The organism is Streptomyces orinoci, from assembly GCF_003121295.1.
In the GTDB taxonomy this organism is placed as follows: domain Bacteria; phylum Actinomycetota; class Actinomycetes; order Streptomycetales; family Streptomycetaceae; genus Streptomyces; species Streptomyces orinoci.
Genome location: NZ_PHNC01000032.1, coordinates 57180 through 138766, shown reverse-complemented (window position 1 = coordinate 138766; position 81587 = coordinate 57180). Strand labels below are relative to the sequence as shown.

Genomic DNA, 81587 nt, shown 5'->3' with positions numbered 1-81587 from the left:
TCAYCGCCCTCCCGGCCGGCGAACTCACCGAAAGTGATCTCGTCCTCGGCGTCCCGCAGACGCTGGAGGATGACCTGCTTGGCGGTGGTGGCGGCGATCCGGCCGAAGCCGGAGGGGGTGTCGTCGAACTCGCGCGGCTCCTCGCCCTCGGCGAGGTCCTGCGGGTCCTCCTTGGCCCAGACCGTCACATGGCCGGTGGAGCGGTCCAGCTCCACCCGGGCCCGGCGGCGGCTTCCCTCGGTGCGGTGGTAGGCGATGAGGAGGGCCGACTCGATCGCCTCGACCAGCAGGTCGAAGGAGATCTCCTTCTCTCGCACCAGACCCCGCAGGGCACTCATGTCGATGTCCACGGCTACGCCTCCTCTTGGCTCTCGTCGGCGGCCTTCTCGGCGGCCTTGCGGTTGAACTCGATCTCCACCCGGGCCTTGGCGATCTCGTCGAAGGCCAGTCGGCGGGTGGTGGGCTTGCGCCCCTTGACACCGGGAACCTCGAGGTCGAGCCCCTCCTCGTCCACGGCGGTGATCCGCGCCAGCAGCTCGCCGCCCTCGGCGAGCTGGGCCTTGATCAGCCGGCCGGTGGCCCGGACATAGTGACGGTGCCTGGTCAGCGGGCGGTCGGCGCCGGGGGAGGTGACCTCCAGGACGTACGGGGCGCCGCCCATCACATCGGTGTCGTCCAGCCGCTGGGAGACCTCGCGGCTCAGCTCCGCGCACTCGTCGAGCGACACGCCCTGGTCGCCGTCCACCACGACACGCAGCACCCGGCGCTTGCCGGCCGGTGTCACTTCGACCTCTTCCAGATCCAGCTCCCGCGCGCTGACGAGAGGGGCAAGCAGCTCGCGCAGCCGCTCGCTCTGGGTGGTGCTCATCCGGGTGACTCCTCGGCCGCGTGTGCTGTTGTGGGAAAGTCGCGTGTCAGGTCAAAGCCTATCTGTTCCGGCACCCGGCTGACGATTCGGTTCCCGGTGCCCGGGCGCCGGTACCCTCGCAGGCGGCGATCATGGACCTACGGAAAGAGGATCGTGCCGCTCACCATGACGACGCGGGGCGCCGACGGCCCGCGCAGACGCAGGGTACTGGCGGGGGGCGCGGCGGCCCTCCTGCTCTCCGGCTGCTCCGGCCCCGCGCGCCGGGAGGCCGACGGGCGCGCACCCACCGAGAGCACGCTGCGCGCCCAGGCCGCGGACCGCTCCGCCGAGCTGCTGCGACGGTACGACGCCACGCTGGCCGCCCACCCCGCGCTGGGCCCCAGGCTGCGCCCGCTGCGCGAGCAGGTGGCCCGGCATGTCCAGGCCCTGGGCCCCCCGCGCGCCACGCCCCAGGCCGCCTCGCCCCATGCCACCGCGCCCTCCGCCTCCCCCACGCCACCCGGGGACGAGAAGGCGGCGCTGGGAGCCCTGGCGGAGGCCGAGCGGCGCACCACCGAGGCGCACACCGCGGCCCTGGCCGCCGCGCCCGGCGAACTGGCCCGGCTGCTGGCCTCCATCGCGGCGGCGGGCGCCGCGCACACCTATCTGCTGGGGGCGGACTGATGGATCAGGCGGCCATGGACCAGGCGAATACGGACCAGGCGGCTCTGGAGGCGGCCCAGGCGGCACTGTCCGGCGAGCACGCCGCCGTCTACGGCTACGGGGTGGCCGGCGGCCACCTGGAGGGAGCGCGCGCCGCGCAGGCACAGGAGGCGTACCAGGCGCACCGCTCCCGCCGGGACGCGCTGGAGCGCACCGTGCGGGAGCTGGGCGGCCGCCCCATGGCCGCCGCGGCCGGCTACCGGCTGCCGTTCCCGGTCACCGACGCGGACTCGGCGGTGCGCCTGGCGGCGGAGCTGGAGAACCGGCTGGCGGGCGTCTACGCCGACCTGGTGCGTGCCGCGAGCGGCGCGCTGCGCGGGGAGGCGGCGGCCGCGCTGCGCGAGGCGGCGGTGCGGTCGGTGCGCTGGCAGGGCGACGGCGTAGCCTTCCCGGGGCTCGCCGAGCGGGCCGCGTCCGCCGCGCCGAGCAGTCCGGCGGCGCGGTCCTGACCGGCAACGACGAAAGGGACAGCGCACGGATGGCCAGTGGGAACGACCGCCTAGAACCACCGGAGCGGCTCCTGCGCGCCCTGGCCGCGGACGAGGAGGCCCGGCAGTGGCTGGCCACCGTGCCGACGACCTGTCAGGAGTACCTGGCCCGCTGGGAGCTGACACCCGAACGGGTGCAACGGCCCGGCGGGCGGCGCGGCATGGTGGTGCTGGTGCGGCAGGCGGACGGCACCCCGGCCGCGCTGAAGCTCACGCCCCCGGGGCGCACGGCGGAGCTTGAGTACGCGGCGCTGGCGCACTGGCACGGGGCCAGCGCGGTGCGGGTGCTGCGCGCCGCTCCGGAGGCGGGCGCGCTGCTGCTGGAGCGGCTGCACGGGGAGGTCAACCTGCGCTCGCTGCCGGAGGCGAAGGCCGTACTGGAGGCCTCGGCGACGCTTCAGCGGCTCTGGGTTCGCCCTCCCGCGGGGCACTCCTTCCCGTCCGTGGCCGAGCACACCGCCGCCCTGGCCGGCAACCTGCGCCGGTGGCGCGCGGAGCCCTGGGCGGCGGACGCCCGGGCGCTGATCGACGAGGCGCTCGAGCTGCGCGAGGCGCTGGCCGGCGGGGCGGACGAGGAGCCGTACCTGCTGCACGGCGACTATCACCAGGGCAAGGTGCTGGCCGGGGACCGCGCCCCATGGCTGGCGGTGGGGCCGCGACCGCTGGTGGGCGAGCGGGCGTACGACCTGGCCTGGCCGGCCCGGGACCGGCTGGACACCCTGCTGGCCGCCCCGGGCGCGGCGGCCGCCGGGCGGCGGCGGGTGACCAAGCTGGCGGACTCGCTGGAGGTGGACCGGGAGCGGCTGCGCGGCTGGGCGGTCTTCCGGGCGGCCGAGGCGGGCCTGGGGGAGATCGCGCTCGGCGCCCGCCCGGCAGGCGAACTCCTGCTGGAATTCGCCCAGTCGCTCAGCTGACCGAATCGCCCTGCCGGCCCGGGCACCCGGCCGACCGAATCGCCCTGCCGACCGGGTCAACCAGCCGACCGGACAACCCCGCCGACCGGGTCGCCCGTCTGATCAGCCCTCTTGGCCGACCAGCCGTGCCACGGCCGCCACCGCCGCCTGGATCGTGAGTTCCTCCCGCTCCCCCGTGCGGCGGTCCTTCAGCTCCACCACGCCCTCCCCGGCGCGGCGGCCGACCACCAGCACGGTGGGCACACCGATCAGCTCCGCGTCGGTGAACTTCACCCCGGGGGACACTCCGGCGCGGTCGTCCACSWGGAGCKGGCCCCGGCCCGGGCCAGGTCTCCGGCCACCCGGAGGGCGAGCTCGGTCTGCTGCGTCTTGCCCGCCGCGACCACATGGACGTCGGCGGGGGCGACCTCACGGGGCCAGCACAGGCCGGCCTCGTCATGGGTCTGCTCCGCCAGTGCCGCCACCGCGCGGGACACGCCGATGCCGTAGGAGCCCATGGTGACCCGGACCGGCTTGCCCTGGGACCCCAGCACATCGAAGCCGAAGACGTCGGCGTACTTGCGGCCCAGCTGGAAGATGTGGCCGATCTCAATGGCCCGGCCGATGCGCAGTCCGGCACCGCACCGGGGGCAGGGGTCGCCCGGCTCGACAACCACCACGTCGAGGTAGCGGTCCACGGTGAAGTCGCGGCCGCAGACCACATTTCGGGCGTGTGTGCCGGGCTTGTTGGCGCCGGTGATCCAGGCGGTGCCCGGGGCGACACGGGGGTCGGCGAGGTAGGGCAGCCCCAGGCCCTGCGGGCCCACATAGCCGCGGACCAGCTCGGGGTGGCCGGCGAAGTCCTCGGCGGTCACCAGCTCCACCACGGCGGGCGCCAGGTGCTCCGCCAGCTTGCCCAGGYCCMCCTCGCGGTCGCCCGGCACACCGACCGCCGTTATCTTGCCGTCCACCTTGACCAGGAGGTTCTTCAAGGTGGCGGAGGCGGGCACGGCCAGGTGCCGGGCCAGCGTCTCGATGGTGGGGGTGTCGGGGGTGTCCAGCTCTTCGACGGGGCCGTGCGCCGCCGGTGCCGGGGGCTCCACCACGGTGGTGACCGCCTCGGTGTTGGCTGCGTAGTCGCACGCCGGGCATTCCACGAAGGTGTCCTCGCCGGCCGCTGCCGGAGCCAGGAACTCCTCGGAGGCGGAGCCGCCCATGGCGCCGGAGACGGCGGAGACGATGCGGTAATCCAGGCCGATGCGCTCGAAGATGCGGCGGTAGGCCGCGCGGTGCAGCCGGTAGGACTCCGCCAGGCCCTCGTCGGTGGTGTCGAAGGAGTAGGAGTCCTTCATCTGGAACTCGCGGCCGCGCAGCACCCCGGAGCGGGGCCGGGCCTCGTCCCGGTACTTGGTCTGGATCTGGTAGACGATGACCGGCAGGTCCTTGTAGGACGTGCACTGGTCCTTGACCGTGAGGGTGAAGATCTCCTCATGCGTGGGGCCCAGCAGGTACTCGGCACCCTTGCGGTCCTTCAGGCGGAACAGCAGGTCGCCGTACTCCTCCCAGCGCCCGCTCCGCTGGTAGGGCTCCTTGGGCAGCAGGGCGGGCAGCAGCACCTCCTGGCCGCCGATGGCGTCCATCTCCTCGCGCACCACGCAGGCCACGTTTTCCAGCACCCGCTTGCCGAGCGGCAGCCAGGTCCACACTCCGGCGGAGGAGCGGCGAACGTAGCCGGCCCGGACCAGCAGCCGGTGGCTGGCGGTCTCGGCGTCGGCCGGGTCGTCGCGCAGTGTCTTGAGCAACATCGCGGACATGCGCTGGACTTGGGGCATGGGGCGGTCTCCCTCTGGTGCGATTGCGGTGCGTGCGGTGCGCCTGCGGCGGGTCTGCGGTGCGCCTGCGGTCCGTCCGCGGTGCGTCCGCGGTGCCAGGAGGGTAACGGCGGCCCCATGCGGCCGCGCACCGGTTTTGTCTCCCGGCCGGCTGCGCCGTGCGCAGGCCAGCGCGACGGCTCCTGGACCGCTCCGTGCTCCGTGGCGGTGCGGTCCGGCGCCCTTCGGGTACGGGTCCTTGGTGGCCGGCCGCGCCGCGCGGCGGAGCCGCATGGGGCCGCGGCCCCACGCCCCATGGGGCGCCGGACCAGCCTGTTATCCGTGCAGCGGCAGGGTGGCGCCCATGACCACATAGGGGCTGGCCGCGCTGGGGAAGACCACCTGCCGGGCCAGGTCCCGGTAGCCCAGCTTCCGGTAGAGCGCCCGGGCGGGGCTCTCGGTGTCGATGGCGGAGAGGATGGAGCGGGGCTCGCTGGCCCCCGCCGTCAGGCCGGTGAGCAGGGCGCGGCCGATGTGCCGGTTCTGAAAGGCCGGGTGGACATGCAGCTCGGTGATGACGAAGGACTCGTCCAGCCAGCCCTCGGTGCCGGTGGCCCGCAGATATGGCTCGACCACGGTGGACCACCACTGGGTGCGGTCATTGGGCATGCCGTAGACGAAGCCGACCAGCCGCCCGCTCGGCGTGGTGGCGCCCAGGGCGCGCGCCCCGGGGTTGGTGAGGTGCCGCAGCACGATGTGCCGCCGTACGCCGACCTCCTCCGCGGAGAGCCCGAAGGCGAGCGCCTGCACGGCAAGCGCGTCGTCCACCCGAGCCGCCAGGTCGAGCGGTCCGACCACGATGTCATCCATGCCGGGAGGCTACCCGCCGTACGCGGCCCCGTGGGCCGTGGCGCCGGACCGGTCCGCCCCGCCCCGCGGCGCGGGGCGCGCCCGGCACGGCGGCCCCGCATGAGGCCCTCAGAACAGCACGCTCATAAAGGCGCCGGTCTCCTGGAAGCCGACCCGTCGATAGGCGGCGCGGGCGGCGGTGTTGTAGTCGTTGACATAGAGGCTGACCACAGGGGCCACCTCGCGCAGGGCGTAGCGCAGTACGGCCGCCATGCCGGTGACGGACAGCCCGCGGCCCCGGTGGCCCGGGGCGACCCAGACGCCCTGGATCTGGCAGGCCCGGTCGGTGGCGGCACCGATCTCCGCCTTGAAGACCACCTGGCCGTCCTCGACCCGGGCGAAGGACCGCCCGGCGCCCACGAGCTCGGCGACCCGCGCCTGGTACAGCAGCCCGCCGTCGCCGGCCAGCGGGGAGACCCCCACCTCCTCGGTGAACATGGCCACACAGGCCGGAAGGATCAGGTCCATCTCGTCCTTGCGGACGCGCCGCACCAGCGGGTCGGGCACGATGCCCGGCGGCATGGCGCGGGTGACCATCAGCGGCTGGTGCGCACGGACCTCCCGGGCGGGGCCCCAGTGCGGCTCCAGCAGCGCCCAGAGCGCGGCGGTGGACTCGGCGGGGCCGACGATGGAGGAGCAGCGGCGCCCCGCGCGGCGGGCCCGGTCGGCGAAGGCGCGCACCGCCTCGGGGCCGGCGCAGATGGGCACCAGGTTGGCTCCGGCGTAGCAGAGCGATTCCAGGCGGCCGGCCGCGTACCAGCCCCACATCTCGCCGCCCAGCCGCCAGGGGTCCAGGCCGGCGGTGAGCACCCGGGCGGTGACAAAGGCGTTGGCGACCGGTTCGCGGTCCAGGACGGCGAGGGCGGCGTCCAGCTCGCCGGGGTCCAGGACCTTGGTGGTGGTCGTCGTCAGCACGGGTGGGGTTGCCTCACCGTCACGGGCCGGAGGCCGAAGGGGACAGTTCCTGGCACTGTACCTCCCGGTTCCGGTGGTGGACATGACGGTGCTCCGCCACAGCGGGCGGAGCACCGGGGTCCCGTTGTCAGCTGACGGTGACTTCCGGCTCGCCGGAGGCGATGCCGTCCTTCTCCATCTGCTCGGCGAGCTTCATGGCCTCTTCGATCAGGGTCTCCACGATCTTCGACTCCGGCACGGTCTTGATCACCTCGCCCTTGACGAAGATCTGCCCCTTGCCATTGCCGGAGGCGACGCCGAGGTCGGCCTCACGCGCCTCACCCGGACCGTTGACCACACAGCCCATCACGGCCACCCGCAGCGGAACCTCCATGCCCTCCAGGCCCGCCGTCACCTGGTCCGCCAGCTTGTACACATCCACCTGCGCCCGCCCGCACGACGGACACGAGACGATCTCCAGGCGGCGCTGGCGCAGGTTGAGCGCCTCCAGGATCTGGATGCCGACCTTGACCTCTTCCGCCGGCGGCGCCGACAGCGACACCCGGATGGTGTCCCCGATCCCCTCGCTGAGCAGCGCGCCGAAGGCCACCGCCGACTTGATGGTGCCCTGGAAGGCCGGCCCGGCCTCGGTCACCCCCAGGTGCAGCGGGTAGTCGCACTGAGCGGCCAGCTGCCGGTAGGCGTTGACCATCACCACCGGGTCGTTGTGCTTCACCGAGATCTTGATGTCGCGGAAGCCGTGCTCCTCGAACAGCGACGCCTCCCAGAGCGCCGACTCCACCAGGGCCTCCGGCGTGGCCTTGCCGTACTTCTGCAGCAGACGGCGGTCCAGCGATCCGGCGTTCACCCCGATCCGGATCGGCGTCCCGGCGTCGGAGGCCGCCTTGGCGATCTCCTTCACCTTGTCGTCGAACTGCTTGATGTTCCCCGGGTTCACCCGCACCGCCGCACAACCCGCGTCGATCGCCGCGAAGACGTACTTCGGCTGGAAGTGGATGTCCGCGATCACCGGGATCTGCGACTTGGCCGCGATCACCTTCAACGCGTCCGCATCGTCCTGCGTGGGGCAGGCCACCCGGACGATCTGGCAGCCCGAAGCGGTCAGCTCCGCGATCTGCTGCAGCGTCGCCCCGATGTCCGAGGTCCGCGTCGTGGTCATCGACTGCACCGAAATCGGGGCGTCACCGCCCACGGCCACCGACCCGACCTGAATCCTGCGGCTGACCCGGCGGTCGGCGAGCTTGGTCGGCACGGAAGGCATTCCCAGCGAAATGGCAGTCATCTGGCGAGCATCCCCAAGGTGTTCATCATGGTCCCGGGATCGGCGGGCTCCGAGGGGTTCGAGGTTACGGCAAGGGGCCCGGTACGGGCACATTCGGGCGTCGGGCGGGCGGGTGCGCCGCGGCCCGGCCGTCAGCTCCCGCACGCCCCCCGCGCCCGCGGCGCCTAGGTGAGCCGTACCGGATTGACCACGTCCGCGATCAGCACCAGCAGGGTGAAGCAGACGAAGATCCCGGCCACCACATACGCCACGGGCATCAGCTTGGCGACATCGAACGGACCGGGGTCCGGCCGCCGGAACACCCTGGCGCAGGCGCGGCGCAGGGACTCCCAGAGGGCACCGGCGATGTGCCCGCCGTCCAGTGGCAGCAGCGGCAGCATGTTGAACAGGAACAGCGAGAGGTTGAACCCGGCGACCAGGAACAGCATCATCGCGATCTGCTGGGACGGCGGGATGTGCAGATTGAACACCTCGCCGCCGACCCGGGCGGCGCCCACCACGCCCATCGGCGAGTCCGCCTTGCGCTCGCCGCCGTCGAAGGCGGCGTTCCACAGGTCGGGGATCTTGCCGGGCAGGCTGACCAGGGACTCCACGCCGGACTGCACCATGTCGCCCATGCGGTCCGCGGACTGGCCGAAGGACTGCTGGACCACGCCCCTGGCGGGCGTGAAGCCGAGGAAGCCGGCGGTGACGTACTGGCCCTGGACGGGGTTGCCCTTGCCGTCGTACTTCTGGACCTGGTTCTCGATGAGGTTGGCGTGCAGGTCCAGCCGCTTGCCGTCGCGCTCCACGGTGATGGTGGCGGGGCCGGTGGTGCGGCGGATGTCCTTGGAGACCGTCTTCCAGTCGGGCGTGGCGGAGCCGTTGAAGGCGACGATCTTGTCGCCGGCCTTCAGTCCGGCGGCGTTGGCCGGGGACTTGGGGGCGTCCTTGGGGCACTTGTCGGTGTCGGCGGAGGCCTTGACGACGCAGTCCTGCACCGAGTGCACCTGGGTGGTCTCGGTGCTGATGCCGAAGGTCATCAGCACGCCGAAGAACAGCACCACGGCCAGCACCAGGTTCATAAAGGGCCCGGCGAACATCACGATCACGCGCTTCCAGGGCTTGCGCGTGTAGAACAGCCGGGACTCGTCGCCGGGCTGCAGTTCCTCGAAGGCGGCCGAGCGGGCGTCCTCGATCATGCCGCGCCAGGGCGAGGTGGAGCGGGCGCTGATCTTCCCGTCCTCACCGGGCGGGAACATGCCGATCATGCGGATATAGCCGCCCAGCGGGATGGCCTTGATGCCGTACTCGGTGTCGCCCTTCTTCCGGGAGAAGAGGGTCGGCCCGAAGCCCACCATGTACTGCGGCACCCGGATGCCGAACATCTTGGCGGTCGACAGGTGCCCGAGCTCGTGCCACGCGATGGAGAACAGCAGACCCACCACGAAGACGACTATCCCGAGGACCGTCATCAGTGCCGTCATACGTGGGCCTCCGAGGTGGTCTTGGCCGCGCCGGCCGCGAGTTCGCGGGCCCGGGCGCGGGCCCAGGTCTCCGCCTGCAGGACGTCCGGGACCGTGAGGAGGGTTCCCCGCTCGGGGGTGCCGTGCTCCGCCACGACCTCGGCGACGGTGTCCACGATGCCATTGAACGGCAGCCGCCCGGCGAGGAACGCCTCCACGCACTCCTCGTTGGCGGCGTTGAAGACGGCCGGCGCGGTGCCGCCCAGGGCACCCACATGCCGCGCCAGGCCCACCGCGGGGAAGGCCTCCTCGTCCAGCGGGAAGAACTCCCAGCGCGAGGCCGTGGACCAGTCGAAGGCCGGGGCGGCGTCCGGTACCCGCTCCGGCCAGCCCAGCCCGATGGCGATCGGCCCGCGCATATCCGGCGGGGTGGCCTGCAGCAGCGTGGAGCCGTCGATGAACTCCACCATCGAGTGCACATAGGACTGCGGGTGGACGACGACCTCGATGCGGTCGAAGGGGATGTCGTAGAGCAGATGCGCCTCGATGACCTCCAGGCCCTTGTTGACCAGGGTCGCCGAGTTGACGGTGATCACCGGGCCCATGGACCAGGTCGGATGGGCCAGCGCGTCCGCCGGGGTCACGGCGGCCAGCTCCGCCTTGCCACGGCCCCGGAAGGGGCCGCCGGAGGCGGTGACCACCAGCTTGCGGACCTCCGCACGGGGCCCGCCGAGCAGCGCCTGGAACAGCGCGGCATGCTCCGAGTCCACCGGGATGATCTGCCCCGGCTTGGCCACCGCCTTCACCAGCGGGCCGCCCACGATCAGCGACTCCTTGTTGGCCAGCGCCAGCGTCCGCCCCGCCTCCAGGGCGGCCAGGGTGGGCGCCAGGCCGATGGAGCCGGTGATGCCGTTGAGCACCGTGTGGCACTCGCTGGCGGCCAGCTCGGTGGCCGCATGGGGCCCGGCCAGGATCTCCGGCAGCGGCTCGCCGCCGTACCGCGCCGCCAGCGCCTCGCGCAGCTCCGGCGCCTTGTCCTGGCGCGCCACGGCCACCGTGCGCACCCGCAGCCGGTGCGCCTGCTCGGCCAGCAGCTCCACCCGGCCACCGGCCGCCGACAGCCCGGTCACCGTGAACCGCTCCGGGTTGCGGAGCACGAGGTCGATGGCCTGGGTGCCCACCGAGCCGGTGGAGCCGAGGATCACGACCTCGCGCGGTCCGCCGGAAGCGGGTGAGGGTACCGAGTGGCGCGGGTCAGCGAGGAAGTCCGTCATCCCCCTATTGTTGCCGCACCCCCCGTCCCGGCGGACAGGCGGTGCGGCCCCTCGGTCGGCGGTCCCTCAGTCAATGGTGCGGTGGACGTTGTCCGCCTTGGACGGCCCCGGGGTGGCGTCGGCGATCCAGGGCCCGTCGCCGCTGGGGTCGAGGATGCCGCTCTCCAGCCACTGGTACGAGCCAGCCAGCACCCTGGAGACGACCTTGCGGTCCAGGGCGTCGGTGTTCGTCCACAGCCGCCCGAAGAGCTCCTCCACGCGGATCCGGGCCTGCCAGCAGAAGGCGTCGGCCAGCTCGTACGCCTGCGCCCCGTGCTCGCCCTGGGCGCGCAGCCGTTCGGCCCGTACACAGGCCGCGCTCATCGCGAAGAGCTCCGCGCCGATGTCCACGATCCGCCCCAGGAAGCCCTGCTTGGTCTCCAGCCGCCCCTGCCAGCGGGACATGGCGTAGAAGGTGGAACGGGCCAGCTTGCGCGAGGAGCGCTCCACATAGCGCAGATGGACGGACAGGTCGCGGTGCCCCGTGGGGTGGAACTCGCCGTAGGACAGCGGCAGCTGCCCCGCGCCGGCGACCAGTTTGGGCAGCCAGCGGGCGTAGAAGCCGCCCGCCTTGGCCCCTGCTTTGGCCTTGTCGCCCAGCGACTTCTCCGGGTCGATCAGGTCGCCGGCGACCGAGAGGTGGGCGTCCACCGCCTCCCGGGCGATCAGCAGGTGCATGATCTCCGTGGAGCCCTCGAAGATCCGGTTGATGCGCGAGTCGCGCAGCAACTGCTCGGCGGGCACGGCGCGTTCGCCCCGTGCGGCCAGTGAGGCGGCGCTCTCATAGCCGCGCCCGCCCCTGATCTGCACCAGTTCATCGGCCATCAGCCAGGCCATCTCGCTGCCGTAGAGCTTGGCCAGCGCCGCCTCGATGCGGATGTCGTTGCGGTCCTCGTCGGCCATCTGGCCGGCCAGGTCGAGGATGGCCTCCAACGCGAAGGTGGTGGCGGCGATGAAGGAGATCTTGGCGCCCACCGCCTCATGCCTGGCGATGGACTTGCCCCACTGCTCGCGCGCCCCGGACCACTCGCGGGCGATCTTCAGGCACCACTTGCCGCCGCTGACACACATCGCGGGGATGGACAGCCGGCCGGTGTTGAGCGTGGTCAGCGCGATCTTCAGCCCGGCGCCCTCCGGGCCGATCCGGTTGGCGGCGGGCACCCGCACCTGGTGGAAGCGGGTGACGCCGTTCTCGATGCCGCGCAGCCCCATAAAGGCGTTGCGGTTCTCCACCGTCACGCCCTCGGCGGTGGCCTCCACCACAAAGGCCGTGATCCCGCCCTTGTGGCCCTCGGACTTCGGCACCCGGGCCATCACCACCAGCAGGTCGGCCACCACGCCATTGGTGGTCCACAGCTTCACGCCGTCCAGGACGTAGTCCTCGCCGTCCGGCACCGCGGTGGTGGCGAGCCTGGCGGGGTCGGAGCCGACATCGGGCTCGGTGAGCAGGAAGGCCGAGATGTCGGTACGGGCGCAGCGGGGCAGGAAGGCGTCCTTCTGCTGCTGGGTGCCGAAGAGCTTCAGCGGCTGCGGCACCCCGATCGACTGGTGCGCGGACAGCAGCGCCCCCACCACGGGGCTGACCGAACCGACCAGGGTGAGCGCCTTGTTGTAGTAGACCTGGGTCAGTCCCAGGCCGCCGTACCGGGTGTCGATCTTCATCCCGAAGGCGCCGAGCTCCTTGAGCCCGCGCACCGTCTCGTCGGGAATGCGGGACTCGCGCTCGATACGGGCGCTGTCGATCCCGGTCTCGCAGAACGCGCGGAGCCTGGCGAGGAACTCCTCGCCGCGCCGTACCTCCTCGGGGTCGGGCGTCGGATACGGGTGGATGAGGTCGAGCCGGAACCGGCCGAGGAAGAGCTCCTTGGCGAAACTCGGCTTCTTCCAGCCCTGTTCACGGGCCGCTTCGGCAACCTGACGGGCTTCGCGCTCGGAAACCGGCCGTACGGATGGTGCGGTCATGAGGCACCTCGCCGCTGTGGAGTCGGGGCGGTTGTCCCGGTCGCTACCGACCGGTGCTACTCGTCCGTATGTACCCCATCCGTACGGGGTCTACCAGCCCCCCGGTGCGCCCCATGCGGGGGCGCATGGGGCGCTCAGCGCGGGGCACCGGGGGTGACCAGCCCGCTCTCATAGGCGACCACCACCGCCTGGGCGCGGCTGCACAGGCCCAGTTTGGCCATGGCGCGGTTGAGGTGGGTCTTGACGGTCGCCTCGCTGATCACGAGCTCGGCGGCGATCTCGCCGTTGGACAGGCCGCGTCCGGTGTGGCGCAGCACCTCGACCTCCCGGCCGGTCAGGGCGCGCAGCGACTCGGCGGGGGGCGGGCCCGGCGCCGGGCGCCGCTGGGTGAAGGCCTCGATCAGCCGCCGGGTGACCGAGGGCGAGAACAGGGTGTCGCCACCCGCCACGGCGCTGACCGCGGCCAGCAGGCGCTGCGGACCGGCGTCCTTGAGCAGGAAGCCGGCGGCCCCGGCGCGGAGCGCCGCATAGACGTACTCGTCCAGGTCGAAGGTGGTCAGCACCAGGATCCTTGGGGGCGGGTCGGCCGCCTGGGCCAGGATGCGCTCGGTGGCGGTGATGCCGCTCAGGCCAGGCATCCGGATGTCCATCAGCACCACGTCCGGGCGGTGTGCGGCGGCCAGTTCGATGGCCTGCTGCCCGTCGGCGGCCTCACCGACCACCGTCATCCCGGGCGCGGCGCGCAGCAGGGCCGCCACCCCGGCACGGATGAGCACCTGGTCGTCCACGACGAGGACACGGATGTCCTCGGTATCGCCGGTCATTCCGCAGGTCGTTTCGCCGGTCATTCCGCTGGTCATTCCGCCGGTCATTCGTCTCCCCCGTCGTCTCCCCCGTGGCCGTCAGCGGGGAAGGGTCAGCCGGACCTCGAATCCGCCGTCGGCGCGCGGGCCGGCGACCAGGGTCCCCCGGTAGATCCTGGCGCGCTCGCGCATCCCCAGCAATCCGTGACCCTCAACGGGGCCCGGTCCGGGCGGATTTGCCACCCGCCCGTCGTCGGTGATCCGCAACTCCAGCCGGTCGGCGTGGAATTCGAGCCGTACCGTGGCGGAGGCGGGGCGGGCGTGCCTGACGACATTGGCGAGGGCCTCCTGCGCCACGCGGTAGGCGCACAGGTCGGGGCCGGGCGGCAGCCGGCGCCGGTGCCCGGCGATCTCCAGGCGCACCGGGACACCGGCGGCACGGACGCGCGCCACGGCGGTCTCCAGCCCGTCCAGGCCGGGCATCGGCTGGTACGGACCCTCGCCCGCGCCCTGCGCGGTGTCCTCCGGCCCGCCCTCGGGCCCCGTGCGCAACACCGCCAGCAGACGCCGGAGTTCCGCCTGGGCCTCGCCGCTGGTGGCGGAGATGGCGCCCAGGGCGCCCCGCGCGGTGCCCGGGTCGGTGGTGAAGACATAGTGGGCGAGCCCGGCCTGCACCGAGATCACGGACATATGGTGGGCGACCACATCGTGCAGTTCGCGGGCGATGCGCATCCGCACCTCGGCGAGCGCACGGCCGGCGTTCCCCGCCTGTTCCCGCCCGAGTTGGGCGGTGACCTCGGACAACCGGGCGCGGTGCCGGGCCAGTTGGCGCGCCCCATGGGCCAGCCACCACACGGCCGGCAGGCTCGGCGCCGCAGCCGAGGCGGCCACCGGCCACCAGGCGCCATGCGCGGGCGGCGGCCCCGCATGGGGCAGCGCGACGGCCGGCCAGACCACGGCGCAGGCCAGCACCCAGCCGGCGCCGGCATGGGGCGGGCGGGCCGCCGCCACCGTGGAGCAGGCGAGCAGCGCCCCGGGCACCTCGGCGACCGGCGGGAAGCCGGCGGCGACCAGGACCGGCCAGAGCAGCAGATACAGGGCGCAGACGGCTACGGGCGCGTACCGGCGGGCGGCCAGCGCCAGATTGGCCGGGACCGCCAGGGCGTAGGCCAAGCCGTCCGGCGGGCGCCAGCCGACGGGCGGCAGCGTCCGGGCCAGCAGCAGGGCGGCCGCGGTGAAACCCAGCGCCAGGGGCAGGTCCCATGCCAGGCGCGGCGGCCGGCCCGCGGGCGGCCCCGCCGCCCTGTCCCTCCACATCACCGCAGCGTAACCAGGGGGCGGGCGGCGAGGCATCGGCCCGGTGGTGCAGCGCCGGGCTACCGCCTGGGGTGGAGGGGCGGTGCCGGCTACCGCACGGGTTGAAGCCGGGATTCCACCCGGCATGGGACGACCCGGCGCGGGCCCCACGCGTAGCGTCGGGGGCGACGGGGGAGGCAGTGCGCTCCGGAGCGGGCGCCCGGAGCGCACTGCCTGGCCGAGCGCTCTTGCCCGGCCGGCCCGTTGTACTCAGCCGGACCGCCTTGCCGTGGCCGGGCCTGCCGTCTTGCGGGGCAGGACCGCTTGCCCGGCGGGGCCGCCTACAGGGCAGGGGCCGTCCACACGGCAGGACCGTCTACAGGGGCAGGACTGGCCGTCTACAGGGCCAGCCCGGTGAGGACCAGCACCCGCTCATAGGTGTAGTCGTCCATGGCGTAGCGCACGCCCTCCCGGCCGACTCCGGACTGCTTGGCGCCGCCATAGGGCATCTGGTCCGCGCGGTAGGACGGCACATCGCCGATGATCACGCCACCGGTCTCCAGGGCGCGGTGCGCCCGGAAGGCGGCCTGCAGGTCATGGGTGAACACACCGGCCTGCAGGCCGTACGGCGAATCGTTGACGGCGGCGAAGGCGGCACTCTCGCCCTCGGCCCGGCTGAGGGTCAGCACCGGGCCGAAGACCTCCTCGCAGGCGATGGTGACCCCGTTGGGGACGTCGGCCAGCACGGTGGGGGCGTAAGTGGCCCCGTCCCGCTTGCCGCCGGTGAGCAGCGTGGCGCCCGCCGCGACGGCCTCGTCCACCCAGGCCTCCACCCGCTTGGCGGCGTCCTCGCTGACCAGCGGGCCGACGTCGGTGGCGGCGTCCGAGGGGTCGCCGGTCACCTGGGTCTCCACCGCGGCGACCACCTTGGGCACCAGGCGGTCGTAGAGCGAGGCGTCGGCGATCACGCGCTGCACCGAGATGCAGGACTGGCCGCCCTGGTAGTTGGAGAAGGTGGCGATGCGCTGGGCCGCCCAGTCGAGGTCCTCCTCCGAGGAGTAGTCGGCCAGCACCACGGCTGCCCCGTTGCCGCCCAGCTCCAGGGTGATGTGCTTGCGCGGCGCGGAGTCCAGGATGGACCAGCCGACGGGGCCGGAGCCGGTGAAGGAGATCACCGGCAGCCGCTCGTCGCGCACCAGGGCGGGCATCCGGTCGTTGGGCACCGGCAGCACGCTCCAGGAACCGGCGGGCAGCTCGGTCTCGGCCAGCAGCTCACCGAGCAGCAGCGACGACAGCGGGGTGGCCGGGGCGGGCTTGAGAATGATCGGGGTGCCCACGGCGATGGCCGGGGCCACCTTGTGCGCCGCCAGGTTGAGCGGGAAGTTGAACGGCGCGATGCCCAGCACGGTGCCGCGGGGGAAGCGGCGGGTCAGGGCCAGACGGCCGGTGCCGCCGGCGTCGGTGTCCAGGCGCTGGGCCTCCCCGGCGTTGAAGCGGCGGGCCTCCTCGGCGGCGAAGCGGAACACCGAGACGGCGCGGCCGACCTCGCCCCGTGCCCACTTGATGGGCTTGCCGTTCTCGGCGGAGATCAGCTGGGCGATCTCCTCCGTGCGCTCGGCCAGGCGGCGCGAGACGTGGTCGAGCGCGGCGGCACGGACGTGCGCCGGGGTCGCCGCGAACTCCTCGCGCACCGCATGGGCGGCGGCGACGGCCTCCTCGACCTGCGCCTCGGTGGGCACGCTGACGGTGCCGACGAGCCGGCCGTCGAAGGAGTTGGTGACGTCGAAGCTCTCCTCGCCGGTGGCCTCGCGGCCGGCCAGCCAGAACGCGTGCGGAGCGGTCAAGGTTCCGGCCCTTTCGCTGTGGGGTGGATTGGCTCCCCCACGGTAGGCGCGAGGCCCGGCGCTGGTGATTGTCCGTGTTGGAGTGGTGGGGCGTGTGGGGGCGCCGGTTTGGCGCGGGCGCGCCAGGTGCCGGCCTGGCGGCGGGCGTACGGGGGGCGTCGTGCCGCGCCCTCCGCCGCGGCGTGGGGGTGGGCGGGTGGCACGGGGGTGGGTGGCACGGGGCGGGTGCCGCTGGTGGACGGAGCGGTTGGGGGTGATGTGGGCTTGGCCTTGACCGGCTGTGCGGCGCGCGGGGTGCTGGGGGCAGGCCGCCGCAGGCAGGCCGCCGCAGGCAGGCCGCCGCAGGCAGGCCGCCGCAGGCAGGCCGCCGCAGGCAGGCCGCCGCAGGCAGGCCGCCGCAGGCAGGCCGCCGCAGGCAGGCCGCCGCAGGCAGGCCGCCGCAGGCAGGCCGCCGCAGGCAGGCCGCCGCGCCCCATGCCAAGGCATGGGGCGGCGGCTCGTACGAGATGGAGCGTTGTAGATCGGCGGGGGKGGGGCCCGGGCCGAAACGGCCCCATGGGGTGGGGGACGGGGCCAGGAGACCGAGGCGGGGGCGCCTTGAGAAGCGAGCCGTGTGCTGTGAGGCGGACGAATCCTGGGCGGAGATCCGCGGCGCGACGGCCGGCGCGGGCACAAGGCGTCCTGCGGCCGCCTGTGGCGTACCCGCTTCCCGGATCGGCCTCTGCGCGGGGCTAGCTGCTCGCCTTGAGGGCCAGCCACAGCTCCATGCGCACATCGGGGTCGTCCAGCGAGCGGCCCAGGATCTCCTCCACCCGCCGCATCCGGTAGCGCAGCGTGTGGCGGTGCACTCCCAGATCGGCGGCGGCCGCGTCCCACTGGCCGTGCCGGGACAGCCAGGCCCGCAGCGAGGCGACGAGGTCGCCGCGCCCCGTGGCGTCGTGCTCGTACAGTGCCCGCAGCAGGCCGTCCGCGAAGGCCCGTACCGCGTCGTCGGCCAGCAGGGGCAGCACCGAGCCCGCCGCCATCTCCTCGTGCTCCACCAGCAGCCGTCCCCGGCGGCGGGCGACCGACAGCGCCTGCTCGGCCTGACGGTAGGCGGCCGCCGCGCCGGCCGGGCCCGCCGGGGCGGACAGGCCGATGGCGAGCGTGAGTTCGGCCTCCTCCCCCGCGGGCGCCAGCGCCGCACAGGCGGCGACCGCGGCCCCGCCATCGGGGGCGAGGACCACCAGCCTGGGGCCGTCCGGGACAGCCAGCACCGGCTCGCCCGCGCGGCCTGCGGCGGTCTCCATCGCGTCGGCCAGCAAGGCCAGCGGATCGGCGCTCTCCGGTTCCGCGGCGGCGGGCAGCGCCTCGGCGAGGAGCAGCCGGAAGGGCGCGTCCAGCAGCGAGCCGTACAGCTCCCCGGCCACCGACCGGGCGTGCTCCGGCTCCCCGGACAGGAGCATGTTCAGCACCGCCGTGCCCAGCCGCTGTTCCGCCTCGCGCAGCGCGCGGGAGCGCTCGGTGGCCAGGGTGAGCAGCGCGACCGCCGAATGCACCGCATAGCGCTCGGCCGTGCCCAGCGGGGCACCGGTGCCCACCGCCAGCACCCCTCGCGCGTGCCGCCCCGAACCCAGGGACTGCAGCTCGACCCGGTCACCGTCCTCCTCGGCCGGCCCCACCACCGCACTGGCCGGGGCCTGCCGGCGGCGCAGCCGTTCCACATCGGGGCCCAGCCGGGCGGCGCGGCGGGCGGCCCAGTCCGGCGCGGCCGCCACCACCGTGCCCGAGGCGTCATAGAGCGCGGCCCAGCCGTTCAGGTGCGCGGCAAGCCGGGCCAGCAGCGCGGCGGGCCCGTCCGCGCCGACCGCCGCCTTGGTCAGCTCCCGCTGCGCCTCGAAGCCTGCCGTCACGGCGCGGTACTGGTCGGCGGCGATGGCCGCGGAGACGGCCTTGCTGATGGCGATGAAGGGCGTGCGGCGGGGCACCTCCAGCAGCGGCAGCCCCTCCGCCTCGGCAGCCTCGATCAGCGCCTCCGGCACCCGCTCGTACTTCACGCCCACCGCGAAGCCCAGGCCCACCACGCCGGCCCGCACCAGGCGGCGCACATAAGCGCGCATGGCCCCGGGATCCGTGGCGTCGATCTGCAGGGCGGTGGTCAGCAGCAGTTCGCCGCCGTCCATCCACGGCACCGGGTCGGCCAGCTCACTGACATGGGCCCAGCGCACGGGGGTCTCCAGCCGGTCCTCTCCGGCGAGGACGGTCAGCCGCAGCGCGGAGTGCTGGGCGAGGGAGGCGAGCGTCGGGGGCATGGCACCTTCGGTGAGGCATGGGGCATCGCGGTGACGTGCCGTCCCGGTTGAACGGCTGCGAACGATTGTCCCTCAGCACGAGGCCCGGTGGAGTGACGTCCCGATCAGGTGACGGACCACCGGGCAATGGATCACCGGGTAACGGATCACCGGGTGAGGTCCACCAGCACGGGGGGCGCGCTGTCGCCCCATACCGAGGTCACCGACAGCACCGCGTGCCCGGCGGGCACCGCGTGCGCCAGCTCCGAGGCCGACCAGCGCTCGCGCTCCACCCGGCGCACCGTCACCGACTGGGCGGTGACCGCCCGGCCGGTCACCAGGTGACGCACGATGTGCATGGCCCGGGTGAACGGCTCATGGGCGATGATCTGCCGGTCGGTGACGTCGCGGGTCTCCACCCACTCCTTGCCCCAGACCTCGGCGAACCGCGCGCCGTCCCAGGTCGTCACGCCGGAGAACGCCATCCGGCAGCCCACGGAGCCGAGCAGCGCGGGGCGCAGGGGCTCGGGTACGTCGTCGAGCGTACGGAGGGTCAGTACGGCGCCGGCGTTGGCCGACCGCAAACGGCCGAGGGCGCGTACGGAGTCCGGGGTGACGGTGCGGGTGGCGTCGTCCAGTACCAGGCAGGCGAACAGCGAGCGGTCGCCCCGCCCCACGGCGCACTCGGTGAACTGGGCGAGCACCAGGCGCGCCAGCATCCTGGACGCCTCGGCGTGGCCCCGTTCCGGCAGATCGATACGGACCCGTACCGGGTGTTCGACGGCCCGCAGCGAGAAGGTGCGGCTGGGGTCGGTGGTGTCGAAGAAGCGGGCGAAGGCGGGCCGGTCGAGCAGCGCCAGCCGGTCCGCCAGCAGCGGGGCGGGGTCCCCGGGGCGCTGTGACTGCCGTTCGCGGGCATCGAGTTCGCGCAGTTGCGCCTCATGCCCGCCAGCGGTCAGCGCCTCGCGCAGGGCACGCACCGCGTCCGCCGAGCCGTCCAGAAGTTCGCGCAGCTCCGGTACGGACGGGAAGCGGCCGTGCACCGCCCGGAAGGGGCCGAGCAACTGGGCCAGCGCGGTGGCCGCCCTGCGGCCCTCACCGCCGGGCCGGCCCTCGGCCAGGTCACCGGCCAGGCCCTCGGCGAGGACGGCGGCGGCCTCGTCGGGATCCTCGGTGCCGCCATAGAGGTCGAGGTCGTAGGCGGAGTCCGGCCGTCCGATCTTCACCACCACATCGAAGGCGTCATCGGGCGCCAGGGCGGAACCGGCCGCTCCGACGGCCACCACCGAAGCCCGTCCGGCGAGCGCCTGGAGGCACAGCGACTCAAGTACCGGCCGCACCAGGCGCTCGGTCTTGCCACAGCCCGGTGGGCCGACGGCCAGCAGCGAGGTGCCCAGCAGACCGGGGTCCAGGGCGCACCCGGCACCCCGGTGCTCATAGGGGTTGCGCTCCTCGTCGGCGGCGGTGCCGATGCGGACCTGGGAGGTGACCAGGTCGTGCCGCGCCGAGCGCAGCGGCAGGTCGCGTTCGCCGGAGGGGTGGAGGTAGGCGGCGGCCCCATGCCGCAGCACGGTGTCGGTGAATCCGGCGAGCCGTCCGGGGCGCTGCCGTACGGACTGCCAGGCGTGCTCGATACGGGCGTGGTCCACGTCGTTCATCCGCCCGGCCCAGGCTTCGGCCATCAGGCGGTCGGCGGCGTCGTGCGCCCCATGGGCGCGCAGCTGGGGCCACTCGGCGGGATCCTGCCGCGGCTGCGTGGCGGGGTGCTCGTTGTTCTTCGGGTGCTTAACCGGGGCGGGTTGCCGCTCCTGCCCCTCGCCCCCGTAACGGCGCATCAGCTCTCGCCAATGGCCCACGCGTCGGGCGATGGCCAGGAGGAAGAGGGTGAACAGGACATAGTAGGTGTACGAGGCGTACAGCCAGGCGGCGACCGACCGGCGCCAGGACTCGGGGGCGAAGGTCTCCAGCGGCCACATCCAGCCGTCGCCCACCGCCCCGTTCCAGCACAGTGCCCACACCACCCAGACCCCGGCGAAGGCCAGCCCGGCGCGGACGAGGAGCTGCCGGCTGGGGATGAGTTCCGGCCGCGGGCGCACCAGCAGCCGGGGCCAGCGGGCGGCGGCGAACTCGCGGGCCGGCCCCAGCAGCCGCTCCATGGCCCGGCGCCATGGCGGCATCAGGTAGCGGCGCCCCAGCTCGGGCCAGCGGCCGATGCGGCCGAAAACCACCGCCAGGGCGACCACGAAGAGGGCGTAGTAGGCGTAGGAGGCCACGTAGTACTCGCGGGTGCTCTGATCCCAGGAGCCGGGCATCATCGCCCGCAACGGCCAGGTCCAGTACGGCCCCAGGAACCCGTTCCAGAGCAGGGACCACAGCAGCCACCCGCAGAGAAAGGCAATCACCGCCCCGCTGATCAGCTGCCGCCCCGGGACCCGGTTCGGTTCGCGCGCCGGGCGCGGCCGGTGTTCATACGCCCACACGCCGGGCCGCGGCGCCGTGCGCGGGGCGCGGAGCCAGGAGACGAACGGCGGTGGCGGCGGGGCTTCGCCGGGCATGGGGGGCGCCGTCCGCGGTCGCACCACGCCCTCCACCGGGGCCCCGGTCCGCGGTACCGGAACCTCCGCCATCGGTGCGTCCGCCATCGGCGCATCCGTCCCCGGCGCATCCGCCATCGGACGAGGGACCGCACCATGCCGCGCCCCGTACATGCCCTCGGTGTCCATTCGCCGCTCCTCGCCCCCGGCCCGGAGGTCCGCATGCCGTCGCTCCGCGCTCAATCTAGTGTCTTCGCAGCGGGAGTTCAGCGCCGTCGGCCGGCCCCTCCAGGGGCCCGCCATATCCGCTACGGACAAGGCGCGGCGCGCACTTCTCCCTAACGGAACATGCCTGGCCGACACCCGCGCCCCTAGCCTGCGACCGACAACCCCCGTTTTGACCGTCCTGATCGTCTGGAGCCCCTCATGACCGAACTGACCGGAGGCCCGTCCCTCCCCCAGGAGCGCCGCGTCGTCACCGCGATCCCCGGCCCCAAGTCGCTGGAGCTCCAGGCACGCCGCACCGCCGCCGTGGCCGGCGGCGTGGGTTCGGTGCTGCCGGTGTTCACGGTGCGCGCGGGCGGCGGTGTCATCGAGGACGTGGACGGCAACTCGCTGATCGACTTCGGTTCGGGCATCGCGGTGACCTCGGTGGGCTCCAGCGCGGAGGCCGTGGTGCGGCGGGCTTCGGCGCAGCTCGCCGACTTCACCCACACCTGCTTCATGGTCACCCCCTATGAGGGCTATGTGGAGGTCTGTGAGCAGTTGGCCGAGCTGACCCCGGGCGACCACGCCAAGAAGTCGGCGCTGTTCAACTCCGGCGCAGAGGCGGTGGAGAACGCGGTCAAGATCGCCCGCGCCTACACCAAGCGCCAGGCGGTCGTGGTCTTCGACCACGGCTACCACGGCCGTACCAACCTCACCATGGCGCTCACCGCCAAGAACATGCCGTACAAGCACGGCTTCGGCCCCTTCGCGCCCGAGGTCTACCGGGTGCCGGTGGCCTACGGCTACCGCTGGCCGACCGGCCCGGAGAACTGCGCCGAGGAGGCCGCGGCCCAGGCCATCGACATGATCAGCAAGCAGGTGGGCGCGGACAACGTCGCGGCGATCATCATCGAGCCGGTGCTGGGCGAGGGCGGCTTCATTGAGCCGGCCAAGGGCTTCCTGCCGCGCATCGCACAGTTCGCCAAGGACAACGGCATCGTCTTCGTCGCGGACGAGATCCAGTCCGGCTTCTGCCGCACGGGCCAGTGGTTCGCCTGTGAGGACGAGGGCATCGTGCCCGATCTGATCACCACCGCCAAGGGCATCGCGGGCGGCCTGCCGCTGGCCGCCGTCACCGGCCGTGCGGAGATCATGGACGCCGCGCACCCGGGCGGCCTGGGCGGCACCTACGGCGGCAACCCGGTGGCCTGCGCGGCCGCGCTGGGCGCCATCGAGACCATGCGAGAGCTGGACCTCAACGCCAAGGCCCGCCGGATCGAAGAGGTCATGAAGGGCCGCCTGGCCGCGCTGCAGGAGAAGCACGGAATCATCGGCGACGTGCGCGGCCGTGGCGCCATGATCGCCATCGAGCTGGTGGAGCCGGGCACCAAGACGCCCAACGCGGCCGCCGCCGGCGCGCTGGCCAAGGCCTGCCACGCGGAGGGGCTGCTGGTGCTCACCTGCGGCACCTACGGCAATGTGCTGCGCTTCCTGCCCCCGCTGGTGATCGGCGAAGACCTGCTCAACGAGGGCCTGGACATCATCGAGGCCGCACTCGAGCGCATCTGAGCGGTACGCCCGCCGGGACGCGTCCGGCGTGCTGCCGCATGGGGCGGGGCGCGGGGCGGACGCCGCCCCAGGGGCATGATGCGGACGCCGCCCGGGGCATGGGGCGTTCCATACGCCGCCGCATGGGGCGGCCGGTGCGCGCCGGGAAGCCGTCCGGACCGGCTCGCTCAGGAGTTCGTGAAGGAGATGTGCGGGGCGGGTGGTGGAGAGGTGATCCGACTTGTCGGACCCCACCCGCACTGCCGTACGGTTTCTCCGGTGAACGAAAGACCCGCGTCGGCGCTTCCCCAGCACCGGCCCGGCCGTGCCCTCGCGCACACCGGAGCTCTGCGCTCCGGGCACCCTCACGGCTCGGACGGCCGTCCGCCCCACACCCCCCGGGGCGCGCGGCACCGCGGTCGCCATGGCGGCTCCGGAACCCTCCCCCCGGTTCCGGGGCCGTCGGCCGTTCTGTTCCCGGCGGTGTGCGCCCTGCTCTTCGCCCTGATCACCTGGCAAGTGGCCGTCCACGGCCCGCTGCGTGCCCTGGACGAGCGGCTGGGCCGGGCGGCTGAACGGTCCGCCGTCCCCTCCACCGCCGCCCATTTCTTCGCCGACCTGGGCAACGTCTCAGTGGCGCTGCCGGTGCTAAGCCTGGCGCTGGTCTGCGCCGCCTGGCGCGGCCGGGCCTGGCGGCCCCCGCTGGCCGCCGCGCTCGCCATGGCCGCGGTGCCCGCGCTGGTCGTCCCCCTCAAGGGCGCGATTGCCCGCCCCGGACCACCCCTGATGCGCTCCGGGGCGCACGATGGTTTCTTTCCTTCCGGGCATGCGGCCACCGCGGCGGTGGCGTACGGGGCGGCGGCCCTGCTGCTGCTCGGTCGGCCCCGGTGGCCCGCCACTCTGGGCCTCGCGCTGCTCAACGCGGGCGTCGGCCTGGGGCTGGTCCGGTGCGGCTACCACTGGCCGCTGGATGTGGCAGGCGCATGGTGCCTGTCGGGTGCGGTGCTGTGGTGCCTGGGACGGGTCCTTCCATCACCGGGCAGCGCACAGGGCAGTGACGGCCGGCGAGCGGACCAGGACCGCCAGGCGGGCGCCGGGAACCAAGGGCACCCCAGCCGGAAGACGGATCCGGGACCCCGAGCGGACTCCGCCGGTTAGACGACTCCCGACACCAAGCACGGCCCGCGCATGAGGCGGAGCCGCGCACCAGGCAGACGCCGGACTGGGGGCAGGCATGGAGCACCGGCTGGCGCCCCGCCCGTCAGACGAGCGCCCTGCATCGGGCCACCCCCGGCACCGGCGAGCACCCGGCACCGGCGAGCACCAGGCACCAGGCACCCCTCTCCCCCAAACGGGCACCGAGCACCACGGCCCCCAACCGCACCGCGCGCACCGAGCACCACGCGGCCCTCGACCGCACAACGGACACGGACAAGGACACCGAGCAGCGCCCATCGCTCCGAAGCCGACCGCCCGGCGCCCCATGCCCGCCCCCCCGCTGAGGCGCCACGCGGTCAGCACATCAGCAAGTCAGCACGTCCGTGGAGTCCACGCCTCCGGTGCGCCGGACCTCAGCTGTCGAAGCCCAGCCCCACCCGGTCCATCGCCTTGAGCCAGAGGTTGCGCCTGCCGCCGTTCTCATCGGCCCGGGTCATCGACCACTGGGTGAGGCCGATGCCCATGGAGCGCACCGGCTCCGGCGGGAACGGCAGGGGCTTGCTGCGCACCATCTCCAGTTCGGTGCGCTCGGTGCGCTCGCCCGCCAGCAGATCGAGCATCACGTCCGCGCCGAAGCGGCTGGCGCCCACCCCCAGACCGGTGTAGCCGAGCGCATAGGCGACCCGGCCGCCGTGTGCGGTGCCGAAGAAGGCCGAGAAGCGCGAGCAGGTGTCGATGGCGCCGCCCCAGGCGTGCGAAAAGCGCACGCCCTCCAGCTGGGGGAAGCAGCGGAAGAAGTGCTCGGCGAGCTTCTGGTAGGTGGCCGGGTGGTGGTCGTACTCGGCCCGGATCTCCCCGCCGTAGTGGTAGACGATGTCGTAACCGCCCCACAGGATGCGGTTGTCGGCGGTGAGCCGGAAGTAGTGGAAGTGGTTGGCGCTGTCGCTCAGTCCCTGCCGGCGCCGCCAGCCCACCGCAGCCAGTTGCTCCTCGGTGAGCGGCTCGGTGGTCAGTGCGTAGTCGTAGACCGGTGCGATGTACGGGCGCAGCCGCTTCACCAGGGACGGGAAGGCGTTGGTGCCCAGTGCCGCCTGGCGGGCGAAGACCCGTCCGTACGGGGTGCGCACCGCCACGCCCGCGTCGCGCGAGGACAACTCGCTGCCCGGCGTGTGCTCGTAGATCCGTACGCCCAGCTCCAGGCAGGCGCGCTTGAGGCCCCAGGCCAGCTTGGCGGGGTGCAGCATGGCAACGCCGGTGCGGTTCCACAGGCCGGCCAGGAACGTGGGGGAGTCGACCTCGGCGCGCAGTGCGTCGCGGTCGAGGAATTCATGGCCGCCAAAGCCGAGTGAGGCCAGTTCCTCGGCGGTCTCGCGCAGTTCCAGGACCTGGTGCGGGGCGGTGGCGATCTCGATCTCGCCGGTGCGCTCGAAGTCGCAGTCGATGCCATGGCGCCGCAGCGCGGACTCGATGCCGTCGAGGTTTTCGTGGCCGAGTCTCTCCAGCAGGGGGAGCTCGCCGGGCCAGCGGGCCAGGCCATTGCCCAGCCCGTGGGTGAGCGAGGCGGCGCAGAAGCCGCCGTTGCGGCCGGAGGCGGCCCAGCCGCATTCCTCGCTCTCGATCAGGACGACCTCGCGGGAGGGGTCGCGTTCCTTGGCGTTGAGGGCGGTCCACAGACCGGAGTAGCCGCCGCCGACGACGAGCAGGTCGCAGTGCTCGTCGCCGACGAGGGCGGGGCAGGCCTCGGGCCGCCCGGGGTCGTCGAGCCAGTAGGGGCGCAGATGAGTGTCAGACAGTGCTTGGACAGGGTTCATGGCACGGGCGGCCATGGTCTCAGCTCCTTCTTCGGTTTTTCTGGCGTCTGCCGACCAGCTGGCCGGCGAGCACACACAGCACGGCGACGGCGAACATCGCGGTACCGATCACATTGATTTGAACGGGAGTGCCCCGTTGTGCGGCTCCCCACACGAACATGGGGAAGGTCACAGTCGAACCGGCGTTGAAGTTGGTGATGACGAAGTCGTCGAAGGACAGGGCGAAGGACAGCAGCGCGCCGGCGGCGATGCCGGGGGCGGCGATGGGCAGCGTGATCCGCCAGAAGGTCTGCGCGGGGGTGGCGTAGAGGTCCTGGGCGGCCTGCTCCAGGCGGGGGTCCATGCTCATCACCCGGGCCTTGACGGCGGTGACCACAAAGCTGAGACAGAAGGTGATGTGGGCGATGAGGATGGTCCAGAAGCCGAAGCTGACGCCCATGTTGAGGAAGAGCGTGGCCAGCGAGGCGGCCATCACCACCTCGGGCATGGCCATCGGCAGGAAGATCAGGGTGCCTGCCGAGGAACGGCCGCTGAAGCGGTAGCGGGCCAGCGCGAAGGCGATCAGGGTGCCCAGCACGGTGGCCCCGAGCGTGGCCCACACGGCGATGCGCAGGCTCAGCGAGAGGGAGCCGCACAGGTCGGCCACGTCGCAGGGGTGCGTCCAGGCATCGGTGGAGAACCGCTGCCACTGGTAGTTGAAGCGGCCATTGGGCTTGTTGAAGGAGAAGACCGTCACGATGACGTTGGGCAGCAGCAGATAGCCCAGCGTCAGCAGGCCGGCGAAGACCACCAGATGGCGTCTGACCCAGGTGAACAGGCGCATCAGACCAGTTCCTCCGTCCCCGAGCGGCGGATGTAGACGGTCACCATGGCCAGGATCGCGGCCATCAGGATGAAGGACAGGGCGGCCGCGGTCGGATAGTCCAGCACCCGCAGGAACTGGGACTGGATGACGTTGCCGATCATCTTCTGGTCCGGCGAGCCCAGCAGTTCCGCGTTGATGTAGTCGCCGGCGGCCGGGATGAAGGTGAGCAGGGTGCCGGCCACCACGCCGGGCATGGACAGCGGGAGGGTCACCTTGCGGAAGATGGTCAGCGGCCGCGCGTAGAGGTCGCTCGCCGCCTCGTGCAGGCGGCCGTCGATGCGCTCGAGGGAGGTGTACAGCGGCAGGATCATAAAGGGCAGGAAGTTGTAGGTGAGGCCGCAGACGACGGCCAGCGGGGTGGCCAGCAGCCGGTGGCCCTCGGTGACGCCGAGCGCGTCGGTCAGGCCCAGGATGTGCAGCCGGTCCATGGTGCGGACCACGGGGCCGCCGTCGGACAGGATGGTCTTCCAGGCCAGGGTGCGGATCAGGAAGCTGGTGAAGAAGGGCGCGATCACCAGGATCATCAGCAGATGGCGCCAGCGGCCGGCCCGGAAGGCGATGAGGTAGGCGAGCGGGTAGCCCAGCCCCAGGCAGAGCACCGTGGCGATGGCGGCGTAGCCCACCGAGCGGAGGAACTGCGGGTAGTACTGGTTCAGGGCGTCCCAGTAGGTGGCGAAGTGCCAGGTGACCCGGAAGCCGTCCTCCAGGGAGCCGGTCTGCACCGAGGTGGACGCCTGGTAGACCAGCGGGGCGGCGAAGAAGACCAGGAGCCACAGGATGCCGGGGAGCAGCAGCCAGTAGGGGACGAGCCTGCGGCGCCGCACGGGGCGGGCGGAACCGGCCGCCGGGGCCGGCGCGGGGAGCTGTTCGGTGAGGGTCGTCATGAGGGCCCCTCCCCCAGGTCCACGTCGGTGCCGGCCTCGATGCGCTGCGCGGCGTCCAGCCCGAAGCCGTGGCCCGGGTTCCAGTGCAGGACGACCTCGGCGCCGGGCGCCAGGCGGGAGTCGCGCTCGATGTTCTGCTGGTAGACGGCCAGGCCGGGGGCGACGGGGCTGTCGATGAGGTACTGGGTGGAGACGCCGGTGAAGCTGGACTCGGTGATCCGGCCGGTCACCCGGTTACGGCCCTCGGGCACCGTGCCGGCGTCCTCGGCGGGGGTGAGGGTGATCTTCTCAGGCCGTATCCCGATCAGCAGCTTCTCGCCCACCCGGGCGGTGCCGGTACATCGTTTCGCGGGCAGGGTGAGTTTGGTATCCGCGGCACGCAGCGCCAGTTCGTCCCCGGAGGCGTCCAGGACCTCGGCGGTGATGAGGTTGGAGGTGCCCAGGAAGTTGGCGACGAAGGTGGTACGGGGCTGCTCATAGAGGTCGGCGGGGGCGCCGAGCTGCTCGATCCGGCCGTCGTTCATCACGGCCACGGTGTCGGCCATGGCCATCGCCTCTTCCTGGTCGTGGGTGACATGGATGAAGGTGATGCCGACCTCGGTCTGGATGCGCTTGAGCTCCAGCTGCATCTGGCGGCGCAGCTTGAGGTCCAGGGCACCGAGCGGCTCGTCCAGCAGCAGCACCTGGGGGTGGTTGATCAGGGCACGGGCGACCGCCACGCGCTGCTGCTGGCCGCCGGAGAGCTGCTGGGGCTTGCGGCGCGCCAGGTCGCCGAGCTGGACCAGCTCCAGCATGTCCTCGACCTGTTTGCGCACCGACTTCAGGCCGCGGCGGCGGAGGCCGAAGGCGATGTTCTCGTAGACGTCCAGGTGCGGGAAGAGCGCATAGCTCTGGAAGACGGTGTTCACGGGGCGCTTGTGCGGGGGGAGGGCGGTGACGTCCGTGCCGTCCAGCTCGACGGTGCCGGTGCTGGGGTTCTCCAGTCCGGCGATCATGCGGAGGGTGGTGGTCTTTCCGCACCCGGAGGCACCGAGCAGGGCGAAGAACGAGCCCGCGGGAACGCTCAGATCCAGCGGATGCACAGCAGTGAAGGTGCCATAGCGCTTGCTGATGCCGGAGAGGCGGACGCCGGTGCTCGGGGCGGTTGCGGTCATGGATGGTCCAGAGGTGTCGGGGCCGAAAGCACATAACAGTGACATACGGCTGAGGGGCTTCGGATACGGGCCGCCTTCGCGCACTCCTGCACCGGACCGGACGGCCTAGAGCTGGTGTTGCAACACCGAGGTGTGGTCGCCGATCCTGGCAGAGGCGTGCACCCATAACAAGAGATTCCGTTGCAGGAACTCATTGAGGCGACGGAATCAGCATCCGGAACGGGTGCCTCTAAATAGCCGCGACGGAGAGCCGCACCCGCTGCCAGAATCGGCGCCATGACGATCAAGAGGGGTCACGAGGCTTCGGACACGCGCTCGGTGGCGGAGTTGACCGCGGCCGTCGCACGGGGCGAGCGGCCCAGGTATGTGTACTTCTGGGGCCACCGGCCACGCCGGGACGGCAGCGTGGGGCCCGGCTGCTTCAGCCAGTGGTGGCCCTCGCCCTTCACCGTGGACGGAACCGGCTACCCGACCGCCGAACACTGGATGATGGCGGGCAAGGCCCGGCTGTTCGACGACGCCGAGGCGGAGGCCAGGGTGCTGGCGGCGGGCCACCCCAAGCAGGCCAAGGACGCCGGGCGCATGGTGCGCGGTTTCGACGAGGAGACCTGGCGCCGGCACCGCTTCGAGCTGGTCGTCCAGGGCAGCGTGCACAAGTTCGCCCAGCACCCGGAGCTATTGGAGTACCTGCTGGGCACGGGGCGCCGAGTGCTGGTGGAGGCCAGCCCGCTGGACCGGATCTGGGGCATCGGCCTGGCGGCCGACGACGAACGGGCCCAGAACCCGGCGCGCTGGAAGGGACTGAACCTGCTGGGCTTCGCGCTGATGGAGGCGCGTCAGCGCCTGGCGGCCGGCAGCAGCGGCCCGGGAGCGGGCGGCGCCGCCATATAGGCCCCGTAGGTGGCGTCCGGATCGTCGGCCGGGACCTTGTCGGAGTGGCGGTCGTCGTGGTGAACGCTGACGTAGAGCACCACGAAGAGGACGGAGGCGACCAGGGACACCCCGCCGAGTATCAGCCCGGCCAGCGCCTGCCCCTGGTTGGCGGCCTCGCCCCGGGTTGTCTTGGCCCGGCCGATCACGCCGAACACCAGCGCCAGCACGCCGAGGACCACCCCGAACACCACGGTGCAGGACAGCACCAGGCCAAGGATGCCCAGCACCAGCGCCGCCACCCCGAAGCCGTTGTTGGGCACCGGCGCCGGGGCATACCAGGCGCCGCCCTGCCCATAGGCGGCCGGCCCGTAGGGGGCATGGGGCGGATAGCCGGGGCCGCCATAGGGGTCGCCCTGGTACTGGTACGAACTGGGGGTGCCGGGCCCGGTCGGGGCCGGCGGCACCGGTGGCACGCTACCCGGCGGCGGCCCGCCCATGGGCGGTGCCGGGAAGGCATGGGGCGCCTGGTGGCCGGGCGCCTGGGGCGGCGGCCCGGCGGGCTGTCCGGCCCATGGCGCGGCGGCCGGCTCATCGCCCGGCACCCGGTCGTTCGGCGGAGCCCAGGGATCCCGGTACCGCTGCTCCGGCTGGACGTCGTCCTGGTCGGACATGACCCTCCCTAGTTGCTCTCCGGTCATGCTAAGGCCCACGCACTGGCCCCATACCCACCGCACATACGATGATCCGCGGATGATCCGCGCCGCACTGCCCGCCCCATGGATCGAACAGCCCCTGGAGGCCCGAATGTCCGCCCTCGACTCGTTCATCGCCGGCCTGCCCAAGGCGGAGCTGCATGTGCACCACGTCGGTTCGGCCTCGCCGCGCATCGTCGCCGAACTGGCCGCCCGGCACCCCGACTCCCCCGTCCCCGCCGACCCCGAGGCCCTCGCCGACTTCTTCACCTTCCGCGATTTCGCCCACTTCGTCGAGGTCTACCTCTCGGTCGTGGACCTCGTCCGGGACGCCGAGGACGTCCGGCTGCTGACCTACGAGATCGCCCGCGACATGGCCCGCCAGCAGATCCGCTACGCGGAGCTGACCGTCACGCCCTACAGCTCGACCCGGCGCGGCATCCCCGACGCCGCCTTCGTGGAGGCCATCGAGGACGCCCGCAAGGCGGCCGAGAGCGAGCTGGGCGTGGTGCTGCGCTGGTGCTTCGACATCCCCGGCGAGGCCGGCCTGGCCGCCGCCGAGGAGACGGCCCGTATCGCCTGCGAGCTCAAGCCGGAGGGCCTGGTCTCCTTCGGGCTCGGCGGGCCCGAGATCGGCGTACCGCGGCCGCAGTTCAAGCCGTACTTCGACCGGGCCATAGCGGCCGGCCTGCACAGCGTTCCGCACGCCGGGGAGACCACCGGCCCGCAGACCATCTGGGACGCGCTGACCGAGCTGCGTGCCGAGCGCATCGGGCACGGCACCAGCGCCCCTCAGGACCCCAAACTGCTGGCACACCTGGCGGAGCACCGCATTCCGCTGGAGGTCTGCCCCACCTCCAACCTGGCCACCCGTGCGGTGGCGGACATCGAGCGGCACCCGGTCCGGGAGATGGTCGCGGCCGGGGTGCTGGTGACCATCAACAGCGACGACCCGCCCATGTTCGGCACCGACCTCAACACCGAGTACGGGGTGGCGGCACGGCTGCTCGGCCTGGACGAGCACGGCCTCGCCGGTCTCGCCAAGAACGCAGTCGAGGCGTCGTTCATGGACGCGGCGGGCAAGGCCCGGCTGAACGCCGAGATCGACGCCTACACCGCCGCCTGGCGCCGCCCCTGACCGCGCCGGGCACAATGGGCGCCATGCGCGCCTGCACCGCCGTCGGCCACCGCGGCGACCCCTATGTCCACCGGGAGAACACCCTGCCCTCCATCCGCTCGGCCTGGCGGGCCGGGGCGACGGCGGTGGAGATCGACGTCCGCCTCACCCGGGACGGCGTGCCGGTGCTGCTGCACGACGCCACGCTGTCCCGGCTCTGGGGCCATGACCGGCCGCTGGCCGCGCTCTCGGCCGAGGAGGTGCACGCGGTGACCCGGGGCGGTGTCCCCACCCTGCGCCAAGCACTCGCCCAGGACGGGGACGGCCGGTTGTTCATCGACCTGCCGGACCCCTCCGCCGCGGGCGCCGCGGTGGCCGAGGTACGGGCCTGTGGCGCCACGCGGCGCGTCTACTACTGCGGGGGCACCGCCGCCATGCTGGAGGTGCGCCGTGCCGACCCGGAGGCCGAGATCGCCCTCACCCGGACCACCCTGGCCCCGCCGCGCCCCGCGCTGCTGGCGGCGGTCCGGCCCCAGTGGCTCAACTACCGCTTCGGCCTGGTCTCCGAGCGCCTGGTCGCCCGCGACCACGCCGAGGGCTACCGGGTCTCCGCCTGGACCGCCGACACCCGCCGCTCCATGCGCGGGCTGCTGCGCGCGGGCGTCGACTCCATCACCACCAACCGGGTCGGCGCACTGCGCTCCCTGCTCACCGTGTGACCACCGCCCCGCGCAGCGCCCCATGAAGCCCCGCGGGGCGGCCCCATGCATGGGGCCCGGCGAACGCCACGTGGGCCGCGGCGAATGCCCCCATGGGGCCCCGCGGGTATGCCCCGTGGAGCACCCCCATGAGGCCTCGGCGAAACCCCCATGGGGCCGCATTCCCTACGCCCGTGGCGCGCCCCATGGGAGCACCGCATGGGGCGGAGCCGCCCAGGGCAAGGCCCTCACAGCCCCACGATCTCGTTCCACTCCTTCTCGAACACCGGCCGCTCCCTGGCCGATATGTCCCGGGCCGTCGCCAGCCGCCTGCGCATCTCCGCGCTGGGAAAGATCAGAGGGTTGTCCGCCAGCGCCGCGGTGTCCTTGTCCTTGGACGCGGCCAGCACCTCGCGAGCGGCCGGCACGGGGCAGACGTAGTTGACCGAGGCCGCGAGCCGGGCCGCCACCTCCGGCTCGTAGTAGTAGTCGATCAGCCGCTCGGCACTGCGCTTGTGCCGGGCCAGGTCCGGGATCATCATGCTCTCCGCCCACAGCTCGGCGCCCTCCTCGGGCACCACGAACTCGATGTCCGGGTTGTCGGCCTGCAGCTGGATGATGTCGCCGGAGTACGCCTGGCAGGCCAGCACGTCGCCGGAGGACAGTTCCTTGATGTAGTCGTTGCCGGTGAAGCGGCGGATGTGCCGCTCTCGCACCAGGCGCCGCAGCTGGTCGGTCATCTTGTGGAAGTCGTCGGCGGTCCACCGGGTGACGTCCGCGCCATTGCCCATCATCAGCAGGGCGAAGGCCTCGTCCATCCCGGCCAGCAGGGTCACCCGGCCGCGCAGGTCCGGCTTCCACAGGTCGGAGGTGTGCCGGATCTCCCGGCCGAGCTTTTTGCGGTTGTAGGCAATGCCGGTGATCCCGGACTGCCAGGGCACCGTGTGGCGCCGCCCCGGGTCGAAGGAGGGGTTGCGCAGCAGCGGGTCCAGCTCCCGGGCCACATGGGGCTGGCCCGCCCGGTCCATCTCCTGCACCCAGCCCAGCCGTACATAGCGGGCGCACATCCAGTCGCTGACCACGATGATGTCGCGGCCGGTGTCCTGATGGTTCATCAGGGCCGGGCTGATCTTGCCGAAGAACTCGTCGTTGTCGTTGATCTCCTCGGTGTACTTCACCGAGATGCCGCTGCGCTTCTCGAACGCCTCCAGCGTGGGGCGCCGCTGCGGGTTCTTGTCGTCGGTGTCGATGTACAGCGGCCAGTTGGCGAACACCAGCCGTTTCTCGGCCGCCGAGCGGTCGGCCGCCGTACGGTCGCCCGGGGCGATGTACGCGGCGGGCACCCCGCACCCGGCGAGTGCGGCCGCCCCGGCGCCCGCGCCGAGCGCGCACAGCAGGGACCGGCGGGACAGGGGCTTCACGGGGCTCACTCGCATTCCGGCAGGATGGCCGATCGACGTCTGGCGGACAACGGACGCAGTGTCCGGCACCCGGCCGTGCGGCACGGCAGCCTGCCGGGCGCGGGCCGACCGTCGATGATAACGACCGCCGCCTCGCGCCCCGCCCCGGCCTCAGTCCAGCGAGGTCATCACATGCTTGATGCGCGTGTAGTCCTCGAAGCCGTAGGCCGAGAGGTCCTTGCCGTAGCCGGACTTCTTGAAGCCGCCGTGCGGCATCTCGGCCACGATCGGGATGTGGGTGTTGATCCAGACGCAGCCGAAGTCCAGCTTCTTGGACATCCGCATGGCGCGCCCGTGGTCCTTGGTCCATACCGATGAGGCCAGGGCGTACTCCACGCCGTTGGCATAGGCGACGGCCTGGTCCTCGTCGTTGAAGGACTGCACCGTGATCACCGGGCCGAAGACCTCGCGCTGGACGATCTCGTCGTCCTGCTTGAGGCCGGAGACCACCGTCGGGGCGTAGAAGTAGCCCTTCTCGCCCACCCGGTGGCCGCCGGTCTCGACCCTGGCGTGGGCGGGCAGCCGCTCGATGAAGCCGCTGACCTGGGCCAGCTGGTTGGCGTTGTTCAGCGGCCCGTAGAGCACGTCCTCGTCGTCCGGCGCACCGGTCTTGGTGTCGGCCGCGGCCTTGGACAGCGCGGTGACGAACTCGTCGTGGATGGACTGATGGACCAGCACCCGGGTGGCGGCCGTACAGTCCTGGCCGGCGTTGAAGAAGCCGGCGCCGGTGATGCCCTCCACGGCCTTGGCGATGTCGGCGTCCTCGAAGACCACCACCGGTGCCTTGCCGCCCAGTTCGAGGTGGACACGCTTGATGTCCCCCGCGGCGGAGGCGGCCACCTGGCTGCCCGCCCGCACCGAGCCGGTGACCGAGACCATGGCGGGCACCGGGTGCTCCACCATGAGGCGGCCGGTGTCGCGGTCGCCGCAGACGACGTTGAACACGCCCCGCGGGTGGCCGAGTTCGGCAAGCACCCCGCCGATGATCTCGGCGATCAGCACGGTGGAGGCCGGCGTGGTGTCGGAGGGCTTGAGCACCACCGTGTTGCCCGCGGCCAGCGCCGGGGCGAACTTCCACACGGCCATCATCATCGGGTAGTTCCACGGCGCCACCTGGGCGCAGACGCCCACCGGCTCACGGCGGACGATGGAGGTCATCCCGTCCATGTACTCGCCCGCGGAGCGGCCCTCCAGCATCCGCGCGGCGCCCGCGAAGAAGCGGACCTGGTCCACCATCGGCGGGATTTCCTCGGTGCGGGTCAGCCCGACCGGCTTGCCGGTGTTCTCGCACTCGGCGGCGATCAGTTCCTCGGCCCGCTCCTCGAAGGCGTCGGCGATCTTGAGCAGGACCTTCTGGCGCTCGGCCGGCACCAGATCGCGCCAGACGGGGAAGGCGGCCTCGGCCGCCGCCATGGCGGCATCCACGTCGGCGGCACCGGACAGCGGGGCGGTGGCATAGGGCTCGCCCGTCGCCGGGTTGACCACCTCGGTGGTCCGCCCGTCGGCGGCGTCCCGGAACTCTCCGTCGATGTAGTTGCGCAAGCGGCGCAGCTCGGTGGTCACGGTATGCACCTCTCCTGTGAGATGTCCGGTGGCTGAGACGCCCAGCCTAGCCAGGAGACCAACGCTTTCGATACACCCACTGGCCGGTATCGACGGAATCAGTTGATAACAGGGTGATGGACAACGAAAAACATAAGGAAGAGGCTTGTCACACGGTGGACTCCTCATGCACAGTGGGGCCGTGGCCACTCGTAACGCAGACTCCAAGGGCGCCGGCGGCACGGCGCCGGTCGACGCCGTATCCCTGGCGATCATCGAACAGCTCCAGGAGGACGGCCGCCGCCCCTACGCGGCGATCGGCAAGGCCGTGGGGCTCTCCGAGGCGGCGGTACGCCAGCGCGTACAGAAGCTGCTCGACCAGGGCGTGATGCAGATCGTCGCCGTCACCGACCCGCTCACCGTGGGGCTGCGGCGCCAGGCCATGGTGGGCGTCGGCGTGGAGGGCGATCTGGACCCGGTGGCGGACGCGCTGGCCGCGATGGACGAGGTGGAGTACGTGGTGGTGACCGCCGGGTCCTTCGACCTCCTCATCGAGATCGTCTGCGAGGACGACGACCACCTGCTCAACACGATCAACAAGCGCATCCGGACCCTCCCGGGCGTGCGCTCGACCGAGAGCTTCGTCTACCTCAAGCTCCGCAAGCAGACCTACACATGGGGAACCCGATAGCCGTGAGCAAGGACCACTCCACTGCGGCGTACGACCACCTGTGGATGCACTTCACCCGCATGTCGTCGTACGAGAACGCTCCCGTGCCGACCATCGTGCGCGGCGAGGGCACGTACATATTCGACGACCGCGGCAAGCGCTACCTGGACGGGCTGGCCGGGCTGTTCGTGGTCCAGGCCGGGCACGGCCGCGCGGAGCTGGCCGAGGCGGCCCACAAGCAGGCACAGGAGCTGGCCTTCTTCCCGGTGTGGAGCTATGCCCACCCCAAGGCGGTCGAACTGGCCGAGCGGCTGGCCCACCACGCGCCGGGCGACCTCAACAAGGTCTTCTTCACCACCGGCGGCGGCGAGGCGGTGGAAACCGCCTGGAAGCTGGCCAAGCAGTACCACCGGCTCACCGGCAACCCCGGCAAGTACAAGGTGATCTCGCGGTCGGTCGCCTATCACGGCACCCCGCAGGGCGCCCTGTCCATCACCGGACTCCCCGCTCTCAAGGCCCCGTTCGAGCCCCTGGTGCCCGGCGCGCACAAGGTGCCCAACACCAACATCTACCGCGCCCCGTTCTTCGGTGACGAGCCGGAGGCCTACGGGCGCTGGGCCGCCGACCAGATCGAGCAGCAGATCCTCTTCGAGGGCGCGGACACCGTGGCGGCGGTGTTCCTGGAGCCGGTACAGAACGCCGGCGGCTGCTTCCCGCCCCCGCCCGGCTACTTCCAGCGGGTCCGCGAGATCTGCGACCGCTATGACGTGCTGCTGGTCTCGGACGAGGTGATCTGCGCCTTCGGCCGGCTGGGCACCATGTTCGGCTGCGAGAAGTTCGGCTACGTGCCGGACATCATCACCTGCGCCAAGGGCATGACCTCCGGCTATTCCCCGATCGGTGCCGCGATCATCTCCGACCGGATCGCCGAGCCCTTCTTCAAGGGGAACAACACCTTCCTGCACGGCTACACCTTTGGCGGCCATCCGGTCTCCGCCGCGGTCGCGCTCGCCAACCTCGACCTCTTCGAGCGCGAGGGGCTCAACCGGCACGTCCTGGAGCATGAGGCCGCCTTCCACGCCACGCTCGCCAAGCTCCACGACCTGCCGATCGTGGGCGACGTGCGGGGCAACGGCTTCTTCTACGGCATCGAACTGGTCAAGGACAAGGCCACCAAGGAGTCCTTCACGCCCGAGGAGTGCGAGCGCCTGCTCTACGGCTATGTCTCCAAGGAACTGTTCGACAACGGCCTGTACTGCCGGGCCGACGACCGTGGTGATCCGGTCATCCAGCTCTCCCCGCCGCTGATCTCCGGCCAGGCGGTCTTCGACGAGATCGAGCAGATCCTGCGCGCCGTGCTCACCGAGGCCTGGAGCAAGATCTGACGCCCTGTTCCGCCACCCCCCATGCCCATGGCCCACGCCCCCGCGTGGGCCATGGCGCGTTTGCGCTCTTTACAGCCGCTGACCGTAACTCCCGCCCCAATGAGCCCGATGGGAGGAAAGTGGGCCGCTTCCGCGCCGAGCCTGGACCGGGGCTAGGATCCCGGTTCCGTACGGTGCCTGTGACCCAGTGACCCAATGGCCTCCGGTTCGTTCACCCGGACAGGGGAACGGACCCTCCAGCGACCCGAGGTGTGCTCGAAATGGTGGCCCCGCCGGACAACGACGTGCTCTGGGCACGCGGCCTGCACTACTCCTACAACGGTTCCCCTGCCCTGACGGGCGTCTCCGTCGGCGTCCGTGAGGGCGAGATCCTCGCCCTCGCCGGACCGCGCGGCTCCGGAAAGACCACCCTTCTCAAGTGCCTGTCCGGGCAGTTGGTGCCGGACCAGGGCGAGGTGTGGTTCAACAGCGCGCCCGTGCACACCCTCTCCCGTTCCGGGCGTGAACGCCTGCGCCGCGAGCGCTTCGGCTGGATCGACAGCACCCCCCACCTGGTACCGGAACTGACCGCCTGGGAGAACGCCGCGCTGCCGCTGCTGGCCCGCGGCGTGGGGCACCGTGCCGCCAAGACCACCGCCTACGAATGGCTCGAACGCCTGGACGTCGGCGACTGCGCCCGCAAGCGGCCCCGCGGGCTGCTGCGCGCGCAGTGCCAGCGGATCGCCGTCGCCCGCGCCCTGGCCGGGGAGCCCACCGTGGTGTTCGCGGACGACCCGGCCGCCCCCCTGCACAGCGCCGACCGCGCCCAGGTGCTGCGCACCCTGACCACCGCCGCCCGCTCGCACAACATCACGGTGGTTCTCGCCGTGCTGGACGAGGACAGCGCCTCGCTGGCGGACCGCACCGTCGGCCTGCTCGACGGCCGGCGGGGCGGCGCCATCCCGGCGCCGGACGCGCCCGAGGGAGAGGGCAGGGCCGCGTGCTCAGTCTCCGCCTAGCGCGCGGCGCTCACCCGCTGGTCCTGCTCAGACGGCTGCTGGTGGCCATCGCCGCATCCGGGGTCGGTTTCCTGCTGCTGTGCACCCTGGGCTACGCGGTGGCGCACCCGGCGCAGACCGACGCCTCGGTGGTGCGGCTGCTGTGGTGCGCCCTGCCGTTCGCCGCCGTGGTGCAGTTCGCGCTCACGGTGGCCCGCAGCGACCCGGCCACCCGGCCCAGGGACGGGCTGGACGCGATCGGATTCGGCCCCGTGCGGCTGTCCCTGCTGGCCGCCACCTCCACCGCCATCTCCTGCACGGTGGGCAGCGGCGCCGCGCTGCTGGTCTATCTGGAACTGCGCGGGGACCTCGGGGCCACCCCGCTCAGCGGCCACGCGGCCCGTCTGCTGGACGGCGGCCGGGCACTGCCCTGGGGCGCCACCCTGACCCTGCTGGGCCTGCTGCCCGCGGCGGCGGCCGGCGCCTGTGTGCTGGCGCTGCGCCCGCGCGAGGAGAAGCGAGCCGCCGCCCCGGCGGAGGCTGCCGAGGAGAGCGACGCTCCGGAGCCGCCGACGGGCACCATGCCCGCCGTGGCCACCCGCCCCGAGCCCAGGCCCGCCTATGTGGGGCTGCCCTGGGGCGTGGCGATCATCGCCACCGGTCTGGCCCTGGAGGCCTATGTGGGCCATGCCCCGGCCCCCGAGCCGGGCACCCTGCTGGCCCTGCCGGGCCAGGAGCGCGGTGCCTCACCGGGGCTGCTCGGCGGCTGGCTGCTGGCCTCGCTGGGCCTGGTGCTGGCCGGGCCAGGGCTGACCCACTGGTGCGGCGTGGTGCTCTCGGCGGGGCGGCCCGGGCCGGTGCGCATGCTGGCCGGGCGGATGCTGCAGGACACCGCCACCCGCATCGGGCGGCCGCTGGGCGTGCTGTGTGCAATGGCCTCCGGCGTGCTCGCCGCCGTGGAGCTCTACGGGGTGGCCTGGGAGCACTCCGGCCCGCGCCCCTTCGGCCCGCTCACCGGGCTGGGCGCGGCGGTGGTGATGGCCTGTGTCACGGCCACCGCCATCACCGCCGCCCTGGATGCCCGGCAGGTCCGCTCCGAGACCACCTCGGCGCTGCGCAGGCTGGGCATTCCGGCCGGCCTGCTGCGCGGCGCGGCCGCCGTGCGCACCTGTGTGCTGTTGGCCGTGCTGGCCCCGCTGACCTGGGTGATCGCCGAGCTGACCGCACTGCCGCTGATGCGGTGAGCGCTACTGGTCCGATGCGGTGAACGGTGCCGGGTCCGATGCGGTGAGCGGCACCCGGGGCAGTCCTTGCCCACGTCTCGGTTTGACCTTTCCTTGACCCAAGGCAACTCCGGCCCCATAAATCACGTCTGCCTCAGAAGCACGACGGTTTTTCGGGCGAACGGAGCTATTGGTGATCATCGGCCTTGTGACGGCTGTCGCGGCCTCGGCCTGTTACGGCACAGGATCGGTCCTGCAGGCCGTGGGATCGCGGAAATCAGCCCGCCAGGAGGCCGCGACGGCCTCCGCCACGGGGGTCACCCAGCACGGCGGGCCCAGCCTGTCGTCCACCGCCAAGGCGGCGGTCACCTGGGAGTTCATGCTCGGCACCGTCCTGGACTTCATCGGTTTCGGCCTGGGCGCACTGGCCGCGCGGATGCTGCCGCTGTTTCTCTCCCAGACGGTCATCAGCGCCAACCTGATCGTCACCGCACTGCTGAGCATCAAGCTGCTGGGCATCCGGCTGCGCCGGCCCGAGTGGGCGTCCATAGCCGTGGTGTGCGCTGCGCTGGTGCTGCTGGCGACGGCTGCCGGGCACGAGGGCAGCGGCAGCACGGCGCGGTCCACCCACTGGTGGCTGCTGGGCATCACGGTGGTGCTGATGGGCGGCGGCACGGTGGCGGTGCGGCTGATGGGGGCGCGGGCGGCCATCCTGGCCGGTCTGCTGTCCGGCCTGGGCTTCGGGGCCATCGGGGTGGGGGTACGCATCCTCGACGGTCTCTCCCCGCTCGACCTGCCCGCCCTGCTGGCCGACCCGGCGCTCTACGCCATCCTGATCGCGGGCGGCGTGGGCATGTACCTGCACACGGTGGCCCTGCAGATCGGCTCGGTGAACGGGGCCACGGCGGCACTGGTGGTCGGCGAGACGGTGCTGCCGGGCATCATCGGCGTGCTGTGGCTGGGCGACCACTCACGTCCTGGCTTCGCCTGGGTGGCGGTGCTCGGCTTCCTGCTGGCGGTGGCGGGAGCGGTGGCGGTCGCCTGGTTCGGCGAGCCGGACTCCCACGCGGGGTCGCTCACGACGGAGCAGGACGAACGGGAGCCGGCCCGCTCAGCGGCCGCCTGAGGGCGATCCGCTGGGGGTGCCGGAGCTCCGAGCTGCTCCACCGGCCCGCTCGCGCCTCGTGCGGACGGGGACCGTGCGGTGCGGCTCACATCTCGTGCGGACGAGGACTGTGCGGCTCGCGCCCCATGCCTGCCGCGCCATGCGGCACATTCCTCGCGGGGCCTGGGCCCGGGGCGGCTCGCGCCTCATGCGGAGCGGCCCCACGCACCGCCGCCTTTTACGGCTCACACCTCGTGGGACCAGGGCCTCATATCTACCGCCCCATGCGGCACTTGCCTCGTGGGGCCTGGGCCCGGGGCACCTCATCCCTCATGCGGACCGGCCCCATGCGCACCGCCGCCCTGCACGGCCCACACCTCGTGGAGCCTGGGGTCCGTGCGCATGTACCGCCCCCCATGCGGCTCACACTCCATGCGGCCCGGGCACCGCGCGTACCGCCGCCCCATACGTGCCCCGTGTGGCCCTCGCCCCATGCGGCTCCACCGCGCTTGTGGTGCGCCACCCGGGGCTGGGCAGTAAGGGCGCAAAGCCCGCTCGTCAGCCCCATGGGGCCGCGCCACGCAGGTCGAGTCGTAAGCCCATAAACCGCTGGGGCGTTCGCGGGTCACTCCCCCAGCACCACGACCTCGTCCCCGGCGAAAGCGACCCCGACCCGGGCACCGGCCTCCGGCGCGGCACCAAGTCCGCACGAAGCCTCCAACTCCGGCCCCGCGGACGGCCGTAGCAGAACAGCCACATGGTCGCCCCGGAACGTCCGGCCGACCACCTCGCAGGGCAGGCCGTCGGCCGCCGGCACCAGGCGCACTCCCCCGGGTCGCACCAGCACCCTGCACCGCCCCTGCGGCGTGCCCAAGGGAACCGGCAGCTTGCCCCAGACCGTCTCCGCGACATCGCCGGCCACACCGGCCTCGACTATGTTGTCGAAGCCCAGGAAACGAGCCACGAACTCCGAAGCGGGGCGCTGCCACACCTCCAGCGGCGTGCCCTCCTGCGCGATGCACCCTTCACGCATCACCACCACCCGGTCGGCCAGCGCGAAGGCCTCGCCCTGGTCATGGGTGACCGCCAGCACCGTGGTGCCCAACTGCCCGAAAAGGGTGCGCAGTTCGACCACCAGCCGCTCGCGCAGGCTCCGGTCGAGCTGGCCGAGCGGCTCGTCCAGCATCAGCAGCCGCGGATTCGGGGCCAGTGCCCTGGCGAGGGCCACCCGCTGCTGTTCACCGCCGGAAAGCCGGCCGACCGACCGGCGCTGCGCGCCGGGCAGACCCACCAGCTCCAGGAGTTCGGCGACCCTGCGCTCGGACTCCGCGCGCCGCGCGCCGCGCATCCGCAGCCCGAAGGCCACGTTCTGCGCCACATCGCGCTGCGGGAACAACTGGTGGTCCTGGAACATCAATCCGACGCCGCGACGGTGGACCGGCACCGCGCTCTGGTCCCGGCCGGCCAGCAACACCCGCCCCGCGTCAGCCCGTTGCAGCCCCGCGACCACCCGCAGCAGGGTGGACTTCCCGCTGCCGCTGGGCCCCAGTACACATACCGTCCGGTGTTCGGCGACCGCCAGGTCCACCGTGTCCAGCACAGTGCGGCCGCCGAGGCGGACGGTCACCGAGTCCAGTTGGAGCAGGGGCATCAGAACTCTCCCGTACGGTCGGTGCGCACGCGCTCCAGCACCAGCAGCGCCGCCGCGCAGACCAGCATCAGCACCGTGCTCAGGGCCATCGCCTGCCCATAGGTCAGCTCCCCCGGGCGGGCCAGCAGCCGGGCCACCGCGACCGGGAGCGTGGGGTGGTCGGGCCGGGCGATGAACACCGTCGCCCCGAACTCGCCCAGCGACACCGCGAAGGCGAACCCGGCCGCCACCGCCAGCGCCCGCCCCACCAGCGGCAGATCCACCTCGCGCCAGGCGCGCAACGGCGAGGCGCCGAGCACCGCGGCCGCCTCACGCAGCCGGGGTTCCACGGCGCGCAGCACCGGCAGCATGGTGCGCACCACAAAGGGCACACCCACCAGCGCCTGGGCCAGCGGGACCAGGATCCAGGAGGTGCGCAGGTCCAGCGGCGGCTCGTCCAGGGCGATCAGGAAGCCGAAGCCGACGGTCACCGCGGAGGTGCCCAGCGGCAGCATCAGCAGCGCGTCGAAGCCCCGCACCAGGCGGCCCCCGCGCCGGGTCAGAGCCGCCGCGGCGAGCGAGCCGACGACCACCGCGATGGCCGTGGCGGCCAGGGCGTAGGTCAGGGAGTTGCCGACCGCCTCCAGCGGGGCCGTCACAAAGGTTCCGCCGTTGTCCCCCGCCGAGGCCAGCGCCCGGTAGAAGGTGAAGCCATAGCCGTCCGGGCCGTCGAGCGAGCGCAGCACCAGCACCGCCAGGGGGAGCAGAATCAGCAGCCCGATGACCGCCAGGACCGAGGCGAGCAGCGCCCATTGGCCGGCTCCGCGGGGGCGGCGGGCAGTGCGGGCGGCGTCCACCAGTCGCAGGGCAGTCTCCCGGCGCCGTACGGTCCAGGCGTGCACCAGCAGCAGTACGGCGACCACCGCGAACTGCACCAGGGTGAGGACCGCGGCGGTCGGCAGGTCCAGCATTTGCGCGGTCTGCTGGTAGATCTCCACCTCCAGCGTGGCGTAGCGCGGGCCGCCCAGGATCTGGATGACGCCGAAGGAGGTGAAGGTGAAGAGGAAGACCATCAGCGCGGCCGCGGCCACGGCGGGCATCAGCGCGGGCAGGGTCACCTTGCGCCAGGCGGCGAACCGGCCGGCGCCCAGCACTCTGGCGGCCTCCTCCTGCCGGGGGTCGAGCTGCCCCCACAGGCCGCCGACGGTGCGCACCACCACGGCGTAGTTGAAGAAGACATGGGCGAGCAGGATGGCCCAGACCGTGGTGTCCAGCCGCACACCCCACAGTTCGTCCAGCAGCCCACCGCGGCCCAACAGGGCCAGGAAGGCGGAGCCGGCGACCACGGTGGGCAGGACGAAGGGCACAGTGACCACGGCGCGCAGCAGCCGCTTGCCGGGGAATTCCAGACGGGCGAATACATAGGCGGCAGGCAGGGCCAGTGCCAGGGTGAGCGCCGTGGAGGCGGCCGCCTGCCATGTGGTGAACCAGACGACCTCTGCGGTGTGCGGGTCGCCCAGCACTTCGCCGATCCGGCCGAACTGCCAGCGGCCGTCGGCCTTGAGGCCGCGGGCGACGATGGCGGCCACCGGGTAGCCGAAGAAGACGCCGAAGAAGGCGAGCGGCAGGGCCATGAGGCCCAGCCGCGCTGCCGCGCCGCGCAGGCCCCGTGCCCCGTCGGCCCGCTTCCGCCCGGTGGTTACTTCAGGACGAGCGAGGACCACGTCTTGACCCACTGGTCACGGTTTTTGGCGATCTTGTCGGGCGCGAGGGCGGCGGAGTCGGCGGGCCTGGCGCCGTACTTGGTGAACACCTCGGGCACCTTGGCGTCCTTGGCCACCGGGTTGACGTACATCTGCAGCGGCATGTCCTCCTGGAAGGTCCTGCCCAGCATGAAGTCGATGAGCGCCTGACCGCCCTTGGTGTTCTTGGCGCCCTTGAGCAGACCGGCGAACTCGGTCTGGCGGAAGCAGGTGCCGGTGGCAACGCCGGTCGGCGCTTCCCCGGGCTGCGGCTTCATGCCGACCACCTCGGCGGGAGGGCTGGAGGCGTAGGAGACCACCAGCGGCTTGTCGCCCTTGGCCTTCTTGCCGCCCGCGGAGCCGGAGAAGCGGTCGTTGTACGCCTGCTCCCAGCCGTCAACCACCTCCACCCCGTTGGACTTGAGCTTCTTCCAGTAGTCCTGCCAGCCGTTGTCGCCGTACTTGGCGATGGTGGCCAGCTGGAAGGCCAGGCCGGGCGACGAGGTGGCGGAGTTCTCGGTGACCAGGAGGTTCTTGTACTCCGGCTTGACCAGATCGTCGAGGGTCTGCGGCGGGGCCAGCTTGTGGCCGGCGAAGTAGGCGCGGTCGTAGTTGACGCAGATGTCACCGGAGTCGATGGGAGTCACCCGGTGCTCGGCGGCATCGGCCTGGAACTCCTGGGGGACCCGGTCCAGGCCCTTGGCCTGATAGGGCGTGAAGAGGCCGTTGTCCAGCGCCCGGGAAAGCAGAGTGTTGTCGACGCCGAAGAAGACGTCGCCCTGCGGGTGGCTCTTGGAGAGGATCGCCTGGTTGACGGCCTGGCCCGCGTCACCGCCCTTGATGATCTTGACGGTGTACCCGGTCTCCTTGGTGAACTCCTTGAGCACCGAGTCCGAGGCGAGGAAGGAATCGTGCGAGACCAGGGTGACGGTCTTGCCGCCGTCCGTCTCGCCGGAGCTGCCGGAGCCGCCACAGGCGGCGAGGGCCGGAAGTCCGAGCGCGGCGATGGCGGCCGCGCTCAGGGCACGCCGGAGGCTGGTGTTCATGGTGGGCTGACTCCCTACGCCGGTACTAACCGGATCAGGTCCGAGGGTCTGCGGCCGGGCCGCACTCTCAGCGCTGTGTGCGCTCCCCTGTCGGAGTGTTCATTTGTACGAAAGTGTGCGGAAGAACCGTATCAGTGCGGTCAGCGCTCGGTCGCCGCCAGCTGTCCGCAAGCGCCGTCGATCTCCTGGCCCCGGGTGTCCCGCACGGTCACCGGCACCCCGTGCGCGGCGATCGCCTCGACGAAGGCCCGCTCGTCCTCCGGGCGGGAGGCCGTCCACTTGGAGCCCGGGGTGGGGTTGAGCGGGATGAGGTTGACGTGCACCCGCCTGCCCTTGAGCAGCCGGCCCAGCAGATCGCCGCGCCATGCCTGGTCGTTGATGTCCCGGATCAGGGCGTACTCGATGGAGATCCGGCGGCCCGACTTCTCCGCGTACTCCCAGGCGGCGTCCAGCACCTCGCGGACCTTCCAGCGGGTGTTGACCGGCACCAGGGTGTCGCGCAGCTCGTCGTCGGGGGCGTGCAGGGAGACCGCCAGGCGGCACTTGAAGCCCTCGTCGGCGAAGCGGTGCATGGCGGGCACCAGGCCCACGGTGGAGACGGTGATGCCGCGCTGGGAGAGCCCCAGGCCGTCCGGCTCCGGGTCGGTGAGCCGACGGATGGCGCCGACCACGCGCTTGTAGTTGGCCAGCGGCTCCCCCATGCCCATGAAGACGATGTTGGACAGCCGCGCGGGGCCGCCGGGCACCTCGCCGTCCCGCAGCGCGCGCATGCCGTCAACGATCTGGTGCACGATCTCGGCGGTGGACAGGTTGCGGTCCAGGCCGGCCTGGCCGGTGGCGCAGAACGGGCAGTTCATGCCGCAGCCGGCCTGCGAGCTGATGCACATGGTCACCCGGTCCGGGTAGCGCATCAGCACCGACTCGACCAGCTTGCCGTCATGCAGGCGCCACAGGGTCTTGCGGGTGGTGTCGTCGTCGCAGGAGATGTGCCGGACCACGGTCATCAGCTCGGGCAGCAGCTCCTCGGCGAGCCTGCCGCGGGCGGCCGCGGGGATGTCCGTCCAGTCCGCCGGGTCGTGCGCGTAGCGGGCGAAGTAGTGCTGGGAGAGCTGCTTGGCGCGGAACGGCTTCTCGCCGATGGCGGCGACGGCCTCCCGCCGCTCGGCGGGCGAGAGGTCGGCGAGGTGCCGCGGGGGCAGCTTGGCTCCACGGGGGGCGACGAAGGTGAGCTCACCGGGTGCGGGTGCCACGAGCGGGGACTCCTCAGATGCGACGAGAACGGGCCGTCCCCGCCGCACGGGGCCGGCGGCGGGACCGTGCCGGACGGAGTGCCGGCGCCGGCGCTCCCCCGGCGCGGGGCCGAAAAAGGGCGCGTCCGGAAAAGACGCGCCCTCCCAGGGTAACCGGCCCGGGCTCAGGCCGAGCCGACGAAGGCAACCAGCAGCAGCCAGACCACCGGGGCCGTGGGCAGCAGGGAGTCCAGCCGGTCCATGATGCCGCCGTGGCCGGGCAGCAGCTCCCCCATGTCCTTGATGCCCAGGTCACGCTTGATCATGGACTCGCCGAGGTCGCCCAGCGTGGCGCTGACGGCCACCGCCAGGCCCAGCAGCAGGCCCTGCCACCATGCGCCGCCGTCGATCAGGAACTGCATGCACAGCGCCCCCGCCACCATGGCGAACAGCACCGCACCCACCAGGCCCTCGCGGGTCTTGCCGGGGCTGATGCGCGGCGCCAGCTTCCGCTTGCCGAAGCGCCAGCCCACCGCGTACGCGCCGGTGTCGCTGACCACGGTGAGGATGAGGAAGGTCAGCACCCGCCAGGCGCCGTCCCCCGCGGCCAGCATCAGAGCCACGAAGGTGGCCAGGAAGGGCACATAGAAGGCGGCGAAGATGCCCGCCGTGACGTCCTTGAGGTAGTCATCCGGCGGCTCCGTCATCCGCCAGACCAGCACCGCCAGCGCGGTGAACGCCATGGCCACCCAGGCGCCCTCGGCACCGTTGACATAGCCGGCGACCGTCATCGCGGCACCGCCGATGGCCAGCGGCACCAGCGGCGCCTTGATGGACTTCCGCTCGGCCAGCCGGGAGGTCAGCTCCCACAGCCCGACCACCACGGCGATCACGATCACGCCGAGGAAGACCGGCTTGTAGATGAACAGCGAGGCGAGGATGACCGCACCGAGGGCCAGCCCCACCCCTATCGCGGCACGCAGATCGCGGCCGGCGCTCTTCTTCCCCGCTTTGGGCGCGACGGGCTTCTCCGGCCGGATGTCGGACTCCTTATCAGCGCTTTCCCCGTGGGGCAGGGAGCCGCCGGAAGGAGCGGCCCCCTGGCCACGGTCGTCCTGGTCTCCGCCTGCGTCGGGCACGATGGGCATGGGCCGAGTCTGCGCCGCCTCGGCCGCACCGTGCACAGGACCCGCCGAAACCGCGGGCCCCCGGTCCGTGGACCCCCAGTGGCCGGCGCGCGGCGGGGCTCCCCAGGATGCGTCGTTCATCAGACCTCGAGCAGCTCGGCTTCCTTGTGCTTGAGCAGCTCGTCCACCTGCGCCACGTACTTCGCGGTGGTGTCGTCGAGCTCCTTCTCGGCGCGGCGCACGTCGTCCTCGCCGGACTCCTTGTCCTTGACGAGCTTGTCCAGGGCGTCCTTGGCCTTGCGGCGGACGGCCCGGATGGAGACCTTCGCGTCCTCGCCCTTGCCCCGGGCCACCTTGATGAACTCGCGGCGGCGCTCCTCGGTGAGCTCCGGGAACGTCACCCGGATGATGCTGCCGTCATTGCTCGGGTTGACGCCCAGGTCCGAGTCGCGGATCGCCTGCTCGATGTTGCGCAGCGCGCTCTTGTCGAACGGCGTCACCACGGCCATGCGCGGCTCGGGAACCGAGAACGACGCCAGCTGGTTGATCGGCGTCAGCGCGCCGTAGTAGTCGGCCACGATCTTGTTGAACATGGCCGGGTGCGCACGCCCGGTGCGGATCGCCGCGAAGTCCTCCTTGGCGACCACAACGGCCTTCTCCATCTTCTCCTCGGCCTCGAGGAGGATCTCTTCGATCACCACTTGCTCCTGGTGTTATCAGTAAGCAGAGCCTCGCCCCTGCGCGCGTCTTCTCCTGCACGGTGTCCGACCGGCAGGCAGGTTGTCCATCCCCGTGCCGTGGTCTTGTCACGGCCCGGAGTTGCCGTCCCCGCGCGGTGACGGGGCGGCACGGACGGTGTTACGGGCGTCCTCAGTCCCGCGAGTCCTGGTCGCTCACGAGCGTGCCGATCTTCTCACCCTTGACCGCACGGGCGATGTTGCCCTCGGCCAGCAGCTCGAAGACCAGGATCGGCAGCTTGTTGTCCATGCACAGGCTGATGGCGGTGGCGTCGGCGACCTTCAGGCCGCGGGCGAGCACCTCGCCGTACTCCAGGGCGTCGAACTTCACCGCGCCCGGGTTCTTCTTGGGGTCGGAGTCATAGACCCCGTCGACGCCGTTCTTGCCCATCAGGATGGCCTCGGCGTGGATCTCCAGGGCCCGCTGGGCGGCGGTGGTGTCGGTGGAGAAGTAGGGCATGCCCATGCCCGCGCCGAAGATCACCACGCGGCCCTTCTCCAGGTGGCGCACGGCGCGCAGCGGGATGAAGGGCTCGGCGACCTGTCCCATGGTGATGCCGGTCTGCACCCGGGTCTCCACGCCCTCCTTCACCAGGAAGTCCTGCAGGGCGAGGCTGTTCATCACGGTGCCCAGCATGCCCATGTAGTCGGAGCGGGCCCGGTCCATGCCGCGCTGCTGCAGCTCGGCGCCACGGAAGAAGTTGCCGCCGCCGATGACCACGGCGATCTCATAGCCCTCACGGACCACGGCCGCGATCTCACGGGCGATGGCGTGCACGACATCGGGGTCGACACCGAGCCCTCCGCCTCCGGCGAAGGCTTCGCCCGACAGTTTCAGCAGGAACCGGCGGGGTTTGCCGTTCCCGGCGCTCTTGTCGTCGGCGGCCGTGTGGGCGTCCGCACCCTGATTCATTGGAACTCTCCTCGTGCACATACGAAGAAGGCCATTGCCGATGGGTCCTCGCGGTTCCCTGTGCGGCAATGGCCTCCTCGTCACATCAGCGGCCGGCCGGTGGACGGTCGGCTGCATACGACCCTAGCGGGTCGCAGGTCATTCGCTGCCCTGCTGGGCGGCTCAGGCGCCGACGCGGATGCGGGCGAAGCGCTTGAGCGTGACACCGGCCTCGTCCAGGACCTTCTGGACGGTCTTCTTGTTGTCCTTGGCGAAGGGCTGGTCCAGCAGGACCTGCTCCTTGAAGAAGCCGGTGACGCGACCCTCGACGATCTTCGGCAGGGCGGCCTCGGGCTTGCCCTCCTCACGCGCGGTGGCCTCGGCGACGCGGCGCTCGTTCTCCACGACCTCGGCCGGGATCGACTCGCGGGAGAGGAACTTCGGCGCGAAGGCGGCGATGTGCTGCGCGACGTCCTTGGCGACCTCGGCGTTCTCCTTGTCCAGCTCGACCAGCACGCCGACCTGCGGGGGCAGGTCCGCGGCGGTGCGGTGCATGTACGCGGAGACGTAGCCGTCGGCGAAGGCCGCGAAGCGGTCCACGGCGATCTTCTCGCCGAGGGTGGCGTTGGCCTCGTCCACGAACGCCTGGACGGTCTTGCCGGGCTCGATCTCGGAGGCCATCAGGGCCTCGACGTCGGCCGGCTTGGTCTTGGCGACGTGCGCAGCCAGGGCGTCGGCGACCGCGAGGAACTTCTCGCCCTTGGCGACGAAGTCCGTCTCGCACTTCAGCTCGACGATGACGCCGGAGGTGTTGTCGGCAGCGATGTCGGAGACCACGGCACCGTTCTCGGTGGTGCGGCTCTCGCGCTTGGCCACACCCTTGAGGCCCTTGACGCGGACGATCTCGACGGCCTTCTCGAGGTTGCCCTCGGCCTCGTCGAGCGCCTTCTTGCAGTCCATCATGCCGGCGCCGGTGAGCTCACGGAGCTTCTTGACGTCAGCGGCGGTGAAGTTCGCCATCCTTCAATCCTTCTTGTGCACTACGCCCCGCCGCGCCGCATGGCGCCGGCAGGGCTGGTCCGTCTTGAGGTCACCACGGCGGCCGACTCCCGTCCACCGGGCGGGATCCGGCCGTGGATCCACCAGGCGACGGCGAGGGCTCACCCCGCCGTCGCGCCCGGCGAGGTCAGGCCTGCTCGCCCTCGGCGGCCGGCTTCTCGGCCTCGGCGGGGGCCTCGGCCTTCTTCTCGCCCTCGAGCAGGTCGCGCTCCCACTCGGCCAGCGGCTCGCCGGCCTTCTCGCCCGGCTTCTGGTCGCCGGTGGCGGCGCCGGAGCGGGCGATGAGGCCCTCGGCGACGGCGTCGGCGATCACGCGGGTGAGCAGGGTGACGGAGCGGATCGCGTCGTCGTTGCCCGGGATCTTGTAGTCGACCTCGTCCGGGTCGCAGTTGGTGTCGAGGATCGCGACGACCGGGATGCGCAGCTTGCGCGCCTCACCGACGGCGATGTGCTCCTTCTTGGTGTCCACGACCCAGATGGCGCTGGGCACCTTCTGCATCTCGCGGATACCGCCGAGGGTCTTCTCCAGCTTGGCCTTCTCGCGGGAAAGGACCAGGAGCTCCTTCTTGGTGAGGCCGGAGGCGGCCACGTCCTCGAAGTCGATGAGCTCGAGCTCCTTCAGGCGCTGCAGGCGCTTGTAGACGGTCGAGAAGTTGGTGAGCATGCCGCCCAGCCAGCGCTGGTTGACGTAGGGCATGCCGACCCGGGTCGCCTGCTCGGCGATGGCCTCCTGGGCCTGCTTCTTGGTGCCGACGAACATGATGGAGCCGCCATGCGCGACGGTCTCCTTGACGAACTCGTAGGCGCGGTCGATGTACGACAGCGACTGGAGCAGGTCGATGATGTAGATGCCGTTGCGCTCGGTGAAGATGAAACGCTTCATCTTCGGGTTCCAACGACGGGTCTGGTGACCGAAGTGGACGCCGCTCTCCAGCAGCTCCCGCATCGTGACGACGGCCATGGCCGCGCTCCTTGTTGTGCTCGGTTTCCACGGCGGCCGGGCGGCCGCCGCTCCTGACGCCCCGACGCGCCTGCCATGGAATCCGGGGAATCCCATGGACCGAGAGACACGGCCACCACGCTGCCCTGTAGGGGCGTGATGCGCGGGTGGCGGGGCGTGCGAAGTCGACCCGGTGACCCGGATCGCCATGAGAAGTGTACGGGACCGGGGAAGTGCCGGGTGACGGCGTTGTGCACAACCGGCGGGTAGTCCACAGATCCTGGTCAAGATCCCCAAGGATCGGAGATCTGCGTCACGGTGGCGGGCATGCGAACTCAGCGACTTGACCGTATGAACCGTATGCAGCGAGCGATCCGGTCCCTCCGCCGGCCGCGGATCCGCGTCACCCGGGCGGTGCCCGTGCGGGCCCTGGTGGCGGGTGCCCTGCTGGCCGTGGCCGTCGGCCTGGTCTGTGCGCCGGCCACGGCCGGGTCTCCGCCTCCCAAGCCGGAGGGGTCCGCGGGCCGTGCCTGGCCGGTCACCGGCCCCGAGGGCGGCCCGCCGCGGATCCTCAGGGGCTGGCAGCCGCCGCCCCGTCCCTGGGCGCCGGGCCACCGTGGGGTGGACCTGGCCGCCGTCCCCGGCCAGCCGGTCCGGGCGGCGGCGCCCGGGGTGGTCTCCTTCGCGGGCACCGTGGCGGGCCGCGGGGTGGTCAGCGTGGAGCTGGCCGGCACCGGCAGTCCGCCGCTGCGCACCACCTTCGAGCCGGTACGGGCCACCGTCCGCAAGGGCGATCCGGTAGCCGCGGGCACCGTGCTCGGCGTAGTGGAGGACGGGCCCTTCCACTGCTCTTCGGGCTGCCTGCACTGGGGCCTGCTGCGCGGCCGGGTGTATCTCGATCCGCTGGCGCTGCTGCGCCGCGCCGCCTCCCGGCTGCTGCCGCTGTCAGCCGGCGACTCCGCGCAGCGCCATGGCGACCGCCGCCTCGGTGATCCGCTGCGGGTCCTCGACGCCCAGCTCGATGCGGCGGACGGCGGCGTCCACGACGGACTGCAGCAGCATCGCCGCGAGCCGGGGCTGCTGGTGCCCCAGGGCGACCAGGGCCTCGCCCACCATGGAGATCAGCCCGCCGTGCGCGGCCCGGATCTTCTCCCGCGCCCCGGCGTCCAGCTCCCCGGCGGAGATGGCCACCACGGCCCGGTGCCGCCGGTCGCCGACCAGCGCCAGCTGGCGGCGGACATAAGCCTCGATCTTCGCTTCCGGCGTCCCGGCGCGCTCCATGGCGGTCTCGACCTCGGCGGCCCACACCGGGAAGTCGACGGCGCACAGCTCCTCGACGACGGCGGCCCGGGAACGGAAGTACTCATAGACGGAGGAGCGGGCCAGTCCGGTGCGCTCGGCGAGGGCGGGGAAGGTCAGGGCCTCCGTGCCGCCTTCCGACAGCAGGGCGCGGGCGGCGTCCAGCAAGGCGCCGCGCTGCATGGTCCGGTGCTCGGCCACCGAGGCCGCTCGAATCCTGGGCACGCCTCCACTTTACGGACCGGGCGCCGCGGCGACGACGGTGGAGGGACGATTCGGCAGGCCCCGCCGCGCGGCCGCCGGGCTCAGCGTCCGACGTCCGCCAGCTTGGCCCGCAGCTGGAGCACCGACTTGGTGTGGATCTGGCTGACCCGGCTCTCGGTGACGCCGAGGACATGGCCGATCTCCGCCAGCGTGAGGCCCTCGTAGTAGTAGAGGGTGACCACGGTCTTCTCCCGGTCCGGCAGGGTGTTGATGGCCCGGGCGAGCAGCCGGCGCAGTTCGTGGTCCTCGGCCACCTCCACCGGGTCGTCGGCGGCGGTGTCCTCCAGGGTGTCCATCAGGCTCAGCCGCTCGCCGCCCTCCGCGCCCACATGCAGCAGCTCCTCCAGAGCCACCACGTTGGCCAGCGACAACTGGCCGAAGACGGTGTGCAGTTCCTCCAGGGTGACACCCATCTCGGCTGCCACCTCGGCCTCCGAGGGGGTGCGGTGCAGGGCGGCCTCCAGGGTGGCGTACGCCCGCTCCACGGCCCGCGCCTTCTGCCGCACCGAGCGGGGGATCCAGTCCAGGGCGCGCAGTTCGTCGATCATCGCCCCCCGGATGCGGGTGATGGCGTAGGTCTCGAACTTGATGGACCGGCCGGGGTCGAACTTCTCGATGGCGTCGATCAGTCCGAAGATCCCGGAGGAGACGAAGTCGGCCTGCTCCACATTGGGTGGCAGCCCCACGCTGACCCGGCCCGCCACATACTTCACCAGCGGCGAGTAGTGCAGGATCAGCTGTTCCCGCAGCCGTTCGTCGCCCGATGCCTTGTACGCCCGCCACAGCTCGTCGAGCGTCGAGGGTACGGGAGGGCGGTCGGCGCCGCGCGCCGCGGGCGGTGCCGACGCGCGGTCCGGCCCGGAGGGTTGCTGGGGCATTCGTCGTCTTGAGCCGTTCTGGTGGACTGGACCGAGTGGTACGAATGGAGGGGATCCCGTGAGCGTAGCGTGACCGCGGCAGCGCGGTGCGCGAGCGGATTCCCGCCGCGTACCGGGCCGCGGACCGTCGGCCGCGCTCCTGGTGCGGCCCCCGGGCCCTGGGGCCGCACGGCGCCCGGCGTATCGGCCGCCGCGCTCACGCCCTTAACCCTTTCACCCGATCGCCCCAGGTCAAGGACCGCCTCGCCGCATGGCGGGGCGCCGTCCGGGGGGCTTCGGGAGGCCGGATGTTGACGGCGGGTCAGTCACCCGCCACTGGTCGCCCTGTCGTCGCACGAAGCCCAGCGCCTGCAGTTCATAGAGCTTGCCCAGCGTCCGGTCCCGGTCCACGCCGGCGTTGCGGGCGACACGCTCGGTGTCGCCGCCCCGGCCGGGCACCGCCTCCAGGACCGCGGCCGCCAGCGAGTCCAGCAGGTCGCGGGCCACCACCGGGCCCCGGGGCCGGGGAGCGAACTCCCCCATGGCGCCCACCAGTTCGATGATCTCATCGGCGTTGCCGACCGGGCAGGCTCCCTCGCGCAGCAGTTCGTGGACTCCCCCGGACAGCCCCGAGGTCACCGGCCCCGGCACCCCCATGGTGTGGCGGCCGAGCTCCCGGGCCCGGCGGGCGGTCACCAGCGAGCCGCTGCGGTACTCCGCCTCCACCACCACCGTGCCCCGGGTCAGGGCGGCGTTCTCTGGGGGTCTCGTGGGTGTTGTGGGACGTCGTACTACTGTTCCTCTCCGAGGGCAGCGCGACGGTTCTCAGGGGGTGTGACTCTGCGGTGGATCGTTGCTGATCAACCAATGGAGTTGGGGTACACGTGCGTGCGTTCCCTGTACGGATGCCATCCGGTATCCGGTACTGGACTGTCATCGATGACGACTTGGCGGTGGTCGGCGAGGCCGACCGCTTCCTGAGAGAGGTACGGCTGGCCCGAGGCCGGGCGGAGACGACGACCAAGTCGTACGCCGAGGCGCTAGCCCTGTTCCTCCTGTGGTGCCTGAGCACTCGGCGCGACTGGCGGACTGCGGCCCGGGAGATCGGCCTGTTCATCCTCTGGCTCAGGTGGACGCCCGGTCGCGGGGGCCAGCACCGGGTCGTCGTGCCGGGCCCCGGGGCCAAGCCGGTCCGGGGTGAGCGCCGGATCAACAAGGTGCTGACCGCGATCCGCATGTTCCTCTCCCACGCCGTGGTGAACAGGGAAGCACCGGCCTGGGTGTTGGACCAGCTCTACGAGATCGGCGACGACAGCGACCTGCCGGAGGACGCCCGCGGCGAGAGTGGAGGGATGCGTATCCGGCTGCGAGCCCGCCACCGGGTCCAGGAACCGGAAACGGACGTCGACCGCGCCACCGACGAGGAGATCGTCGCGATGTTCCTCGCCTGCCGCTCGGCCCGCGACCGGCTGATCGTGCTGCTGCTCTCCCGCGTCGGTCTGCGCCGCGGCCAGGCCGCCGGCCTGCGCCGGACCGACGTACATCTACTCATGGATTCCCGGTCGCTCGGCTGCCAGGTCGAGGGAACTCACCTTCACGTGGTACGTCGCCAGAACGAGAACGACGCGTGGTCGAAGGCGAAGCAGTCGCACGCCCTGCCGGTCGACTTCCTGGTGGTCCAGGCGTTCAACCAGTACGTCCTCGAACGGCACGAGATCCTGGGAACCGGCGGCAGCGACTTCGTGCTGGTCAACCTGTTCCGGGAACCGCTCGGCTCTCCGGTCACCCCGGACGCGATCGGTGAACTCATCGGGTCACTGGCCAAGCGGGCCGGGCTGGACCGTCCGATCGCTCCCCACATGCTGCGGCACGGGATGGCCAGCAACGTCGCCGACGCCGGCGGCAGCTTGGACGAGGTCCAGGCACTGCTCACCCAGAAACACCCCGAGTCGGCCCGCCCCTACCTGCATCCGAGCGCATCCCGTCTGCGCGAGGCCGTCGACCGAGTGCCCTCGCCCCGGGTGCTGCTGCACGAGGAGGACGCCAAGTGACGACGACGCTTGCTCATTTCGTCCAGCCTGGTCCTGACCAGGACCAGGTGACGGCCGACCTCCTCGCGGCGGTTCCCGCGACGTTCCTCGATCTGATGGGATGGCAGCACGAGGTCAAGCTGCTGCACTTCCCACTCGGCGAGCCTCTTCTGTCAGCTGCAGAGTGCCAGGTCAAGGGCTGCGAGAAGCGGGTCCGGGCACCCGAGGACCGGGGTCTTTGCGCCGGATGCTGGAAGCGGATGGAGGCGGGCGGCCTCTCCCGGGAGGAGTTCCTCGCCACGACCGTGCGTCACTGGCGGGGCATCGGGATCTCCAACTGCCGGGTCGCGGACTGCGCCCGGCCTTGGAAGACCGCGCTGGAGCCGTTGTGCACCACACACTCCTACCAGCGAAAACGCGTCTTGCGGATGTCCCTTGAGGAGTTCCTCCTTCACCCCGAGGTTGTTCCTCTGCCCGGGTTCGGCGCCTGCCAGGTCGTCGCCTGCACACGGGAGCGCCCTGGTCACGCGCCTTACTGCCTGGCGCACGCACAGCGCTGGAACCGTGAGAAGCGCCTGGGGACAGCCGACGACGAGGAGATGTGGCGACGCACGACGGGGGCGATCGCCGAGGCCGGCGTCGTCAGTCTGCGCGGCCTGCCGGACCGTGTGGTGGCCGAGCTCCTCTTCGGCCTCCACCAGCGCTTCGCCGCAGGGATCAAGCAGCGCGATGAGAACCTGCGTCCGCTCTGTGACCAGCTCCGGGTCCTGCAGCTGCCCTCGCTTGAGGACGTGGACGCCGACGCGCTCGGCGCCAGCACGGGCCGGATGTTCCGGGAGATGCTCAAGCATCTGCGGGTCTCGCAGTTGTCGCCCGAGACCGAGCGCTTCAAGAGCGTCTGGGACACCCGGGCCTTCGGCTTCCGGGGGTTCCTCACCTTCGAGGACATCAGCCAGGAGTGGCTGCGTCGCGCCGTCCAGGACTGGGCTCTCGATGACCTGCCCAAACGCCGCGGAAGCCAGGCCCGCAACGCGGTCCAGCTCCAGGTCCGCTCCGTTGGCCGCCTCTCAGAGAGCCTGCGCCTCAACCGCGCCGACGCCGGAGCCGACCCTCGTCTGCTCGGCCGGGACGACATCGTTCTCTTCCTGAACCGCATGCGGCTGCTGGTGGACAAGGGCGAGGTCAGCGGCTACCGCCACGTGCTCGATGTCCGGGACGCCAAACGGCTGCTGGGCCGCATGCGGTCCCTGGGGCTGACGCAGCCGGGGCAGCCGCTGCACGGGCTGTCCCGGGACTTCGCCCTGCGGCCCGGCGACGTCCCCGACGATCCGGACGATGCCGAGGCGGGACGCGACTTGCCCACGGAGGTCATGCGGTTCCTCAGCGACCGCCTGGACGCGTTCACGTCCGATTTCGATCAGCACATCCGGGCCGCGACCGAGATCCTCATGGACACCGGCCGACGCCCCGCCGAAGTCTCCAACCTGCCCTGGGACTGCCTCGAGCGGGACGGCGACGGGAAACTCGTCCTCGTCTACGACAACCGCAAGGCCCTGCGCAACGCTCGCCGGCTGCCGATCGCGGACACCACCGCCGACGTGATCCGACGGCAGCAGGAGCGGACCCGAAGCCTGTTCCCGGACACCCCGCAGAGGGCCCTCAAGCTCTTCCCGGCCTGGCGGACCAACCCGGACGGCACCAAGGCCCTGGACCACGAGCGGATCACCGAACGTCACCGGTCCTGGGTCGATTCCCTGCCCGATGTGTTCGTTCCCATCACCATCGAGCGGGACGGCAAGCGCGTCACCGAGATGCTGCCCTTCGACAAGGCAAAGATCTTCCCCTATGCCTACCGGCACACCTACGCGCAACGGCATGCTGACGCCAATATCCGCATTGACGTGCTCAAAGAGCTCATGGACCATCGCCAACTCGACACTACGCAGCGTTACTACCGGGTCAGTGAAACCCGCAAGCGCGAGGCCGTCGACCGGGTCACCGCCATGCAGTTCGACCGGCATGGCACCCGTGTCTGGCGCACGGCCCAGACACTACTGGACTCCGAACACGTGCGCCGGGCGATCGGCGAGACCCAGGTCCCTTACGGGGTCTGCACCGAGCCGACGAACGTCGTGGCCGGCGGCATGGACTGCCCTGTCCGCTTCCGTTGTGTCGGCTGCGACCACTTCCGCACCGACGCCTCCTACCTGCCCGATCTGGAAGCGTATCTCGCCGATCTCCTCCGCAACCGCGAACGGCTCGCCGCCTTCGTGCATGCGGACGACTGGGCCCGTTCGGAGGCCATGCCCTCGGACGACGAGATCAAGAAGGTCCGCCGCCTGGTCCAGCGCGTCAAGGAGGACCTCGACGCTCTCAGCGACGAGGACCGGGCCCACATCAGGGAAGCCACCGCGGTCCTGCGACGCAGCCGCACCGTGGTCTCGCTCGGGATGCCTCGCATCGGCCCACCCATATCGGACTTCTCCGGCTCGTCAGGAAGGCTCGCATGAACAGCATGATCGAAGGCCGGCGGGCGGATTCGGCCCGGCGGCGTCAGCGCGTGCTCAGCGCGCTCGACGTCGCGGTCCGGGACGGCAGCGACATCACGGTGTCAAGTGTCGCTCGCGCGGCCCGAGTTGACCGCACTTTCCTCTACCGACACGCCGACCTCCTGGAGCGCGTCCACGCCGCGGCAGCCGCCCCAGCCTCGGACGGCCGTCAAGCTGCGGTCAGCCGCGCGTCGCTCCAGGCCGACCTCGCGAACGCTCTCGAACGGAACAAACATCTGACGGCGCGGGTCCGGCAGCTGGAGAAGCGGATGTCCGAGAGCCTCGGCGAACAAGTCTGGGTCGATTCGGGACTCGGTTCACCCGCCGATCTGGATCAGCTTCAACAGCGTGTCTCCATGCTCGAACAGGAACTCGCCGACAAGCAGGGCGAACTCGAAGAACGCACCCAAGAGCTCGAAGCGGCACGAGCCGCCAACCGGGAGCTGACCCGAGCTCTGAACCACACCGGGACGGCCAGGAGCTGATCTCTCTCGATGTCCTGCTAGCACCACACCTGTTGCATTGGATAGAGTCGGACTCACCAGCGCTGAGCTGCACAAACACTGAGGCCGCAGCCATCCCCACAGTGTTGACCCCCAGAGAAGCGGCGATGACCCGGTTGCGCAGCACGAACCGGCTCCTGGTCGGATGCCCGCCCGGCGGCAACTCGGCCAGGATCAGCCCCTGTTCGGCGATCCGGCCCAGCAGCTCGGTATGCCCGCGCGGATAGGGCACGTCCACCCCGCAGGCCAGCATCGCCACGGTCGCCCCGTCCGCCGCGAGCGCTCCCCGGTGCGCGGCACCGTCCACGCCGTAGGCCGCACCGGAGACCACCACCCAGCCGCGCTCGGCCAGCCCCGCGCCCAGCAGGGCCGCCACATGCGAGCCGTAGTCGGAGCAGGCCCGGGCGCCCACCACCGCCACCGAACGCAGGGCCCACATCCGCACATTGGCACTGCCGCGCACCCACAGGCCGACCGGCCGGGCGTCCCCGAGGTCGTCCAGCTGCCCCGGCCACTCCGCCTCGCCCGGGCAGATGAAGCGCCCGCCGAGCCGGGCGACGGCCGCCAGGTCGCCCGCCGGGTCCAGGGCGGCCGCCCGGGCCCGGTACCCCGCCAGGCGTTCGGCACGCGCACCGCGCGGGGGCGGCTCCTGCCCGGTCAGCGCGCGCAGCAGCCGCACCGGCCCCAGCTCGCGCAGCCAGCGCCCCACGGTCTCGTCCCCCGGCTCGGTCAGCCGGGCCAGCGCCGCCCGGGCAAGCCGCTCCTCCTGCCCCACCCCGGTCATGGCACGCTCCCGGCCGGCACCCCTCGCCGGACGCCGGTGCGCAGCTCCAGGGCCTGGCGCACATCGTGCGCGTCGGGACGGTCGTGCCCGGCGAGGTCGGCCACCGTCCAGGCCACCCGCAGCACCCGGTCCAGGCCGCGGGCGGTCAACAGCCCGCGTTCCATGTCCCGTTCGGCCGGCTCCAGGGCTTCCGGGCCGGTGCGCCAGCGGGTGCGCAGCTCATGGCCGGGCACTTCGCTGTTGGTGCGCCAAGGGGTGCCCGCGTACCGCGCCAGGGCCCGTTCCCGGGCCCTGGCGACCCGGGCGGCGACCTCGGCCGTGCTCTCCGCCCCGGCCGGGCTCCCGGTGAGCTCGGTACGGCCCACCGGCTCCACCCGCACCCGCAGATCGACCCGGTCCAGCAGTGGGCCGGACAGCCGTGCCCGGTAGCGCCGCACCATCTGCGGCGGGCAGTCACAGCCCTCGGGCAGCATGCCGTGCCGGCCGCAGGGACAGGGGTTCGCGGCGAGCGCCAGCAGGAATCTGGCCGGCAGCCGCATCACCCCTCCGGTGCGGGCGACGGTCACCTGCCCGGACTCCAGCGGCTGGCGCAGCGCGTCCAGCGCCTGCCGGCTGCATTCCGGTGCCTCGTCGATAAAAAGCACCCCTCGGTGTGCCAGGGAGACCGCGCCCGGCCGGGGCAGGCCGCTGCCGCCGCCGACCAGGGAGGCCATGGAGGCCGAGTGGTGCGGGGCGCAGTAGGGCGGCCGGTCGATCAGCGGCTGGCCGGCGGGGAGCGTTCCGGCCACCGAGTGCACCGCGGTGACCTCCAGCGACTCCTCCCTGGTCAGCGGGGGAAGCAGTCCGGGCAGGCGTTCGGCGAGCATGGTCTTGCCGGCGCCCGGTGGCCCCAGCAGGAAGATGTGGTGCCGTCCGGCCGCGGCCACCTCCAGCGCTCGCCGGGCCGCGGGCTGGCCGGCGACCTCGGTGAGATCGGCGCGGTGATCCGGGCCGGCCGTTCCGGTGCCGTGACCGGCTCCGGGCACGGTCAGTCCGGCCAGCATGGGATCCGGCCGTCCTTCGGGGAGCGGCTCCTCCTCGGGCACCGGCTCGTCGGTGAGCACGGCGATCAGCTGCCGCAGGCTGCGTACCCCGAGCACCTCGGTGCCCGGGACCAGGGAGGCCTCCGCCACGGTGCGCTCGGGCACCACCACCTGACGGTATCCGGCGTCGGCGGCCGCGAGCACGGCGGGCAGTACCCCGCGTACCGGGCGGACCCGGCCGTCCAGGCCCAGTTCGCCGATCATCATCAGATCGGCGATCCGGTGCGGTTCGACCCGTTCCGCGGCGGCCAGCACCGCGCAGGCCACGGCCAGGTCGAAGCCACTGCCGCCCTTGGGCACCGAGGCCGGGCTGAGCCCCACGGTGAGCTTCTTCTGCGGCCAGGCGACACCGGAGTTGACCACGGCCGCGCGAACCCGGTCGCGGCTCTCGCTGAGACTCTTGTCGGCCAGACCCACCAGGGTGAAGGCGGCCACGCCCGGTTCCAGGTCGGCCTGGACCTCGACCACCACGCCCTCCACGCCGACCAGGGCGACCGAACAGGTGCGGGCGAAGGCCATCAGGCCACCCCCTTGACGTGCTGCACGGCCGGAGCGCCCCGGCTGGGCACCACCACGCCCACCACATCGATGCGCACCCCGCCGGGCGGCGGGCCGCCGTGCCGTTCCAGCCAGCGTTCGGCGAGCCGGCGCAGCCGCTCGGCCTTGCGCGGTGTCACGGCCGCCATCGGGTGCTGGTACGGGCCCGCTCTGCGGGTCTTGACCTCGCATACGACCAGCGCATCGCCGTCGAGCGCCACCAGGTCGATCTCTCCGTCCCGGCACCGCCAGTTGCGGGCCAGCACGGTCATCCCCGCCTCGGTCAGCCGGCGGGCCGCCAGTTTCTCCCCGTAGCGGCCAATGGCCTGCCGGGCACTTCCGGAACCCAACACGGGCACCACCTCCGGCACCGACTGTGGGGCCCGCCCGGCAAACTGTTGGATCTTGGTGGACTACCGGCCGGTTGTGGAGAACTCAGCCACCCGGAAGGTCGAGGTCGCTCTTGTTCAGCTCCTCGATATTGACGTCCTTGAAGGTCAGCACCCGGACCTGCTTGACGAACCGGGCGGGCCGGTACATGTCCCAGACCCAGGCGTCGGCCATCGACACCTCGAAGAAGACCTCACCCTGCACGGAGTGGACCTGCATCTCGTAGTCGTTGGTGAGGTAGAAACGCCGCTCGGTCTCGATCACGTATTTGAACAGACCGACGACGTCGCGGTACTCCCGGTAGAGCTTCAGCTCCATCTCGGTCTCGTACTTCTCGAGGTCCTCGGCGCTCATGGCATGTTCCCCTTCAGCCGTGCGTCCCCCCATTGTGCGTCAGGCCCGCTCCGTCTCCAGGAGCAGTGGCACAGTGGGCGGACCCTCGTCGAGCAGCGTGCGCAGCAGCTCGGCGAGCCTGGTCGGATACACCGTCTCACGGGCCGTGCGAAGTTCCTCGCAGGTCCACCAGCGCAGCCCATTGATGCTGCGGCGCTCCAGCTCCGTCCGTCCGCCGGTCCAGCCGGCCTGCTGCCGGGTGCGGGCGAGGTAGTAGCGCTCGTCCTGGTCCCAGCGCCGCCCGGCGAAGGGGAAGGAGCAGTGCCGCCGCCACAGCAGCGGGCCGAGATCGACCTCGGTGATGCCGGTCTCCTCGGCGAGTTCCCGGCGGGCCGCCTCCTCCCAGCCCTCGCCGCCCTCCAGGCCGCCGCCCGGGGTGAACCACCAGGTGTCGGAGGGGTCGTCGGGCTCGTAGCCGTGCAACAGCAGGATCCGGTCGCGGGGGTCCAGCAGCACCACCCGGGCCGCCTTGCGGGTACCCAGGGCATCATGGGGCCGCTCAGCCATGGGACGCCGCCGTCTTTTTGGCCGTTTCCGCGGCCGGGCCACGCCGGAAGAGGCGCTCCATGGGGCCGTAGGCCGCGCCGCCCAGCACCAGTGCCGCGCCGGTGACGACCGCGAAGGCCAGGGCGGGCAGGGGGCCGGGGGACGAGGTACCGCCGGGCAGGGCGGCGAAGGAGGCGGGGCGGCCGAGCATGCCCCAGTCGCCGATGGGCCAGGCGGTGGCGTCCACCCGGGCACTGACCGCGGAGCGGGGCACCGTCCCCTGGCCGGTGCCCAGGTGGGAGCGGGAGTCGACGGAGTCGGAGCGGTGGTCGCCGAGCAGGAAAAGCTGGTCCTTGGGCACGGTGGCGGTGAAGCCGATGGGCGAGGCCGGGCCGGGGTCCTGCAGATACGGTTCCTCGACCGGCTGCCGGTTGACCGTCATCCGGCCCCGCGCATCGCAGCAGGCGACGGTGTCCCCGCCCACCCCGACCACTCGTTTGACCATGGGGACGTCGCCCCATGCCTTGTCGGTGAAGACCACCACGTCGCCCCGGTGCACCCGGCCGCCGTCGATGCGCTGGGCCAGCACCCGGTGGCCACGGCCGATGGTGGGCGTCATGGAGTCGGTGGGCACCGTGTAGGGCTTGTAGAGCAGGGCGCCCCAGGCGAAGCCGCCGAGGAAGAGAACGCAGCCGAGGGCCACCGCGACCGAGGACAGCACCCTGCCCGCCCGGCCGCGGCCCGGGCCCGGATGTCCGGCTGTGCTCATGGAAGGTGCCCCCGCCGGGTAGAAGGTCGGTCTCGCGGATCGCACACTACCGGGCGGTATGGGCGTCGGTCAGCCCCTCGGCTGCCCGGACTTCCGCCGCCGCCAGAGCACCAGGCCGGTGGCGCCGACCAGGCCGAAGGCGGGCGGCGCCACGGCGGCGGCCCGGTTCAGCCCCGGCTGGCCAAAGGTGCCGGGGACCGAGAGCACCGACCAGCGGTCCACCGGCCAGGCCACGAAGACGGCCCGTCCCACCACGTCGTCCACCGAGACTGTGCCCTGGTGCAGGCCCTGGTGGTAGCGGGAGTCCAGGGAGTTCTGCCGGTGGTCGCCCATCACCCAGATCCGGCCGTGGGGCACCGTGACGGGGCCGAAGGGGCGGTCGCCGCAGGGGGTGTTGCCGGGAAAGATGTAGGGCTCCTTCAGGGCCTTGCCGTTCACCGTGACGGGATTGTTGTCGCCCTTGCACTCCACGGTGTCCCCGCCGACCGCGATCACCCGCTTGATCAGGTCCTTCTCCTCGGCCGAGGGCATCAGGCCGATAAAGCTGAGCACCTTCTGGACGCCGCCGGCCAGGGCACCGGAGCCGGCGCCGGGGTTCTCCTGCAGCCAGCCGCCGGGGTCGTGGAAGACCACCACCTCGCCGCGCCCGGGCTCGGAGCCGAACCAGGGCGTCAGCTTGTCCACCAGCACCCGGTCGCCGCGCTGGAGGGTGTCCTGCATGGAGTCGGACGGGATGGAGAAGGCCTGGACCAGGAAGGTCTTGATGAACAGCGCCAGGACCAGCGCGATGCCGACGAGGATCGGCAGTTCCTTCCAGAAGGAGCGCTGTTTACGGGGCGTTTTGCCGCCCGGCCCCGCGCCGGTGCCACCGGTGCCGCCCGGGCCGGGTGGCGCCCCGTCGGTGCCGGGCGGACCGGGCGGGTCCTCCTGGGCGTGGAACGCCGCGGGACCGGGCCGGTCCTCAGTGCCCCGGGGCCGCTTGTCGGGCTCTTCCTGACCGGACCGCGCGCCGACCGCCACATCCCCCACAGCCACTCCTCACTCCGCGCTGTCGCCTGTCGCGCATCCGACGCAGGCCCATTACCCCGATAACGAGCGGAGGTTGCACAGGCGTCGGGAGTGGGGACATTCCTTGCCGATTCGGGGGGCCCTGCGCCGCGCCGGATGGTGCCATGGCGCCCCGTGCGGGCCCCACGCGGGCGAAGGCGGCCCCTTCGGCGAGAGTGCGCCAGTGGCCCGGTGGCCAGGCGACCACCGTGGCCCGGCCCACCACCAGCCCCTCGGGGACGGTGCCCCGCCCCGGCTCGTCCAGGTGGGCCCGCGAATCGGCCGAATCCGATCGGTGGTCGCCCATCACAAAGATCCGCCCGGGGGGCACCCGGACCTCGAACCTCAGCTGGGAGGGCGGGTTCCCGGGGTGCAGGTAGGGCTCGTCCAGCGGACGGGAGTTGACGGTGACCCGCCCGCGGTCGTCACAGCAGGCGACCGTGTCGCCGCCGACCCCGATCACCCGCTTGATCAGGTCCTGTTCGTTCGCCGAGGGAAGCAGTCCGATGAAGGTCAGCAGCCGCCTGCCCTCCCGCAGCCCCGCCGGCTCCTTGCCGCCCCCCGTGCGCTCCCCGTCCAGCCAGCCCCCCGGGTCCTTGAAGACCACCACATCGCCCCGGGCCGGCCGCCGCCCGAACCAGGGTGTCAGCTTGTCCACCAGCACCCGGTCGCCGATCCGGATGGTCTGCTCCATGGACCCGGAGGGGATCACAAAGGCCTGCAGCAGGAAGGTCTTGAGCACCAGGGCGATCAGCAGTGCCACTCCGACCAGGACCGGCACCTCCTTGAGCACCGAGCGGCGCCGGCGCCGCCTGGCGCGCCGCACCGCCTTGCGCCGGTCCGCGCGCCCCCTGGGTGCGTCCTGCGGCGCGCCGTCCGTCGGGCGCCGCCTATGTCCCCCCACGCGCCCTCCCGCCGTGCCCCGCCCCGGGATCAGGGTCCGGTACCTCCGCGAAGGCCTCGGGCCGTTCCAGCACGGTCCACCGCCCCACCGGCCAGCCGATCCAGTCGGCCCGTCCGATCACCCGGCTCACCGGCACCATGCCGCCGCCGGGCTCCCCCAGGTGATCCCGGGAGTCCCGGGAGGCGCTGCGGTGGTCACCCATCACCCACAGCTTCCCCGGGGGCACCACCACATCGAAGGGCACCCGGGAGGGGGTGTCGCCGGGGTAGAGGTAGCCCTCGGTCACCGCCCGTCCGTTGACCGCTATCCGGCCCCGCTTGTCGCAGCACACCACCCGGTCGCCGCCCGTGCCCACCACGCGCTTGATGTAGTCGGTGGCCGCGGGCTGCATCAGGCCCACGGAGGAGGCCAGCTTGCGCACCAGCGCAGTGGCCGCGTTCTCCCGCGGGGCGTCCTGGACGAAGGAGCCGGTGCCGTCGAAGACCACCACGTCCCCGCGGCGCGGCCGCTCGCCGAAGCGGTAGGCGAGCTTGTTGACCAGTACCCGGTCACCGACCCGGAGGGTGTTCTCCATGGAGCCGGAGGGGATCACAAAGGGCTGCACCACCAGGCTGCTGAGCAGCAGCACAAAGGCCGCGCACACCGCCAGCAGCACCCCCGCGCGGCGCAGCGGCCCGCCCCCGGTCAGCCATCGCCAGGCCCTGCCCACCGCCCCGCGCCCCATGGCAGGGGCCGGAAAAAGCGAGGAGCGCGACCGCTCCTCCCCCGGTACGGGTTCGGTGAAGCGGTCGCGCTCCGAAAGCTGTGCGTCGGTGTCCATCGAGCCGAGAGCCTATCCGGCCGGGCCCGGGGACCGGACGGAAGCTCAGTTGTCGCGCTTCTCCTTGACCTTCGCGGCCTTGCCGCGCAGCTCACGCAGGTAGTACAGCTTGGCGCGACGGACGTCACCGCGGGTCACCAGCTCGAGCTTCTCGAAGATCGGGCTGTGCACCGGGAAGGTGCGCTCGACGCCGACCGAGAAGGAGACCTTGCGGACCGTGAAGGTCTCGCTGACGCCGGCACCCTGGCGGCGGATGACGATGCCCTTGAACTGCTGGATACGGGAGCGGTTGCCCTCGATGACGCGAACGTGGACGTTCACGGTGTCACCGGGACGGAAGTCGGGCAGGTCGGTGCGCAGCGTGGCGGCGTTGACGCTGTCGAGCAGGTTGGACATCTCGTCTGCTTCCTCGCTGATGCCACAGGTCATCAGCGGAACTCGTACTGAAGTGGGATGGTGCCCAGGCGGCGGGCGGACGTCATTCCCCCTGTGGCAGGGGCGTGCGCCGGACGCAAGGCAACGGCTTATTCTTCCACGGCCCGGCCCGGACGCCAAAATCGGCCGTCCGGCCCCTCGGTCCAGCCCAGCGCGGCCAGCATGGAGCGGTCGTGCTTGTCCAGGGCGGCGGGGTCGCAGCGCTCGATGAGGTCGGGCCGGTTCTCGCTGGTGCGCCGGAACGCCTCGTCGCGCCGCCATCTGGCGATCTTGCCGTGGTGCCCGCTGAGCAGCACTTGCGGTATGCCGCGCCCGCGCCACTCGGGCGGCTTGGTGTAGACGGGGCCCTCCAGCAGGTCGGCCATGGCGCCGGGCGCGAAGGAGTCGTCCCGGTGCGACTCGGCGTTGCCCAGCACGCCGGGCAGCAGCCGGGCGATGGCCTCGACCATCACCAGTACCGGTGCCTCGCCGCCGGCCAGTACGTAGTCGCCGATGGAGACCTCGCGGACGTCCAGCCGGTCGCCGTACTCCTCGATGACCCGGCGGTCGATGCCCTCGTAGCGGGCCGGGGTGAAGACCAGCCAGGGCTTGCCGGACAGCTCCACGGCCAGCTCCTGGGTGAAGGGCCGTCCGCTGGGCGTGGGGACGACGATGACCGGCTCACCCTCGCCGGATTCGAGCACCGAGTCCAGCGCCTCGCCCCATGGCTCGGGCTTCATCACCATGCCGGGGCCGCCCCCGTAGGGGGTGTCGTCCACGGTGTTGTGCCGGTCGTGGGTGAACGTCCGCAGGTCGTGGACGCGTACGTCCAGCTGCCCCCGGGCCCGGGCTTTGCCCACCAGGGAGACGTTCAGCGGCTCGAGGTATTCGGGGAAGATGGTGACGACGTCCAGGCGCATCAGTCTTCGCCCTCTTCCCGCTCCGCCGCCCGGTGCTCCGCCTCTTCCCGCCGCGCCGCCCGGTCTGCCGCCCCCGGCTCCTCGCGGCCGCCGGCCACCTCGGCCTGGCCGTCGTCGAGCAGGCCGCGCGGCGGGTCCACCACGGCGCGCTGCGCGTCCAGGTCGATCTCGGTGACGATCTCGCTGACGAAGGGGATCATCACCTCGCCGCCGTCCGGCCGCTCCACGATGAACAGGTCCTGGGAGGGCAGGTGGGAGATCTCGGTGATGCGCCCCACGAGGGTGCCGTCAACGGTGACCACGTCCAGGTCCATCAGCTGGTGGTCGTAGTACTCCTCGGGGTCCTCGGGCGTCTCGTCCGGGTCCACCTCGGCGATCAGCAGGGTGTTGCGCAGGGCCTCGGCCGCGTTGCGGTCGGCCACGCCCGCGAAGCGCAGCAGCAGCCGCCCGCTGTGCACCCGTCCGCTCTCGATGGTCAGCGGCCCGGCCCCGGCGGGGTCGGTGGCCAGTACGGCGCCCGGGCCCAGCCGCAGCTCGGGCTCGTCCGTGCGCACCTCAACGGTGACCTCGCCCCTGATGCCGTGGGCGCGGCCGATCCTGCCGACTACCAGCTGCACAATGCCTGTCCTTCACGTTCCTTTGACGACAACGGGCCGGGAAGGGAAACCCTTCCCGGCCCGTGCCGGTGTGCTGTCGCTGCTCAGCGGACCTGGTCCACGTCGACCAGGTCGACGCGGATGCCCCGGCCGCCGATGGCGCCCACGACGGTGCGCAGCGCGCGGGCGGTACGGCCGTTACGGCCGATCACCTTGCCGAGGTCATCGGGGTGCACCCGGACCTCCAGCACGCGCCCGCGGCGCAGGTTGCGGGATGCCACCTGCACCTCGTCGGGGTTGTCGACGATGCCCTTGACCAGGTGCTCGAGGGCCTCCTCGAGCATGCTCAGGCCTCGGTCGACTCGGTGGACTCGGCCGCGGCCTCGTCCGCCTTCTTGTCGGCCTTCTTGGCCTTCTGGGTGATGGCGTCACCCTTGGCGTCCGCGCCCTCGAGAGCCTTGGTGAACTCCTCGAAGGAACGGCGCTTGTCTTCCTTGGTGGCCGGGGCCAGCAGCGGCTTCTCCGGGGCCGGGAGACCCTTGTGCTTCTGCCAGTCGCCGGTCAGCTTCAGGATGGCGAGCACGGGCTCGGTCGGCTGCGCGCCGACACCCAGCCAGTACTGCACGCGCTCCGAGTCGACCTCGATGCGCGAGGGGTTCTGCACCGGGTGGTACAGGCCGATCTCCTCGATGGCCCGGCCGTCACGGCGGGTACGGGAGTCGGCGACGACGATGCGGTAGTGAGGCGAACGGATCTTGCCCAGACGCTTCAGCTTGATCTTGACTGCCACGGGAGTGGTGTCTCCTGGTCTTGACGTGGTTGGGCACAACGAGATGCCACGTGGGGTTGCGGTACTCGGGTGCCCGATGGACGCGTCAGCCGGAGGAGAGAGGGGTCCTGTTCGACTGTCGAGTACAGCGACCCATTGTGCCACATGGTGAGGCGAGGTCAGCCCACGGCGACGGGGTCGGGGATCCGGAAGGGCTGACCGCAGCCGCCGCACATGATGGGCGCCTGGGCGAGGACGGAGGGGACCACACGGACATTGCGCCCGCACTCGCACACCGCCTTCACCCGCACCCCGCCGCCGGAGGAGCCATGGCGCGCGGCCGGGCCGCGGAAGGTGCGGGAGGTGTCGGCCGTGGTGGCCACCGTGTGGGCCTTGAGCGCCCGCTGCAGTCTCTCGATGGTGGGCCGGTAGCGGCGACGCGCTTCCGGGGTGAGCACGACCAGGGAGAAACCGCTGCTGGGATGCGGCTCATCACTGTGTTCGAGCCCCAGCTCCTCGGCGATCGCCAGGAACCTGCGATTGTGGTAGCGGCCGGCGCGTGAGGTGTCCCGGACACCGCGGGCGGCCGCGATGCCGTGCACTGCCTCATGCAGCAGCCTTTCGAAGGAGAGTTCGGCGCCACAGGCGGACGACGACTCCCCGATCAGCGATTCGGGCGCGGCGAGATCCGGCAGCTCGGAGTGGAACCGCTGAATGTCGGCCCACGCCTGTGCCAGCTCTGCGGCGAGAACAGGTGGTGTCGTGCTCACGTCGTGACAACGAGCCGGGATGGCCCGGTGTTCCGATACCGGGCCATCCCAAATAATTTGCACGTACCAGTCAGTTTTCCGGCCATCCCCGTGCGATACCGCCACAGCCGGGGCGAACTGACTATCGAGTCAGCTCGCCCCATGCGCGGCGGCACGCCGCGTCAGTAGGCGCGGGCCACCAGGGCGACCGCGCCCGGCGCATCGTCCGACTCCGGCACCGAGCCGTCCTCGTTGACCAGGCAGCGCACCGTCACCGCCTGCTCGGCCAGCTTGGCCTCACCCTCCTGCCCAAGGTCCGCCCACTTGATGCGGGCCCAGCCGCCGGCGGCCGCCGCCTCGGCGGCCTCTTCGATGGTGGCCACATCGCTGGTACGGGCCTCACGGCGCTCCCGGGACTGGCGCAGCAGCAGCGCCTGGTCCTCCTCCAGGACCTTGGGCAGCAGCGCCGCCAGCTCCTCGATGCGCACCGGCTCCTTGCCGCCGGGGATGCGGCGGGCCAGCATTGCGGTGCCGTTCTCCAGGTCGCGCGGGCCGATCTCGATGCGCACCGGGACGCCCTTGAGCTCCCAGTCCACCGCGCGGCGCCCGAAGGGGGTGTCGGTACGGTCGTCCACCTGCACCCGCACCCCGGCGGCCTTGAGGGTGTCGCCGATCTCACGGACCTTGGCCAGCACCGCCTCGTCGCCCTTGATGGCCAGCACCACGGCCTGCACCGGAGCCAGCCGCGGCGGCACCCGAAGGCCGTTGTCGTCGCCGTGCGACATGATCAGGCCGCCCACCATGCGGGTGGACACGCCCCAGGAGGTCTGCCAGACCAGCTCCTGGTGCCCCTCCTTGGACAGGTAGGAGGTGTTGAAGGCCTTGGCGAAGTTCTGCCCCAGCTCATGGCTGGTGCCCAGCTGCAGCGCCTTGCCGTCGCCCATCATGCCTTCCAGCGTGAGGGTGTTGATGGCGCCGGCGAAGCGCTCCTTGGGCGTCTTGCGGCCCAGCACCACATCGATGCCCAGCACATTGACCATGAAGTCGTAGTAGACCTCGCGATGGATGCGGGCCGCGTAGTCGCGGGCGTCCTCGTAGGTGGCGTGCGCGGTGTGCCCCTCCTGCCAGAGGAACTCGCTGGTGCGCAGGAAGACCCGCGGGCGCATCTCCCAACGGACCACATTGGCCCACTGGTTGATCAGCAGGGGCAGGTCGCGGTAGCTCTGCACCCACTTGGAGAAGTACTCGTTGATGATCGTCTCGGAGGTGGGCCGGACGACCACCGGCTCCTCCAGCTCCTTGCCGCCGCCATGGGTGACCACCGCGAGCTCGGGGGCGAAGCCCTCCACATGCTCGGCCTCGCGCGTCAGGTACGACTGCGGGATGAACAGCGGGAAGTACGCGTTGGAGGCGCCCGCTTCCTTGATGCGGGCGTCCATCTCCTGCTGCATGCGCTCCCAGAGCCCGTACCCGTACGGTCGGATGACCATGGTGCCGCGCACCGGGCCGTTGTCGGCCAGCTCGGCCTTGTTGATCAAGTCCTGGTACCAGCGCGGGAAGTCTTCCGCCTGGGGGGTGAGAATGGGAGCCTTTGCCATGGTGCGAATGGTACGGGGCCGCTCAGCGCGAGCGTGAATCCGCCCGCCGGGCACCGCCCCTTCCCCGCCATGCCGCCGTGCGGCGCCTGGCGCCGGTGCCCCATGCCGCCCTCTGGCACATGCCATCACCGCACTTGGGCAAGGTTCTACCTTCGCCCACTGGACTCCGACGCGGAAGCGGAGTTCTCTGGCAACGGGGGACGCCTCACGGCGGGCGCACGGCAGCACATATGGGGGCGGCAGCTTCGGACCAGACTCGTCATTCGGCGGATTGGGGCCCTTTGCGATGACACCAACGCTCGTGCGACGGCAGCGGCCGTCCTCGTCGCCGTCCCGGTCGCGGGCCCGCGACTGGGCGGAGATCCAGGAACGGATGCTGGTACCGCTCTATGAAGCGGTCCACGAACGGCTCGATGTCGGCCCCGGCACCCGGCTGCTCAGTCTGGGCTGCGGCTCGGGCCTGGCGCTGCTGATGGCCGCCGCCCGCGGCGCCTCGGTCAGCGGGGTGGACACCGATCCGCGCCGGCTGGAGCTGGCGCGGGAACGGCTGGCGAGCCGCCCGCATGGAGCCGGGGTGACGCGCCTGGGGCTGGGCGGCCCGGAGTGCGTCCTCGATCCCGAGGGGCGGCGTTTCAATCTGCTGACCGCTTTCGAGCCGCTGCACCACGCCGGGTGCGGCCTGGGCGACCTGGCCCGGTCGCTGGCCCGTGCCGCGGCCTGCGCGGAGCGCGGGGCGGCGGTGGTACTGGCCGGCTGGGGACCACAGGAACGCTGCTCCGCCTCGGCCGCGCTGCGGGTGGCGGCCCGGCTGGGCGACCCCATGACGGCGGTCGCCCGCTGGCGCCCCAGCGGACGCGACGACCTGGAGAACCTGGCTCTGCGCGCGGGACTGCGCCCCGACGGCTCCGGGCGGGTGTCCTGCCCGTACGGCTACGCGGACATGGGCAGCGCGATACGGGGCCTGCTGTCCACCGGCGCCTTTGACGCGGCACTGCGCGCGGCGGAGGAGGAGCAGGTCACCAAGGAGCTGACCGAGGCCCTCCAGCCGTATGTGCGCACCGATGGCACCGTGTGGATGCCCAATGTCTTCCGCTACCTGGTGGCCCGGGTCCCCTGAGCCGTGGCCCTGAGTCGTGGGCCCCGGGCCACTTGCCGGGGACTCAGCCCATGAACTTCTTGAACTCCTCCGGGAGTTCGAAGTTGGCGGGGTCACTGCCGGCGGGCAGGCCCGGCATGCTGCCCGCCTGCTGCTCGCGGCGGGCCGCGGCGGCCTGCTCCTCGGCCTTGCGCTTCATCGGGTTGCCGCTCTGACGCTTGCCCTTGGCCTGCTTGACCTGCTTCTTCTTCTTGGAGCCGCCCAGCCCCGGCATGCCCGGCATCCCGGGCATCCCCGGCATGCCGCCCTGGGCCATCCGCGACATCATCTTGCGGGCGTCGAAGAACCGCTCCACCAGCTGCTTGACGGCGCTGACCTCCACACCGGAGCCCTTGGCGATCCGGGCCCGCCGCGAGCCGTTGATGATCGTCGGGTCCTGGCGCTCGGCCGGGGTCATCGACTTGATGATCGCGGCGGTACGGTCCACATCGCGCTCGTCGAGGTTGTTGATCTGCTCCTTGATCTGCCCCATGCCGGGCAGCATGCCGAGCAGCTTGGAGATCGAGCCCATCTTCCGGACCTGCTCCATCTGGGCCAGGAAGTCGTCGAGGGTGAACTCCTTGGGGCCCTTCGCCAGCTTGGCCGCCATCTTCTCGGCCTCGGCCTGGCTGAAGGTCTGCTCGGCCTTCTCGATCAGGGTGAGCACATCGCCCATGTCGAGGATGCGGGACGCCATGCGGTCCGGGTGGAACGCGTCGAAGTCGTCCAGCTTCTCGCCGTTGGAGGCGAACATGATCTGCTTGCCGGTGACATGCGCGATGGAGAGCGCGGCACCACCGCGGGCGTCGCCGTCGAGCTTGGAGAGCACCACGCCGTCGAAGCCGACGCCGTCGCGGAAGGCCTCCGCGGTGTTGACGGCGTCCTGGCCGATCATCGCGTCCACGACGAAGAGGACCTCGTCCGGCTGCACGGCGTCGCGGATGTCCGCGGCCTGCTGCATCAGCTCGGCGTCGATGCCCAGACGGCCGGCGGTGTCCACGATGACGATGTCGTGGACCTTGGACTTGGCGTACTCGATGGAGTCCTTGGCGACCTGCACCGGGTCACCCACGCCGTTGCCCGGCTGCGGGGCGTAGACGGCGACGCCGGCGCGCTCGGCGACCACGCTCAGCTGGTTGACGGCGTTGGGGCGCTGGAGGTCACAGGCGACCAGCAGCGGGCTGTGCCCCTGCTTCTTCAGCCACAGGCCCAGCTTTCCGGCGAGGGTGGTCTTACCGGCACCCTGCAGACCGGCGAGCATGATCACGGTCGGCGCGGTCTTGGCAAAGCGCAGCCGGCGGGTCTCACCGCCGAGGATGGTGACCAGCTCATCGTTGACGATCTTGATGACCTGCTGGGCCGGGTTCAGCGCCTGCGAGACCTCGGCCCCGCCGGCCCGCTCCTTGACCTGCTTGATGAACGCCCGGACGACCGGCAGGGCCACATCCGCTTCCAGCAGCGCGATGCGGATCTCGCGCGCAGTGGCGTCGATGTCGGCCTCGGAAAGCCGCCCCTTGCCGCGAAGATTCTTGAAAGTCGCTGCGAGGCGATCGGAGAGAGTGTCGAACACGGCGGTCGCAGATCCTCGGGTCGGGGGCGTGGGACGTCGTCCTCAAGAGTATCCGGCCCGGGAAGGGTGAGGTCGGCCCATGCCGGATCCACCCCCGGCGGCCGCCCGCGACCTGCCCGGAGCGGTGCGAGGACCCGGCGGCAGCGCGTGCGGCGTGGCGCGGCGCGCGTGGGGCGCGGTCAGGTGCACGTGGGGCACGGCCGTGGCACAGGCGGGGGGCGATCGGCGCGCGTGGGGCGCGGTCGGGCGCGCTTGGGGCACGGACGAACCGGCCGCACGGGGCGGCCACGCGGCGCGCCGCGGGCCACACGGCATGGGGCGCACCGGGGCCCATCGGACCCGTCCGGCCTCATGGGCGCGCCACAAGCCACACGGAACGTGACCAGGACAGCCCAGCTCCCACAAGGCCGCAACCGCCACCCCTAAACCGCAGCCCCGCCCCACGCCCCACACCACGTGCGCCCCGGGGCGCGCACCCTTCACGCAGGGCCAAGCAAGCGCCCCCCGCCTACCCCAATGCGCTCCCCACCGCCGTCACCACCTCGGCCGTCTTCGCCGCGTCCAGTGGAGCTCCGTCCGTGTCCGTCACATAGAACGCGTCCACCACACTCGCCCCGAGCGTGGACACATGGGCGCTGCGTACCCAGACGCCTGCCGCCTCCAGGGCGTGGGCCACGCGGTACAGCAGGCCGGGGGCGTCCTCGGCCCGTACTTCCAGGACGGTGGCGTCGTGGGAGCCGCCCTCGGCCACCGTCACCGACGGGGGCGGGGGCACCGTGCCCCGGCGGCGCCCGCGGCCGGCCGCGTCCCGTTCGGCGAGACGGGCGGCGATGTCCAGCGAGCCCTCCAGGGCGCGGGCCAGATCGGCCCGCAGCCGGTCGGCCTGGGGCGGCTCGCCGTACTCGGCGGCCACCCGCCAGCGCATGGCCAGCACCGGGCCGCCGGTCAGCTCCGCGGTGTGCACGGTGAGCCGGTGCAGCGCCAGCACGCCCGCCACCGCGGGCAGCACCCCCGGCTGGTCCGGCACCGCCAGCAGGAGTTCGCCGCCGTCCAGGGTCAGGGCCGGGGCGCCGGTGCGCCGGGCCTCCTCGGCCAGCAGCCGCTGGCCGGGGCCGGGCGCCTGGGGCGCCCGTGCCGCGGCCGGCTCGCCGGCGAGCGCCGCCGCCGTCCGCCGCACCAGCTCCGCCACCAGCGTGGCGCGCCAGGCGCTCCATGCGGCGGGCCCGGTGGCCAGCGCGTCGGCCTCGGTGAGGGCGTGCAGCAGCTGCAGGGTCTCGGTGTGCCGTACGGCGTCCGCCACCGCGCCGATGGTGGCCGGATCGTCCAGGTCCCGCCGGGTGGCGGTCTCGGCCAGCAGCAGATGGTGGCGCACCAGGAGGGCCAGCACCTCGGCGTCCCGCTCCGCCAGCCCGATCCGTGCGGCCACCTCGCGGGCCAGCATGGCGCCGGTCACCGAGTGGTCGCCGGGCCGCCCCTTGCCCAGGTCGTGCAGCAGCGCGGCGAGCAGCAGCAGGTCGGGGCGGGCCACCCGGCGGGTCAGGGCGGCGGCCCGGACGGCCGTCTCCACCAGGTGCCGGTCGACGGTGAAGCGGTGCACCGCGTTGCGCTGCGGCCGGCAGCGCACCCGCTCCCACTCCGGCAGCAGCCGGGAGACGATGCCCTCCGCCTCCAGCGCCTCCCAGGCGGCGACCGTGTGCTCCCCCGCGCCCAGCAGGGTGAGCAGGGCTTCGCGCGCCTCGGGGGGCCAGGGCACCGGCAGCGGGGCGGCCTTGGCCAGGCGCCGCACCGCATGGGCGGACAGCGGCAGACCGGCCCGCGCCGCCGCTGCCGCCGCGCGCAGCGGCAGCACCGGGTCACGCTCGGGGCGGGCGGTACGGGCCAGCACCGCCTCGCCGTCCTGCTCCACCACGCCGTCCGCCAGCGGGACGCGCTCCGGTTGCGCAAAGCCGCCCCGTCCGGCCCGTCCGCCCCAGCCGCCCCGGCCGCCCGGCACCCGGCGCGGCCTGGGGCGGGCGGAGCGGGCCCGCAGCACGCGCCCCACCTCGCGCCAGGTGGCGTCGGAGGCGTAGCCGACGGTGTGGGCCGCCCGGTACACCCGGTGCAGCAGGGCGTCCGCGTCGGGCAGGCCGAGCCGCCGGGCCACTTGGTCCTGTTCCTGGAGGCTGAGCCGGTCGGTGGCCCGGCCGGTGGTCAGGTGCAGGGCGTCGCGGGTGTCCAGCAGCAGGGCGCGGGCCTCCTCCAGGCCCTGGCGCGGAGCGTCGGCCAGCCAGGAGGCGGCCACGGCGCGCAGCGCGGTGGCGTCCCGGAGTCCGCCGCGGGCCTCCTTGAGGTCCGGTTCCAGCAGAAAGCGCAACTCGCCCTGGCGGCGGGCGCGTTCCTCGCAGCTCTCGCGCAATTCGGGCAGGCGGGCGGGGGCTTGGGCGCGCCAGTCCCGGTAGGCCGTGGCGCGCACCTCGGCGGTCAGTGCGGGGTCGCCGGCCAGGTGGCGGGCGTCCAGCAGGCCGAGGTGGACCTTGAGGTCGCCGGCGGCGGTCCGGCGCGCCTGGGCGGGGGTGCGTACCGAGTGGTCCAGGGCCAGGCCCAGGTCCCAGACCGGGTACCAGAGGCGGTCGGCGACGGCGGCGACCTGTGCGCCGTCGGCGGATTCCCGGTGCAGCAGCAGCAGGTCGAGGTCGCTGCGCGGGGAGAGTTCGCCGCGGCCGTAGCCGCCGACGGCCACCAGGGCGATGTCCCGGGTGCGGCCCAGCAGGCCGGCCAGCCAGCTGTCGGTGAGCCGGGCGAGCGCGGCGCGCAACGGCGGTCCGGTGAGCGTCTGTTGCTGAAGCAGCCGCAATCGGTCGGCCGCGTAACCACCGGATCCCGAGTCGGTCGTTTCCAGGCTGGTTTCGGTCAACTCGGGTCCTTTCTCAGGTGGTTCAGAGTGCGTCGGGGCCACGCTCGCCGGTGCGGACCCGTACCACCGTCTCGACCGGTACGACCCAGACCTTGCCGTCACCGATCTTGCCGGTGCGGGCGGTCTTGACGATGACGTCCACGATGTCGGCGGCGTCCTCGTCCTCGGCCAGGATCTCCACCCGGACCTTGGGCAGCAGGTCGAGGGTGTACTCGGCGCCCCGGTAGACCTCGGTGTGGCCGCGCTGCCGGCCGTAGCCCTTGACCTCGGTGATGGTCAGGCCCTGGACCTGGAAACTCTGCAGGGCCTCCTTGACCTCGTCGAGTTTGAAGGGCTTGACGATGGCGGTGATCAGCTTCATGCGTCCACCTTGCTCTGGTCCGGCTTGCTGTGGTCCGGGTGCGGAACGGGATGCTGTGCGCTGCGGGCGGCCGAGGAGCCCCCCACCGCGCTGAGGTCATAGGCGGTCTCGGCGTGGAACGCCTGGTCCACGCCGCTGAGTTCGTCGTCGGCGTCCGCCCGGAAGCCGACGGTCTTGTCCACCAGCTTGGCCAGCAGCCAGGAGACGGTGAAGGAGTAGGCCAGCACCGAGAAGGCTCCGGCCGCCTGGCGGCCGAGCTGGGTGAGGCCGCCGACGCCGCCGGTGGCCAGCAGGCCGACCAGCAGGGTGCCGATGATGCCGCCCACCATATGGACGCCCACCACGTCCAGGGAGTCGTCGAAGCCCAGCTTGAACTTCAGGCCCACGGCCCAGGCGCAGACCGCCCCGGCGGCCAGGCCGATCAGGATGGCGCCGAAGGCGTTGACGGCGGCCCCGGAGGGGGTGATGGCGACCAGCCCGGCCACCGCGCCGGAGGCGGCGCCCAGGGTGGTGAAGGCCCCGTGCCGGATGCGCTCGAAGGCCAGCCAGCCCAGCATGGCGGCCCCGGTGGCCACCTGGGTGTTGAGCGCCATATTGGCGGCGGTGCCATTGGCGGCCAGCGCCGAGCCCGCGTTGAAGCCGAACCAGCCGAACCACAGCAGCCCGGCGCCCAGCATCACCAGCGGCAGGCTGTGCGGCCGCATGGGGTCCTTGGCGAAGCCGATGCGCTTGCCGACCACCAGCACCGCGGCCAGCGCCCCGATGCCCGCGTTGATGTGCACGGCGGTGCCGCCCGCGAAGTCGATCACCTTCAGCCTGGCCAGCCAGCCGTCCGGCTGCCACACCCAGTGCGCCACCGGGAAGTAGACCACCGTCACCCACAGAGTGATGAACAGCGACCAGGCGCTGAACTTCACGCGGTCCGCCAGCGCCCCGCTCATCAGCGCCGGGGTGATCACCGCGAACGTCAGCTGGAAGAGGGCGAAGGCGAAGACCGGGATGCCCTCCTTGCCGCCGGTCAGCGTGGTGGGGTTGATGCCCTTGAGACCGAGGTGGTCGAAGTTGCCCAGCAGCCCGCCGCCCAGGTCGTCGCCGAAGGCCAGCGAGTAGCCGTAGAGCACCCAGAGCACGGTCACGATGCCCAGCGAGATGAAGGACATCATCAGCATGTTGAGCGCGCTTTTCACCCGCACCATGCCGCCGTAGAAGAAGGCCAGGCCGGGGGTCATCAGCATCACCAGCGCGGCACTGATCAGGACGAATGCGGTGTCTGCGCCATTCATGGCCGGCCTTTCCTCGTGACGGCGGTCCGCTCCCGGACCCCTGGGGACGGTGGACGGACCTGGTTGGCCTTGAGGGTCACCCAGCACGATTTCGGCCAGGACAGCCGGCTGTTTCGGGGCGGTGACGAAGCCCACCGCAGTGTTACACGCGAGTGAATTCGGCCGTACTCCCCTCACGGAGGCCGTACGTCCCCCACGCCGGACCGCATGCGCCGGGCCGGTGCGCGGACGACCGCGGCGACCGCCCGGGGTGACCTGGCGTGGGGAAGCCGAGTCGGGCTGTACGGGCGGGCCGCCGCGGCCGGGTATCGGGGCCCCGGGACGGGGCCGGGCTCACACCGCGTGGGCGGCCTCCGGCGATTCCGGCAGGTGGGCGGCGAGCCGCTCGGTGAGCTCCCGCACCTCGCTGACCTCGCCGAAGTCCCGCTGTGCGGCGTCCACCGTCTTGCGCAGCCGGTTGTTCACCCGCTCCGAGCGGACCTGCTTGGCGATCCTCATCGCCTTGGCCACATGGGCCGCGGACTCCTCCGGCGCGCGTTCCATCAGATCGACCGTGGCCAGGCCGATCAGGTTGAGCGCATACGACCGCTGGTGCTCCTCGTCATCGGCGAACAGCTCCACCGCCCGCTCCATCTTGGGCCGGGCCAGCGAGGCGTAGGTGGGGCTGCGTCCGGCCACATAGGCCAGATCGCGGTAGGAGTGGGCGTTCTCCGCGTTGAGTTCGGCCTCGGAGAAGAAGCGGATCCAGTCCGGATCGCCGTCCCCGGGCAGGCAGTCGGCGAAGCAGTCCTCGGCCATGGTCACCGCGCGTTTGCACTTGGCGGGCTGGCCCATATTGGCGTAGGCGCGGGCCTCCATGGCGTAGAGCATGGCCTGGATGCGCGGGGTGGCCGTCTCCCGGGAGCCGTACTGGCCGAGGTGGATCAGCTCCAACGCGTCCTCCGGCCGCCCGAGATGGATCATCTGGCGGCTCATGCTGGACAGGACGTACGAGCCCAGCGGCCGGTCACCCGCCTCCTTGGCCGCGTGCAGCGCCAGCACGAAGTACTTCTGGGCGGTGGGCTGCAGACCGACGTCATAGCTCATCCACCCGGCCAGCTGGGCGAGTTCGGCGGCCACTTTGAACAGGCGCCTGGCGGTGTCCTCCGACTGTGACTCCTGGAGCAGGTCGGTGACCTCGTGCAGCTGTCCGACCACCGCCTTGCGGCGCAGGCCGCCGCCGCACCGGGCGTCCCAGGCGCGGAACATCCGGGTGGTGGACTCCAGCAGCTCCAGCTCCGGCAAGGAAAGTTTGGGCGCGCGCCGGACGCGGTCGGCGCCGGCGGCGGCCCTGGCGGCGCTCTCCCGGCCGCCCGGCGAGGGGACCAGCCAGCGCTGCATGGGCTCGATCAGCGCGGGGCCCGCGGAGAGCGCCAGTGAGGTGCCCAGGAAGCCGCGCCGGGCGAGCATCAGATCGCTGCGGGAGAACTCGCTGATCAGCTCGACGGTTTGGGGACCGGCCCAGGGCAGGTCCACCCCCGAGACGGAGGGCGACTGGTGGGCGACGCGCAGGCCGATGTCCTCCACGCCGACCACACAGCCGAAGCGTTCGGAGAACAACTCGGCGAGGATCTTGGGAATCGGCTCCCTGGGCTGCTCCCCGTCCAGCCAGCGGCGCACCCGGGAGGTGTCCGTACTGATGTGGTGGGCACCCAATTGCCGTGCCCGGCGGTTGACTTGCCGCGCCAGCTCGCCCTTGGACCAGCCGCTGCGCAGGAACCAGGAACCGAGCCGCTCATTGGGGCGCTTCTGCCCGGCGTCGGCCTGTCCGGCCGCACCCGCCTCGCCAGCCCCGTCGGCACCGAAGGTGCCGCCGACGTCGCCACCCAACTGGAACGCCCCCATTCACACACCTATGCTCCGGCGCCCGGGCGCACGAAGGCTTTCAACGCGAACCGCCCACGGCGCACCGCCCGTTGCGACGGCCGGGCCGGTGAGGCGCCGCCGCGCCGTTCGCTACGGCACACCCACCGGGGCTCCATCCTCCAGGAGTTCACACGGCTCATGCACCGAAAGTAATCCTACGATCACCGTTGAGGCGAGCGGAGTCCAGTAAACGCCACCATTCGCCACCCCAAGGAATGAACCCCGCGGGCGCTTCTCGCGATTGACTTGACACCTGTCAATGGAAGAAGGCCCAGGATTTGACGGACAGTTGCGCGCCACGGCGCGCAGAACTCCCCGCATCACCGGTGGCGCACCGTCACACCGCCTTAAAGCCGGTCGTCCGCGACCGTCCGTGTCCGGGACACTCCGACCCGTAACCATCCGCAAAGACGACCCGTTGGAGGAGGCATGGGGTTCACTATCGGCGGCATCCGGGATCTGCGCCCGGGTTCTCGGCGCCGAGGCCGGGCGGCGGAGTCGGTGACCACGGTGGCGGAGTACACCGGCCTGTGGGGGTGGGATGTAGTGCCCGGCGCCCGCGCCACCCGCGGCGGAGGCGAGGTGAGTTGCTCCTGCGGGGCCGCCAACTGCCCCTCCCCCGGCGCCCATCCGCTCCCCTGCGCCCCCGAAGTCCCGGCGGGATCAACGCTGGACGAGGCGACGGCCGCCTGGGCCGAGCTGCCCGGTGCGGCCGTACTGCTGCCCGTAGGCCGCTCGTTCGATGTGCTGGAGGTCGCGGAGGCGGCCGGCCGGCACGCCCTGGCCCGGCTGGAGCGGATGGGACTGCCGCTGGGCCCGGTGGCACTCACCCCGCACGGCCGGGCGCTGTTCTTCGTGGCGCCGGGCGCCGCCGCCGGACTCCCCCAGCTGCTCTACCGGATGGGCTGGGACGACGCCCGGCTGGATCTGCGCGGCCTGGGCCCCGGGGAGCACATCACCGCCCCGCCCTCCGACTTCGCGGGCCTGGGCCCGATGCGCTGGCTGCGTCCGCCGGCTCTGGACGCCGACCGGCCGCCGCAGGCCCGGCTGCTGCTGGGCACCCTGGCCTATGTCTGCCACCGCTCGGCTGAGGGCTGACGGCTGACGGCTGACGGCTGACGGCTGACGGCTGACGGCTGACGGCTGACACCATAACGGCGGGGCCGGTCGCGTGAGTTGCGACCGGCCCCGCCGTGGTGTTCCGGGGATCACTCCCCGATGAGCGCATCCACAAAGGCCTCGGGCTCGAAGGGCGCGAGATCGTCCGCACCCTCGCCCAGGCCCACCAGCTTGACCGGGACGCCCAGTTCACGCTGGACCGCGACCACGATGCCGCCCTTGGCCGTGCCGTCCAGCTTGGTGAGCACGATGCCGGTGATGTTCACCACCTCGGCGAACACCCGGGCCTGCACCAGGCCGTTCTGGCCGGTGGTGGCGTCCAGCACCAGCAGCACCTCGTCCACGCTGCCGTGCTTCTCCACCACCCGCTTGACCTTGCCCAGCTCGTCCATGAGCCCGGTCTTGGTGTGCAGCCGGCCCGCGGTGTCGATCAGCACCACATCGGCGTTCTCGGC

General features: G+C 72.0%; 70 protein-coding genes, 4 pseudogenes and 1 riboswitch (1 of these 75 only partly in view). Of the genes and pseudogenes, 19 read left to right on the top strand and 55 right to left on the bottom strand.

Going from position 1 to position 81587, the window contains the following annotated elements; genetic code table 11:
• Nucleotides 1-350: NusA N-terminal domain-containing protein (locus tag CV755_RS31020; RefSeq protein ID WP_277751879.1), on the bottom strand; the 350-nt coding region annotated here is incomplete at its 3' end.
• Nucleotides 351-352: 2 nt separating this feature from the next.
• Entirely contained in the window at nt 353-868 is a 516-nt protein-coding gene (gene rimP / locus CV755_RS31015; protein WP_109283823.1) for a ribosome maturation factor RimP, read from the bottom strand.
• Between the two features lie 165 nt (nt 869-1033).
• Between rimP and CV755_RS31010 the strand changes: the two genes are divergently transcribed.
• Genes CV755_RS31010 through CV755_RS31000 form a run of 3 tightly spaced genes read left to right on the top strand, consistent with a single transcriptional unit; the run spans nt 1034 to nt 2972 of the window.
• A complete protein-coding gene (locus CV755_RS31010; protein ID WP_109278017.1) occupies nt 1034-1531 on the top strand; it encodes a hypothetical protein in 498 nt (165 codons plus the stop codon).
• Between the two features lie 14 nt (nt 1532-1545).
• The gene (locus CV755_RS31005; RefSeq protein WP_241560875.1) at nt 1546-2019 is read left to right on the top strand and encodes a ferritin-like domain-containing protein; all 474 of its coding nucleotides are present in this window, start codon (nt 1546-1548) and stop codon (nt 2017-2019) included.
• A 29-nt stretch (nt 2020-2048) separates the two neighbouring features.
• Nucleotides 2049-2972 (top strand): aminoglycoside phosphotransferase family protein, encoded by a 924-nt coding sequence (locus CV755_RS31000; protein WP_109278014.1) that lies wholly within the window; start codon nt 2049-2051, stop codon nt 2970-2972.
• Nucleotides 2973-3074: 102 nt separating this feature from the next.
• Here CV755_RS31000 and CV755_RS30995 read toward each other — a convergent pair.
• From CV755_RS30995 to CV755_RS30935, 12 genes and pseudogenes are all read right to left on the bottom strand, one after another.
• Nucleotides 3075-4783, bottom strand: a pseudogene (locus tag CV755_RS30995) (proline--tRNA ligase).
• Nucleotides 4784-5098: 315 nt separating this feature from the next.
• Nucleotides 5099-5632 (bottom strand): GNAT family N-acetyltransferase, encoded by a 534-nt coding sequence (locus CV755_RS30990; protein ID WP_109283822.1) that lies wholly within the window; start codon nt 5630-5632, stop codon nt 5099-5101.
• 108 nt (nt 5633-5740) lie between these two features.
• Nucleotides 5741-6586, bottom strand: a complete 846-nt coding sequence (locus CV755_RS30985; RefSeq protein ID WP_109283820.1) for a GNAT family N-acetyltransferase — start codon at nt 6584-6586, stop codon at nt 5741-5743.
• A gap of 127 nt (nt 6587-6713) precedes the next feature.
• A complete protein-coding gene (ispG, locus tag CV755_RS30980; RefSeq protein ID WP_109283818.1) occupies nt 6714-7868 on the bottom strand; it encodes a flavodoxin-dependent (E)-4-hydroxy-3-methylbut-2-enyl-diphosphate synthase in 1155 nt (384 codons plus the stop codon).
• A gap of 164 nt (nt 7869-8032) precedes the next feature.
• Nucleotides 8033-9334: a M50 family metallopeptidase gene (locus CV755_RS30975; RefSeq protein ID WP_109283816.1), complete on the bottom strand. Its 1302-nt coding sequence runs from the start codon at nt 9332-9334 to the stop codon at nt 8033-8035.
• A complete protein-coding gene (gene dxr / locus CV755_RS30970) occupies nt 9331-10587 on the bottom strand; it encodes a 1-deoxy-D-xylulose-5-phosphate reductoisomerase (protein ID WP_109283814.1) in 1257 nt (418 codons plus the stop codon). The genes CV755_RS30975 and dxr overlap by 4 nt, the downstream gene beginning before the upstream one ends.
• Before the next feature lie 66 nt (nt 10588-10653).
• Nucleotides 10654-12588, bottom strand: coding sequence for an acyl-CoA dehydrogenase family protein (locus tag CV755_RS30965; protein WP_109283812.1), 1935 nt, complete (start codon nt 12586-12588; stop codon nt 10654-10656).
• A gap of 134 nt (nt 12589-12722) precedes the next feature.
• Complete coding sequence (locus CV755_RS30960; RefSeq protein WP_109283811.1) at nt 12723-13436, bottom strand: response regulator; 714 nt, start codon at nt 13434-13436, stop codon at nt 12723-12725.
• A gap of 54 nt (nt 13437-13490) precedes the next feature.
• Entirely contained in the window at nt 13491-14708 is a 1218-nt protein-coding gene (locus CV755_RS30955; RefSeq protein ID WP_241561506.1) for a sensor histidine kinase, read from the bottom strand.
• A gap of 377 nt (nt 14709-15085) precedes the next feature.
• Nucleotides 15086-16531, bottom strand: coding sequence for an aldehyde dehydrogenase family protein (locus CV755_RS30950; protein WP_109283807.1), 1446 nt, complete (start codon nt 16529-16531; stop codon nt 15086-15088).
• A gap of 731 nt (nt 16532-17262) precedes the next feature.
• On the bottom strand, nt 17263-18822 hold the full coding sequence (locus tag CV755_RS30940; protein WP_109283805.1) for a PucR family transcriptional regulator: 1560 nt from the start codon (nt 18820-18822) through the stop codon (nt 17263-17265).
• A gap of 146 nt (nt 18823-18968) precedes the next feature.
• Nucleotides 18969-21356 carry an ATP/GTP-binding protein gene (locus tag CV755_RS30935; protein WP_241561505.1) on the bottom strand — a complete coding sequence of 796 codons (2388 nt, stop codon included), beginning with the start codon at nt 21354-21356 and terminating at the stop codon, nt 18969-18971.
• A 405-nt stretch (nt 21357-21761) separates the two neighbouring features.
• On the opposite strand from CV755_RS30935, the gene gabT reads away from it, so the two are divergent.
• Entirely contained in the window at nt 21762-23111 is a 1350-nt protein-coding gene (gene gabT / locus CV755_RS30930; protein WP_109283801.1) for a 4-aminobutyrate--2-oxoglutarate transaminase, read from the top strand.
• Nucleotides 23112-23369: 258 nt separating this feature from the next.
• Nucleotides 23370-24248 carry a phosphatase PAP2 family protein gene (locus tag CV755_RS30925; RefSeq protein WP_241561504.1) on the top strand — a complete coding sequence of 293 codons (879 nt, stop codon included), beginning with the start codon at nt 23370-23372 and terminating at the stop codon, nt 24246-24248.
• A 413-nt stretch (nt 24249-24661) separates the two neighbouring features.
• On the opposite strand, the gene CV755_RS30920 is transcribed toward CV755_RS30925, so the two are convergent.
• The 4 genes from CV755_RS30920 to CV755_RS30905 are packed head-to-tail and all read right to left on the bottom strand — an operon-like array spanning nt 24662 to nt 28962.
• Nucleotides 24662-26074, bottom strand: a complete 1413-nt coding sequence (locus CV755_RS30920; protein WP_164503333.1) for an NAD(P)/FAD-dependent oxidoreductase — start codon at nt 26072-26074, stop codon at nt 24662-24664.
• Between the two features lie 4 nt (nt 26075-26078).
• Complete coding sequence (locus CV755_RS30915) at nt 26079-26882, bottom strand: ABC transporter permease (protein ID WP_109283799.1); 804 nt, start codon at nt 26880-26882, stop codon at nt 26079-26081.
• A complete protein-coding gene (locus tag CV755_RS30910; RefSeq protein WP_109283797.1) occupies nt 26882-27808 on the bottom strand; it encodes an ABC transporter permease in 927 nt (308 codons plus the stop codon). The genes CV755_RS30915 and CV755_RS30910 overlap by 1 nt, the downstream gene beginning before the upstream one ends.
• Nucleotides 27805-28962, bottom strand: coding sequence for an ABC transporter ATP-binding protein (locus tag CV755_RS30905; protein WP_109283795.1), 1158 nt, complete (start codon nt 28960-28962; stop codon nt 27805-27807). Before CV755_RS30905 ends, CV755_RS30910 begins: the two co-directional genes overlap by 4 nt.
• 276 nt (nt 28963-29238) lie before the next feature.
• Between CV755_RS30905 and CV755_RS30900 the strand changes: the two genes are divergently transcribed.
• Nucleotides 29239-29853 (top strand): NADAR family protein, encoded by a 615-nt coding sequence (locus CV755_RS30900; RefSeq protein WP_109283793.1) that lies wholly within the window; start codon nt 29239-29241, stop codon nt 29851-29853.
• Here CV755_RS30900 and CV755_RS30895 read toward each other — a convergent pair.
• A complete protein-coding gene (locus CV755_RS30895; RefSeq protein WP_109283791.1) occupies nt 29799-30506 on the bottom strand; it encodes a DUF4190 domain-containing protein in 708 nt (235 codons plus the stop codon). The two genes, CV755_RS30900 and CV755_RS30895, sit on opposite strands and share 55 nt — an antisense overlap.
• Nucleotides 30507-30585: 79 nt before the next feature.
• Here CV755_RS30895 and CV755_RS30890 point away from each other — a divergent pair, with 79 nt between their 5' ends.
• Both CV755_RS30890 and CV755_RS30885 read left to right on the top strand, forming a co-directional pair.
• A complete protein-coding gene (locus CV755_RS30890; RefSeq protein WP_422070615.1) occupies nt 30586-31665 on the top strand; it encodes an adenosine deaminase in 1080 nt (359 codons plus the stop codon).
• Between the two features lie 23 nt (nt 31666-31688).
• Nucleotides 31689-32363, top strand: a complete 675-nt coding sequence (locus tag CV755_RS30885) for a glycerophosphodiester phosphodiesterase (RefSeq protein ID WP_109283840.1) — start codon at nt 31689-31691, stop codon at nt 32361-32363.
• 227 nt (nt 32364-32590) lie between these two features.
• Here CV755_RS30885 and CV755_RS30880 read toward each other — a convergent pair whose 3' ends face one another.
• Nucleotides 32591-33778 carry a polyamine ABC transporter substrate-binding protein gene (locus CV755_RS30880; RefSeq protein WP_109283789.1) on the bottom strand — a complete coding sequence of 396 codons (1188 nt, stop codon included), beginning with the start codon at nt 33776-33778 and terminating at the stop codon, nt 32591-32593.
• A 135-nt stretch (nt 33779-33913) separates the two neighbouring features.
• Nucleotides 33914-35365, bottom strand: a complete 1452-nt coding sequence (locus tag CV755_RS30875) for a gamma-aminobutyraldehyde dehydrogenase (protein ID WP_109283838.1) — start codon at nt 35363-35365, stop codon at nt 33914-33916.
• Nucleotides 35366-35531: 166 nt separating this feature from the next.
• On the opposite strand from CV755_RS30875, the gene CV755_RS30870 reads away from it, so the two are divergent.
• The 5 genes from CV755_RS30870 (at nt 35532) to CV755_RS30850 (ending at nt 40725) form a co-directional block, all read left to right on the top strand.
• Nucleotides 35532-36035, top strand: coding sequence for an Lrp/AsnC family transcriptional regulator (locus tag CV755_RS30870; protein ID WP_109283787.1), 504 nt, complete (start codon nt 35532-35534; stop codon nt 36033-36035).
• Nucleotides 36020-37399 carry an aspartate aminotransferase family protein gene (locus CV755_RS30865; protein WP_109283785.1) on the top strand — a complete coding sequence of 460 codons (1380 nt, stop codon included), beginning with the start codon at nt 36020-36022 and terminating at the stop codon, nt 37397-37399. The genes CV755_RS30870 and CV755_RS30865 overlap by 16 nt, the downstream gene beginning before the upstream one ends.
• 260 nt (nt 37400-37659) lie before the next feature.
• Nucleotides 37660-38397 (top strand): ABC transporter ATP-binding protein, encoded by a 738-nt coding sequence (locus CV755_RS30860; protein WP_109283783.1) that lies wholly within the window; start codon nt 37660-37662, stop codon nt 38395-38397.
• Complete coding sequence (locus CV755_RS30855; protein ID WP_109283781.1) at nt 38379-39620, top strand: hypothetical protein; 1242 nt, start codon at nt 38379-38381, stop codon at nt 39618-39620. Before CV755_RS30860 ends, CV755_RS30855 begins: the two co-directional genes overlap by 19 nt.
• Before the next feature lie 172 nt (nt 39621-39792).
• Nucleotides 39793-40725, top strand: coding sequence for a DMT family protein (locus CV755_RS30850; RefSeq protein WP_109283779.1), 933 nt, complete (start codon nt 39793-39795; stop codon nt 40723-40725).
• 604 nt (nt 40726-41329) lie between these two features.
• On the opposite strand, the gene CV755_RS30845 is transcribed toward CV755_RS30850, so the two are convergent.
• The 9 genes from CV755_RS30845 to rpsB form a co-directional block, all read right to left on the bottom strand.
• Nucleotides 41330-42355 carry an ABC transporter ATP-binding protein gene (locus tag CV755_RS30845; RefSeq protein WP_109283777.1) on the bottom strand — a complete coding sequence of 342 codons (1026 nt, stop codon included), beginning with the start codon at nt 42353-42355 and terminating at the stop codon, nt 41330-41332.
• Nucleotides 42355-44058, bottom strand: coding sequence for an ABC transporter permease (locus tag CV755_RS30840; protein WP_422070616.1), 1704 nt, complete (start codon nt 44056-44058; stop codon nt 42355-42357). The genes CV755_RS30845 and CV755_RS30840 overlap by 1 nt, the downstream gene beginning before the upstream one ends.
• Nucleotides 44034-45122, bottom strand: a complete 1089-nt coding sequence (locus tag CV755_RS30835) for a thiamine ABC transporter substrate-binding protein (RefSeq protein WP_109283836.1) — start codon at nt 45120-45122, stop codon at nt 44034-44036. Before CV755_RS30835 ends, CV755_RS30840 begins: the two co-directional genes overlap by 25 nt.
• Nucleotides 45117-45221, bottom strand: a riboswitch (TPP riboswitch). It overlaps the preceding gene by 6 nt.
• Nucleotides 45222-45262: 41 nt before the next feature.
• Complete coding sequence (rlmN, locus tag CV755_RS30830) at nt 45263-46372, bottom strand: dual-specificity RNA methyltransferase RlmN (RefSeq protein ID WP_109283773.1); 1110 nt, start codon at nt 46370-46372, stop codon at nt 45263-45265.
• 164 nt (nt 46373-46536) lie between these two features.
• Entirely contained in the window at nt 46537-47619 is a 1083-nt protein-coding gene (locus CV755_RS30825; protein WP_109283771.1) for a phosphatidate cytidylyltransferase, read from the bottom strand.
• Nucleotides 47619-48176 (bottom strand): ribosome recycling factor, encoded by a 558-nt coding sequence (gene frr / locus CV755_RS30820; RefSeq protein ID WP_109283834.1) that lies wholly within the window; start codon nt 48174-48176, stop codon nt 47619-47621. Before frr ends, CV755_RS30825 begins: the two co-directional genes overlap by 1 nt.
• A 172-nt stretch (nt 48177-48348) precedes the next feature.
• Entirely contained in the window at nt 48349-49128 is a 780-nt protein-coding gene (gene pyrH / locus CV755_RS30815; RefSeq protein WP_109283769.1) for a UMP kinase, read from the bottom strand.
• A 162-nt stretch (nt 49129-49290) separates the two neighbouring features.
• Entirely contained in the window at nt 49291-50127 is an 837-nt protein-coding gene (gene tsf / locus CV755_RS30810) for a translation elongation factor Ts (protein WP_109283767.1), read from the bottom strand.
• Nucleotides 50128-50293: 166 nt separating this feature from the next.
• On the bottom strand, nt 50294-51127 hold the full coding sequence (rpsB, locus tag CV755_RS30805; RefSeq protein WP_109283765.1) for a 30S ribosomal protein S2: 834 nt from the start codon (nt 51125-51127) through the stop codon (nt 50294-50296).
• A 306-nt stretch (nt 51128-51433) separates the two neighbouring features.
• Here rpsB and CV755_RS37270 point away from each other — a divergent pair.
• Nucleotides 51434-51949: pseudogene (locus CV755_RS37270) on the top strand (peptidoglycan DD-metalloendopeptidase family protein); the annotation flags it as partial.
• A gap of 102 nt (nt 51950-52051) precedes the next feature.
• On the opposite strand, the gene CV755_RS30795 reads toward CV755_RS37270, so the two are convergent.
• The 3 genes and pseudogenes from CV755_RS30795 to CV755_RS30785 all read right to left on the bottom strand — a co-directional run.
• Nucleotides 52052-52588 carry a TetR/AcrR family transcriptional regulator gene (locus CV755_RS30795; RefSeq protein WP_109283833.1) on the bottom strand — a complete coding sequence of 179 codons (537 nt, stop codon included), beginning with the start codon at nt 52586-52588 and terminating at the stop codon, nt 52052-52054.
• Nucleotides 52589-52710: 122 nt separating this feature from the next.
• A complete protein-coding gene (gene whiG, locus CV755_RS30790) occupies nt 52711-53547 on the bottom strand; it encodes an RNA polymerase sigma factor WhiG (RefSeq protein ID WP_109283763.1) in 837 nt (278 codons plus the stop codon).
• Nucleotides 53548-53778: 231 nt separating this feature from the next.
• Nucleotides 53779-54279 (bottom strand): annotated as a pseudogene (locus CV755_RS30785) (DNA-processing protein DprA); the annotation flags it as partial.
• Nucleotides 54280-54431: 152 nt separating this feature from the next.
• Here CV755_RS30785 and CV755_RS30780 point away from each other — a divergent pair.
• From CV755_RS30780 to CV755_RS30770, 3 genes are read left to right on the top strand one after another with little or no spacing between them, the layout of a single operon-like run.
• On the top strand, nt 54432-55577 hold the full coding sequence (locus CV755_RS30780) for a tyrosine-type recombinase/integrase (protein ID WP_109279611.1): 1146 nt from the start codon (nt 54432-54434) through the stop codon (nt 55575-55577).
• The gene (locus tag CV755_RS35615; RefSeq protein ID WP_206608402.1) at nt 55574-58066 is read left to right on the top strand and encodes a site-specific integrase; all 2493 of its coding nucleotides are present in this window, start codon (nt 55574-55576) and stop codon (nt 58064-58066) included. The genes CV755_RS30780 and CV755_RS35615 overlap by 4 nt, the downstream gene beginning before the upstream one ends.
• Nucleotides 58063-58590: a DUF6262 family protein gene (locus CV755_RS30770; protein WP_109279612.1), complete on the top strand. Its 528-nt coding sequence runs from the start codon at nt 58063-58065 to the stop codon at nt 58588-58590. Before CV755_RS35615 ends, CV755_RS30770 begins: the two co-directional genes overlap by 4 nt.
• A 118-nt stretch (nt 58591-58708) precedes the next feature.
• On the opposite strand, the pseudogene CV755_RS30765 reads toward CV755_RS30770, so the two are convergent.
• From CV755_RS30765 to proS, 16 genes and pseudogenes are all read right to left on the bottom strand, one after another.
• A pseudogene (locus tag CV755_RS30765) lies at nt 58709-59392 on the bottom strand (DNA-processing protein DprA); the annotation flags it as partial.
• Nucleotides 59389-60993, bottom strand: coding sequence for a YifB family Mg chelatase-like AAA ATPase (locus CV755_RS30760; protein WP_109283760.1), 1605 nt, complete (start codon nt 60991-60993; stop codon nt 59389-59391). The pseudogene CV755_RS30765 and the gene CV755_RS30760, both read right to left, overlap by 4 nt.
• On the bottom strand, nt 60993-61364 hold the full coding sequence (locus tag CV755_RS30755; RefSeq protein ID WP_241561503.1) for a YraN family protein: 372 nt from the start codon (nt 61362-61364) through the stop codon (nt 60993-60995). The genes CV755_RS30760 and CV755_RS30755 overlap by 1 nt, the downstream gene beginning before the upstream one ends.
• An 82-nt stretch (nt 61365-61446) precedes the next feature.
• Complete coding sequence (locus CV755_RS30750) at nt 61447-61755, bottom strand: DUF2469 domain-containing protein (RefSeq protein ID WP_009714730.1); 309 nt, start codon at nt 61753-61755, stop codon at nt 61447-61449.
• Between the two features lie 39 nt (nt 61756-61794).
• A complete protein-coding gene (locus CV755_RS30745; RefSeq protein WP_109283758.1) occupies nt 61795-62301 on the bottom strand; it encodes an NUDIX hydrolase in 507 nt (168 codons plus the stop codon).
• Nucleotides 62294-63049, bottom strand: coding sequence for a signal peptidase I (gene lepB, locus CV755_RS30740; RefSeq protein WP_109283756.1), 756 nt, complete (start codon nt 63047-63049; stop codon nt 62294-62296). Before lepB (CV755_RS30740) ends, CV755_RS30745 begins: the two co-directional genes overlap by 8 nt.
• Before the next feature lie 69 nt (nt 63050-63118).
• Entirely contained in the window at nt 63119-64069 is a 951-nt protein-coding gene (lepB, locus tag CV755_RS30735; RefSeq protein WP_109283829.1) for a signal peptidase I, read from the bottom strand.
• Nucleotides 64011-65000 carry a signal peptidase I gene (lepB, locus tag CV755_RS30730; protein WP_241561502.1) on the bottom strand — a complete coding sequence of 330 codons (990 nt, stop codon included), beginning with the start codon at nt 64998-65000 and terminating at the stop codon, nt 64011-64013. The genes lepB (CV755_RS30735) and lepB (CV755_RS30730) overlap by 59 nt, the downstream gene beginning before the upstream one ends.
• A complete protein-coding gene (lepB, locus tag CV755_RS30725; protein ID WP_109283752.1) occupies nt 64987-65820 on the bottom strand; it encodes a signal peptidase I in 834 nt (277 codons plus the stop codon). The genes lepB (CV755_RS30730) and lepB (CV755_RS30725) overlap by 14 nt, the downstream gene beginning before the upstream one ends.
• Before the next feature lie 45 nt (nt 65821-65865).
• The gene (gene rplS, locus CV755_RS30720; RefSeq protein ID WP_109283750.1) at nt 65866-66216 is read right to left on the bottom strand and encodes a 50S ribosomal protein L19; all 351 of its coding nucleotides are present in this window, start codon (nt 66214-66216) and stop codon (nt 65866-65868) included.
• A gap of 128 nt (nt 66217-66344) precedes the next feature.
• Nucleotides 66345-67154, bottom strand: a complete 810-nt coding sequence (gene trmD, locus CV755_RS30715) for a tRNA (guanosine(37)-N1)-methyltransferase TrmD (protein ID WP_109283748.1) — start codon at nt 67152-67154, stop codon at nt 66345-66347.
• Complete coding sequence (gene rimM, locus CV755_RS30710) at nt 67154-67771, bottom strand: ribosome maturation factor RimM (RefSeq protein ID WP_109283746.1); 618 nt, start codon at nt 67769-67771, stop codon at nt 67154-67156. Before rimM ends, trmD begins: the two co-directional genes overlap by 1 nt.
• 83 nt (nt 67772-67854) lie before the next feature.
• Nucleotides 67855-68094, bottom strand: coding sequence for an RNA-binding protein (locus CV755_RS30705; RefSeq protein WP_020868149.1), 240 nt, complete (start codon nt 68092-68094; stop codon nt 67855-67857).
• A gap of 2 nt (nt 68095-68096) precedes the next feature.
• The gene (rpsP, locus tag CV755_RS30700; protein WP_109283744.1) at nt 68097-68540 is read right to left on the bottom strand and encodes a 30S ribosomal protein S16; all 444 of its coding nucleotides are present in this window, start codon (nt 68538-68540) and stop codon (nt 68097-68099) included.
• A gap of 158 nt (nt 68541-68698) precedes the next feature.
• Entirely contained in the window at nt 68699-69289 is a 591-nt protein-coding gene (locus CV755_RS30695; protein ID WP_109283742.1) for a hypothetical protein, read from the bottom strand.
• A gap of 161 nt (nt 69290-69450) precedes the next feature.
• Nucleotides 69451-70866: a proline--tRNA ligase gene (gene proS, locus CV755_RS30690; protein ID WP_109283740.1), complete on the bottom strand. Its 1416-nt coding sequence runs from the start codon at nt 70864-70866 to the stop codon at nt 69451-69453.
• Nucleotides 70867-71152: 286 nt separating this feature from the next.
• On the opposite strand from proS, the gene CV755_RS30685 reads away from it, so the two are divergent.
• Complete coding sequence (locus tag CV755_RS30685; RefSeq protein WP_109283739.1) at nt 71153-71983, top strand: class I SAM-dependent methyltransferase; 831 nt, start codon at nt 71153-71155, stop codon at nt 71981-71983.
• A 43-nt stretch (nt 71984-72026) separates the two neighbouring features.
• On the opposite strand, the gene ffh is transcribed toward CV755_RS30685, so the two are convergent.
• The 5 genes from ffh to nsdA all read right to left on the bottom strand — a co-directional run bounded on the left by ffh (nt 72027) and on the right by nsdA (nt 79992).
• Nucleotides 72027-73571 carry a signal recognition particle protein gene (ffh, locus tag CV755_RS30680; RefSeq protein ID WP_109283737.1) on the bottom strand — a complete coding sequence of 515 codons (1545 nt, stop codon included), beginning with the start codon at nt 73569-73571 and terminating at the stop codon, nt 72027-72029.
• 508 nt (nt 73572-74079) lie between these two features.
• Nucleotides 74080-76464: a [protein-PII] uridylyltransferase gene (locus CV755_RS30675; protein ID WP_109283735.1), complete on the bottom strand. Its 2385-nt coding sequence runs from the start codon at nt 76462-76464 to the stop codon at nt 74080-74082.
• Between the two features lie 22 nt (nt 76465-76486).
• Nucleotides 76487-76825, bottom strand: a complete 339-nt coding sequence (locus tag CV755_RS30670; protein WP_109283733.1) for a P-II family nitrogen regulator — start codon at nt 76823-76825, stop codon at nt 76487-76489.
• Nucleotides 76822-78108: an ammonium transporter gene (locus CV755_RS30665; RefSeq protein WP_109283731.1), complete on the bottom strand. Its 1287-nt coding sequence runs from the start codon at nt 78106-78108 to the stop codon at nt 76822-76824. Before CV755_RS30665 ends, CV755_RS30670 begins: the two co-directional genes overlap by 4 nt.
• A 333-nt stretch (nt 78109-78441) precedes the next feature.
• Nucleotides 78442-79992, bottom strand: a complete 1551-nt coding sequence (gene nsdA, locus CV755_RS30660) for a transcriptional repressor NsdA (protein ID WP_241561501.1) — start codon at nt 79990-79992, stop codon at nt 78442-78444.
• Between the two features lie 450 nt (nt 79993-80442).
• On the opposite strand from nsdA, the gene CV755_RS30655 reads away from it, so the two are divergent.
• A complete protein-coding gene (locus CV755_RS30655) occupies nt 80443-81111 on the top strand; it encodes a bifunctional DNA primase/polymerase (RefSeq protein ID WP_109283729.1) in 669 nt (222 codons plus the stop codon).
• 110 nt (nt 81112-81221) lie between these two features.
• Here the strand turns inward: CV755_RS30655 and ftsY are convergent, their stop codons facing one another.
• On the bottom strand, nt 81222-81587 hold the 3' end of the coding sequence (ftsY, locus tag CV755_RS30650; protein WP_109283727.1) for a signal recognition particle-docking protein FtsY. 879 nt of this gene lie beyond the right edge of the window; 366 of the gene's 1245 nt are visible here — the last part of the coding sequence; the start codon falls outside the window, past its right edge — the gene reads right to left on this strand; the stop codon is at nt 81222-81224.

Excerpts from the sequence above, each read along its gene's own strand:
- CV755_RS30685 (WP_109283739.1), top strand. The coding sequence starts at position 71,153 with ATGACACCAACGCTCGTGCGACGGCAGCGGCCGTCCTCGTCGCCGTCC.
- CV755_RS30915 (WP_109283799.1), bottom strand. The coding sequence starts at position 26,882 with ATGCGCCTGTTCACCTGGGTCAGACGCCATCTGGTGGTCTTCGCCGGC.
- CV755_RS30960 (WP_109283811.1), bottom strand. The coding sequence starts at position 13,436 with ATGACCGGCGAAACGACCTGCGGAATGACCGGCGATACCGAGGACATC.
- CV755_RS30705 (WP_020868149.1), bottom strand. The coding sequence starts at position 68,094 with ATGCTCGAGGAGGCCCTCGAGCACCTGGTCAAGGGCATCGTCGACAAC.
- CV755_RS31010 (WP_109278017.1), top strand. The coding sequence starts at position 1,034 with ATGACGACGCGGGGCGCCGACGGCCCGCGCAGACGCAGGGTACTGGCG.
- CV755_RS30880 (WP_109283789.1), bottom strand. The coding sequence starts at position 33,778 with ATGCGAGTGAGCCCCGTGAAGCCCCTGTCCCGCCGGTCCCTGCTGTGC.
- CV755_RS30935 (WP_241561505.1), bottom strand. The coding sequence starts at position 21,356 with ATGCCCGGCGAAGCCCCGCCGCCACCGCCGTTCGTCTCCTGGCTCCGC.
- proS (WP_109283740.1), bottom strand. The coding sequence starts at position 70,866 with ATGGCAAAGGCTCCCATTCTCACCCCCCAGGCGGAAGACTTCCCGCGC.
- pyrH (WP_109283769.1), bottom strand. The coding sequence starts at position 49,128 with ATGAATCAGGGTGCGGACGCCCACACGGCCGCCGACGACAAGAGCGCC.
- lepB (WP_109283756.1), bottom strand. The coding sequence starts at position 63,049 with ATGAGCACAGCCGGACATCCGGGCCCGGGCCGCGGCCGGGCGGGCAGG.
- CV755_RS30890 (WP_422070615.1), top strand. The coding sequence starts at position 30,586 with ATGATCCGCGCCGCACTGCCCGCCCCATGGATCGAACAGCCCCTGGAG.
- CV755_RS30885 (WP_109283840.1), top strand. The coding sequence starts at position 31,689 with ATGCGCGCCTGCACCGCCGTCGGCCACCGCGGCGACCCCTATGTCCAC.
- CV755_RS30770 (WP_109279612.1), top strand. The coding sequence starts at position 58,063 with ATGAACAGCATGATCGAAGGCCGGCGGGCGGATTCGGCCCGGCGGCGT.
- tsf (WP_109283767.1), bottom strand. The coding sequence starts at position 50,127 with ATGGCGAACTTCACCGCCGCTGACGTCAAGAAGCTCCGTGAGCTCACC.
- CV755_RS30670 (WP_109283733.1), bottom strand. The coding sequence starts at position 76,825 with ATGAAGCTGATCACCGCCATCGTCAAGCCCTTCAAACTCGACGAGGTC.
- CV755_RS30760 (WP_109283760.1), bottom strand. The coding sequence starts at position 60,993 with ATGGCCTTCGCCCGCACCTGTTCGGTCGCCCTGGTCGGCGTGGAGGGC.
- CV755_RS30905 (WP_109283795.1), bottom strand. The coding sequence starts at position 28,962 with ATGACCGCAACCGCCCCGAGCACCGGCGTCCGCCTCTCCGGCATCAGC.
- CV755_RS30895 (WP_109283791.1), bottom strand. The coding sequence starts at position 30,506 with ATGTCCGACCAGGACGACGTCCAGCCGGAGCAGCGGTACCGGGATCCC.
- rpsB (WP_109283765.1), bottom strand. The coding sequence starts at position 51,127 with ATGGCCGTCGTCACGATGCGGGAGCTGCTGGAGAGCGGCGTCCACTTC.
- ispG (WP_109283818.1), bottom strand. The coding sequence starts at position 7,868 with ATGACTGCCATTTCGCTGGGAATGCCTTCCGTGCCGACCAAGCTCGCC.
- CV755_RS30870 (WP_109283787.1), top strand. The coding sequence starts at position 35,532 with ATGCACAGTGGGGCCGTGGCCACTCGTAACGCAGACTCCAAGGGCGCC.
- CV755_RS30665 (WP_109283731.1), bottom strand. The coding sequence starts at position 78,108 with ATGAATGGCGCAGACACCGCATTCGTCCTGATCAGTGCCGCGCTGGTG.
- CV755_RS30795 (WP_109283833.1), bottom strand. The coding sequence starts at position 52,588 with ATGCAGCGCGGCGCCTTGCTGGACGCCGCCCGCGCCCTGCTGTCGGAA.
- trmD (WP_109283748.1), bottom strand. The coding sequence starts at position 67,154 with ATGCGCCTGGACGTCGTCACCATCTTCCCCGAATACCTCGAGCCGCTG.
- CV755_RS30920 (WP_164503333.1), bottom strand. The coding sequence starts at position 26,074 with ATGGCCGCCCGTGCCATGAACCCTGTCCAAGCACTGTCTGACACTCAT.
- CV755_RS30910 (WP_109283797.1), bottom strand. The coding sequence starts at position 27,808 with ATGACGACCCTCACCGAACAGCTCCCCGCGCCGGCCCCGGCGGCCGGT.
- CV755_RS31000 (WP_109278014.1), top strand. The coding sequence starts at position 2,049 with ATGGCCAGTGGGAACGACCGCCTAGAACCACCGGAGCGGCTCCTGCGC.
- CV755_RS30825 (WP_109283771.1), bottom strand. The coding sequence starts at position 47,619 with ATGAACGACGCATCCTGGGGAGCCCCGCCGCGCGCCGGCCACTGGGGG.
- CV755_RS30860 (WP_109283783.1), top strand. The coding sequence starts at position 37,660 with ATGGTGGCCCCGCCGGACAACGACGTGCTCTGGGCACGCGGCCTGCAC.
- rimP (WP_109283823.1), bottom strand. The coding sequence starts at position 868 with ATGAGCACCACCCAGAGCGAGCGGCTGCGCGAGCTGCTTGCCCCTCTC.
- dxr (WP_109283814.1), bottom strand. The coding sequence starts at position 10,587 with ATGACGGACTTCCTCGCTGACCCGCGCCACTCGGTACCCTCACCCGCT.
- CV755_RS31005 (WP_241560875.1), top strand. The coding sequence starts at position 1,546 with ATGGACCAGGCGAATACGGACCAGGCGGCTCTGGAGGCGGCCCAGGCG.
- CV755_RS30940 (WP_109283805.1), bottom strand. The coding sequence starts at position 18,822 with ATGCCCCCGACGCTCGCCTCCCTCGCCCAGCACTCCGCGCTGCGGCTG.
- CV755_RS30780 (WP_109279611.1), top strand. The coding sequence starts at position 54,432 with ATGCCATCCGGTATCCGGTACTGGACTGTCATCGATGACGACTTGGCG.
- lepB (WP_109283752.1), bottom strand. The coding sequence starts at position 65,820 with ATGGACACCGACGCACAGCTTTCGGAGCGCGACCGCTTCACCGAACCC.
- CV755_RS30865 (WP_109283785.1), top strand. The coding sequence starts at position 36,020 with ATGGGGAACCCGATAGCCGTGAGCAAGGACCACTCCACTGCGGCGTAC.
- whiG (WP_109283763.1), bottom strand. The coding sequence starts at position 53,547 with ATGCCCCAGCAACCCTCCGGGCCGGACCGCGCGTCGGCACCGCCCGCG.
- CV755_RS30900 (WP_109283793.1), top strand. The coding sequence starts at position 29,239 with ATGACGATCAAGAGGGGTCACGAGGCTTCGGACACGCGCTCGGTGGCG.
- CV755_RS30835 (WP_109283836.1), bottom strand. The coding sequence starts at position 45,122 with ATGAACACCAGCCTCCGGCGTGCCCTGAGCGCGGCCGCCATCGCCGCG.
- CV755_RS30975 (WP_109283816.1), bottom strand. The coding sequence starts at position 9,334 with ATGACGGCACTGATGACGGTCCTCGGGATAGTCGTCTTCGTGGTGGGT.
- CV755_RS30655 (WP_109283729.1), top strand. The coding sequence starts at position 80,443 with ATGGGGTTCACTATCGGCGGCATCCGGGATCTGCGCCCGGGTTCTCGG.
- CV755_RS30750 (WP_009714730.1), bottom strand. The coding sequence starts at position 61,755 with ATGAGCGCCGAGGACCTCGAGAAGTACGAGACCGAGATGGAGCTGAAG.
- CV755_RS30955 (WP_241561506.1), bottom strand. The coding sequence starts at position 14,708 with ATGTGGAGGGACAGGGCGGCGGGGCCGCCCGCGGGCCGGCCGCCGCGC.
- CV755_RS30845 (WP_109283777.1), bottom strand. The coding sequence starts at position 42,355 with ATGCCCCTGCTCCAACTGGACTCGGTGACCGTCCGCCTCGGCGGCCGC.
- CV755_RS30965 (WP_109283812.1), bottom strand. The coding sequence starts at position 12,588 with ATGACCGCACCATCCGTACGGCCGGTTTCCGAGCGCGAAGCCCGTCAG.
- gabT (WP_109283801.1), top strand. The coding sequence starts at position 21,762 with ATGACCGAACTGACCGGAGGCCCGTCCCTCCCCCAGGAGCGCCGCGTC.
- rplS (WP_109283750.1), bottom strand. The coding sequence starts at position 66,216 with ATGTCCAACCTGCTCGACAGCGTCAACGCCGCCACGCTGCGCACCGAC.
- CV755_RS30990 (WP_109283822.1), bottom strand. The coding sequence starts at position 5,632 with ATGGATGACATCGTGGTCGGACCGCTCGACCTGGCGGCTCGGGTGGAC.
- CV755_RS30745 (WP_109283758.1), bottom strand. The coding sequence starts at position 62,301 with ATGGCTGAGCGGCCCCATGATGCCCTGGGTACCCGCAAGGCGGCCCGG.
- nsdA (WP_241561501.1), bottom strand. The coding sequence starts at position 79,992 with ATGGGGGCGTTCCAGTTGGGTGGCGACGTCGGCGGCACCTTCGGTGCC.